A 112,383-nucleotide genomic window follows, 5' to 3' on the forward strand; every position below is an offset into this window, starting at 1 on the left:
ATTCCAGACCGATACCTTGATCGGCGCCCAGGCGATGATTCGCGACGGAGCCCTGGACTCGCCAAAAGTCGAGGCGATATTTGCCCTGCACGTGATGGCGGGATACCCGACCGGACACCTGTACTACAAGGCCGGAACGGTGCTCAACAGCAGCGACTCATTCCGCATCCAGCTCAAGGGGCAACAGACCCATGGTTCGCGCCCTGGAGCGGCAACGATCCGATTGTCACCAGCCAGGGCATCATTGCCGCGATGCAGACCCTCGTCAGCCGACGCATCGATCTGACCAAGGGGATGGGGGTCATCAGTGTCGGCACTATCAATGCCGGTTCGGCCGCGAACATCATTCCCGAAACCCTGGAAATGACCGGGACCATTCGCACCAACAATGCCGACATCCGCGACACCATCCTGCAGAAAATGCCGCCATTGGTCAGTGGCATCGCCAGTGCTTATGGAACCGAAGCCAAGCTGCTGCTGGTCAACAATGCTCCGGTCACCGTCAATGACCCGGCCCTGACCGAAGCCATGGTGCCGGCACTGGAGCTGGCAGCACCGGGCAAGGTCCAGCGGCTTGAATCATCGCTGTCGCCCAGCGAAGACTTTTCCTACTACGCTCAGAAAGTGCCCGGCCTGTTCGTATTCCTCGGTGCCACCCCTGAAGGCCAGGACATGGCCAAGGCGCCCAACAACCACAGCCCCTACTTCACCGTCGATGACGCCACCCTCGCGACCGGGGTGAAGGCGCATGTGCAGTTCGTGCTGAACTATCCCGAGCGCGCCAAGGGCAAATTCTGAGTGTGCCGATGAGGTCATGGCGGCTGCCTGGACCTCATCGCTGGCATAGCCCACTTACCCAGGGAGAACGATGTAATCGTTGCCCTGGATAATCCCACCATGCTCACCCTCGACCAGGTGTATGTAGCGCCCGCCGACCAGATCAATCGGCAGGCAATCATCCACGTCCATCAGCGCATCGGTATGCGACTGGGTCCAGTGCTTCGGCATTTGTCGCTTGCCATTAGCCGCGGCTTCTTTCCTGTTCCGGGCGACCACCAGCAGGTAATGATGAGCTTCTCCAAAAACCGCCGTTTCATAACCACCCAGATTGATGAAATACAGGCGCGGTGAATCAGCCGCCGGTGCCAGCGGACTCAACTCGACTTTCCAGCCCTCGACACCCTCGACACGCATCCACGAGTCGATGTGCACACCTGCTGAATGGCCAAACCAACCTTCTCGCAGTTGCGGATAGGTACCCTGAAGGTCGTCCGCAACTGCAAACACCACATCGTGGACCTCAATCCTCGCCCTGGGATGTTTGCCTCCCAGCATCACTACAAACAGCATTACTGTGCTCCTGAATACGCCCGACTACCGACCCCCCAGAGCCGCCGCGGCCGCTATTGCTCAACGCGACCAGAAACTCCCGATCCTGTGCATAGTGCCTGCCCAGCCCAAAGCCGGGCAACCACGACTCACGAGGCGAGGTCCAGTCATCATCAGTGGCCAGGTTCTTCCCCGCACGCCAACCGCTGTGTACTATCAGCGCGGGCCGATGCTGCCCGCCGCTCGCTTCCGCAAGGAAGGGTGAAAGCATTTATTCATGACCCGAATCCTGTCGCAACTCTTGACGGTCAAGGTTTGGCAACGCGAGCACCGACATGCCTTGATCCAAGGAGCTAAAATGATTTCTATCGAACAAGCCAAACAGATGGCCAAACGCCTGCGCGCCTCATTGCAAGCGCACGACCAGCAGGCGTGCCATTCCATGGCGCTGGAACTGGTAGCCCACCAACTGGGTTACAAGGACTGGAACACCGCTGCGGCACTGCTGCCTGCGCAAGTACCGCCACCCGCAGTCACCTTTACCAAAGCCATTCCGATCCTGCGAATGTTCGACGAAACCAAGGCGCGGCAGTTTTACCTCGACTTCCTTGGCTTCAACGTGGAGTTCGAGCATCGCTTTGAAGCTGATCTGCCCCTGTATCTGGGGATCCAGCGCAACGGTCTGCAACTGCACCTCTCGGAGCATCACGGCGACGCGAGCCCGGGCGCGACCACCTTTGTCCCCATGGACAATATCGAACTGTTCCGCGACGAACTCCAGGCCAAGCGCTACGGCTATGGCCGGCCGGATATCGTCGAGCAAGGCTGGGGGAAAGTCCTCGAAGTCCATGACCCTTTCGGCAACCGCATCCGCTTCTGCCAAGACTGATGCTGCCACTGCGGACCGGTTACAGCCGGTCCGCGTCCTTACTCATTCGCCGCGTCGAGCCCCGAATCCGGAACATTGAGAAAGGCATTCCACAGCTCATACGCGTCGTGGTGCCGCTGGGTCGCGTCATCCCAAGCAGGCCCGGATACGCATCTGGAAGAAACCAGCAGCATCATGCCCATTGTGGCAGCGTCGAGCTCAATAAGGAGCGCGTGGGATTGTATTCTGAAGTCTTCGACCGATGTCATTGAATTGAACCCCGGGCGGATAGCACCGCCATTACAGAGCAAAGCCCTACTGACCATCGAGTCCGGGTATCAGGGAAGATTCATCCGGCCTGACCGCCGGTACCCCCTTCATGCAAACTGGCTAAGATAAAGTCAGCTATCGACCAACAAAAAAACAGGAGTTGAACTATGTCCGAACTCAACCTGCATCCTAACGCCGCCGCTACCTTGCAGCAGTGGCACGCCATGATCAACACCGCCGACTTGAAGGGCTTGCCCGGCCTGCTCGACGCGAACGTAGTCTTTCGCTCGCCCATGGCGCACACGCCGTACCCGGGTGCTGCGGTGGTGTCGATGATCCTCAATACGGTATTCCAGGTGTTTGAAGACTTTAAATATCACCGCGAACTGGCGACGGCAGACGGCTTGAATGTCGTCCTGGAATTCAGCGCCACCGTCAGTGGCAAAGAGCTCAAGGGCATCGATATGATCCGGTTCAATGAGCAGGGCAAGATGGTTGAGTTCGAAGTGATGGTGCGACCGTTGAGCGGCTTGCAGGCGCTGGGGGAACAGATGGGCCAGCGGCTTGGCGCCTACCTGGCGGCCAGCAAGGGATGAGTTGCCAACCCAGCCATCCCGACATACTTATCGCAATCAAGCGCAGCCAGTTACTAACCCTCCGTTGCAATCAATAAGCGAGGTGATGACACGCCGAGCGACACCCGCCCTGCAGTGCTCGAACTGATCGGCAACACGCCACTGGTGCGTGTCAGCCGATTCGATACCGGCCTGACGCGCTTTTTCAAACGGGTGCAACTGGACCTGTAAATGGACCGGGCCGATCCACCGTCTCTGTCATGGCCAAATACAGCCGCAGCGTCACCCTTCTTGGCACGCCGGGATCATGGGCTGTGGAAGGCATCTATGAAGACTGTAAGGACTGCTTGAGTGTCTGAGGGTACGCGCGCTATTCCAGCAAACGCTTGCACATGACGATCGTTCGCTCATCGCCGAAAAACTCATCGCGTACTTTTTGATAGCCCATGGACACGTAAAAGGTTTCCGCGGTGATTGATGAGGGGACGTGCAGTAATTCAAGGCTGGCATCAATGGCGGCGGCATGGATGACAACCATTAACTGCTTGCCGATACCTTTGCCCTGGTAGCCCGGTTCTACGAACACACTACGCACAACCGCGCCGTCCAGGCTGGCGGTTGCGACGACCTGTTCGTCGACAACGGCTACGAAAACCTGGCGCTGCATCATTAATCGATGGATTGCCTGAGTGGAGAAATTGTGTTCAAGACGGGCAATTACTTCGGGCGGGTAGTCCTGCGCGCTGGATTTGCGTAGGGCGTTTATCGTAACTTCGCTGATCGCTTCAGCATCAAGGCTGGTTGCCCGGCGAATCTGACATTCCATTGTGAGTATCTCGCTGCGGATTGATTCATCCATCGTAACGAGGGCACGCCGGATTCAAAAGGCAAAGCTGTACACCCATCCCATTGTAGCGACTGTGTTCTCAAGCCATCGCGAGCTAACTCGCTCCTACAATCGATAAGGCCATGTGCGCATTATTTTTTGAGCGATCACACTGCCCGCACGCGCCGTGGTGACAGCTGCGACATGGAATATGAATCAGAAAAAATGGCAGGGGCGGCTGGATTCGAACCAACGCATGGCAGGATCAAAACCTGCTGCCTTACCGCTTGGCGACGCCCCTGTATCGATCGTGACGAGTGCCGGGCACTGTCTTTTTGATGGTGTAGCTGGTGAGCAACGGCGGGCGTTGCTGCGTTCGCTGCCAGTCCGCAGAGGCCCTGTGCAGGAATGGGCGCAAATTTACCAACTTCTGCGCCGTGTTGGAAGCAAAAAGTGGAAATAATTTTGTTTTAAAACAGCCGCTTATCGTATTCGCAGGATTGCACCGGCGACCCGGCTCATTTCACGGGGCCGCCGGACAGACCGGATCAGCCCTTGGCCGCCATCGCCGTGACTTCCACGCGCATCCCTTCCACCGCCAGCGAGGCCACGCCGACAGCGGCGCGAACGGGCCATGGCTTGGCGAAGAAGCGCTTGTAGACTTCGTTGAAGGCAGCGCGATCGGCCATGTCAGTGAGGTAGATGGTCAGGTGCAGAACGCGATCCATGGAACTGCCGGCGCGCTCCAGCGCCACCTTGAGTGCCTGCAGGGTGCATTCGCTCTGCACGGTGATGTCGCCCAGCTCCAGGCTGCCATCGGCGTGAGTCGGGATCTGCGTGGAAACCAGCAGACCGCCGAAGCCGGCAACGTCGGAGGAGATGGAATCGGCGTCAGGGTCCGGGACGAAGGTGATGTCTTGGTTGGCCATGGGGGTCTCTTTTATAAAGTGATCGGCTGGGGTACGCCTTGAGCGGGCATAGTCTACAGCTGCTGCGCGGTGGTGTGGATGGTTGAGGCGGCGGATCTGTGTCATGCGCAGGGAGACTGGCAACAGGGAGCTATTGTGGCCGGCAGAGATTGCTGGGGGAGCAAAGCGTGCTTGCGATAGCGGTCTGCCTGTCACATCCATGCTGGAATATGCGCACGAAAAACCGCCCGCGGCCCCTCGCTACGCGCCTTGAGCTAGAGCGCGCAATGAGGGTTGAACAGGGAAAAAATGACCGGAAAAGCACATGAATTCTGAGAACGGCAAGCCGATCAGCCCTTGAGTGCCGCTTCGATACCGGCGACGTCTATCTTGCCCATCTGCATCATCGCTTCGAACGCGCGCTTGGCCGCTGCGGGGTCAGGGTCGGTGATCGCGGCCGTCAGGATGCGCGGCGTGATCTGCCACGACAGCCCCCACTTGTCCCTGCACCAGCCACAGACGCTTTCCTCGCCACCGTTACTGACGATGGCACTCCACAGCAGGTCGGTTTCCGCCTGGTCGTCGGTCGCCACCTGGAACGAAAACGCCTCGGTGTGCTTGAACGCATCGCCGCCGTTCAACCCCAGGCACGGGATGCCCATCACGGTAAACTCTACCGTCAGCACATCGCCCTGCTTGCCCGACGGATAGTCGCCAGGCGCATGATGAACGGCAACCACGGCACTGTCCGGGAATGTCCGGGCGTAAAAGTTGGCGGCGTCCAGTGCGTCGCCGTTGTACCAGAGACAAATCGTATTCTTGCTGATCATCATGGCTCTCCAGAACGAAGGTTCTCCAACAAAGAGTTAACCGGTTGAGTCTAGCCGCGCGGGGCCATGGCCTATCCTTCAACTCAAATGATCACTGTGAGTAACGCCATGACCTCCCCCGAGTCCGCCCTCCTGCAAAGCTGGCACCACAACGCTCGCGCCTGGATCGAAGCCGTGCGCAGTGGCTCGATCGAAAGCCGCCGACAGGTCACAGACCAGGCCATTCTGCTGGCGATCATGGGCCGCCAGCCCGAGCGAGTGCTGGACTTGGGTTGTGGTGAAGGCTGGTTATTGCGGGTGCTGGCTGAACGGGGCATCACGGCAGTGGGAGTGGACGGCGATGGGACGTTGGTCGAGGCAGCGCGGGCGGCGGGCAGCGCCCAGGTCTATCTGGCGAGTTACGAAGCCCTGGCCGACTCAACGGCAGACATCGGCGGCGATTACAATCTGATCTGCGCCAACTTTGCCTTACTGCACCAGGACATCATACCCCTGCTCAGCGCCCTGCATGCCCTGCTCGCCCCCGGCGGCGCGCTGGTGATCCAGACGCTGCATCCGTGGACTGCGGCAGCAGGCGACTATCAGGATGGGTGGCGGGAAGAGGCATTCACCGGGTTCAGTGGGCAGTGGCAACCGATGCCCTGGTACCTGCGCACCCTGTCCAGTTGGTTCAACGCGCTGGACATGGCCGGTTTTCAACTGGTGGGGCTGCAAGAGCCGCAGCACCCGCAAAGTCCGGTGCCGCAGTCGTTGCTACTGGTGGCTGAACAGCGCGTCCCGGCCGTTTAACCTGGGTTACAGGCGCATGCCTTTGAACGGATTCCAGCCCTGCTCGCCCTTCTGCTCCTTGAGGTAGTACGCGTAGTTGGTGGACAGTGCGTAGAGCAGGTTAAACGCGAAGCCCACGGCAAAGTTGACCTGCTGGGCATACCTGAAACCAACCAGCTCAAAGACGAGCTCCAATACAAAGGACAGTGCCACGATTAGCGCAATCAGTGTCAGGTTCTTCTTCCACAGTCCCAATACAAACAGGTAGATCGGGCCGAAGAAGAACGCGATGATGTTGGCATTGACGGTGATCTTGCTTTTGAACGGGAGTTGCTTGAGGGCGGTTTTGTAGCCAGGTGCATTGGGCGCCCCATGGGCATCGAAGAAGGCAAAACGCTCTTGCCATTTTGCGCTGTATTTACTCTGATCCTGCACTTGATCTGTAGTGTTCATTCGATAAATCCCTGTAGTCCCTGAATGGAGTGGTTCTTCCTGGAAATCCTTTGTCTCTTGTCTTTACCACCTGTCGCTTGTGCACCATAGCCTATCGGCCGCCCAGTCATTCGATTGATTGGGCGAAGATCCTGGCAATGGCGCTCGACACTCGCCTGGTGGACAAGCGAGCCAACCCGGCGGTCAGTTGAGCCTGCGTTTGCTCCTGAATTCGCTGACGAGCAACACGGCGGCCCCGGCCATGATCGCGATATCGGCAATGTTGAACACGCCGGTATGCACCGAGCCGAGATTGAGGATCAGATAATCGACCACATGTCCTTCACGGAACACCCGGTCGATCAAGTTGGACGCGCCACCCAGGGCGATGAAGTAGATAGCTACGGCCTTGCGTGGCGATTGCGCCCAATGGGTGAAAGCCCACCCGATGGCCCAGCACACCACCGCGCCTACGCCCAGGATGAAAATCAGTTGCTTGACGCCCGGCGCCAGCCCCGCGCCCAGACTAAGAAATGCGCCTGGGTTCAGGCTCAAGGCGACGTCCAGCCAGGCATAACTGCTACCAAACCTGAAGCTGTCGATTTGCAGTGAATGCAGCGCCAGAAGCTTCACCAACTGGTCGATGGCGACGAAGGCAATACCGATGAGCACTGCAAACAGCCGTTTTCTCATGACGTGTTCCATGAACGATCCTTTTTTCATCACCGCGAACTCAATGCCTGGACCTGTCTGGCGTTAGCGGCGGCAAGATAACGCAGCTGATTCGTACGGTCCACAGGCACTCGCCTTACTCCAGACCGGCGCGCTTTCGGGCCGTGCCAAAGGCCGCTGTTGATACAGCAGCACGGCGCCTAACAGATGCAGGGGCGCTCAGGCGCGCGTTCATCGTAGTCATAACCGTCAGAGTCCTAGGACCGGAAACGCCCGGGGCGCTCGACCCAGCCTTGATAGCCGCCGTACACGCCCGAACGGGCATCGGGGCGGAACTCGGCGTCCTTGACGTGGAACATGCGGATGCGCTCGTGATAGCGATCGATAAAGCCCAGGTAGTCCATCTGCTGTAGCAACAGGTGGCTTGGGTCGTACAGGATTGCGGCCCGGGTATGGTGATCAACGGCCTGCAGAAAGCGCTCGAAAGAGGCGCCATCGTGCAGGTCTTCGCCGGGGTGGATTTCGTAGCACAGGTCAACACCGGCTTCCTCGAAACATTCAAGGATCGGCAACCAGCGCCGCGCCAATTCTTCAAAACCCTGCTCGACCAACCCACTGGGCCGTTGTGGCCACGGGTAGATGTACGGCCAAAACAGGGCTCCAGAGAAGGTCGCGTGGGCCTTCAAGCCCAAGCGCTGACTGGCCCGTGCCGCCAGCTTCAATTGCTCAATGGCCCACTCGGTTCGAACCTGGGGCTGGCCGCGAAGATGGGCCGGGGCGAAGTCGTCGAACAAGGCGTCGAACGCGGGATGCACGGCGACCAACCGACCCTGCAGGTGCGTCGATAACTCACTGATCTCAACGCCCGCCTGCGCGCACACGGCGATCAGTTCGTCGCAGTATTCCTGGCTCTCGGCAGCGCGCACCAAGTTGATGAACTGGCTGCCCAAGGTCGGCAACTGAATCGCCTTGTGCCCTTGGGACGCGGCCCACCGGGCGATATTGGCCAAGGTGTCGAAGGTGCTTCGGCGGCCATGAATTGCGCGAGGACAATCCCCGGGCCACGCATGCCGGATTGCGAAGTGCTGTTCACAGGCAAGCTCTCCGGGTTCATCCAGGGCAGACCAGTGCGGTCCATTTGCTGTCGCCGCAGTGATTGGCCACCTCCTCCTCGATAAAGGCCATGCCACGGTTGATCAAGCGCACGATGGATCAGGCTCGACGGCTCTTCCTGGCGCCACTCCAGGCCGCCCTTGTCACCGTACACGCGAATCTTCAGCGGGTTCTCCTCGCCGGCGCAGACCTGACTGGCAACCAACACACCGCTGGCGCCGTCGGCCATCTTTAACAGCATCGCGGCATCGTCATCCAGCTGCCGGCTGGCCATGTGGGTATTCAAAATTGCACACAGGTGACTGACCGGTTGATCTGCGACGAACTCGGCCAATGAAAAAGCATGGGTGCCGATATCACCGACGCAGCCGCCCAACCCCAACAGTTCAGGCTGATCGCGCCAGGTGGCCTGCTTGTTGCCCTGCCAATGAACGCCCCTCCCCGCCACCGACGAAGTCCATTCTTATTTTTGCCCGTGCATCGTTCATCGCAACTCTTCTCTGCCGATGTAGAATTTGAGTAATGTAAACGGTTACATCGCTGCAGAAATTTAGGCGCTGGCAGGCGATTGCGCTGATCGAGAAAAACCCCCAGGCCGAACGGCACGTGATGTTGCCCTTTGAATTGACTCTGCGCGAGAGCACGGCGCGGGCTCGGCAACACTGACCCTCAGCGCCACTCCATATGAGTGGTTTGCCACTGCGGGTCGGCGTCCACGGCGATCACCTGGAAATCGCGCTTGCGCCAGAAGTCGATGGCACCCGGCAGGAAAGGATGAGTGTGCAAGTAGATCACCTCGACCCCGGCCTGCATCGCCAATGCCTTCAATGCGCCGTACAACTGGCTGGCCAGCCCCGAACGGCGGAACCCTGGCAGCACGAACAGCCGCACCACTTCCACCACCTTGAGGCTGCGGTAATCGAGATGTGCAAAGCGGTGATCGTAGGGCAGATAGCCGATTGAGGCGACGATCCGCCCTTCGTCACGCGCCAGCAGAAACTGACCTTCGCCCTTGAGATACACTTGTTCGAAATTCAGCAGATCCGCAGGCGTGCCGGCACCACTAAGCGTTGGAAACAACTCGGCGCCGGCCTGCATGAGGAAGGCTTGAAGCTGTGGAATATCTGCCAGGCTTGCGGGCTCGAGGGTAGTTTGCTGATGCATGAACAATTCAGACACCCTGTCGCCGCATGGTCAAAATGGCCGCGCCAAAACAGATGAACGTCGAGCCCACTACCCGGCTGACCCAGCGCGACAGGTCAGGCCGCGTCAACACACCCTTGGCCCGGGCTGCGATTGCCGCATACAGGCTCAGAGAAGAAATCGACAACCCCATGAAGATCGAAGTCAGGACCATGAACTGCGGCAACAGCGCCGAGCCCTGGTCGATGAACTGCGGGAACAGCGCGGTAAAAAACATCGTGGCCTTAGGGTTGGTCACCGCCGTCAGGAAAGCCGACTTGAACAGCCTGGTTCGGCCAGGCCGACTGTGTTTAGAGTCTTGCTCGATGCCCTGCGCCAGCATCGGGCTGCTCTTGAACAACTGCCTGGCCCCCAGGTAAAACAGATACCCGGCACCGAGAATTTTCACCGCGTTAAACAACCATTCGGAACTCGCCAGCAACGCGCCCAACCCCAGCATGGCAGCAGCCGACAGGCAGAACAGGCCGCTCGCATTGCCCAGCGAAGACCAGATGACGCTGCGCTGCCCGTGGGCCAGGCTGTTGTTGATGGCCATCAAGGTGGCTGGGCCTGGGCTGGCGATGGCAATTGCGGCGACCAGGGTGAAGGTCAGTATCGAGTGAGAGTCCATTTTCATTGCTCGGGAGTGCGTAGTGCGAATTGGAAAAGGCCACAGACTGAAGCTGCCTGGTTCATCAAGAAGGTAGCCTCCCATAAAAGGTCCCAATCGGCCAATACCCAATCAACTGTCAGCTCGCCGCTCCGAACGTTCCGGGTCATATGCACCAAGCTCCCTCAGCCCAACAACCAGCGCATCAACCAACACCCGGACCTTGGGCAGCGCCTCGCGACTTTTGCTCCAGGCCAGGTGGATCTCCATCCCGTCGCTGGCCAACTGCGCAAGTACCTCTACCAGTGTCCCCTCTTTCAGCTGCTGCTCCACCAGCCACGATGGCAACTGCGCGATGCCGCAGCCGGCCACCGCGGCCATCCTCAGGCCCTCGCCATTGCCCACCACCAGATGCGGGTCTACCTGCCTCCTGTGCGTTGCGCCCTGTTCGCCCGCGTAACTCCAGGGATGAATGCTTCCGTCCACCCAGCCATAGGCAATGCACTGATGCTGTTCAAGGTCGTGTTCGGACAGCGGGGTGCCATGGCGGGCCAGGTAGTCGGGGGATGCACAGAGGATATGCCACTCGCGACCTAGCAAACGATGCCCGACGGTCTCCGGCCAGTCGTGTGCGCCACCGATGCGCAGCACAATGTCCGCGCCCTCCTGCAGCGGATCGATAAAGCCGTCGCTAAAGGAAATGTGCGGCATCAACAATGGATGATCCTTCGCAAACTGCAAGAGGATCGGCAGCACCTGGGTGCGACCAAATGCGCCCGGCAGGTCAAGGCGTACACGCCCGCGAGGCTCGGTGTTTTCGCTCTGGAGTGACAGTTCAGCCTCTTCGAGATCGGCAAGCACGCCCTTGCACGTACGCAGGAACGCGACGCCTGCGTCGGTCAGCGACAACGTCCTCGTTGTCCGGCGGAACAGTTGCGCCCCCAGGCGTTTTTCCAGCCGGGCGACGCCTTTGCTGATGGCCGAAGCCGTCAGGTTCATTTTCTGCGCAGCCGCCGTGAAGCTGCCGAACTCCGCCACGCACACAAATACATCGATACCCTTCAAGCGTTCGGAGGAAAACATATGCACCCTGTATTCATGAATTCAGTTCATGCGTTTCGATAAAAATCATCTTAAATCAGAATTCAGGGCAACAGTAAACTGTGAATCAACCCATTGATGATGAGTCTCGAATGCTGGCCACGCTTAAACGTTATCCCTGCACCGTTAACCTGCTGCTGGCCGCGTCACTGGTGTTGACCCTGGCCCGCGCCATCACCTTGCCCTATCTGGTCATTTACTTGTCGGGCAATTTTGGCTTGAGCGTCGCCGATATCGGCCTGGTGATCGGCAGCACGCTGATCATTGGTTCGCTGCTGAGCCTGTATGGCGGCTTCCTGGTGGACAGGATGTCCCGTTACCAGCTCATTCTCATAGGCTGCAGCGTGTTCAGCGGCGGATTTCTCGGGGCGTATCTCGCACCCCTCCTTTGGCTGTTCTACCTGTGCCTGGTGCTGATCAACCTGGCGTATGCCGTTATCGACATCGCCGTGAAATCCGGATTCGGCAGCCTGCTCCCCGTGGACCGCCGCAGCGAAGCGTTTTCCATCAAGTACACGCTGACTAATATCGGCTACGCCGTCGGGCCATTTCTGGGAGCCGGGGTGGCGGCCCTGGACATCAGCCTGCCCTTTTTGCTATCGGCGGGACTGGGCGCCGGATTCTTTATGGTCTACTTCCTATGGGGCGACAGACGCCTGGCGAATGTCGGCACGAGCCTGCAGCCGACGCCATTCCTGGCGGTCGGCAGACTGTTGCTGCGCGACTACCGGCTGGTGTGCTTCACCTTGGGCGGCTTGCTCAGTGCCGTGGTCTTCGGCCAATTCACCGCGTATCTCTCGCAGTACCTGGTGGTCACCACCACGCCCCAAGAGACGTACCGGATTATCAGCACCGTAGTGGCGACCAACGCCTTGATGGTGATCAGTCTGCAATACAGCATCGGCAAACGGATCAGCCACCGACACCTGAACCTGTGGCTCGCAGGGGGACTCGGCATGTTCATCCTGGGGCTGGCAGGTTTTGCGCTGTCAACCACTCTGCTGCTTTGGGTCCTTTCCATGGCCATTTTCACCGTCGGTGAAATCATCGTATTCCCGGCGGAATACATGTTCATCGACAACATCGCACCGAGTCATCTACGGGGCATGTACTACGCCGCGCAGAACCTGAGCAACGTCGGCGCAGCGTTAGGGCCGGTCCTTTGCGGAATGGTCCTGGCAACGCAACCTGTGCACTACATTTTCTACATGCTTGCGATGTTCGTGATCGCGGGTGGAATGCTCTACTTGTTGGGGGTATCCATTTCAGCAGGGGTTACGACCGAATCTGAGAATTGAATGCCCAAGCCCGGCACCACACCGGAGCGAACACCAAGGTTCCACGGATTTGTAACGGGCGGGCGCTATCGACACAGATACCTGTGCCGATCCTGCGTCCTCGCTCCCACCCTTTAACTGCCCAACCAAACGCGGCACAATCCCCGGCTTTTTCCCCGACAGGACCCCCCCTATGCAAAGGATTGTGATTCTGGGCAACGCCGGTAGCGGCAAATCCACTCTGGCCCGCGCTTTAGGCAAACAACTGGGCCTGCCCGTCGTGCACCTGGACAAGCTGTTCTGGGAACCCGGCTGGGTCGAGCCGGATTCGGAGCAGTTTCGCGAACGGGTACGGGAGGCGATCGCCACGGATGCCTGGGTGTGCGAGGGCAACTATGCGCGGCGCACCTTTGACCTGCGCCTGCCCCGTGCCGACCTGATCATCTGGCTCGACACGCCGCGCATCACCTGTTTCACCCGGGTGATACTGCGCAGCATCATGAACCAACCACGTCCGGACATCGCCGCCGGCTGTTCAGAAAAACTCGACCGGGAGTTCCTGACCTTCCTCAAGTTCGTATGGAATTTCGATCGTGGCTACCGCCCCGGCATCGAGGCGGTGCGGCTGGCCGTCGGACCGCAGATTCCAGTCATACACTTGCGCGCAACCGCGCACATTCAAGCATACCTCCACAGCCTGGCCACCGTCCCCGATACCTGCCGCTCCACGACCTTGTAGGAGCCGGCTTGCTGGCAATGAATGCGACGCTGTGTGCCTGACAAAACGCGGTGTATGGATCGCCAGCAAGCAGGCTCCTACGGAGTTGCGTTGCATCAATGGACAGCGGTTGGCGCGGATTGGCCCGCTTCGATCGAACCCCTTGCGCCTCTACAGGTCTGCTCTTGTATCACTCCTCTGGAATCACACCCCATGTCCGCACACCAGAGCCTCATCGTCCTTGCACGGGGCGGATACGCCGCTCGAGGCGTCATCTATTTGATCATCGGCATCTTCGCCTTGCTCGCGGCCCAGGACTCGACAAAACCCAAGGACAGCCATCGCAGCCTCGAGGCCTTGTTGAGTCAGCCATTTGGCTATGTGCTGGTCGGGGTAGTGGTGGCCGGCCTGCTCGCCTTTGCAGCCTGGCGAGTGCTGCAAGCCGTGCGCGACGTTGATCATCACGGCAGCCACTTCAAGGGGCTGGCAATCCGTGCTGGTTTACTGGCAGGAGGCCTGGTCAACGGTGCGCTGGCGTTTTTTGCCCTGGGCCTGCTGGCCAGTGGCCTCGAGAGTTCGGGCGGTGAAGCCGGCTCGCAAACCAAGGACCTGCTGGCGCACATACTCTCCTGGGAACATTCGAACCTGCTGATCTACCTGATCGCGCTCGTCCCCTTCGGCGTGGGCATTGCCCACCTGATCAAGGGCTGGAAGGCCTCGTTCGAGAAGTACTTTGAGGCAGACGAAGACGTCATGCGTTATGTCCGTCCCGTTTCGCGCTTTGGCTTGATTGCCCGCGGCGTGGTGTTTCTCGAAATTGCCCTTTTGCTGGCGATCAGTGGTTCCGGCTATAAGGCCATGGACCCACCGGGGATGAAGGACGCTCTCGATGCCTTGCAGCATTTACCGGCCGGAGCTGTGCTGTTGATGGTGATGGCCTTGGGGTTGATCGCGTTCTCGGTCTACAGTTTTGCCGAAGCTGCGTGGCGCAAGATCAACATGGACGTGCCCGGAGTGGCCGACCGCTAGGGCTGCGGCACTTCTCTCCCACAGAATTCTTCCCGGGATACTTCCCCGTCCCTGTGGGAAGCAAGGCCTGCCCGCGATGAGGCCCGGAGTCCTTAGTTGTTGCGCAGTATCGAGAAATTCAACGCGCCGGCTACGCACAGCCAGATGAGATAGGGGAACAGCATCAACCCGGTCACTATATCCAGACGCAATGCCAGCACCACCATCGTCGCCACCACCAGCCACAGCAACGTGATGATTATCATCCCGGCGAATAGGTGATGGGCGCCGAAGAACACCGGGGTCCACAGCGTATTCAAGGCAATTTGCGCCGCCCACAGCGCCAGTACCACTTGGCTCCCCGGCATCAGGCTCAAGCGATACCCTGCCCAGGCGAGCAGCAGATAGATGATCGTCCACGCAACGGGAAACAACCATTTCGGTGGCGTGAAACTGGGCTTTTTAAGCGTTTCGTACCATTGACCGGGTTTGAACAGGGTACCGGTGCTTGCCGCAGCACCGCAGGCTATGAGAAAAATCAGGAAGGTCATCGTCTGTCCTTAGCTGAGGCCAGCTATCTGGGGTGGGAACACTGTGTTGGCAGTCTGAGGGTTGGACAACCCGATGAAGTGAAAAAGTCTGTGGGGGGCAATAGTTTTTCACCCCTGCCATTACGCCAGCAGCGCAGAGATCCAACGGGCCTGCCGGGCGAGGTCTTGCACTTTCTCCTGCGGCACCGCCTGCCGCGCCTGGGCGAAACTGCCCAGGGTCTTGTGTTTCTGCTGTAGCAAACGCTGCCATTTGGCCAGAAATAATGGGCTGCGGGCCTGCATCTGCAGCGGGCCGAAGTACAGTTGCTCGGCGCAATACACTACGGGCCCGTCGCGCTCGGCGACGATGATTTCATAATAAAAGCGGTTTTCCTGCAGCAGCTCTTCGAAGTGGATGCGATAACCGTTGTCCATCAGCCATTGACGCAATGGCTGCTCGCCGCCGTTGGGCTGCAGGATCAGGCGCTCCTCGCCGCTCAGGTACGCCTTGCCGCTTTCGAGGATGTCGCGGATGGTCTCCCCGCCCATGCCGCAGATGCTGACCGCCGTGATCGCGTCTTGCGACTGAATCGCCGCGAGGCCGTTGGCCAGGCGCACGGTGATGTGCTGGTCAAGATCGTTCTCGCGCACAGTGCGTTGCGCCGACAGGAACGGCGTGATTGCTACCTCGCCCGCCACTGCCGACGCGATGGCGCCACGGCGCATCAACGCCACCGGCAGGTAACCGTGGTCCGAGCCGATATCCGCCAGGCGAGCGCCGGCGGGCACATGCGCAGCAACACGCTCGAGGCGCATGGACAGTGTATGTTGGTTCAACTGCGGTTCCTTTTTACCACGGGCGTTCGGCAGGCATGGCCGGATCGGGAGGCGATTGTGTCGGGTGATGGTATGGATTTCAATAAGCGGCGGTCGTCGGAACAGTTGAACCACTGAAGAGCCAAACTCATCCAACATTCATATGTAACCAGCGCCACCGGTTTACTCCGTTCCACTTCAATGATGGCTTCCAGGGAATGACGCGTTGAATAGAACCCGAGCAGGCATGGCGAACGATACACGTGATGGCCCGGTTAATGCCCAAGCACAATCGTGGCGGACATTTGCATTGCCATTAAGCATTTTCCTGAGCGGAGTCGTCCTTTCCGTAGCCCTTGGCACCCTGGATTCACGAGAGGAATCCCAGGCCGCCAGAGCTCAGGTGATTTCCACACTGGCCAATATCAGGGCGCATCTTGAGAGCGAAGTGCGCTCGACGTTTGATGTGACCGAAGGCATTGGCCAATTGCTGCGAGTGGATGGTGAAATTTCAGCGGCTCATTTTGACGGCATGGCGCAGCAGGCGATTGCCTCCCAGCCGCACATTCGCCACATTGCGCTGGCGCCGGATGACGTCGTGCGTAATATCTTTCCGATGGAAGGAAACCAGGGAGTCCTGGGGTTGGACTATCGCAAGATTCCTGAGCAATACCGGGCGATCGAGCGATCTCGCGAACTAAAAGAAGCACTTTTGGCGGGCCCCGTGCACTTGATTCAGGGCGGCCTGGGTTTCATTCATCGTCGTCCGGTTTTCATCACCCATTCAGCCGGCGAAGAAACTTACTGGGGCAATGCTTCAGTCGTCGCAGATGTGCTTCAACTGCTCACTGCCGGCGGTATCGTGGACAATAAAGACCTGCAACTGGCCCTTCGCGGAGAAGACGGATCAGGTGCAAGCGGCGCGATGATCTATGGCGACGCTAAAATATTCCAGGATGACGCAGTCACCACAGTAGTCGATGTTCCAGGTGGGGGCTGGGAACTCGCCGCATTGCCACTGCACGGCTGGCCGGCGGGCTCCTTGTTCAACTCACCGCTGTTTCTGGTCGCCCTCACCAGCACCGGTTTATTTACCTACTTCGCCGCGCAATTGAGCAAAAGTCATCTATTGGTTCGCCAGCGCCATGCTGATTTAGCGCACGAGATTCAAGAACGGCAGACGCAGAAAGCACTGTTGCTCGATATCGTCGATAACGCCCCGTCGCTCATTTACGTCTACGACACCGAAGGCAAACTTCGATTGTGCAACCGCATGTTCGAACAAGTCGCTGGGCATACCTTCGAGGAAATGGAAGGTAAAACCCGCGAATACCATTTACCTCCGGCAGAAGCCAGGACCCTGCTCGACAACGACAGAAACGTGATTTTAAACGGCGGCAGTCTACGTTTTGAGGATCAGGTCAAAAAACAGGGTATGACGCGTACCTACCTGACCACCAAGTGCATTTTGAAAGGGGCCAATGGGCAAGCTTCCGGGGTGCTGGGGATTTCCACCGACATCACCGAGATCAAACAACGCACCGAGCAGTTACGTCTTGCGGGAATCGTTCTGGATAACACCGCTGACGGTGTGATCATCACCAATGCACGCGGGCATATACTCTCGGTCAACGCAGCTTTCGTAAAGATTTCAGGCTTTAGCGCTGAGGAATCCATAGGTTTAAAGCCGAACACGCTCATCACCGACAAACAGGACAACGCCTTTTACCGGCATATTCTGAAAAGCCTAAAAAGTACCGGCTTGTGGCGCGGCGAACTGTGGAATCGTCGAAAAAACGGCGAAATTTATCCGCAATGGCTGACCATCAACGCTGTTTACAATGAAGGTGGCAACGTCATTAATTACGTTGCGGTGTTTTCCGACATTTCAGCGATCAACCAATCGCAATCTGATCTGGAGCGGATGTCCCATTACGACCCATTGACCGCCCTACCCAATCGAGCATTGTTCAATGAACGGCTGCAGCATTCCCTCGACCTGTCGCTGAGCTACAACCAGTTCCTGGCAGTGGTAGTGCTGGATCTTGATGGCTTTAAAACGGTTAATGACAGTCTGGGTCACTCCCTTGGCGACCTGCTTTTACAACAGGCATCGTCCAGATTCCTGGCGTGCGTGCGTTGCGAAGATACGCTGTCACGTTTAGGAGGTGATGAGTTTGCGCTGATACTGAACAATCTCAGCCACCCCACCGACGCCATCATCGTTGCGAAAAAACTCCTGGTATCGCTTCAGGTACCCTTCGATTTAAAAGGCGCCTCCACGTTATTGACGGCAAGTATCGGCATATCAGTGGCGCCCCACGACTCCGAGACGCCTGAGCAACTGCTGAGGCAAGCTGATACTGCCATGTCCGGTGCCAAGAAAGGCGGACGCAACGACTACCGTTTTTACCAGCCTGAAATGACCTTGCGGGCCCAGGAAAGACTGAATGCCGAGCGCTGCTTGAGGCGCGCCGTGCTTAACCATGAGTTTGAAATGTGGTATCAGCCAAAAATAAACCTGCTGGACAATACAGTTGCAGGCGCTGAAGCGCTCATTCGCTGGCGCGATCCTGATCAAGGCCTGATTTCCCCAGGCGAATTTATTCCTTTGGCAGAAAATACCGGGTTGATCATCCAGATCGGCGAGCAAGTTATCGACATGGTCTGCAGGGATATCAGGCGTTGGGCTGATCTGCAGATAGTGCACGGCGTCATTGCCATCAATGTCGCGCCGCTGCAAATCGACCGCAGCGATTTTGTCGAGACCCTGAGAAGTACCTTGCAAGAATACGACTTGCCAGCGCACGTTTTGGAGGTAGAGGTCACTGAAGGCCTGATGATGGCAAGCCCCGACCATTCCAGGGAAGTCTTGAGTACGTTGCAAAACCTTGGCGTAACCACCTCCATCGACGACTTCGGTACCGGATATTCCTCGCTGGCTTACCTCAAGCTCTTGCCAATTGACCATCTGAAAATCGATCGCAGCTTCATATCCGATCTACCGAATGATTCGCGCGATGTGGCAATTACTAAAACTATCGTGGAATTAGGGCATGCCCTGGGCTTCAAAATCATTGCAGAAGGCGTGGAAACCTCAGAACAAAGCAGCTTTCTCAAGGAGATTGGCTGCGATCAGGCCCAGGGTTATCTGTATGGCCGGCCAATGCCCGCAGCAGATTACGAGGCCTGGTTGAATGGAAGGCAGCAGTCGGTCCTGACTACGTCGACGACACTTTTGAGCTGAGACGTTTCAGCCGATACCCCGATAATCCAGGGCTAACGGATGAAAACGTCGAGGTTCAGCATACCAAGCGCCACCGCACAGCAGGTCAGCCCCAAGCCCCTGAGAAAAGTGATTGTCGCCGCCGCGATCGGCAATTTTGTCGAATGGTTTGATTTTGCCGTCTACGGTTTTCTGGCGACGACCATCGCCCAGCAATTTTTCCCCAGTGGCGATGCCAGCGTGGCCCTGCTGAAAACCTTCGCCGTGTTCGCCGTGGCCTTTGCGTTTCGGCCTCTGGGCGGTATTTTCTTTGGCATGCTGGGGGACCGGATTGGGCGCAAGCGCACCCTGGCAATGACTATCCTGCTGATGGCCGGCGCGACCACCCTGATCGGCTTGTTACCCACTTATGCCGCGATTGGCGTCATGGCACCGGTGCTTTTGAGCTTGATCCGCTGCGCCCAGGGGTTTTCCGCGGGCGGTGAATACGCAGGCGCGTGCGCCTACCTGATGGAGCATGCGCCCAATCACAGAAGGGCCTGGTACGGCAGCTTTATCCCGGTATCAACCTTTGCCGCATTTGCCTCGGCGGCGGTGGTGGCTTATGCGCTTGAGGCGTCATTATCGGCTGAAGCCATGGGTAGCTGGGGCTGGCGCCTGCCGTTCCTGATTGCCGCACCACTGGGGCTGGTGGGGCCGTACCTGCGCTGGAAACTCGATGAAACCCCGGCGTTCCAGGCCGTGACCCAACAGCATGCAGTGGCGCACTCCCCGCTCAGGGACACCTTGCGCGACCACGGCAAAGCAATCTGCTGCCTGGGCGCATTCATCTCGCTGACGGCCCTGTCGTTCTACATGTTCACCACCTACTTCGCGACATACCTGCAAGTTGCCGGTGGCCTGAGCCGGGCGACAGCGTTGCTGGTGTCGCTCATTGCGCTGATTTTCGCCGCACTGATTTGCCCGCTGGCCGGCCTGTACTCGGACCGGGTCGGGCGACGGATGACCGTGGTCAGCGCCTGCGTGTTGCTGATGGTGGTGGTGTACCCATCGTTCCTGATGGCCAGTTCCGGGTCGTTCGCCGCGTCCATCCTCGGCGTGTTGCTGCTGGCGATTGGCGCGGTGCTGTGCAACGTGGTGACCGCGGCATTGCTCTCGGAAACCTTCCCCACCCGCACTCGCTACACGGCGTCGGCAATCACCTACAACATGGCCTATACCCTGTTCGGCGGCACAGCGCCGCTGATGGCGACCTGGCTGATCAGCACTACCGGCAGCAACCTCTCGCCGGCGTTCTACCTGATCGCCATTGCCTTGCTCGCGTTGGCCGGGGGTTTGGGGCTGCGCGAGACATCAAGGATTTCGCTTCATGATATCCCGACCGGCAACGTATCCAGCAGCGCCTCCAGCCCCATCGGCTTGGCAAAATAATACCCCTGGGCTTGCGTCGCCCCGATGTCGCGCAGCAAGTCCAGCGTCGCCTGATCCTCGACCCCTTCGGCCACCACAGTGAGGTCCAGTGATTCAGCCATCCGCACAATCGCCCGCACGATCGCCCGACTACGAGGGCTGGAGGTGAGCTCGAGGATGAACGATTTGTCGATCTTCAAGCCACTGAAACGGTACTGGTGCACATAGCTCAGGGAGGAGAACCCGGCACCGAAGTCATCGAGCACCACCGACATGCCGTTGTCGGCCAATTGCTGCATGGTCAGGCGGGCAATGGCCGGTTCCGCCACCAGTGCGCCTTCGGTCAGCTCCAGGCAGATACGCGAAGGTGCAACGTGGTGGCGGGCCAACAGGGCCAGGACATCACTGGCGAAATCCGGGCGCGTCATGCTGTAGCTGGAGCAATTGACGTGCACCGGCGGCCAGCTCGCGTGCTCGGGTTGGGCGAGGATCACCGCGATGCAGTTGAGCATGTACAGGTCCAGCCGACCGATCAGGCGCAAGCCTTCGACATCCGGCAGGAACTCGCCCGGCCCGATAACCCTGCCCCCCGGCTGATGCCAGCGGATCAGCGCTTCCAGGGCCAGCAATTGGCCGGTGGCGACGCTGACAATCGGCTGGAAATACGGCAGCAGCTCATCGGTCCGTTTGAGCGCGTTGCGTAACGCCCCCTCGCGCTCGACCTGGTCCGAGACTTCACGGCGAACCTCCTGATTGAACACCGCATAGCTGTCGCGCCCGGCACTCTTGACCCGGTACATCGCCACATCGGCATCACGCAGCAAGTCGGCCGGCTCGTGATGGAACTGACTGTCAGCGCTGACGATCCCGATGCTGCAGGACGAAAACACTTCAAGGCCATTGATGAAAAACGGCAGGTCGAACGCCACCAGGATCCGTTCGGCAATTTCGATCACTACTTCCAACGGCGCGTCCGGTGCCAGCACCGAAAACTCGTCGCCGCCCAAGCGTGCCAGCAGGTCGGTTTCGCGCAGGCAACCACGCAGGCGTTGGGCAGCCTGCATCAACAACAGGTCGCCGAAGTGATGGCCCAGGCTGTCATTGACCATCTTGAACCGGTCGAGGTCGATGAACATCACCGACAGATGCCCGCCTTCGCTGCCGAACCGCGACCAGGCCAGGCCAAGGCGTTGTTGCAGACAGGTACGATTGGGCAGCCCGGTCAGCGCGTCGTGCAGGTTCTCGTGTTGAAGCTTGGCATTGGCGTGATCGAGCTCGCGAGTGCGATTCTGCACCCGGGCTTCGAGCTTGAGATTGGCGGCATGGATCGCCTCGGCTGCAGTACGGCGCGACAACGCCGTGTCGATGTGCCGAGAGACGAACGTCAGCAGTTCCTGATCACGCAGGGTGTAGCGTACCTGGGAGGTATAGCTTTGCACCGCAAGCACGCCACGTACCACTTCGCCATCGAATAAAGGAATACCTAGCCATGAGTAAGACCGTACATGCGCCTCGGCCAGTTCGGCTTCATGGGTGGCAGACAAGCGCTCGGCCTCGGCGCAATCAACCAGACATGGTCGACGCTGGCGGATCACATACTCGGTCAAGCCCCGGCGCCCACGTCGCGCCAGTGGGCGGGTGGTCTGACGCTCATCGACGTAATAGGGAAAGGTCACCTCGCCAGTGGCATCGTCGAACAGCGCGATGTAGAAGTTGTGGGCGAACAGCAGCTCGCCAACGATGCCGTGCAATGCCTCAAACAACTCGGTCATGTCGCCCGGGCGGCTCGACAATTCGGCAATCTGGAACAGCGCGCTCTGCAGGTGTTCGGCGCGTTCGCGCTCGGCCACTTCCTGGCGCAGCGCGTCGTTGAGGGCCGACAGCTCCAGGGTACGGCGCAGCACCGTCGCTTCCAGGTCCTCGCGGTGCAGAATGCGGTCCAGCGCCATGGCCACGTGGCGGGCCACCACCAGGAACAGCGCGCGGTCTTCAGCGCTGTAGGTGCGCGATACCTCGTAGACCTGCATGGCCAGCATGCCGAAGACTTCATCCGAGGCATTTTTCAGCGGCGCCCCCATCCAGAACTCCGGACGGTCTCCCACGCAATAGAAACGACCCTCAGTCTGGGCCACGAGAATACCGGCGGCGTCGATCAGCAGCGGCTGGCCACTGGTCAATACCTGCCCGGTCAACGACAGGTGCGCGGGGTCAAGGTACTCGTAGTGCTCGGCCTCCACGGCATCCACGTCGATGATGTCGACGTAGTACGGGTAGTCGATTTTACCCGTGTGCGGGTCGTACAGCGCGAGATAGAAGTTCTCGGCGTCAATCAGGCTGGCCAGCAGCCGGTGCACCCCCACCAGGAACACGGAGCGGTCACGGGTCGAACTCGCCAGATAGGTAATTTCATAGAGCACACGCTGGGTAATCTGCGCGCGAGCCAGGGTATTGGTCTGCACCTCGACGCCCAGGCGCTGGGCAAACTCGGCCAGCGCCGGGTCTGCGGCATCGTCCTGGGGCGCAAGCAACCAACCCAGCACCATTTCGCCCCTGCCGGTCGGCCAGCGGTGCAAGCGCCGGCTCAGGCAGAACACCTCAAAATCTTCATTGGCAACGAACGCCGGCCATTGCACCTGCGGATCGCCCTGCCCCACCAGATGCAGTTGCTCACCGGCGCGGTAAGCCGCCCAACGGGGGGTATGAGCGTCGCTGCGCGCCGAGTCGAGCAGTCGTTCTATCGTGTCATGTCCGCCAGCGACGCCCCTGCCTACTGGGTCCGTGTGGCGTGGAGGCAGAGCGGCGTCGGCTGCGCATTCGCTCGATGGCTGCGGGGAGCCCTGCAATGGATCAAAACTCATCAACGCTCCCTGAACCAGAAAACTGGGGATACTCACTTACCGATTGTGAGCAACGTGCCGCCAAGCATCCCGTTTAAGGCTTATAGGAGTTTTTTTCAACCCATTTATTTGCTTTGCGGCCAAGTTGGCGCTTTCGGCAAGCAATCACCCAGGTATTGCAAGATGGCCGGCCCCGCACGCAGGAAAGTGCCGTCGTCCAACTCGACCGCAGGTACGTAGCCAAAGCTGTTGACCTTAAAGTAATCGTCGCCCGTTTCGGTGCAGTGGGTCTTGTGATCGACCTTGATCAGCGTGAGGTCAAGCCCCAATTCATTGAGGGTGATATGCGAGGCAAGAGAACAGGACGCAGGGATGTAATACAGCTTCATTGGCAGACTCCAGAATATGAGTGAGCGCCGTCGATTACAGCGCATGTCCAATCTAGAGGCAGGGTATAAAATAGTAAGAAGGCACTATTTTGTAGGACGGTAATCCAGCGCCTCGCTGACCACGTCACCGTCGCGCGGTGCAGGCAGGTCACGCAGGCTCAATCGCACCCCGGGAGCGACTCGTGCCCGTTCAAGACTTATGGCGGGCAGGAGTACTCCGACCACGTAATCCGAGGCCACCAAAGTGAATTGACGGGTACAGGTGGCCGGGTCAAACCCGACCGGCGAATCGACGATGTCCCGTGTTAGCGCCAGGGCTTCACGCACTTTGGGCAGCAACTCAAGGCCCAGCGCTGTCGGCTCCAGGCGCCGGCCAACCTGCACCAGCAACGGGTCGTTGAAGTGTTCGCGCAGGCGCCCCAGCGCTGAACTTGCCGCAGACTGGCCCAGGCACAAGCGCTCCGCCGCCCGGCTCACACTTCGCCGGTGACGTAGTAGCACTGCTGCACTTCGGGCACGGCAAAGTGCGCTTTCATGGCCTCCAACGCATCGATGCTGGTGCGCTCGGCCATCACTTCGACAATGATGGTGAGCGGCCGGCCAACGGCAGTGGGGTCGACGATGGCCACGTTGCCGGTGATCACGCCCTTCTCTTCCATGCGCTTTATGCGGCGCTGCACGGCGGCCGTGGACAGGTTGACCTGCTCGGCCATCAGCCGCAACGTCGTGGTGTTGTCGCGTTGGACAAGGTCCAGGATCGCCCGTTCGAATTTATCCAGTGATTCAAATGCAGCGTCCTTGTTAGCCATGCGAGCCCCGCGAGAAATTTTCTCGAAAACCAGCGGAAAAGCGCGACCCTTTGTCTAGCCACGAGAAATATTATCTTGCGTGCAGCCTGCCTCCGCAGCCTGACCGGCCACTCAAACAGGCTATTCGGCATGCTCGCACTGTTTGATCTTTCCCCCGTCCTGCTGGTCACCGCAATGCTGGTGGTGCTACGCCGCCCGCCGGTGCACGCCGCCCTCGCCGGCACGTTACTGGTGGTGGTGCTGTGGCTGGCTGGTGCTGACGACGCGTGGCACCTGGGCAGCCTGCTGGCCGCTGCGCAAGACACCTCCGTGCTGTTTGCCAGCACCGCCTTCGTGATCGTGCCGGGGCTGGCGTTCGTGATTTGCATTGAGCGCCTGGGCGTCAACCTGGCGCTTAACCAATGGGTGCAATCCCTGGGCCTGCGCCGCGGCGATCAACTGGTGTTCATCGTCCTCGGCCTGGTGCCGTTACTGGAGGCAATGACCGGTTTTGGCGTATCGCTGATCGCAACGGTGCCGCTGCTGCTGAGCCTCTTTGAGCGCCGGGTTGCAATGCGCATCGCATTGGCCGGCATGGCGATCATGCCGTGGGGCACCCTGGGCCTGGCGTCAGTGATCGGCGCCTCGCTGGCACATCTGGACGCGCCGGCCCTGGCTGCGACTTCGGCCCTCACCAGCGCCCCGGTGTTTCTGGCCCTGAGTGCCATGGCGTTGTACCTGGCTGGCGTGCGCGATCCGCGGGAATGGCAGGCGTTGGGTGTTTTCTGGCTGCTGTTCGTGGCCGTGCTATACGCTGCCAGCCGCTGGCTGGGTCCGGAAGTAGCCGGCGTTGCCGCCGGCCTGGTAACCGCCAGTGCCGTACTCGCTGCCGGGCTATGGCGCCTGCGGCGCAGCGCGACCACGCGCGGTGCGGTGCAATGGCCGCGCCAGGCATGGCCTTGTGTGCTGCTGATCGTCTTCTTCGTCGGCTTGAAGACGCTGTGGAGCATCACCGGCTGGCAGAATTTCTGGATCGTCCAAGGTGCCCAGGTGACGTGGAAACCCTTGGCTTCACCGGGCGTGGCGCTGATCGGCCTGGGCTCTAGCGTGGCCATCGCGATAATCTCCTGTGCCGTGCCAGCAACGCCAACGCCAACGCCAACGCCCAATATCTTTGCCGAGTAGGTATTGCATGCACGCGGCAAAGTCTTGGCAGGCATCATATCCGGCTAATGCGATACGGCTCTGTCGTCTGTACTCATTAGCTCGCGAGCTATCAAATTTTTTAGCTGTGTTGCCAGGGAATGATTTCAAGGCCGCTCACCATGTCCTCAAATCAAGCTACGGCAAATCTAAGCATAATAAAAATTCATTAATTTTATGCACCACATTCCTGCATGGAATGAGTGTCCTTGGAAATAGTGCATCAGTCGCACGTTTGACCACCCACCACGACGGTCGATTGATCCCGAACTAACTGATGATCCGAAAAACACTCAACGTCGTGAGTAGGCTCCCCAGTGGTTCTGATACCTGAGTTCTGACGAGCTGAAACCCGACTTTTTCAGCGTCATCGCCCAAAACCAGCCGCTGGCTGGAGCAATGGCAGTTGTACATCTAAGCTCTGACTGCTGGAAGAACCGATCAAGCAGAACGTGCTGCTCCGACAGTGGTGCGCGATATTTGTAGTAGGTCATCCGAGCCAACCAGACCGGCACCACTCAGAGATGACTTGAGCGCAACGAGTGTGACTGACCGCGCGCTGAGAAAAATCACTGCGCCATCAGTTCCTAAGTTTGGGTAGTCAATGCATTTGGCATCCGTCAAGGAGAACTCTATGACGCAATCTCTCAAACCAATAACCGTGCTGACGGCCTTCGCCTCACTGGCAATACCTGCGTTTATCATGGTGCAAGCTGCCGGCGAAATCCCCCCGGCGATCACTACGCCTGATCGCATCGAGACCCGTATCGGCGTGTTGGAGTTCAAGGATGGCGCTCCGAGCGCGAAAACCACACAAGATGTCTACGATACCTTGGCGTTCACTCGCGGCATAGACGCGTTCGTGAACAGTTTTTCGGGCGCCTCGGCTTATGCGATTCGCGAGGGCTTTCACAGCATTGGGGCCGAAGACAATGCGGTGCTCATCTTCTCTGAGTTGATGGACTCCAAATCGCTGTTCCTCACCGCCAACGCTGATACCGTCTATTCGCTTGCGATTCTCGATCTGACGAAAGGACCGTTGGTGGTTGAAGTGCCACCTAAATCGCTCGGCACGCTTAATGACATGTGGTTTGGCTGGATCATTGACATCGGTGCACCAGGCCCTGATCGAGGCGAAGGCGGGAAGTATCTGGTCGTGCCGCCAGACTATGACGGTCCACTGCCCGACAGCGGCTTTTTCGTCGGCCACTCAAAAACCAACCACGTTCTTTACGCCGTTCGTGCCTTCATGGAGAACAATGATCCGAAACCTGCTGTCGACCTGATCAAAGGCAAGCTCAAGATCTACCCCTATACACCGGGTGGATTCGGCACAAGTATTGCCACGGCGCTCGCGGGTCAAGTCAGGCTGGAGGTCAACCCGCCTATTGCTCCAACGAAGTTCATTGAGGGGAGTGACAAGTCGTTCAATACCATTCCGCCAAACGATTTTTCCTATTTCCAGATGCTCGACAAGCTCGTGCAGTTGGAGCCGGCAACCTCGTTCGACCCGGAACTGCTGGGCCAACTGGCCGCCATCGGCATCGTCAAAGGTCAACCCTTCAACCCGGATGACCGGATGAAGAAGATCCTCACCGACGCTGCGGCCGTGGGCAACGCAGCGGGTAGGTCCCTAAACTGGCGCGCTGCCGACTATCCCGGTTGGGCCTACTATCCAAATTCGATGTGGTCCAGCATGTTGTGGCAGGGCGGTTTTAACTTCGAGACACCGCCGCCGATGATTACCAAGGAAGGCTTGTTCAAACCCTTACCGCCAACCGGCGCGCGGACGCTCGATTCCCGTACGGCGTTTTATTACGGCTACACCATGGACTCTCCGGGCATGATTATGCGGTTGCCTAACGTGGGCTCGCAGTACCTCATGGGCTTTACGGATGCCCAAAAGAATCCCTTCGATGGTGGCAAGACCTACAAGGTAACCCTGCCGCCGAAGATTCCTGCGGCAAAATTCTGGTCGTTCACCGTTTACGACAACCAAACGCGCTCCATGCTCCAGACACCGCAGCGCTACCCGCGCGCCGGAAGCCAGAACTATCCTACACCGGCAGCAACAGAAAACGCCGATGGGTCCACGACCCTCTACTTCGGCCCCTCCAAGCCAGCTGACGTCAAGGCAGGCAACTGGGTCCAGACCATGCCCGACAAAGGTTGGTTTACGATCTTGCGCCTCTACAGTCCACTTGAGTCGTTCTTCACCAAAGAGTGGCGGCCGAGCGAGATCGAATGGGTTCAGTGAGACAACGTCAGGGTCAGCACCACCGTTCGGTCGGTGCTGAGCTTGAGTTTGGTTTGCCGAAGAGGAGGAAACATGTTGCGAGTAAAATTACCGTTAGCACTGCTGCCGGCCACTGTTATCGCGATGCAAACTGGCTTGGTACATGCCGAGGACTCTGCGGAACTGGCAAAAAAGGCACTCAACCCGGTCGCCGCGATGTACAGCCTCCCGGTGCAGTACAACTGGGATCAGAAGATGGGACCTACGGGCGACGGCATGCACAGCGTCACAAATATCCAGCCCGTACTGCCCTTTCGTTTAAACGACGACTGGAACCTTATCTCACGTACCATCCTGCCCGTTATTGACCAGCATGGCCTGGCGCCCAATGGCGCAGCGGATAAATCTGGTCTGGGCGATGTGACTCAGAGTTTTTTCTTCTCGCCGACAAAACCCACCGACAGCGGCTGGATACTCGGCATTGGCCCGGCACTGCTGATTCCCACCGGCAGCGATAAACTACTCAGCAGCAAGCAATGGGGCCTGGGCCCTACGGCAGTCGCGCTAAAACAGTCAAACGGCTGGACTCGCGGCATTCTCGCCAACCACATCTGGGGCTTGGAGGACAGCCCGCCGGATGACAAAGAAAAGGTTAACCAGACCTTCCTGCAACCTTTCCTCTCATACACAACAGCGACTTACACAACTTACGGCGTGAACACCGAGTCGAGCTATAACTGGCAATCCCGGGAATGGTCGGTGCCGGTCAACCTGACAGTTACCCAGCTCCTGAAAATCGGCGCTCAGCCTCTAACGGTGCAAGCTGGCCCTCGATACTGGCTTGATAGCCCTGAGGATGGCGCAAGAGGCTGGGGCTTTCGCATTGCTCTAACGTTACTGTTTCCACGCTGATCGGTGCACGACATGTCGATGTCGATGATTTTTACTGGATGCTCACCAATCCTCTTTTTACGAGCAAGCGACCTCCCAGTGAGCGAGTGTCATTGATCCAGCAAAAATTCTCTGACGAAGATGGAGTACTGACCGGCTCTTGTATGGCTTGGGGAGATGCGCTGATTGCCCATGTCGATCTGATTGTATTCGTTGTGACACCAACGCCCGTTCGCCTTGAACGGCTGGCCGGACGGGAAAAGCAGCGATTTGGCAATCGGATAGCCCCAGGTGGTGACATGCATGGGATACATCTGGCCTTTCGGGAATGGGCTTCGCAATATGACGACCCGAGCTTTTCAGTGCGCAACCGGGCGTGGCACGAGGCTTGGTTATTAGAGCAAACGGCTCCGGTGTTGCGGATCGACGGGACGAAAAGCCCTGAAAAGATGGCTGCGGATGTGATTCGACACGCGTAGCGCAATGTAGGCGCTGTTGATGTCTTTGCCTTGATAGGTCGCGTCTACACGGTAGTGATAATGTCGCTAGTCTCACAATGACCTGACAGGTCATGGACACTCTTCACATGGACAGTCAGAGTTGAATCATGGGCCACCACTCCTTTCATCCTACGTACTCGATACCCCGCACTGCCGCTGGCGAGCATCTACGACGATTGCGTCAGCAAGCAGGGCTCAGCCAGCTGGATCTTTCCTTGCTAGTCGGCGTATCTCAGCGTCACCTGAGCTGTGTCGAGACAGGTCGTGCCAAGGCTAGCCCTGGGACATTGCACGCTCTATTAACAGCCCTCGACGTACCCCTTGATCACTGTAACGCTGTATTTGTTGCGGCTGGCTATGCGCCCCGCTACGTTGCTTCCGCGCTCGACGCTCCAGCGTTGGAGATTGTGCGTGCCGCGATTGACCACATCCTGCAAGCTAACAACCCTGCGCCAGCCATTGTCATCAGCAGCAACTGGGACATTACCGCAGCCAATGCCAGCGCGGGATTGCTATTCGAGATGGCCGGTGTTTCAGGCGATGGCGAGTCACGTTTCAACCTGCTCGACACTTTGTTGCGTCCCGGCGGTTTGGGCGATTGTCTGGTGAATGCACAAGAGATACGGGCTATTGCGTGGCAACGCGCCGCAAGAGAAGCTACTAATAATCCCGATTTAGCTCGCCTCCTGCAAGACTTGGCTGCGCCGACAGAAATACCACTGGACGCACCACCATCCCCCCTGATACTGACCCGAGTGCGCACCGAAAACGGGGAACTGCGGTTTCTATCCACATTTACAACATTCGGAATGCCGCTCGACATCACCGTTGCGTCATTGCGAATCGAACACCTCATCCCCGCCGACCCTCATACCTGGCAGAGGATGAAAGAAGCTTACGATCAGTGGTCGGCGGTTGGGGCTGAGACGTCGCATGGATAAACCTGACGGAGTAAAACGACCGTCCACTCCATGGCACGTCATTGAAACCACCACTACAACTGCCAACATCCACAAAAACGGGCCTGGTGAAACGTGGGCGGGATCGGCGGCTGAAAAAACAGCGGCATAAAAGTCGTAGAAACTGATCGAGCGCTTGATGTCGCCGACCAAAAGAAAAATATGATCCAGCATGCTGTGGCCCTCGCGGTTCAGATGTTGTAGCCGCCGGCGACTTCGATGGTCAGGGCATTGATCCAGGCGCCGTCCTCGGACAGCAGCATGGCAATTACCCGTGCCACATCTTCCGGCTCGCCGACCCTGCTATCAAGCTGCGGTCGAATTCAGCCTGAATCTCTTGCCGACATACCCTCGCTCCATGCACGCCCGACAGTGCTGCATACCCTTGGCGATCTGTTTTTCCACGGTGCTTTCATTGATATTCAGTTGCGCGGCTATCTCGCGCCGGGTAAATCCTTCGCAGCGGGACAGCAGGAACACAGCACGATATTTCTCTGGGAGATCCCCAAGTGCTTGGGCCAGTAACTCCAGTTCCTGACGAGTTCCGGCAGCCTTCTCGGGGTGGGTCAACGGGCACTCGGCCTCCTCGGCCCATTCGCTGTCGCCGAAGTAACGGCCATGGGTCGAGTCCTGACGCTGCTTGTCCAGCAACAGGTTGGTCGCCGTGCGGTAGAGATAGGCCAGGGGCTTGTCGGGCTGCCTGGCGCAATGCTTCGCCGCACGCAGCCAGGTTTCCTGGACAACGTCCGAGGCGATGGCTGCGGAGCCAGCCCTGCGCTGAATATAACCCTTGATGTCCTCGTAATGGATCTCAACCAATTGAGTCAGGGTGAGGCGTTCATGTAGGGCCATAAATCAGGAAATGGTCAGGTCAGAGAGGTATGACGCTAACACAATTGATAAGCATTACCAAATAGCATCGGCCTCGCTTCACATTCGATTGCATTTGCGTATGATACTGATTCGCAATTATAGCAAACCGAATGAGAATTCGCATGATCGCTCCAATCTCCTCGCGCTCACCAAACTCCGTCACGCTGCGCTCGCCTTCCCAGCTGCGTCCCCTGGCGCTGGCGGTGCACGTACTTGCCGCCGGTATAGCCCTGACCGCACCCTCCGTGCAAGCGGCGGAAAAGACTGCACAAAAAGAGAATGGAAGTTCTCTGACCTTGGCTCCGATCGCGATCACGGAAACTGCCGCCCGCGAACGCAACGCCGTGACCGAGGACACCAACTCCTACACGACAGAAGCGGCACGCACCGCAACGCCATTGAGCATGTCGCTGCGCGAGACCCCGCAGTCGGTCAGCGTGGTCACCCAGCAGCGCATCCAGGATCAGGATCTGCACACGATCCTCGACGTGGTCAACAACACCACAGGTGTGTCCGTCAACCGCTACGAGACCAGCCGGGCGCAGTTCAACGCGCGTGGGTTCGAGCTCAATTCGTTGATGATCGATGGCGTGCCCACCATCTACGAGCAGCCGTGGAGTTCAGGGGAGATTTTCAGCAGCCTTGCCATGTATGACCGCGTTGAAGTGGTGCGCGGCGCCAACGGCTTGATGACGGGTGCGGGCGACCCTTCGGCGTCGATCAATATGGTACGCAAGCGCGCCAACAGCGCCGCCCTCAAAGGTTCGGTGGAACTGAGCGCTGGCACCTGGGACACCTATGGTGTCGAGGCCGATGTGTCCACCGCGCTGAACGAGGAAGGCACGATTCGAGCGCGTCTGGTTGGCGAGACCAATGAAGGCGACACCTGGATCGACATGAACTCGAACAAGCGCCAGACCCTCTACGGCACCATGGACATAGACCTGACGCCAGACACAACGCTCTGGTTTGGTTTGAGCCACCAGGAAAACAAGGCGGACTCGCCAATGTGGGGTGGCCTGCCGGTCTGGTACGCAGACGGCGGCCGGACCAACTGGAGCCGCTCCAAGACCACTTCGGCCAAATGGAGCAAGTGGGACACCACTTACGACACCTACTTCGTCAATCTCGATCACCAATTTGCCAACGACTGGCAGATGAACCTCAGCTACAACCGTGGCCAGCGCACCGGCGATTCGTCCCTGCTGTACCTCTCCGGCAATCCAGGCCGCAACGGTAGCGCGGCTATATCTTCGTTTCCGGCAACCTACAAGACCGAGACCACCCAGGATGACTACGCCATTCGCTTCAATGGGCCGTTCTCGCTGCTGGGCCGCGAGCATGAACTGGCATTCGGTTACGTGGACAGCAAACAGAAATTCGACGCCGACTCACTCGATGCGCAAACCGGTTTTGAGGGCGTGGCCGACTTTGATGCCTACAGCGGCAATTTTGCCGAGCCGCTCTGGGGCCCGCGCACCGATTACGGCTACAGCGAGACTCGCCAGAAGGGTCTTTATGCCGCCACCCGCCTGAACGTGACCGACGACTTGAAAGTGATCCTGGGCGCACGCGCGAGCTGGTACGAAAAGACCAGTGACGACGTGTTCTCGGAAGTCAGCAAGGTCGATGTTGACCATGAATTGACCCCCTATACCGGCGTGGTCTACGACCTGACCGACAACATCTCGGCCTATGCCAGCTACACCGAAATCTTCCTGCCGCAATCGGTGCGCGACAGCAGTGGCCAAACACTGGAGCCTATCGTCGGCGAGAGCACCGAAATGGGTCTGAAGGGCGAGTTCTTCGGCGGCCGCTTGAACACCTCCGCAGCGATCTTCCAGATCAAACAGGACAATCTGGGGCAAAGCACCGGCGTGCTGATCGATCCTTCGAACCCGGTCGGCGGTTATGCCTACGACGCCAGCGAAGGCGCAACCAGCAAGGGCTTCGAGCTGGAAGTGTCCGGCGAACTCGCCACCGATTGGAATGCCTCGGTGGGCTACACCCAGTTCACCGCTGAAGATGCTCAAGGCACCGACGTGAACACGCTGTACCCCACCAAGTTGCTGCGAACCTTCACCACCTACCGCCTGCCCGGCGCGTTCAACAAGCTGACCATCGGCGGCGGCGTCAACTGGCAGGACTCGATCTACACCTACGCCACCAACCCGGCCGGCAACCCCGAGAAAATCCAGCAGGATGCCTACGCACTGGTCAATCTGATGGCTCGCTACAAGATCACCGACAATCTCTCGGCACAGGTCAACGCGAACAACGTGACCGACGAGAAGTACTTCGACATCTTCGATGCCTACGGTGCCCTGACCTACGGCGCCCCGCGCAGTATCACAGCTTCGGCGAAGTACCGGTTCTAACAACCTTGTAGGAGCGAGCTTGCTCGCGATGGAGGATAACGATAACGCGGGGCATCAGGCGCCCCGCAGCGTCCTCAGGTTTTTCGCGAGTAAGCTCGCTCCTACAAACCAACGGTGCCCTGACCTACGGCGCTCCGCGCAGCATCACGGCTTCGGCAAAGCACCGGTTCTAACGATCGCGGCGATGCCGGTGTTGTATGCACGACCTCTGTGGGAGCAAAGCTTGCTCGCGATGGCGGTGTGACTGGCACACCGCGGTGCTCCGATCGCCGGCAAGCCGGCTCCCACAAGACAGTCGCAGGGTGCGTGTTATAGAATAACATTACCTGCCAATCACTGCCTGCGATTTCCTCATGACAATCCCTGTCCACATCCCCGCCGCCACACGCCTGAACCAGCGCCTGCTATCCATCGATGCCCTGAGGGGATTAGTCATCCTGTTCATGCTGCTCGACCACGTGCGCGAGACGTTTTTACTGCACCGCCAGGTAGCCGACCCCATGGGCATCGAGACCACTGAACCGGCCTTGTTCTTCAGCCGCACCCTCGCCCACCTGTGTGCCCCGGTATTTGTCCTGTTAACCGGTTTGTCCGCCTACCTCTACGGCGAAAAACATCAGGGCAAAAGCGATGTCTCCACCTTCCTGTTCAAGCGCGGCCTGTTCCTGGTGGTGCTGGAATTCACCTTGGTAAATTTCGCATGGACCTTCCAACTCCCGCCCAGCGTGATCTACATGCAAGTGATCTGGGCCATCGGCGTCAGCATGATTGCCCTTGGCATCCTGGTGTGGCTGCCAAGACCCGTCCTGTTTGTTGTGGGCGCGCTTATCGTCGCCGGGCACAATCTGCTCGACGGCCTGCACTTCCCGGTCAGCTCAAGCCTGCACGTACCTTGGGCGATCCTGCATGATCGCGGCTGGATCGAGGTGTCCGAGCAGCTGAGGTTACGCACGTCCTATCCGGTCCTGCCCTGGGTGGGTGTGATCGCCCTCGGTTACTGCATCGGCCCCTGGTTTGCCGGCGCAGCCTGCGTCAACTCACGTCAACGCAAACTGCTGGTGGCAGGTTCAGGGGTGTTGCTGGGGTTCTTTGCATTGCGCCTTGCCAATGGATACGGTGAAGCGCAATGGGTCGCCTACGAAGGCACCATTCAAACCTTGATGAGCTTCTTCAACATCACCAAATACCCGCCTTCCCTGCTGTTCCTTGCCCTGACACTCGGGGTGGGCCTGTTGTTGCTACTGGGCTTCGAGCGCGCCCAGCAACGCAAGTGGATCAACACCCTGGCGGTGTTTGGTGCCGCGCCGATGTTCTTCTACTTGTTGCACCTTTATGTGCTCAAGGTGCTGTACCTGATAAGCGTCGCGGCGTTTGGCTTGAATCAGGGCAACTACTTCGGTTTTGACAGCATTTGGGCGGTGTGGGTGACGGCGCTAATACTGGCCGCATCGCTGTATCTGCCAGTGCGCGGGTTTGCTGCATTGAAGGCGCGGCGTCGGGATATTGGCTGGCTGAAGTATTTCTGAGTGACGGCGATTCAGGTCGGCTTGCCGACCTGAATCATGGGTGATTGAACCGGTCACCCCGATGACCCAATAGCCACTAAACAATCGCAGGATAAACATCACTGCTATCCGGCCAAACCGACAACACCTCAAAGCCATCCGCAGTCACCGCCACCATGTGCTCCCACTGCGCTGAGAGGGACTCATCCTTGGTCACAACAGTCCAGCCATCCGCCAGGGTCTTCACATGTCGCTTACCGGCATTGAGCATTGGCTCAATGGTGAAAATCATCCCGGCTTTCAACTTCAGGCCATGCCCCGGATAGCCGTAATGCAGGATCTGCGGCTCATCGTGATAGACCTTGCCGATGCCGTGACCACAGTATTCGCGCACCACACTGAAGCCATCCCGCTCGGCGACCGTTTGAATGGCATAACCAATGTCACCCAGGGTTGCACCAGGCCGCACCGCCCGAATCCCGGCGCACATGGCGTCATAGGTGGTCTTGACCAGGCGGCGCGCCTCGGGGGCCGGTTCGCCGACAAAGTACATGCGGCTGGTGTCGCCATACCAGCCGTCCTTGATCACAGCGATGTCGATGTTGAGGATGTCGCCGTCTTTCAAAGGCTCATCAGTTGGAATGCCATGGCAGACCACCTGATTGACGGAAGCGCACACGGTTTTCGGAAAGCCGTGATAGCCGATATTGCCAGCTATGGCTTTCTGCACGTTGACGATGTGGTCGTGGCAGAGTCGATCAAGTTCGTTGGTGGTGACCCCCGCTTTCACATAGGGGGCAATCATGGCCAGCACTTCGGCAGCCAATTGTGCAGCTGTGCGCGACTGGGCTATTTGCGCCGCCGTGTTGATCAGGACTATTGCCTTCATTTGCCGGCTCCACTGGCTGCCGCTAGCTGAAGGCCTTGCGCGTTTTGCGCCAGGTCACACAGTTGATTCAGGTCCAGGCCACCCGCCAGTTCGGCACGAACCAGCAAGCGGCAGATGTCGCGGTGGTCCAGGTTTGGATGTAGCTCGGCGAGCATGCCGATGCGCATCCAGTGCTCGGCCTGCGCGTTGATCGAGCGACTCAGCGCGTCGCTGGCAACACGTAGATTTTCGTGCATGCCTTCGGAGATCTTGACAATACCCATGACTTCAACCATACGAAATATATATGAATCGTATATTAACCGCTTTGCAGGTGAAGTCAAAGGTCCGAGGCTCGGCCCCGGCGTCAGTCAATCGAGCCCAAGTTCAACCATGCCACTGTTCAAGCGCACGGGCCAAACCCGCAACCGCTGTTGCGACGACTCCAGGCAGTGGCCATCTTCCAGGCGAAAATGCTGCTTGTAGATAGGCGACGCCACCACCATTTCCCCCTTGATGTTGCCGATCAAACCGCGACCGATCACATTCGCCCCGGATTGCGGGTCGTGATTGTCGATCGCATAAAGCGACCGGCCCTGGGCCTCAGGCAAGTAGAACAGCGCCACTTGCGCACCCTCGAACCAGACGACGACCCCGGAGTTGCTCACCAGGTCCTGTTCACTGCAAACCGTTTTCCAGGCTGCAAGGTTTTGCTGAGTGTTGGACTGGCTCATCAGGCAATCTCCTCGATGACAGGAATGACGTTGAGTTCGGTGGCCATGATCGGACGGCGCTGACCGCGCTCCTGGACAAAATGGATATCCGGATCCGGGCGCTTGTCGTTGACGAAGGTGCGGAAGCGCTTGAGCTTTTCCGGGTCCTTGAGGGCGTTGGCCCACTCGCACTCGTAGCGTTCGACCACCAGTTGCATCTGCAATTCAAGTTCGGCGCCCAGGCCCAGGCTGTCGTGGATGATCACGTCCTTGAGGTAATCCAGGCCGCCCTCCAGGCTTTCGCGCCAGACCGAGGTGCGCTGCAATTTGTCGGCGGTGCGGATGTAAAACATCAGGAAGCGGTCGATGTAGCGGATCAGGGTTTCATCGTCCAGGTCAGTGGCGAAGAGCTCAGCGTGGCGCGGACGCATGCCGCCATTACCAGCGATGTAGAGGTTCCAGCCTTTCTCGGTCGCGATCACACCGACGTCTTTGCTCTGGGCCTCGGCGCATTCCCGAGTACAACCGGACACGGCAAACTTGAGCTTGTGCGGCGAGCGCAGGCCCTTGTAGCGGTCCTCGATCGCCAGGGCCATTTTCACGCTGTCCTGCACGCCGTAACGGCACCAGGTGCTGCCCACGCACGACTTTACGGTGCGGGTGGATTTGCCGTAGGCATGCCCGGTTTCAAAACCCGCCTCGATCAACTCCGCCCAGATGCCCGGCAACTCGTGCAATTGCGCGCCAAACAAGTCGATCCGCTGACCGCCAGTGATTTTGGTGTAGAGCTCGTATTTCTTCGCCACGACCCCGATCGCAATCAACTTATCGGCAGTGATTTCGCCACCGGGAATGCGCGGGACTACCGAATAAGTGCCGTTTTTCTGCATATTGGCCATGAACGTGTCATTGGTGTCCTGCAACGGCACCAGCGAGGCGTCCATGATGGGCTGGTTCCAGCACGACGCGAGGATCGATCCCACGGCTGGTTTGCAGATATCGCAACCGGTATGACCACGGCCATGTTGGGCCAACAATTCTTCAAAGGACTTCACCCCTTCCACCCGCACCAGGGCATACAGTTCCTGGCGGGTATAGGCGAAGTGTTCACACAGGCTTCTGTCGACGCTGACCCCGCGGGCAATCAACTCATGCTCGAAAACCTGCTTGAGTAAACCGGCACATCCGCCGCAGCCAGTGCCGGCCTTGCTCTGCGTCTTGAGTATGGCGAGGTCGGTGCAACCACCATCGATCGCCGAGCAGATGGAGCCTTTGGTGACGTTGTGGCAGGAGCAGACGGTCGCGGATTCAGGCAGCGCGCCCGGGCCCAGCATCGGAGCGCCTGAGGACGATGGCAAAATCAAGCTGGCAGGGTCCTGCGGCAGCACGATGCTGTTTTGCATATATTGCAGCAGGGTGTCGTAGTAGCTGTTGTCGCCAACCAGCACGGCGCCCAGTACATGTTTGCCCGTCGCGTCCACCACCAGACGTCGATAGCTGGCTGTCGCCTCGTCGATGAACTGATAGCTGCGCGAGCCAGGGGTGTGGGCATGCGCGTCGCCGATTGAGCCAACGTCGACGCCAAGTAGCTTGAGCTTGGTCGACATGTCCGCGCCCATGAACGGCTCGGCGGCCTGCTCGCACAACAGGGCGGCAACGCCGCGGGCCATTTGGTAACCCGGCGCAACCAAGCCGAACAGGCTGCCGTTCCAGGACGCACACTCGCCAATCGCGTAGATGTTCGGGTCGCTGCTCAGGCACTCGTCGTTAATGGCCACCCCCCCGCGCGGGCCTGTCTCCAGGCTGGATCGGCGGGCTAATGCGTCCTGGGCGCGGATACCGGCGGAGAATACGACCAGGTCGGTTTCAAGGAACTCGTCATTGGCAAAATTCATCCGATAACGGTAATCCTCACCAGCGCTGATCGACTGAGTGGCACGCGACAAATGCACGCCAACCCCAAGCCGTTCGATTTGGGTCTTGAGTGCCAGACCACCCAGGTCGTCCAGTTGCACTGGCATCAACCGTGGAGCAAATTCAACGACATGCGCTTCAAGGCCCAGGCTTTTGAGCGCATTGGCGGCTTCAAGCCCCAGCAGGCCACCGCCCACCACCACGCCACGCCGGGCGTTGACCGCAGCAGCCCGAATGGCGTCGAGGTCCTCAAGGGTGCGGTACACCAGACGCGAGTCACCTTCGGCACCCTCGATCGCCGGCACAAACGGATAAGAACCGGTGGCCAGCACCAACTTGTCATAGGCGATACAACCTTGCGCGGTGACTACAGCACGACGGGCGCGGTCGATTTCCAGTACCGGTACCCCAAGGTGCAGCGTGACACCCGGCGTCTGGTACAACGACGCATCAGACAGCGCCAAGGATTCGGCATCCCGGCCGGTGAAGTATTCGGAAAGGTGCACGCGATCGTAGGCACGCATCGGCTCCTCGCCGAACACATGCAGCCGATAGTGCTCCAGGGCACCGCGTTCGATCAGTTGCTCGACACAATGATGTCCGACCATGCCATTACCGACCACGATCAGTGTTTTCAACTTGTTCAACGCGGCAACATTGGAATTCATATCAAGCACCCGACAAAGCCCATCACGGTTAAAAAAAGCAAAAAAAAACGCCTGAAACCTTGCGGTTCCAGGCGTCTTTGCCTGTTCTTATGCGGGATCAACCGGGCGACTTCGCCTGATCCTCCGCTGTTGCCCATGGCCTGTCTGGCCGATCGATCGTCGTTGATCGAGAGGGCAGCCTACCTGGATTATTTCCGGTAGACCTGCTGGGCACCTGCAGTCTTTGTGCCAGAACGCTGAGCAGCAAGCCCATATGAGTGGGAACCTGGGTAATCGCGCAAGCGGGGAGCCTTGCGATGACTGGATTCCAGGGCTTCTGCGAGCCGTAGCGAAGAGCTTTATGTGCACATGACCAGTCACTGGCGAAGCAAAGAAGCGGCCCGCTTTTCGCTTCCAACTGGTGCGCACCATCGTCAACCCGCTTTATAGAAGTGCGCCACGGGCACAACAACGCACGCATGTGCTCATCGGTAGACAGCATCCACAGGAGGTTGCGCTGTTCTGGTGGTTTCCCGGAAAAGTTGAATAACATATCGCCTGCAGTATTCCATGCGAGCACGTCCCAACGCAGATTCAGAATAGATGGAAAAATCCTGCGCATCCTGATGGCCTCTGTGCTGGCTGCGGTTTCCCGCTTGGGGATGTATAGCTTCATCGCCCCTTTCAGCACTGATCCTGCCTACGGAGGCGTCTACCAAAACAACGAGTTGATCGCAGAGCGGGAGCGCCATGGAGATGGTAATTTAGCGGTCGCGTTGAATGAATCAGCACTTTATCTGGGCAGTGCATTGGGCGCTGGGGTGGGAGGTTTGCTGTTCCTGTTGCACCTGCCTGTCTGGACAGTGCTGATTAGCGCCGCAGCTGTGGCGTTTCTTGGCATTGTTTTGCAACTGCTGAATCTGCGCACGGATCAATTTCGCCTGCTCGGCACTCTAAGCGAAAAATCATGAGGTTTGTCCGATGAGTAAAGCACCCTACATCCCGCCCAAAGTCTGGGTAAACAACGCCCCGTCCGGCGGGCAATTCGCCAACATCAACCGCCCCACTGCTGGCCCGACTCACGAGAAGACCTTGCCGTTGGGCAAGCACCCGTTGCAGCTCTACTCGCTGGCTACGCCCAATGGCGTGAAAGTCACGATCCTGCTTGAAGAGTTGTTGGCGCTGGGGCACAGCGATGCCGAATACGATGCGTGGTTGATCCGCATCGGTGAGGGCGACCAGTTCTCCAGTGGTTTTGTCGAGATCAATCCAAACTCGAAGATTCCCGCGCTGCTGGATCGCACTGTCCAACCACCCCTACGCGTATTCGAATCCGGCGCCATCCTGCTGTACCTGGCCGAGAAGTTCGGCGAGTTCCTGCCCACCGACCTCGCCGGACGTACCGAAACCCTGAACTGGTTGTTCTGGCAGATGGGCGCGGCGCCGTACCTGGGCGGCGGCTTCGGGCACTTTTATGCGTATGCGCCGGAGAAATTCGAGTACCCGATCAATCGCTTTACCATGGAAGCCAAGCGTCAACTGGATGTGCTGGATCGCCGCCTGGCTGAAAGCCCGTACCTCGGTGGTGACAGCTACTCGATTGCGGATATCGCGGTGTGGCCCTGGTATGGCCAACTAGTGCGAAACAACGTGTATTCGGCCGCCGAATTTCTGTCGGCCGACCAATACACCCATCTGCAGCGATGGGCAGAGAAAATCGCCAACCGGCCTGCGGTCATCCGTGGCCAGCGGGTCAACCGGACCTGGGGCGATGAAGCGAGCCAGGTTGCGGAACGGCATCAGGCACAGGATCTGGGTTAAACGGCTGATACCTATTGAAGTCCCGCCAATCCAGGCGGGATGTCTCAAGGCCGATGCTGCATGATCCACCGCTATCGCCAGCGAGCCGGGCGCTACAGATCCGATGCAACGACTCTCACCCGACGGCAATCGGTAGGCCCAAGCCTCTGACCACTTGCTGAGCGAACCTCAATCGGCATCAAAGACTCCCCAGACGCCTTGTCCAATAACACCGACTGCGTCTCCCCCGCCTCGAACAAAAACCGTTCCCCCCACTGCCTCATGCTGACCACCACGGGAAAAATCTCCCGCCCCTTGTTGGTCAGCACGTATTCCTTGTACGCACTTCCATCCGACGCCGGGCACACATCAAATACCCCGACCTCGACCAGTTTCTTCAAGCGCGATGCCAGAATATTCTTCGCCACGCCCAGGCTCTTCTGAAACTCGCTGAACCGGCGAATGTCGTCGAAAGCATCACGGATGATCATCAGCGACCAGCGATCCCCGATGGCTTCCAGCGTCCTTGCTACCGGGCATTCGCTGCCTGGCAGTGAAGTGTGTTCGAGCATGGTTTCCTGTCCCCGCGCAACGTAGTTGCAATTTGCAACCCGTTACAGCAACAATTGAACGGGTTTTTAATTGCAACCAGATTAGCACTCAGGAGCCTCACATGCCAGCCGATGCCAATTCAGCCACCTTACCCTCGGCCAAGGATTTACCCACTGCACAATGCCAAAGAACGGAGCCATCTGCGGGCCTTTCTCCAGCGCTGATCTTCCTGTTCTCCGTCACCTGCGCCCTGGCAGTCGCCAACGTGTACTTCGCACAACCGCTACTCGATTCGATGGCCCAGAGCCTGGGCGTCGCCTCATCCATGATCGGGGTCGTGGTCACGGCGACTCAGGTGGGCTACGCCCTTGGGTTGCTGTTTATTGTGCCACTGGGCGACCTGGTCAACCGGAAACGGTTGATCCTGACTCAGGTCCTGCTATCGGCTGCCGCCCTCGCGGCAGTCGGCGCAGCACAGCAATGGCTGGCCCTGTTGGGCGCGATGATCGCGGTAGGTTTGCTGGCCGTGGTGGTGCAAATACTCGTGGCATACGCTGCCGTGCTCGCCACGCCGTCACAACGCGGCCAGGCGGTGGGGACAGTCACCAGTGGCATTGTCCTGGGCATCCTCTTGGCACGGTTTGCCTCGGGCCTGATTGCGGACGTCGCGGGATGGCGCGCGGTTTACTTCGCGTCTTCGGGATTGATGCTGAGCATCGCAGCGGTGCTGTGGAAAGTGGTGCCGGTCACTGCGTCGCCGACGCATCGGGAGTCCTACCTGGGGCTTATCGGTTCGCTATTCAAACTGTTCATCACCGAACCGGCGCTTCGCGCCAGAGGCCTGCTGGCCTTGCTGATTTTCGCCGCTTTTTCGGTGCTGTGGACTTCCATGGTGTTGCCCTTGAGCGCCCCGCCACTTTCGCTTTCCCACACCGCCATCGGTCTATTTGGCCTGGCCGGGGTTGCCGGGGCACTGGCGGCCAGGAGGGCCGGCCGTTGGGCCGATCGAGGACTGGGACAACGGGTGACCGGCATTTCCCTGGTGCTGCTGACGCTGTCCTGGTGGCCCATCAGCTATACCGAAACGTCCCTGGTTGCGCTGGTGTGCGGCGTGATCCTGCTCGACTTCGCGGTGCAGGCCGTACACGTCACCAACCAGAGCATCATCTTTGCCGCCCGACCCGATGCCCAAAGCCGCATGGTCGGCGCTTACATGTGTTTCTACTCGCTGGGTAGCGCGCTAGGGGCCGCGGCGGCGACCCAGGTTTATGCACTTTCGGGCTGGCCGGCAGTAAGCCTGCTGGGCGCCTTGATCAGCGCTACGGCACTGGTGGTGTGGTATCTCACCGCTCGCTCAATGAATCGGCAAGGAAGACCTTCATGAAAACCAGGCATCTGCTTCTCGCCATCACGATCACTGCCATATGGGGCGTGAATTTCTCGGTGATCAAGCTGGGCCTGACCACAGTCGATCCGTTCATTCTTGCTGGCATCCGCTTCACGCTGTGCGCGATCCCGGCGATTTTCTTCATTCCAAAACCTGATGTGCAGTGGCGCTATATCATCGGCTACGGCCTGGTGTTCGGTATCGGCCTCTGGGGCTTGGTCAACCTCGGCATCCAGTCGGGTTTGTCGGCGGGTATCGCTTCGCTGGTGCTTCAGTTCAGCGCGTTTTTCACAATCTTGCTGGGCTCGTGGATCTTCAAGGAATCGATTTCGCGCTTCCAGTACGCAGGCATGGGCCTGGCCCTTTGTGGTTTGTTGAGCATCATCTCCATCGCTGACGCAACCGTCACCAGCGCCGGGTTGCTACTGGTGCTGCTGGGAGCGCTGGCCTGGAGTGCCGCCAACGTCATCAACAAGAAAGCCAGGACCACCCAGGTTTTCGCCTTCCTGGTGTGGTCCAGTGTGTTTTCGCCGATGCCGCTTTTTGCCCTGGATTACCTGGTCAACGGCTCGACGGGTTACCGCACCTTGGTCAGCCAACTCGACTACCGCGCAGTGCTGTCGATCCTGTTCCAGGTCTACCCCAACACGCTGTTCGGCTACTGGGTGTGGAACTCCTTAATGAAACGATATCCGGTGTCCACAGTCGCGCCTTTATCTTTGTTGGTACCGGTGTTCGGTCTGCTCGGCTCGTTGCTGATTTTCAATGAGAACCTGTCGTTCAATAAAATATTGGCGGTGGTTCTTATCGTGTCCGGCCTTGGCGTAGGCTTATACGGACAACGGATAGTGCATGCGGTTTGCAAGGGCTCGGTGTGAGCAACGGGTTGACCCGGCGGCGAATCCGCCGGGGCAAGCCATGGGTCATAGCCGCTACAAATTACCCAACTCACATGAAACCTCGTGGTATCCAGAAAATGCAATGGTTACCATGAGTTCATGTTCACATGGAGAGGCCCAATGGACCTGAAGTTCAGTCACGTAGACGTACTGGTCGAGAATCTTGAAGAAGCGTGTACCTACTACGCGCAGATACTGAATGCCAGAATCTCCAACGCTCTCGTTTGGGAACGAGGCGGTTTGCACGTGCGCTACGCGATAGCACTGATCGGCCAGGAGCGCTTCATGTTGGTACAGCCTTTGGCGGGGAACCTGAAGGAATTACTAGATAGGTGCGGAGCGGGGATGATCTACCGCCATTGTTACTCGACCCCAGACATCGAATCCGCCTACGACGAATTGATCGCCCAAGGCGTTCAGCCCGAAGACGAAAATGGCAAGCCACTGGCCCGCGAGAGCCTTCAATCCCCTTCCGGGACTCGCATCATCTGGCTGCCAAAGCGCTTCGGGCATTTCTCCATCGAAATTCTGGAAGAGAAGACGCTTGAGGCATTCATCCAGGATGCGTTTTCTTGAGAGGTCTCTTGATGGGCGGCCGCTTTTGACCCTGCTTGGACGATCAGACGAGGTGTGCCGGTAATTGTAGTGATCTGCGAGGGGAGTATTTTCAATCCATCGGTTTCTTCTCTGGAACCCTAAAACTCACTGTCGTGCTGGTGAGGATCTTGTGAGTCGGATCTGCGACTTCGAGCAGTACCTTGTGCGCGCCTGGGGTCAGGCCGACCAGGATAATCGGGTCTTCACTGGTGTGCGCCCAAGTACCCTTCCAGTCATCGACGGTCACGTGAAGGTGGCCGAGACGGGGCGATACCTCAACGGCCGCTTTACCGAACACCGGCATGATTCTTGTGCGCTCGGTTCGATACTGGACGATCACCACACCGCGGGTCAGCGGCTCGGCCAGGGGTGGATAGGCGATCAGTGCTGGCACCGTCTCCGATTCCAGAGGAAGTACTGCCGGAGGGTGATGGAGATCTGCCTCGCCTTGGCCGAATGCGGCTGTCCAATACAAAACACCCAAGGCAAGGGCATATAGACTTCCGACCGGGATGGGCATGATTTTTCTCCCGCGTGAGATCATTCAAGGCTAGTTCAAACCGCTCGCCTTTACGAATCCCCATTGCCCCTTGTAGGAGCGAACATGCTCGCGATGGACGTTAACGATGACGCACGCTCGCTGAATCGACGTGGTGTCCTTACGTGTTTTGAGGACGGGATATGGTCAGGAAATAGATCCGTCCATTTTGTGGTGGCTGTAGTGGTCTGATGAACCCGGACACCCATTTAGGCGAGAATGCTCGCCAGATCGAGGTGTCAGATGACCAAACAACGGCGCTCCTTTACTCCTGAATTCAAGCGCGAGGCTGCCGGCCTCGTGCTCAAACAAAACTACAGCTACATCGAAGCCAGCCGTTCACTCGGCATTGGTGAGTCGGCATTGCGCCGCTGGGTCGACCAGATTCAGAAAGAACATAAAGGTGTTACCCCGCAGAGCAAGGCGCTGACGCCGGAACAGCAAAAAATTCAGGAGCTGGAGTCCCGGATCGCTCGGCTTGAGCAAGAAAAATCCATATTAAAAAGGCTACCGCGCTCTTGATGTCGGAAGATCACGAGCGTTCGCGCTGATTGACCAATTGAGCGCCCATGAGCCGGTTGATTGGCTGTGCAAGGTGTTTGATGTCACCCGCTCGTGTTACTACGCCCAGCGCCTGAGGCGCCGCACGCCCGATGTAGAACGGCTTCGATTGCCTAGTCGCGTCAGTGAGCTGTTCTCGCAAAGCCGTAGAGCTGCGGGCAGCCGCAGCATCTTGTCGCTGATACGTGAAAACGGTGAGCAACTGGGGCTGTTCAAGGTACGTAGCTTAATGCGCGAACTTGAGCTTGTGAGCAAACAGCCAGGCTCTCATGCGTACAAATGAGCAACAGTCGAACGGCTGGATATCCCTAATACGTTGAATCGGGAGTTCGATGTTCCTGCGCCCAACCAGGTCTGGTGCGGTGACATCACTTACATCTGGGCTCAAGGTAAATGGCATTACCTGGCTGTCGTGCTGGATCTTTGCGCGCGCCGGATAGTGGGCTGGGCACTGTCGGAAAAACCGGACGCTGAACTCGTGATCAAGGCCCTGAATATGGCCTGCGAGCAGCGTGGCAGGCCTTCGGGTCTGCTATTCCACTCGGATCAAGGGTCGCAAGCCGGTTGTTTCTCCAACGGTTGTGGCGCTACCGCATACGCCAGAGCATGAAGTCGCCGGGGAAATTGCTGGGACAATGCACCGATGGAGCGAGTGTTCCGGAGTTTGAAAACTGAATGGATACCGGCCTTAGGCTACAGAACTGCGCAGGAAGCACAGCGCGACATCAGCCATTTTTTGATGCATCGGTACAACTGGATTCGGCCTCACCCATTCAACGGTGTGCTGGCGCCAGCTCGGGCCGAGGAAAAACTCAACGTCGTGTCCGGGATTAGTTGACCACTACAAAGTACCAACCCTTGCGGGATAAAAATATTGCGCTGACTTACGAAAAGTTGTTCACCCAGGAGAAATTATCCTCTTTAGCAACTGAATTTCAATCTTCCAAGTACGTGCCGAAAGTCATGGCGAAACAAGCCGAAATTGGCCAGGAGATGGAATCATCTTCCCAACCGATCCTGAAAAACCTGGTCACCGATGCCCTCAATGCGACGCTTTCCAGCTACAGGTCGGAATTGTCCGGGAATGATTGAAACTACAAACTTGGCTTCCAACATTGAGCATCTGAACCACCCTTCCAGACAGTGCAACGCAACCTTCGCCACTGCTACTAATACCGCCAATTAATCGCATCACTCCGCCAATGAGTCGGGGCCACCTTGACGACCGCAGGATCTACGCTTTAATGCGCGTGCTGAATCCACTCAAGGAAGATAAAAACAATGAAAAGCGCTATCGGCACCCTGCTACTCATCTGCCTGGCCACCACCGCGGTCGCTGACACCACCCCTATCGGCTTCCAGACCTCCACGCTCGCCGACCCGCAAAAAGATCGCCCCCTGGAAATGGTCGTCTGGTATCCCGGTACCACCACGGCCACACCACAATTGATCGCTGACAATCCGGCATTTGTCGGTGTCCTTGCCGTACGCAACGCACCCGCGGCGGCCGGTGAGCATCCTCTGGCAGTGATCTCCCACGGTTACCGCGGTAACTGGAGCAACCAGGCGTGGCTGGCCACGGCCCTTGCCCATAAGGGCTACATCGTCGCCTCTGTTAACCACCCTGGCACCACCACCCATGACCGTAGCCCCAAAGCCGCAGCACAGTTATGGCAGCGCCCGGCCGACCTGCGCCGGGTCATTGATGCGGTGCTGGCTCAGCCGCAGCAATTTGGCGCAGTCGCGAAGGGTCGAGTGGCCGTAGTGGGCCATTCACTCGGCGGCTGGACCGCGCTGGAAATCGCCGGGGCACGTTTTGATCCCGAACGCTTCGACCAGGAATGCGCAGTCCACACCCAGTTGGCCAGTTGCTCGGTGTACTACCAGATCAACCCCGCCAGCACCCCCGCCGCGAAAGCCCGGCTGGCTGGCGATTTGCGCGATAAACGTGTCACCTCGGTCGTCAGCCTGGACTTGGGCCAGTCACGCGGAATGACCGATGTCAGCCTGGCCACGCTGGCGGTGCCTACGCTGGTGATTGCCGCAGGCGTGCCATCTGCCGACCTTCCCGCTGAGCTGGAATCCGCAGATCTGGCCAGACGCCTGCCCCAGGCCTCCAGTCGTTATGTCGAGATCAGCGATGCCAGCCACTTCAGCTTCCTGTCGTTGTGCAAACCGGGTGCGGTGGCGATGCTTGAAGAGGACGTGCCAGGCGACGGGATCATCTGCCAGGATGGCGTAGGCGGACGCTCTCGCGAGGCGATCCAGCAGCAGGTCGTAGGGCTGATCGATGAGTTTCTGGCGCAGCCATTGATCACTAGCCAGCGTTGAGCTGGAGGTGATAGCGAGTCAGCGGCAGTGGCTCGCCGTTTTCCTCGAAGGTGCGCTGACTGGCCGTCTCCGCCGTGAAACCGAGTTTGCGGTAGAAGCGGCTGGCGCGCTCGTTGCCGTCCAGCACCCAGGCACTGACTCGCTGAAAACCCTCAACGACCAGCACCTCGCGTGACACAGCCCACAGCGCCGGGCCGATGCCCAGGCCCCAAGCCTGTGGATCAAGGTAGATGGCCTTCAGTTCGCCATCGCTTGTGCGAGCATCCTCGTCACGGCTGGGCCCGAATGAGCTCCAGCCGACCAGGCTGCCGTCCAGCTCTGCCACCCGGATTGCCTGGTTATCATCCTCGATGGCCTTGGACAGAAAGGCCACGCGCCGATCTACGCTGGCGTCCAGTGCACTCAGGTATCCATCCGAAAGCAGCCCCCGATAGGTCGCCTGCCAGCTGCGGATGTGCAGCGTGGCGATCGCGCGAGCGTCAGCGGGGATGGGCTGACGGACGAGCAACCCGGGAAGGTCGCAGGAGGTTTTGTCCATATGTGGATCTGGCTCAATTTGTAAGCTGATATCATTGATGAACTTACAAGTTGGGCAGAAAAAAATGAACCGTCAGAAAAAAATAAAGCAGTTGTTGAAGGCTCACGCGAAAAAGGCCAGTGCCAAATTGGCACCGGCCAAGGCGAAATACATCAGCAAGGCTGACCGATTGAAAATAGAAGCTGAGGCGGGTCAAGAGCCAAACACTGCTGCTGAAAGCTGATAAGTGCAGACACACCTCCACATGCCTACCGCGCGCGCACAGTCCATGCCACAAGCCTGGCAACTATAGGCCTTACAACGAGTACGCACACAAACGCCGATGGCATCGCTAGCCGATAAGCATTCATCACATTTTCCAAGTAATGCTCATCCAGACCGAATTCGGCTATGGTGATCACCAGGCACATCAGGAATGCCATTATTATCGCCATGTAAAGAGCGAATACGTAAGGCGTAGCGCGGCTCGGCAAGCGCAGCCTGGAAGAATATGTCGTGGACTCGGCGGTCATCAGTGGCTCTCGGATAATCAGTGAGAGGCAACGTTAACAATCCTCATAGTCAACCAGTACCCGCGCTGTCATTGAATCAATACTAAATATTATCAACGAATCGAGCAGACAGTCAGTTAATGGATACTCTGGGTTTGATCAACACCTACATCCGGGTGGTGGAAACCGGCAGCATTGCCGCCGCAGCCCGCGCCCAGGGCCAGAGTGCGGCGGCTGTCAGCCAGAGCCTCTCGCGGCTGGAGGCGCACCTGGGTGTACGCCTGCTGTCGCGGACTACCCGCAGCATGGTGCTCACTGAAAGCGGTGCGCGCTACTTCGAGAAAGTTCGGCACATTCCACGCGATATCGACCTCGCAGCGCAATCGGCCACCATGACCAGCGAGCCGCAAGGCGCACTGCGCGCGGCGACCACGACGGCATTCGGTCGTCATGTGCTCGCACCCTTGATGCCTGCGTTCAAGGCAGCCTACCCGCGCATCGGCATCGAGTTGATCAGTACTGACCGGCGCGTCGATCACCGACTGGAGGGCATCGATGTCAGCATTCGGATCAAGGCGCAGTTGAGCGAAAGCCTGGTTGCCCGCCCAATTGCCTCGCGCCCTTTCATATTCTGCGCCTCCCCTGCCTATCTGCAGCGAGCCGGCGTACCCGCAACACCCGAGGACTTGCAGAAACATGCGTGCCTGGTGTTTCGCTATCCCACTGATGGACGTTACCTGCCCTGGAATTTCGTCCGGCACGGCCACACCTTCGAGGTGAAAACCAATCCTGAGTTTGTCTGCGATGACATCGACATGCTCGCGCAAATTGCCGTGAATGGCGGCGGTATTGCTCGCCTCGCTGACTTCGTGGCTCAGCCGCTGATCGAGCTTGGATTACTGGTGCCGTTGTTCGAACCGCATCATCCAGACGCTGCCACTGCGCAGCCTGAGCCTATGGATATCTACGCGTGCGTCACCGAGCGTTCCGCGCTGAATTCCAAGGTGCGCGCGCTCATCGATTTCCTGGAGCACGCGCTGCGAGCCGACCCGCCGCGCCACCTCGGGTAAGCCGCGCTTGAATTTCTGACTTGCTTAATACATATGGTTATCCGTATATTCAATTATCCACATATATGAAGCCCTTGCGATGATCACGCCTCCTGAAGTCTTCAAGAGCCTGGCTGACGAGACCCGAGTTCGCGCCACCCTGCTGATTGCCGAGCAGGGAGAGTTGTGTGTCTGCGAACTGATGTGTGCGCTCGACGATAGCCAACCGAAAATCAGCCGCCACCTCGCGCAACTGCGCAGCAACGGCCTCCTGCTGGATCGGCGTCAGGGCCAGTGGGTCTATTACCGTCTAAACCCGGATCTGCCAGGTTGGGTTAATGAAATCCTGCGAGTGACGTCGAAGGCCAACGCCGACTGGCTCAAGGATAATTCCTCCCGTCTGCAGAACATGGATGGACGACCTGTGCGCGAAAGCGCCTGCTGCTAAATCCCGTTTAATCACCCTTCCTTCGATGTCCGCTCGACGCGGCAGGAGCACCCCATGCGAGTCCTGTTCATGTGCACAGCCAACAGCTGCCGCAGCATCCTGTCCGAAGCCATGTTCAATCACCTTGCGCCGGCCGGATTCGAAGCAGTGAGCTCCGGGAGCTTCCCCAAGGGGCAGGTCTTGCCGCGCAGCCTGTCCACTTTGCAACAGGCCGCAATCTCGATTGACGGCTTGCACAGCAAGGGCAATGACGCCTTCGAGGGCAACCCGCCGGACATCGTCATCACCGTCTGCGACAAAGCCGCCAGCGAAACCTGTCCGGTGTACTTCGGCCCGGCGCTGAAAGCCCATTGGGGGCTGGTAGATCCATCCGACGTTACCGGTGACAAAGCGCTGATCGACGCTGCCTTTCGCTCAACGTTGGCGCACATCAAGCAACGCTGCGAGGCCTTCCTCGAGCTGCCCTTCCACCGCCTCAGCCGCGATGAGCTCAAACACGAACTCGATCGTATCGGCACTCTCTAAGGAGGACTAATCATGTCGGAACACCTACCCAATCTCGATCCCACTCTGTTCGATGGGCTGCAAACGTCGACTCCGGGCGAACACAAACCGCGCATCCTGTTGCTGTACGGATCGACCCGCGAACGCTCCTTCAGCCGTCTGCTGGTGGAAGAAGCGGCCCGCCTGCTCGAGCACTTCGGCGCTGATGTGCGGATCTTCAATCCATCCGGCTTGCCGCTGCCCGACGATGTTCCAGTCGAACACCCCAAGGTGCAGGAACTGCGCGATCTGGTGGTGTGGTCAGAAGGTCAGGTCTGGTGCTCGCCGGAACGCCATGGCGCGATGTCGGCGGTATTCAAGGCGCAGATCGATTGGATCCCCCTGGAGCTCGGTGCGGTCCGCCCGACCCAAGGTAAGACGCTGGCGGTGATGCAGGTGTGTGGCGGCTCGCAGTCCTTCAATGTGGTCAACCAACTGCGCGTGCTGGGGCGCTGGATGCGCATGTTCACGATCCCCAATCAGTCGTCGGTGCCAAAGGCCTTCATGGAGTTCGACGAAGCAGGCCGGATGAAACCTTCGCCGTTTTACGACCGCGTCGTCGATGTGATGGAAGAACTGGTGAAATTCACCCTCCTGCTCCGCAACCACCAAGGCGTACTGGTAGATCGGTATTCCGAACGCAAGGAAACTGCCGGGCAACTGATGGAGCGGGTTAATCAGCGTTCGATCTAAGGTTGGCATTGCGACGGAGTGGATTGCTGGCGACTGTTTTACTCGTTCGATCCTGAACTAATGATTCGCATGCGAACCAGATTTACCTTGGATAGGTGAGCGCCCTGAGGAAGTCGGTCAACCTAAATCGAGGTTCTTGTGGCGCGGTGAGCCACGCCTCCTCAAGGCATTCAAAAGGATTTTAAACTTCAAATAGTCGACGTACCTGCACGGAATCGGCGCTTCCGCTTTGTTCAAAAGGAAGGAAGTATCGTAGTTGCCATTGTTGTGTCCTGACGGCCTCTTTGGCGCCTGGTTTGGCCCAAGGTGGATAAACGCGGATAGCGCGCTTACCGCCTTTACCGTTAATCGCCATGATGCCCTTTGATGCCAGTATCTTCTGGTCGAAAACAAACTGTCCACGATGAGTTGCATCGAACACACTTACCACAACAAAGGCCACGCCATCATCGACATCAAAAGGTGCAATGATGCGGCCTGACGTCGGACGCTTCCATATTGTGACGAACTGTCCAATTTTCGTTGGCGTTGTTTTAGCCACACGGAAGACAATGGTGTGGCCGTCGAGGCCAAAGCGGGAGGCACCATACTCGGCGCTCTCAGCCTCGCGGAGAGCCAGATCCGTCAATTGCATTCCCGCCGGCGTGTACACATCCCGGATAGCAGCGATCAGATCGTTCGGAATTTGGCCGAGGGCCGGGTCTGCCGCGCCTGCATATTTTGTATCTAGTTCAGTTAAATCGGATTTCAATGGGAACAACTCCTAAACGACTCATTGACCATACGACCCATTCCAGAACAAAGCCACCCCCCTAACAGAGCAGCAAAGGTCAACAGCCTCGGCCAAAGGCAGTTGCCCACTACTGACCTCACGCGCTGACACTCAAAGCCATGGCTGATCAATCTCACCAACACCTCCCCCGCCTCGCTCAACTCCCCGGGGGCCAACATCAGCCGTAATTCATGCAAGGGCAACTCAGGGAATCCATCGGCAGCCGTCAGCACGCGCATGCCTTGACGCACTCGAGCCCGGTCGACGATACCAATGGCCAATCCGGCCTCGATGGCGGCTTCCAATGCGATCACCCCGGCGCTCATGATCACCGCTCGCCAGCGTCGACCTTGCTGGGTCAGCGCATCAACAGCCACGCTTCGATACGGGCAACCCTTGCCGTGCAATGCGAGGGGCACCGGTTTGGTGATGTCCTGTATGAAATCGTGGGCGGCAACCCAGACAGGTTGGGTGATGCCGAAGGTCTTCATGCAACGCGTCTGCGGCGCCGCAACATCAGCCGACGCCACTAACAGCGCCATATCCAACTGCCCACTCTGGAGGCGAGTGTTCAAGCGACCACTGGCACCAGTTTCGACCTCCAACTCTATGTACGGAAAATCCGCCGTCAGGTGCGGCAGCGTGCAAGCCAGTACAGCGCCCGCGTACTCCTCGGAAATGCCCAGCCTGACTCGACCACTGGCCACCGGCACGATAAAGCTGGCAAGCAGCCCGTCGTGGAGCCGCAACAGTTCGGCGCTTTGCAACGCAAAGCGACGGCCCAGTGGTGTCAGGCTCACTGTTTGATTATCGCGTTCCAACAAGCGCTCCCCGGCCACAGCTTCCAGGCGACGAACATGCAGGCTGACCGCAGATGGGCTTTTGTTCAAAAAGCTTGCAGCAGCCAGGAATTGTCCAAACCGCAAGATCGATGGCGCTTCATCCTGGCGACGGCGGCGGTGTTGCTGCCCTTCGCCTGGGCGGGCTTGCGGGAATTGCGCGGCCGTGATGTAGCCCATCAAGGACTGCTGGGGTTGTTCGCGATAGGTGGCTACATAGGCCCCATCGCCGGCTCCATTCAACTGGGCGTCGCGCCGGGCACTGCCTCACTCACCGCCAATCTACTGCCACTGACGATTGTGCTGCTGGCAGCTAGCGTGCCAGGGCAGCGCACGCGCGGATGGCAGTGGGCGGGCCTGGCGCTGTGCCTGACCGGTGTGCTGGTGGCCAGCGGTGCTAACGTGGATTGGGATGCCGCTGACCTCTGGGCGTACTGCTTGCCTTTGCTGGCTGTCTTTTCCCTGGCTGCGGCCACGCTGTTCCAAAAGGCGTCGCCCGGCACATCCATGCCGGCCTCGACCGCGCTGTTCATGCAGGTATGCGCAGTGATCCCGGTGTTTGCTGTGCTGGCCTGCCTCGAAGGGGAAGTATGGCCCCCGACTAGCGCAGGGTTTGCAGGTGGCGTGCTGTGGCTAGTGGCCTTCGCAACCTTGGGTGGCTATGGATTTTATTGGGTGTGCTTGCAACGTTTCAGCATTCAACGCATCAGCGGTGCGCTTTTTCTGACGCCCCCTGTGACCATTATCTGGACATGGCTGCAATTCGGCGATCCATTGACCCTAAGTGCAATAACGGGCGTCGGCTTGACCCTGCTGGGATTGCCATTGCTGGGGATGAGTCCGGTGGACGGGCTTGGTTCCAGCAAGGCCGCCCGGCACAGCAGCTGCTCTTTATGAAGCAGGGAGCGCCGGTCTTACGGATTGACGGATTGACTGGATGGCGGGATGAACAGTGCTAAACAGATGGCAGCGGATGTCATCCATACGTTGTCGCAAGTATCACAATAGCTTAAAACCGGTACGGCCGAGGCACGACTATTCACACGCTTTGTGATGCTATGACTGCCCTGCCCCGGCAACCAAACCTTCAAAGCTAACTACCACCAGCACCATACCTCAACTTCGCAAAACCCTCTAAGCAACCGTTCAATGGCAGAATCCCCTTAACTTGATCGTTTTGGAGAACACTATGCTTCGTGCGTTTGAAAAAAGGCTCGACCCCTTTCCTCCTGACGAGGTACCACCGCCACCCGACGGCCTGGGCAGGTTCCTGTGGGCCTGTACCCGGGGTGCCCGCGGTTACATCCTTGCACTTGCACTGGTCAGCGCCGGTGTGTCGATTTACGAAGCTTGGCTGTTTTCCTTTCTCGGCCAGGTCGTGGACTTGCTCTCGACCTGGCAGGCAGGCGGTGATGCGGCTGCCCAAGAAAGTCGCGTGTTGTGGGGCATGGGTATCGTGATGGTGACCAGCGTCGGACTGGTGGCGTTGCGCACCATGGTTCAGCACCAGATACTGGCAATTAACTTGCCATTACGGCTGCGCTGGGACTTCCATCGCCTAATGCTGCGGCAAAGCCTTTCGTTTTTCTCCGATGAGTTTTCCGGCCGAGTGACCACCAAGGTCATGCAGACTGCCCTAGCCGTGCGCGACGTGCTCTTCACCCTTATCGAGATCGCACCCGGGATCGGGGTTTATTTCATCGCGATCATCGCGCTGGCCGGCGGCTTCGCTCTGAAACTGATGCTGCCCTTCGTGGCCTGGGTCGTATTGTTCGGGCTGGCTATGTTGTACTTCGTGCCCCGCCTGGGGAAAGTCGGCCAAGAACAGGCCAATGCACGGTCGATGATGACCGGGCGTATCTCAGACGCCTACACCAACATCACTACGGTGAAGCTATTCTCCCACTCCAATCGTGAAGCGCATTTCGCGCGTGCAGCAATGGAGGATTTCAAGCAAACCGGCTTTCGCCAGATGCGCCTGGTCAGTCAGTTCGAGATCGTCAACCAGGCATTGGTGGTGGCGTTGATCATGGCAGCAGGTGGTTATGCCCTATCGCTGTGGCACCAGGGTGAAGTCGGCGCAGGTGCCGTGGCGGCAATCACCGCCATGGCGTTGCGTATCAATGGCATGTCGCACTGGATCATGTGGCAAATGACCTCACTGTTCGAGAGCATCGGCACCGTACAGGATGGTATGGCAACACTGACCCGTGGCTCCAAGGTGGAGGATGCGCCGGACGCCGGCGTGCTAGTGACCACCGGCGGCGCGGTAACCTTTGACAATGTCAGCTTCAACTACAATGGCGAACGCCAGGTGCTCGATGGCCTGAACCTGAATATTCACCCGGGCGAAAAAATCGGCCTGGTTGGCCGCTCTGGTGCCGGCAAATCCACCCTGATCAACCTGCTGCTACGCTTCTACGATGTCGATAGCGGGGAGATTCGCATCGATGGCCAAAATATCGCACAAGTGACGCAAGACAGCCTGCGTGGCTCCATCGGCATGGTCACTCAGGATACGTCCCTGTTGCACCGTTCCATTCGCGACAACATCGCCTATGGCCGTCCCGAAGCGAGCGACGCGCAAATCCGCAACGCTGCGGCGAATGCCCAGGCCGATGGGTTCATAAGCCAACTGAGCGACCGGCAAGGCCATTCCGGCTACGACACCCTTGTGGGTGAGCGCGGGATCAAGCTCTCGGGCGGTCAGCGCCAGCGCGTGGCGATAGCCCGGGTGATGCTCAAAAACGCCCCGATACTGCTGCTTGACGAGGCCACGAGCGCGCTGGACTCGGAAGTCGAGGTTGCCATTCAGGAAAGCCTTGATGAAATGATGCAGGGCAAGACCGTGATCGCCATCGCCCACCGGCTGTCCACGATTGCGGCTATGGACCGGCTCATCGTCATGGATGAAGGGCGCATCATCGAACAGGGCACCCACACCGAATTGCTCGGGAAGAACGGCGTCTATGCGCGGCTGTGGCAGCATCAAAGCGGAGGGTTCCTGGGTGAGGATAAGGGAGTGGTCGATGCGTTGGATCAGGCGTTAGCGTGACGGGTGCTCAGCAGAGTGTATAAAAACGCTCACAGGCGTTATCGGTTGGAGCATCAACACTCGTTGGCTGTGCGTTCGCACGGTCAATGCTGCCTTTTGCATCGTTCGCGCCCTGGAACACGTCAGCGCTGTTTTTACAGGCTCTGAAGTGGGCCAAATCAGCGCCCCTCCTGCCGGGCAAAATGTAATGGTTTTTTGCCGCGTCATAAATGAAGGCATCGTTATTGGCACGCCCTCAGCCTTGGCTCCAGAGGTCATCGGCCTGGGTACCTAGGAACAGTTGCATTAGTTTTGGCGAGTGCCAGTTATCGCACCATTCAACTCGATGTGTGTTCTTCTGCGATAAAAGGCGTGAATAGCCCACACCACCCCAACGAATAGCAGTGTTGTCCCGAGCGCTTCCATAGGAGAGGGCCAGCGTTGGTTGATGAGCAGGCCCATGGCAGTCGCATAAAGGGTTCCGCTGGCGATCAATTGCCCGCTGAGAGCCAAAGGTAGGCGCCGAGTTGCGATTGACCATGCCCAGGCACCGGCAAGGGTGGCCCCTAGCCCCTGAATTAGCCCACATACTACTAGCGCCTGAGTACCTGCTAATCCACTCGGATGGCTGGCGAAATGGGACAGTTTCAAGTACAGCCCAACTGGGATGAAGGCCAGCATTTCGACGCTGCACATGAAGATCAGCATGGCTGACCACAGCATGGGGGACATGCTTGGGCGTTGAGCCAAAGCACTTTCATTTAATAGGCCAAAACCAGTCCAAAATCCGATTGCCAGCAACGCTGCGAGCAGCCCAAACCATATTGAAGTTGTCGGGAGCACCACCGTCTCGCTGCTAAAATCAAACACGCTCAAATTGACCAAGCTTATGCCCAAGGCCGCCACCACCAGCGGCCCGGAAATAGCGCGCCAGGGCACGCTGGAGCTTCGCATGTTACCGGCAATCGCAAGCACGATCGGAACTGAGCCCATCATCACCGGCGGGATCACCGGCCCCGCAGCCAAGACCGCAGTGGTGATCAGGAAGAAATAGCCGATGTATCCTAAAAAGCCCAATAGCGCTGCACAGGCCCAGTCGCTCAGGCGCAATTGCCGCACTTCGTTTCGGTAAACAAGTAGGATTATCAGGCTGCCTAGCCCGGCAAAGGCATAACTCACCACAGCCAGATCGAAAAGGCTGTAATCGCCGACTAGCCCTGGAAAGATGTAGAGCAGCGACCAGGAAAAAGTGGCGGCAATGGCAGCTAATAAGCCTAGGGTCATACGTTATGCTCCTGCCGGCCCAGCTTGCGGATCCAGCAATCAGCAATTTGCCGGGCCGTGTCGAATACCCGAGCGCCCTGCCCCATGGCGCCGCTGATAAAACTACCCTCCAGCAAGATAAACAGCCCCTCAGCAGCTACGCCAGGGTTGCTAACACCGGCGCTCATGGCCAATGCAGCGAGATTTTCGCGTATCCCTTGCTTATGCCTAATCACTGCCAGATGCACAGGGTGGCTAAACTGAGGGAATTCAGCCGCGCTGTTGACGAACAGGCACCCGCGCTCGCTATCTTGTAAAAGAAAGCGTTGATACAAATCGAAAAACGCGAGCATGCCACTGATCGGGTCAGGGTGACCCGCCAGGGTGCGAGCAACCTCTTCGCGCCAACGCCGGTCACGCTCCTCTAGGCACGCCACTATCAGCGCATCCTTGGAGGGGAAATGGCTGTAGAGCGTCATCTTGGTAACACCCGCCATCGCGGCGATGGACATCACACCAGTAATGTATATGCCTTGTGACAGGAACAACTTTAGCGCTGAATCAATCAAGCGCTCGCGGGTATTGTCCAATTTAAGGCACTCGGGAATGGGGATGGAGATAACTATACTGACCGGTAAGATCGAGGCGCATCCAAATACGACTCGAATCATGGCCGTTACGACACCGACCGCCGCACGCAAACGCCAACGCCAACGCAGCAGTGATTCGTAGGAGTTGGCCCATCATGAAGTTCGGCACGCCAGCTGCTTGCTTCGATGTGATTCCCCGATCGGCTACTCCGCTGCACGTGACTACAGGTAAATCGAGGCCAACAAACGCGCTCGGTAAATGCACTCGCTGCTCGTTCAGCAAGCGACTCAGAGATTTGCGGAGGTTGGCGCAAAGGTCACTGTAGATCCACGCACCGATCTGAGGGTGGTCAACCAGTTTTCTACTAGAATACTTAAGGTCGTCTTAACAGCAAGGTACTTGCCGTTCTAACACAGAGGCATATTCGCCAAATTGCGACTGACCACACTGAGCGAAATTGCTGTTATAAAAATAATGATAATGAGGCTGGCAGATGAAAATCTCGCGAAGGGCATTAGTCTGTATTTTATCCAGTGCATTTACGACACCTGCCTTCGCATCGGACGCACAAAAAATATTCTCCCAAGGGGGGGCTAATTCAGGAGCCATAGCCTGCTCAACCTGTCATGGCGCAGACGGTCTAGGTATGCCTTCGGCGGGTTTTCCAAGGCTTGCAGGCCTACCTGCTGATTATCTGACGAAGCAAATCACTGATTTTCGTTCAGGTTCCAGAGGTAATCCAATCATGCAACCAATCGCTCAGGCATTGAGCGAAGACGAATCAAAAGCCCTCGCGGTGATGCTCACCAAAATGCCAAGTCCAGCAGTAAAACCAGTGAATCGCGCACACGTAGCGAAAGACCCTGGGGAAATCCTGGCCTTGAGAGGCTCATGGGATCGAAATATTCCAGAGTGCGTCGCGTGCCATGGTCCAGGTGGCATCGGTGTCGGTGCCACCTTTCCGCCGCTCTCCGGTCAGTCGGCTCAGTACCTCAAATCACAACTGAACGCCTGGCGGCAGAAAACCCGAAAAAATGATCAAGACGATCTCATGGGCCACATTGCGCGCTCACTCACCGATACCGAGGTCGAGGCTGTTTCCCAATATTTTGCTGAGCTCAGTCAGTAGAGGCCTGGCCATGAAATCCATCATCACTGCATTTTTTACTTTCAACATTATATCGATGGCTTGTGCGACTGAAATTGTAGAACCAACCGCACCACCCAAAAGCCAGAATCCAACTCAGAATCAGGCTCTCACCTTTCGCCCTCCCGCGGAGGAGACGCTGCTTGACAATGCTTTTGGTCGATTAGTCCAGCAAGGCCACGCCATCTTTGTAGAGACGAAAGCCAATGCATCCGAGTTCGTAGGCAACGGATTAAATTGCACCAACTGCCATTTAGACCAAGGAAGAAAAGCCAACTCTGCTCCTCTTTGGGGGGCTTACACAATGTACCCGGCCTATCGAAAAAAGAACGACAAGGTCAATACCTACGCCGAGCGCTTACAAGGGTGTTTTCAGTTCAGCATGAACGGAAAACCGCCTCCAGCGGACAGTCCAGTCATCGCTGCTCTTACCGCATACTCGTACTGGCTCGCCACTGGTGCACCTACTGGACAAGAACTGCCAGGACGTTCTTATCCCGAGACTCCTGAACCTGCTGGAGGTTTCGATCTTGCCAAGGGAAAGACTATCTACGCCAAGCAGTGTTCTATATGCCACGGAGCTGAAGGTGAAGGCCAGAAAGCAGGAAGCGAATATGTGTTTCCACCACTGTGGGGTAAAGATTCATTCAACTGGGGTGCGGGGATGCATCGAATCAATACTGCCGCAGGCTTCATAAAATCGAATATGCCGCTAGGTAAGGGGGGAACGCTATCCTCCGATGAGGCGTGGCACGTTGCAGCCTATATGAACAGCCACGAACGACCAAAAGACCCAAGGATGATTGCCGGCTCTGTCGAGCAAACCAGAATAAAATTTCACGCCCATGATGGGGTCAATCTCTATGGGCAAAAGGTGAACGGAGTGATAATCGGCCAAGGTACTGAATGAGTCAGCTCGATAGACAATGGACTTGCCGCCAAGCGCCTGAGCACCCTCGGTGAGCGATAATTTAAGGCTCTGGGCAGATGTTGCTCGTTGTAGTGTTCGAAGGCAGTAAATTCAACGCCGTCAGCAAACGCGACCGCCATTTCACCAGCGCCAAGCTGAAGCTGCAGTCATTCGTGTTTTCCCGCATGGCCCAGTGCATTTGTTATCAACGGTTCTTTTCCCATTGGTCATTGCTCATCGCCAAGCGAAAGCCTAGATGCGACATGGAATTCATAGGGTCTGCACCCTGCCTGGCACTGGTTCGAAAACTCGTGCAGTAGCTGTCGCTACAAAGAAAAGATCCGCCTCGGATTACACGCTGCGGTGCATTGGCCGTCACTCCAAGTTCGGGGTCATAGCTGTCAGATGGCCCCACCGGGTTTACCGCCGCGTCACCCGCCGGTTGACGCCTGAGCCCAACTCTAAAGGCATCGGCACGATACCAATCGGCGACCCATTGCCAAACATTCCCGGACATATCGTAGAGCCCGTAGGCGTTGGGCGGGTAACTGCCTACCGGCTTGGTGCCAATTTTGAATCTGTTGCTAGCTCCGGTCACGGGAAACGGCTGTATCTCATCCCAGGTATTCGCCATCTTTTCCCCTCCGGGCGAGAAGTCATTCCCCCAGGCATAATTCGCCTGTTCCAGTCCGCCTCTTGCGGCGTACTCCCATTCAGCCTCGGTGAGCAGACGCTTGTGCGCCCATGCGGCATACGCCTGCACGTCTTCACGTGAAACCTGAACAACCGGATGGGTTTCCTTGCCCTCGATGGTACTGTCTGGCCCCAGCGGGTGACGCCAGTCAGCCCCCGGCACAAATGCCCACCACTGGCTGAAATCATTGAGAGGGATGGGTCTGTCTGTGCCGACAAAAACCAGTGCGCCAGGGACCAAGTCGCTGTCATCCGGCTCAGGCGTCCCAGGCGGCAGTTGGTCTTTCAGATCTTCCCATTTGGGTTTGCGTTCGGCGGTGGTGACGTAATGCGTTTCAGAAATGAAACGGGTGAAATCGGCATTGGTCACGTCGTAGCGGTCGATCCAATACCCGTCAAGTCGAACCTTGTGGGCCGGTCCTTCGTTTGGACGGGCCTGCTTATGATCGCTGCCCATCAAAAATTCGCCGGCAGGAAGCCAGACCATTTCCAGGGGGCCATTTTCTCCATCACCCAGCGTCAAAGGCATAGGGCCGCGGATCTGCTGATACACCACAAACGCCAGGCAAACCGACACGATCCCGGCGCAGACCATGACGATACCAAAACGCCGTTTCCTGATAAGCATTTGCGCGCCTCTTGAGTTCAGTCTGTGGCCATTGCCGAACCTGCTCGGTATCAAGATCAGGTATAGACACCACTCCTCCAAAGTCAACGACCACTCAGGTTAACGTTGAGATGGACTGGCGAGAGAAAAAAACGGTTCTACACTTCGAGCTTGGGGTTTCGGGGGCTTACAGGAGCTGGCCATGGCCACCGCACACTGGAATAAACCTTTATGGCTGCGCAAGCGCATCAATTCAGGACTGGCAGTCGCCCTGCTGACCTGCGCTTGCGCCAATGCAGCGACACAGGAAGTCAACGGCACGCCCGGTTCGCCCAGCGCGACCACGACCATCGATGGGAGATACCTCCCTAATCCTCCAGCAGCATTCGGCGGCGTCATCAACCTCGACGCCACGAACTCGACGCCCTACTGGCCCCCAACTGTCGTACCTCCCAAAGACGCACCGAATGTCTTGTTGATCATCACTGACGACGTCGGCTTCGGTGCGCCCAGTACGTTCGGCGGCCTCATCCCGACGCCGAGCATGGATCGCGTCGCCGCAGCCGGATTGCGCTTCACGCAATTCAATTCGACGGCACTGTGCTCGCCGACGCGTGCCGCCTTGATTACCGGGCGCAATCACCACTCTGTCGGTTTCGGCGTCATCACCGAAATTTCAACGGGCTATCCTGGCTACAACAGCGTCATCACCAAAGATAAGGTGACCATTGGCAAAATCCTCAAGGACAACGGCTATGCAACATCGTGGTTTGGCAAAAACCACAACACGCCGTCATTCCAGATCAGTCAGGCCGGTCCGTTTGATCAATGGCCCATTGGTATGGGCTTTGACTATTTCTTCGGGTTCATGGGCGGTGAAACCAATCAGTGGCAACCGGGCAATCTGATGCGCAACACCACGCCAATCCATCCTTACGTCGGAAAACCGGAGTGGAACCTGATCACCGCGATGGCGGATGACGCCGTTGGCTATGTCAATGAATTGAATGCGCTCGATCCGAAGAAACCGTTCTTTCTTTACTACGCGCCCGGCGGTACCCACGCGCCGCATCACCCGACGCCCGAATGGATCGACAAATTCAAGGGCAAATTCGACATGGGTTGGAACGCCGCGCGCGACCAGATCTTCGCCAATCAAAAGCGCCTGGGCGTCATTCCCCAGGAAGCCAAGCTCACGCCGTGGCCGGATTCACTGAAGAAATGGGACGAACTGTCGGCGGAGGAGAAAAAACTGTATGCCCACCAGATGGAAGTCTATGCAGCCTATCTGGCGTACACCGATCATGAAATCGGTCGGGTGATCCAGGCGATTGATGACATGGGCAAGCTCGACAACACGCTGGTGATCTATATCAGTGGTGACAACGGCAGTAGCGCAGAAGGCACCCCCAACGGCACACCAAACGAAATGACCACTTTCAACGGAATCGACGTGCCAGTCGCCGATCAGATGAAGTATCTGGACGCTTGGGGCTCGGACCAGACCTATCCGCATATGGCCGTGGGCTGGACCTGGGCCATGGATACGCCCTTCAAGTGGACCAAGCAAATTGCATCACATTTTGGCGGTACCCGTCAGGGCATAGCCATCTCCTGGCCGAACCGAATCAAGGATGCCGGCGGCATCCGTAATCAGTTTCACCACGTCATCGACATCGAGCCGACGATCCTCGAAGCCACCAGCATTGATGCGCCGCTCCAGGTAGACGGCATTGCGCAAAAACCCATCGAAGGCACGAGCATGGCTTACCTCTTCGATAAGCAGAATGCCGAAAAGCCTTCTACACGCACCACGCAGTATTTCGAGATGTTTGGTATGCGCGCGCTTTACCACGAGGGCTGGATGGCATCGACAACGCCTTACCGCGCACCATGGGACATCACCGTCCAGCCACCCAAGGACATCGTCAATGGCGTGAAATGGGAGCTGTACGACATTACCAAGGACTGGACGCAGAATGACGATGTCGCCGCTGCCAACCCTGCAAAACTCAAGCAGCTACAGGATCTGTTCTGGGTGGAAGCGAACAAATATCAGGTATTGCCGCTCGACGCCTCCGGCTTTACACGCGTCGTTACACAGAGGCCGAGCATCGTCGCCGGGCGCACAGAGTTCAATTACCTTTCACCCGTGAGTGGCATTCTTCCAGGCAACGAGCCCAACGTGTTGAACAAGTCTTACGTCATTACGGCTGACATCACTGTTCCGGAAAATGGTGTCGACGGAGTACTGGTGACCGACGGCGGCCGCTTTGGCGGTTATGCGCTCTACCTCCTGAAAGGTAAGCCAATTTTCAACTACAACCTTGAAGGTGTTGCGCGATTCCGTTGGGAAGGGGGCGAGGCGCTTACGCCCGGCAAGCACAGTATCAGCTTTGATTTCAAATACGCTGGGCCGGGATTCGGTAAAGGTGGCACCGGCGTGCTGTCGGTGGATGGCAAGCAACTGGCGAGCCATGAGATTCCCCACAGCGTTCCATTCGTCTTCGGTGTGGATGAAAGTTTCGATGTCGGCTCCGATACCGGCACTCCTGTCGATGACAAGGATTACCAGGTGCCGTTTGCATTCACCGGTTCATTGCACAAACTTACCGTCAAGCTCGAACCAACGCAGTTGAATGTCGCAAGCAAGGAAGAAGCTCAGGACAAGGTCGGCAAAAAAGACTAAAAAAAGTACGCGGATCAACTCGCACGAGATGATCCGCGATTAATCGGGGATTGCCTCCTTAATACGATTCTGATTTTCTGCTAACGAAAAATGACGCAATCCATGGAGCACACACCACTATGAACCTGTCACAAAAATTCTTCATCGGCGCTGCAATGGCGAGTCTGCTGCTCGGCGGATGCACCTCGAAGGTGACCGACAAAGCGCAATACTCAGGCTACCTCTCCAACTACAACAACTTGCAAGAAGTGACCACCACCACAGGTGAGAAGGCGATGCGCTGGGTGAGTCCCTCATGGAACCCAAATGCCTATGACACCGTAATGTTCAACGGGTTGGAATTCTATCCGGTACCGAAACCCAATGAGCGGGTGAACCAGCAGACACTCGACGATATTCATAACTACATGACCACAAACGCTAAAGGCGTGTTAGGTCAGAAATACCGGCTGGTGTCTCACCCGGCCGCAGCACCAGCCGGGTCGAAACCCCTGATTCTGCGTGCAGCTATCACCGGGGTAAATGCCTCAAACGAAGGCATGAAATGGTATGAAGTAGTGCCGGTCGCGGCTGTCGTCGGTGCAGCGCAAGCGGCCACTGGACATCGGGACCAAGACACTAACCTTTTCATCGAAGCCGAATTCATCGACGCTAAAACCAATCAGACTGTGGCCAAAGTGGTGCGTAAGGTGTCCGGCACCCAACTTTCAAACGCTAGCCAACAAATTACCACTCAGGACTTCAAGTCTGCGATTGACAAATTGAACGCCGATCTAGGGGCCTTCATCCGTAGATAAAACTTGCTTCAATCGCCAACACCTCACCCGGCGCAAAGGCGGTAATGGTCGTATATGAGCAGATTCGGCCTGTCACAGCCGATTGCCGGGTGTTCCGGCAAGACGGCCACGGATTACGTTGAGGTAATGGCCGTTTTTGCCAAGCCGGTCAGGTCAAGGCCAGAAGTTCCCGAGTCTTGGCAATCACCAGATCAATATTGAACGGCTTTTTCAGCACCGCATCGAACAGGTCCGATCGCTCCAAACCGATATGGGCCTGGGCGCCGCTAATCAGGATGATCGGCAAATGACTGACAAGAGGCAACGCTCGAACTGCCTTGGCGAATTCGAGGCCATCCATCACCGGCATCATGAAGTCCGTGATGATCAGCGACGGACGTTCGCGTTCCAGCACTTCGAGTCCTTTTTGGCCGTTGCTGGCCTTTACGACCATGAACCCCTCATCCTCCAGCGCGTAGCCAAGAATATCAGCGATCAAGTACTCGTCGTCGACGACGAGGATGGTGGTCATGTCAATTCAACCCAACTCACAGATTTAGGAGATTGAACCGGGCAGCGCTGAATCATTAGGGACTGCCGTTGCATGTCGTGAGGCCTTTTTCAGTTCAACGCCGTGTTCATGGATAACCACTTCAAGGAGCGAGGGGTCATAGAAGCTGTCTCGTACCTTGAGAATAGAAAGCAGTCGTCGGAGTTCTGACTGAGTCTCGAAGAAACGCATCAGCATCAGGTTATCGACGATACTCGAAAGGTCCGGTGTCGGCGTACTGACCTCGGAACCGAACAGGTCACGCATCTCCCACGAGCCAAACACCGTCACGCCCCGGGCGCGCAGTTCGCTCATCAGGGCACTGTAGAAATCGGTGATCCGTGCCGGCGTGGTCGACACCCGTGCCATACCACTGAGGCTGTCGATGAACAGGCGCTTGATGCCTTTCTGCTCAACGATGCTCAACAGGTGCGCGCCAAGGCCGTCGAGCAAACCCTCCGTGGTGGGCTGCCAGGCAATGCTCAGCGCACCACTTTCTTCCATGCCCTTGATATCGATCCCCAACGACTGGCCTTTGAGCCGTAACCGTTGCGGACTTTCGTAAAAACCAAAATGCAGGCCAGGTGCGTCCACCGTTGATTCGGCAAGAAACTTAAGCCCCAAGGTGGTTTTACCGACCCCGGATGGACCCATCACCAAGGTCATGGAGGAACTGTGCAAGCCGCCGTCGATCAGGCCATCGAGTGCGCCAATGCCGCTGGGGATGCGCGTCAGATCTGCGCTGTCGGGCTGGGACGGATGGCTGTAGAGACTTTCCAGGCGCGGATAGACCACCAGACCGTCGTCGGTGATTTCGCACTCGTGCAGGCCGGTGAGCGCGCCGCTACCCCGGGTCTTGCGCATCTGGATGCGTCGAACTGAACGGGTGCCGAACAGTTCTTCACCTATTTCAATGACGCCATCGACCATGGTGTGCTCGGGGCTGCCGTCATCCAGCCGGGAACTGGTGAGAAACAGAACGGTGCAGCCGGCAAAGGCGGCATGGCCCTGCAGCTCGGAGATGAATTTTTTCGTGTCGATTGGCGAGTCGGCCTTGGAGCGCGCATTGAGCAAGCCGTCGACCACCAGCACCGTGGCCTTCTGCCGGCTGATTTCACGGCGCAGCAGTTTGACGACTTCGTCCAGGCCTTCGTTTTCCAGGGTATCGAAGGCGCTGACAAACTGAATCTCGGCGCCGACCCGGGCCGGATCGAAGAAGCTCAGGGTCGAGAGAAACTGAAACAGGCGATCATGGGATTCGGCCAGCAGCGTGGCGACCAAGACCCGACCGCCGTTGCGCGCATGATGGAACCCCAACTGGTTGGCGAGAATTGTTTTACCAGAGCCAGGACGTCCTTGGATGATGTAGGACGAACCCGCGACCAGCCCACCCTTGAGCAGAGCATCAAGCCCCTCGATTCCGCTTTGAAGGCGTTTTAGCTTTTCCACACTGCAACCCTGATCTGAACAACAGGCCATCAGGCCGGAGGTCTAAGATGCTAACGCCATTTTCGCATTCGGGCTATCGGGCCGCGCGCTTAAGCGCAAGGTAAATACAAGGTAAAGGCACTGCCTTGGCCCAGGCAACTCTCCACGCGGATTTCGCCACCCGACTGTTTGGCAAATCCGAACACCTGACTCAAACCCAGGCCCGTGCCCTGACCAACGCTCTTGGTGGTAAAAAAAGGTTCGAAGATTCGCTCGATGCAGAACGGGGCAATACCCGAACCGTTGTCGCTGACAGAGATGGCGATGAAGTTTCCGTCAATGGAAGGATCACCCCGGGTAGCCGGAATACCGTCAGCCCGGGTCACGTTGATGATCAGTTTACCGTTGCCGTGCATGGCGTCACTGGCGTTTTTGACCAGGTTGACGAGCGCCGTTTCGAACTGGCCAGGATCTGCGTGAATCGAACAGATTTCTTCAAGCTCATCGATGACCACGTCGACACCGGGCCCAACCTGCAACCTCATGGCCTCGCCGATGGCCATGACACTGGCATTCACGTCCAATGCCGACGGATTGAGCGCTTGGCGGCGCGCAAATGAGAGCAACTGACCGGTAAGGCTACTGCCTCTTTCGACGGCCTCGGAAATAGCTTCAACCAGGCGCAGACGGCGCTCCTCAGAACTGCCAGGGCGCTTGAGCAGGTCACAGGACGAACGGATGACGGTCAGCAGGTTGTTGAAGTCATGGGCAAAGCGGCCGGTCAACTGCCCCACTGCCTCCATCTTTTGCGACTGTCGCAGTTGTTCCGTGCGCACCTGGACCTGGTGTTCTAGCGAAGCGGCAAGTTCGCGCAGATCGTCCCGGGCACGACAGCGCTCGGTTGCCATGCGGGTGCGTTCGGCGACTTCGCGAATCAGCGCCAGTTCATCAGCCGTCCAGTCGCGAGCCTCGGAATGGTTCAGGTAGAGCAGTGCTACCGGCCGACCTTTTTCGATGATGGGCATATTAATGAACGAATGGGCACTGATAGCCTTGAGCTGTTGCGTACTTTCACGAGTTCGAGGGTCCTCGCCGACATCGCGCACGACGACCGTCTCGCTTTTTTTAAGATCTTCGATGTAGCTACCGTACTCGCGAAAACTCAAGACCCCGGCCAGGGTCTCGATACCCGGCGCGTTCCAGTCGCGCTCGATAGTGATGGTCTCGGCAACCGGGTCAATGGTGCCGTAGCCCACCCTGCTGACCTGCAGGGTCCGTCCGAGAATCTCCGCCGCTGCATAGGCCAGCGTCGGCGTGTCATCCAGGTCGCGAATTCGCTCGCCGATTTCTATCAAGGCAAGACGGTGGGTTTCGTAAGCCAGGAAGCCAGTGCCGGACCCTGGTAAATAGTTCGTTGGCATGTTGAGTTCGGCTCGTTGTGAGACTGCCCTTCGTGCACCGGGCAATGTCGTCTTTTGTAAAGCCAACCTTTGCTTTTGCTCATCGAGTGGTGAGCGCAAAATTGCCCTCCTATGGGCGATGGATTGCAATTCACGGCAAAAGGTTTCAATTTTTTATTGCGAGCATCATCTTGCTCAGATTAAAGCCTGTTGCTCGCACAGGAAAGCCTCCAGTTCCAGAACAGACAAGGGCCGACTGAACAGGTCGAGGATGCCATTGATCAACGACAGCAAGTGCTGGCCGCTGGTAAAAATATCGCTGATGTATTCGCGCTGGGTATCGATCATGTCGCTTGCCATCCCGTCCTGAGCACTTCGGAAAACCGATCACAGCGTTCAACGGAGTGTCACCGACACCATTGCCGAGAGGCGACTGCCGTCCTTGCGGATGTAAGTCAGCTCGTAAATGTCTTCGATGCCTAGGGACGCCTTGAACACCAGCGCGCCGAAGCCCGGCGTGATCTGCGTCTTGAGTTCCAGGCTGTGGGCTGCGACGCGGGTGATCAGCTCTGCAGGATCGGAAATGTCTGCAGGGGTTTTCATACGCTAGCAAAGCGTGGCTGGAGGGTGCGCCAGAAAATTTTCGCCAGGCTTTCACGGGAATAGATCCATGAATCCGCCCGTCGACCACTCAAGGTCGATGCCGTTATCCGAGCGAGTTGGCCACTTGCTACGGCCCATTCAGCTCACTGAATCACCCGAGCGTACACCCCTCGGTCGACGTTGCCCCCCGACAGGATCACCCCTACCTTCCTGCCCGCCATGGCTTCACGTTCCTGCACCAGCGCCGCCAGCGCCGAGGCGCCCGCCCCTTCTGCAAGGTTATGGGTATCGGTGTAAAAAATGCGCATCGCTTCGGCGATCTGCCCGTCGTTGACCGCTACAATCCGCGCCGCGCCCGCGCTGTAGATGGCAAACGCCTCGGGAATCGGCTTGCGCACCGCGAGGCCATCGGCAAAGGTATTCGCCGATGGGGTTTCGCATATCTCTCCGGCTTCAAACGACAACCTGGCGGCGTCAGCCTCCGTCGACACCACGCCCACCACCTGGGTCTTCAGGCCCAGCGCATCGCGCGCTGCGATCACCCCGCAGATGCCCGAGCCACAGCCGATCGGCACGTAGACGGTGTCGAGGTCGGGCGCTGCAGTGAACAGTTCCAGGCCATAGGTGGCCACGCCCTTGACCAGTTCGGTGTGAAACGGCGGCACCAGCAACAGGCCATGCGCCTGCGCCAGGCGGGCAGCCTCGACCCGGGCATCATCGAAGTCGCGACCGCATTCGACCACCTCGCCGCCGAAGCCACGCATGGCGTTGTTCTTCTCCACCGAGTTGCCTTCGGGCACCACGATCAATGCGCGCAAACCCAGGGCACTGGCCGCCAGCGCCAGGCTCTGGCCGTGGTTGCCGCGGGTCGCCGTGACAATGCCCTTCACGTCGGGGTGGGTGCGCTTTAGCCAGTGCATGAAGGTGATGCCGCCGCGCACCTTGAACGCGCCGGTGGGGGTATGGTTTTCATGCTTGACCCACACTGTGCAGCCCAACCGCTCGGCCAGCAACGGCCAGGCGTACTGGGCCGTTGCGGGCATGACCTGGTACACCAGGCGGGCCGCCTGTTGGATGTCGTCGCGAGTTAATGTGTGCATGGGCATTCTCCCTGGGGTTTTGCAAAGTCTAGGCGCAGGGGCGATACGTTGGCTTTCAGAAAACCGACCTGACTTTTTGCCCCGATCTTCACTACTATGCTCGGCATGAACTCGCGCAATCGCCTGCCATCAACGCTCCCAAGCGAACCGGTCCGCCGGGTCGAAGCCGGGCCGTGGGCGATCGAGTTGTTGCCCGCGTCTGCCTATGCGACCCGCTATGTAGCCACCCAGGCAGCCATCGGTTTCGCCTTCGACAGCCAGTGCGGCGTGCACGCCATCGGCAGTGACCGGGTACTGCCCTTCCTCGCTCACCCCAACGGCCTGGCGTTTGTGCCCGCCGGTTGTGACGTGCTGTCCGAGTCGTCCGGGGGCGGTGAATACCTGCGAGTGGTGCGCGCCGAGGGGCTGGCATTACCCGGCGACCAGGCTTTTAACAACCGCATAGATCCGCAAGCGATCCGCCTGGCGCAGCGAATGCGCAACGCATTGCTGCACGCCGCTGCGGATGACGATTGGCAGGCCTGGGCCCTGGCCCTGGCTGAGCGGGCGACGACGCACACCGCATTGCCCGCGCAGCCGGCAGGCTCCATCACCGCCAAGCGTCTGCGCCTGCTGGATGAGTTCATCGATGCAGGGCTTGAGGGCCCGCTAAGTGTGCAGGCAATGGCCGGCCTGCTTGAACTGTCCGAAGGCTTTTTCATGCGGGCGTTCAAGCAGGCCACCGGTAAAAGCCCGCACAGTTACCTGATCGACCGACGCCTGGCCAAAGCCCGCGCCCTGCTGCGCGACACTAGCGCCACCCTGGCCGAGATCGCCCTCACCTGCGGCTTCAATTCACAGGCGCATATGGCGACGCTGTTCCGACAACGGCTGGGGGCGAGCCCCGGACAGTTGCGCAAGAGGTGAGTGCCAGGCGTCGCCTGGGCACCCGACAATCCCGGCCGCGGGGGTGAAATGGGGACCTGAAATGGGGACAGATTTATTAACCCGACCCATGCAGCTGTGGGAGCGAGCCTGCTCGCGATGAGCCTGAGGGCGCTGCGCTGATTCAGATTACCCGCGTCACCGTTGACCTCCATCGCCAGCAAGCTGGCTCCTACAGGGGAATGGGTGGCACCACTCATCCCGCTTCAATCAGAATCGGGCAAGGGGCATTCTGCAAAACCTCATACGCCACCGAGTTGCCCACCAGGCGCTCAAACGTCGACATGTGGTGATGCCCCATCACAATCAGATCGCACCCCTGCTCACGGGCGTGGTTGCAGATGGCTTGCTCCGGGTCGCCGGCAATGACGGTGGCGGTGCATTCGACGTGACGGGCCTGAAGAAAAAGCCTGGCCTTTTCGACAACTTCTTCGCAGTGCAACTGCTCTGCCCACGAAGCGGGCGATGCCTGCCGAGACTCAAGATCCGGCGCGCTGAATTCGTAAGCGATTACGCTTACGACATGCACCCGCGTGGCGTCATCGGCCACTCTCATGGCCAACTCCAGGACCTTGACACTCTGGACGTTGCCATTGATGGCCACCAGGATTTCACTGAACATCATTGATCCCGTTTGATTGCTAGTTAAGAAAGCCAAACAACTGGGGAGTCTAGCAACCCCAAAATTGCGCGATAACTGACTTGTAAGCACTGTATGAATGCGTCCAACGCAGCGATCGCCGGGCGCCAGGTATGGGTCAGCACAAACCCTGTGGCGAGCGAGCTTGCTCGCAAAGCGGCCCCAAAACCTGTCGCCGCGTACCGATCCGTTGGCTCCCGCCAAGTTCGACTCAAACCCGGCAATCAGAAGATCCCAATGACCCCGACCTAGCAGATCTGATAGTTCCCATCCGCAACAGAATCGCAAATACTGCCTCTAGGGAAACTCTGAAAAAGACTTCCCGATCTGGTGAAATACCCACCTCGCAGCAGACCACACTGTTTGCCTTATCGAACCTTTGGATGATACGAAAACGACTATTAAATGCAGGCGAGGTGCGCCTGTGATGTGGACAATGAGCCCTGAAAAAGTGCTCTTCCGCAAAAATAGTGAACTGACAGAAGGAAAGGTCTGATTTTCGATTAAGTCGGTGTTTTTTGAACCTCAGACAGCGAGGCCGTTAAAAACGGCTGCTTACTTCAGACCTTCCCTAGGTCTACAACTCATTCGGAGCGCGCCCTTGACATCTTTTCCGCACGTCCTGCTGTGCCAATACGGCTACGATCCTCTGGACCGCCTGACCAGCCATGAACAGTCTGCCAATCATGCGTGCCAGCGCTTCTACTGCAGAAGCCGTCTGGTGACGGAGATTCAGGGGGCGCTGCACTGCTCGATAATCCAGCACGATGACCACCTCCTGGCCCAACTGCAAAGCGATGGCGATGTACAGGCCACTACTCTCTTGGCAACCGGGCAAGAACGCTCGGTGTTGAACACACTGAAAACTGACTATCCATCGCAGCCGATCAACTATTCACCCTATGGCCACATTTATTGCTCAAATGGCTTGCTCAGCCTGCTGGGATTCAATGGCGAACGGCCAGAACCGGTGACGGGGCATTATCTATTGGGGAATGGTTACAGGGCGTTTAACCCCATATTGATGCGATTCAACTGCCCGGATAGTTTGAGCCCATTTGATAAAGGCGGGTTGAATGCATATGCGTATTGTTCGAACGATCCCGTGAATCAAACGGATCCGACGGGGCGTATTGGTCTGTTCCGCGTGCCCAGAACTACCTCAGTTCGATTTAGAGGAAAACTGAGCACCCCAATTGCACAGCAGTCCCCGCCAATCACATCAGGATCAGATCTTCAACGACAGAGTGCCGCACTTACCTCCGCACGCCCTTTGAAAGTCTTTAACGCCGAGGGTTCGATAAACCCCGATATCGACTTTTTAGTAAGAACCGAAATAGACAGAGTGGCAAATCTAGATTACCCATGGAATGGTAGTAAGCCCATCGTCGCTAGATATCACAGCGACAAGCGCAGGCTGCACTTACTACGGCACGCTACCAGCAAACCTGAGCATCCTGATATTTTCAAGAACCTCGTGAATTTATCCGACCAAGGCTTCATGTTTGATCCGTCCGAGGTTAAATTTGCTCGAGGGCACTGGGAGACTCTTTCAGATACTCCGATACGAGCTATGAACCGTGAAATTCTAGCAAACCAAAAATTCATGCAGCGAGAGGCGAGGACACTTTTAGCTCAGGCGTGGGAAGTTAGGGGAACAAAAAAACGGAATTAGAGCAAATTTTCAAACGTCGATATATGGTGATGTCCCATCACAATCACATCGCAGCCCTGGTCACGGGCATGCTTGCAGATCGCATGCTCCGGGTCGCCGGCAATAACGGTGGCGGTGCATTCGATATGACGAGCCTCAAGCAATCGCCGGGCGCCAGGTATGGGTCAGCACAAACCGACTAATCTACCAATGCAGTTTTCCAGCTCTGGAGATTCGAAATGAAACTCAGAAACTCATTGGCATTGCTGATCACCGCCACCCTGGTCGGTTGCACCACTCCAGCTCAGAAAGGCGTGTCCGTGCCGCTCCAGGCCACCCGGCATAACACTGGGCAAATCGGCAATGTGACTCTGGCCAACTGGGGCAAGAAAACCGGGTTCAATTTCATCATCAGTGGCGTCCCCACTGGCGCCTCCCTGCCGCTGCGTCTCTATACCTTCATCAACAAAGGCAGCTGCCAGCAGCCTGGCCCCGTTGCCTACGCAATGAACGATCAGGTCAACACCGAGCGCCAGGCTATTCGCGGCTGGATATTCTCAAGAAGTGCACCTGTGGAACTACCCGTGTTGCTGGCCGGTGAGTACTCGGTAGTCGTGCGAACTACGCCGGACAGTGGCAACCTCGACGTTTTTTGCGGTGATATCAAGCGGGGCAGTACGGTGAATTAAGCATCGGGAGGGGGTGACGGGGATTCGGCAGCGTTAGTTTTCGGCAGTTATGTGCTCCCTTCGCCTTTTCCTGCGTCGCACTCCTCACTGCCCGCCCCATTCACCCGGAGTTCCCCCATGCCCTCGCCCCATTCCTTCCCGGCAGCCCTGCTGGGCCTGGCCCTTGCCTGTCCGGCTATCGCCGCGGCCCAGGGCATGGAGTTGGGACAGGTGCTGATCGAAGCTGACGGTCAAGGCGGCGCAGACCAGTCCGTCGAGGACGCCAGGGAGCGGCTGGCCCAGGTACCCGGCGGCACCAACGTGGTCGACCTGCGCCGGCCGCTGCAGGGTCGAGTCGCGAGCAACCAGGATGTGCTGGCTTATCAGCCGGGCATCTACGCGCAGTCTGCGGGCAACGAAGGGGTGAAGATTTCGATCCGTGGCTCGGGCATCAACCGCGCCCCCGGCGCCCACGCCTCGGGTCTGTACGCCATGCTCGACGGCCTGCCCCTGACCGGTCCGGGGGGCACGCCCTACGAGTTGCTGGAGCCGCTGTGGCTCGATCATGTCGAAGTGCTGCGCGGCGCCAACGGCTTTGACCGCGGTGCGCTGGCCCTGGGTGGGGCCATCAACTACATCAGCCACACCGGTTACGACGCGGCGCGATTGCAAGTGCGCTATGCCATCGGTAGCCACGGCTATCAGCAGCGCCAGGTCAGTTCCGGGCAGGTGCTGGGCGCCTTCGACTACTACGTGGCGGTGACCGACGCGAGCGCCGATGGTTATCAAGACCACACCGCCAGCAAAAGCCAGGGAGTGATCGCCAACTTCGGTTACCGCTTCAACCCGAACCTGGAAACGCGCTTCTACCTGCGTCACCGCCAGACTGACAACGACCTCGCCGGCCGCGTGACGAAGCACTCCATCGAGCACGACCCACGGGCCGCCAACCCGGCCTATGTCGCACGGAACGACAGCCGTGACCAGCCGGGCAGCACCTTTGCCGGCAACAAGACCACCTGGTTCATCGATGACGATTCGAGCATCCAGACCGGGTTGGCCTACCACGACTATCCGATGGACCTGCGCGAAGGCCCCAACCGTCTTAAAGTGGCGTACTCGGATGTCAGCGGCACTTTCGACTACAAGCGTCGCGATACGCTGTGGGGCCTGGAAAGCCAAAGCACTGTCGGCCTGCGGGTGACCAAACACCTGCCCAACGCCGGCGCCAGCGAATCCGTGCGCATCCCCACCGGCAACACCGGCGGGTACGCCCCGGGCACCGCCATGCGCAATTTCACCTACCAGGGCTCGGACTCTGTGCTGCACGCGGGCAACGATCTGCAGATCGCCGACGACCTGTGGCTGACCACCGGCGTCGCGGCCATCTACACCCGTCGTGAAAGTGCCGTGACCTACCCGGACGGTGGCGGCAAGACCAGCCTCAATGACTGGGACTACGCCCCGCGACTGGGCCTGCGCTACCAGGTGACACCTGACGTGCAACTGTTCGGCAACCTCAGCCGATCCGTCGAAGGACCGCACCCTTGGTCGCTGATCTACAGCGCCAACCAGCGCTTCCCAGAGGGCAGCGGCGCCGCCACGGGCACTCAACGCGATCCGATCAAGCTGCAAAACCAGACCGCAACCACCCTGGAACTCGGCGGCCGCGGCGACAGCGCGTTTGGACAATGGAGCCTGGCCTGGTACTACGCCCAGGTGCATCACGAGTTGCTCTCGGTGCTGCCGGACGCCAACGCCATCACGCCTTACGAACTCAACGCCAGTCCCACCGTGCACCAGGGTGTGGAAGCCGGCCTGCAAAGCAACCTATGGTCCCGGGAGGACGGCGGTCAACTGAGCCTGCGCCAGAGCTATACCTTCAGTGACTTCCATTACCGCGACGACGACCGCTTCGGCGACAACCGCCTGCCGGGGCTGCCAATGCATTACTACCAGGGCGAACTGCGCTACGACTGGCCCCAGGGTTTTTTCGCCGGGTTGAACACACAGTGGGTGTCCAAGGTGGCGGTAGACTACGCCAACAGCTACTACGCCGACCCCTATGCTCTGTTCGGTGCAACGGTCGGCTACAACTCGCCCAAGGACGACTGGCAGACCTGGCTGGACCTGCGCAACCTGACGAACAAGCACTACGCCGCCACGGTCACGCCGGGCTACGACGACAAGGGGCTGGATGCCGCACGGTCGACGCCGGGTGAAGGTCTGGGTGTGTACGCCGGGGTGTCGTGGAGCCTGCGCTGAGGGGTGGTCTACGCTTGCGGGTACTCTCCATAATCCTGGTGTTCGATCATCACCCTGTATGAGCCCATCAATGCTGTCGACCTTGTCGTTGCGCTGTCCAGACTAGCCAGTCTTTGCCCTGACTTCGAAGGCCCCACGCCGGGCTCATCGTTCTGCGGTGCGAGTACCCAATGCCTTGCTTAAACCGTCCCGGCGCAACAGTTCGCCGCCGAGCCTATCCTGGCAGTAATATTGCTGCTAGCGCAGAGGCAGTCTCACGCCTTCATTCAGCAAAAGGAGTAACGGCATGGATGTGTTCAATCAGATGCAACCCGCAGAGTGTGCAGGCATGGAGGACATCAGACGCGAGATTGACGCCCTTGATCACGCCGTCATCAAACTGTTGGGCAGGCGGTTTCACTACGTATTGGCGGCATCAAAATTCAAGACTTCAGCCGCCTCGGTGCGGGCCCAGGAGCGTTTTGAAAGTATGCTGGAGGTGCGCCGCGAGTGGGCCAGGACCGAAGGCCTGAGCCCCGATGCGATAGGCAAAATGTACAGCGACCTGGTGACCCACTTCATCAGCGAGGAGATGAAGCACTGGGCGGCGCAGTCGTCGGGACACTGATCCGATCTACCTGGCATACCTGTGGGTGCAAGGCTTGCCTGCGTGAGAGTTTCTACATCCAGCATTGATGTGCCAGGTAGTCCTATATTGCAAGCAAGCTCCGCTACAGTAGGTAGGCGTGACGGAACCAGCGACCTGAATGGCTTGGATCGGCGAAGCCAAGTGCACTCGCCACCCGGGCCGGTGGGCGCATGTCCATCGTGGATTTCACCAGGCTCGAGCAGGAACACTTTACATGCCAGCCATACACCCATGAACAGGGTGGAGCCTAATCGCACACCCGAACTTGTGTCAGCCCTACCCGCTCAGCCTGCTGCACAATCTCCTCCGGCGTCGCGTCCGCAGTGGGCATGATCAGGCCGTTTTCCGCATCTCCAAGATGCAACTGCAACAGATGCATCGCCGCTTCATGGAGAGGTAACTGCGCCTCCTTGAGTTCAAACACATGAGAGCGAAGTTCGCCGTTAAAGAGATATTCCACGGTGTAATTGCGCATGATCGATCCTCAGGATGAAAGAAGAGCCACTTACCATCCTGACTGATTAGTCAGCTTTTTAGTTCAACTGGGCTGACACTGGGATCGCGAGTATCTTTGTCGTATCAGCTGAATATCATCAACCCGAGACGCACATTCCCGGATACGACATATGCATCGAGAGTCATCTCTCCCAGCCACAGACTGGGTCGTGCGCAAGGCCGTGCCAGGCCGAGTGGAACGGATCGAAGCGTGGTTTGGCGGTCACGGCTACGACCCGCACCGTCACGACACCTACTCCATCGGTCGAACGCTATCGGGCGTACAAAGCTTCCATTACAAGGGCAGCCTGCAACACGGTATGCCAGGCAACACGTTGATTTTGCACCCTGACGAACTGCACGACGGCATGGCCGGAACCGAGGCGGGGTTCCGTTACCGTATGGCCTACGTGGATCCTGCGTTGATTCAGCAAGTGCTCGGCGGCGAGCCCTTGCCCTACATTGGTGGCGGACTTTCGAACGATTCCCGGCTGTACAGGGCCAGTGAACCGTTCGTGCAGGCCATGGACCATCCACTCGAAGCGCTGGAAGAACAGGACGCCCTGTTCGACCTGGCGAGCGCACTGCGTGCAGTCGCCGGCAAACCGCGCGGACGTAAGCGCCTGGATTACCAAGCCGCCAAAATGGCGCGAGACTTCATCCTCGCGCACATGAACCACGGCATCACCCTGGATTTGCTCGAACACGCCTGCGGGCGCGAGCGCTGGAGCCTGTCACGAGACTTTCGGACGCTGTACGGCACGAGTCCCTACAGGTTCATGACCCTGCGCCGCCTGGATCAGGCGCGCGGGCTGATCCAGGACGGGTTCCCCCTGGTGGACGCGGCTCTGGCAGCCGGTTTCCACGACCAGAGCCACATGACCCGGCATTTCACCCGCTGCTACGGCGTATCCCCTTCGCGCTGGCTGGAACGCCTGCGCGCACAAGGTCAACTTGCAGGATCGTACAAGCATGGCGGCCCTTCCCTTCGTTAGCCTGACGATTCTCACTTGATAGAGGTACCGTCATGTCCAGTATCCCCAACGAACCGCGCCTGCAGCCCGTGAACCTGGTGCACAAGGCATCGCTGATCGACCAACAATGGAGCCCCCGGGTCGTCGCAGAAATGAACGACTACCAATTCAAGGTGGTACGCATCGAAGGCGAGTTCATCTGGCATTCACATCCCGAAACCGACGAGGCTTTCCTGGTGCTTGAAGGGACACTGCGCATCGACCTGCCGCAAGGCAGCGTGTTTATCGGCCCCGGCGAATTGTTCGTTGTGCCCCGTGGCATGCAACATCGCACGGCAGCCGAGGGTGAAGCGAAACTGATGATGATCGAGCCACGGGGCGTTCTGAATACCGGCGATGAAGGCGGCGAACGCACGGCCACGAATGACGTGTGGATCTGACTGGATGGAGGAAACAGGCGATTTACCCTGAACTAAGATCGACAACGTGCAAATCGCCCCCTATCACAAGGAAACCGTAACCTTGCACGATAGCGCCCCGGACAGCGACGTGCTCAACCCGCTGGGAGCGGAAAACCGAGGTGAAAGCGTGTACCTGTTTCATCACTTTCTACGGTCACCCATCCGCCATGCAGTTGCATGATCGAACGGACGATGGCCAACCCCAATCCACCGGAATCATCCGGCTGATTGCGCGACGGGTCGCACCGGTAGAATCGTTCGAACAATCTCGGCAGATGTTGCGGGGCGATCGGCGCGCCCTGGTTGTGTACCGTGATTTCGAGCCGGTCCTGCAGAACCGCACTGCTGATCGTCACGGCGGTGGCGGGCGTTGCGTAACGCAGGGCATTGGCCAGCAGGTTGGCCAGTGCTCGGCGCACCAGGCCTGGGTCAGCCAGCAACTGATCAGGGGCCTGGTTGATGAGCGCTACATCGCGTTCCTGCGCCACGCCTTCGAAGTACTCACAGAGCTGCTCGATCAGCTCGTGCAGGTCGATTTGAGTGGCTTTAACAGCCGCGTCGGACTGCTCGGTGCGAGCTAGGAACAGCATGCTGTCGATCATCCGCGCCAGGCGCTCGTACTCTTCCTGATTGGACACCAGCAGGTTCTGATAGTCCTCGATTGAGCGACTATGCCGCAGGGTCTGCTGGGTATGGCCCATCAGATTGCTCAGCGGCGTGCGCATCTCATGGGCCAGGTCTTCGGAAAAACGCGACAGCTGCGCAAATCCATCTTCAAGGCGTGCAAGCATCTGGTTGAGTGCATGGCTCAGCACCCGCAGCTCACTCAGTGAGCTGAACTCATCGAGGCGCAAATGCAGGTGCTGCACATCGATCCCGGCAGCATGCCTGGCCAGCAGCCGCACCGGTTGCAAGCCGCGCAGACTGACCCACCAGCCCAGCACGAAAGCCAGCAGCGCGCCGACCGACATGGCCAGCCAGAGCTTGAATCGATAAGCCCCCAGCATCTGCTCGCGCTCACCCAGCAACTTGCCAGCGATCAGGGTGAGGCTGCGGTCACCCTGGGTGACATCCTTCCAGGCCAGGCGCACGGGTTCGAAAACGTCGCCGTCAGCAACTTGCGCCTGGGGCGTGGCTGGCAACCTCGGCAGGTTCATATGGGCCGGGTTGATTTCGATCAGCACCTGGCCGCTGTCATCGAGGATCCACAGCAGGTTGTCGCGATTGCCCAGCATGTTTTCGTAGAGCTTGGGCCGGCTGCGCAATTGCTCGATGCTGTCGCTATCGCTGATCAACGCCTGCATGCGCTCCAGGCGACCGAGCAAGGCCTGGTCATCGCGCCAGGCGATCTCCCGCTCCAGGGACTGATACAGGTAAAAGCCGATCGCGCCCAGCAACAGCGCGCTGACCAACGCAAACATAAGCGCCAGGCGCAGGCTGAGGGCGCGCGGGAACAGTTTCAAGATTGCACCTCGAGCATGTAGCCAATACCGCGTACGGTGTGGATCAGCTTGAGCGGGTAAGGATCATCCACCTTCGCGCGAAGTCGACGGATCGCGACATCGACCACGTTGGTATCACTGTCAAAGTTCATCTGCCAGATCTGTGAGGCGATCAGCGAACGCGACAGTACTTCCCCTTCTCGACTGAGCAGCAGGTGCAGCAGGGCGAACTCCTTATTGGTCAGGACCAGGCGCTCACCGTTGCGCGTGACCTTGCGCCGCAGCAGATCCAGGCTCAGGTCGCCGGCCACGAAATGCTCGACCTCCCGCGGCGGGCCCCGGCGCAGCAGAGTGCGCACGCGTGCCAGCAATTCGGCATAGGAGAAGGGTTTGACCAGGTAATCGTCAGCGCCCAGTTCCAGCCCTTTGACCCGATCGTCCACCGAATCCCGGGCGGTCAGGAACAGCACCGGGGTCTGCCATTTGCGCCGGATGACCTGCAACAACTGCCAACCGTCCAGGCCGGGCAGCATGACGTCGAGGATGATCAGGTCGAACTCGCTCTCCTGAGCCAGGTGCTGGCCGTCCAACCCGTTCAGGGCAATTTCGACCACATAGCCCGACTCAGTCAGGGCCTTGCGTAGGTAATCCGCCGTCTTCGCTTCGTCTTCAACCACCAGGATCCGCATTTTTTCCTCCAGGACTGGCGCATAGGCTAGCCCGCTTCGCCAAGTTCTCACATTACATATTGGTAATGATCGGGCAATCATCCTGAGCGCACGGGCTGGGCATCATGTCGGCCAATGACTCCCCCCCCCCGACCAAGGAAAAAGCATGCGCACCGGCCTATCGACTTCATTGCTGATCACGCTCGCCATGAGCCCTGCATTCGCCCACGCCGCCCAAGAGCCAGCGCAACGCATGGACGTCACACTGGCGCTGGCCAATGATTTGCTCAATGCCACGCTGGGCGCCTGCCATGCCGAGGGCCGTACAGCCGTCGCCGCCGTCGTCGACCGTGGCGGCAACCTGGTCGCAGTGCAACGCGACGACAACGTCGGCCCTCACAACACCCTGGCCGCGCAACGCAAAGCCTATACCGCGCTATCGACCAAAACCTCGACGCGGCTTCTCGCAGAGCGTGCCCGCAGTACCCCGGATGCGGAAAACCTCAACACCGTAGGCGAATTATTGCTGCTGGGTGGGGGCGTGCCATTGCAGTTCAAGGGCCAGGTCATCGGCGCCATCGGAGTCGCCGGTGCCGGTGGCGCTGCATTCGATGAAGGCTGCGCACTGGCGGCTATCAACAAAGTTTTACCTGCCGTTAAACACTAAGGAAACCACCATGACCGTACTAAAATCCCTTTTCGCCGGCGTTGTATTGAGCGCCCTGTCTACCCTGGCATCTGCGGCAGCCAATCCGCTGAGCGTGCATGTACTGAACCTGCAGGATGGCCTGCCCTCCCCTGGCGTCAACGTCACCCTGGAAAAACAGGACGGGCAGAACTGGGACATGCTCAACAGCGCCGCGACCAACGAACAAGGTCGCGTTACCGGGTTGTACCCAGAAGGCCACAACCTGGAGAAAGGCACTTACCGTGTCACCTTCAAGACCGGTGAGTGGTTCAAGGCGCACAAAATCTCCAGCTTCTTCCCGGAAGTGCCAGTGATTTTCGAGGTGGACGGCACTGTTCCTCACTACCACATCCCGTTGCTGCTCAGCCCTTATGGTTTTTCCACCTACCGGGGTAACTGAAACGCAAAAAAAACCCCGCAACCGAATGAGGTGCGGGGTTAAAAAATTGGTTGGTTGCGGCCAACCAAAGGAGCTCTGTAGCAAGCGTTAGATGCAGTCCTGTGCCGCACGTTCAAAACTGGAAGGCAGTAAGTTCGACGCCAGCAAGTGGCGCTCATAGATGAACACCTTGCCGCCATGGCCGGCCTTGTAGGCCTCCAGTACGTTGTCCGCCGAGATTTTGCTCGACACCACGATCCGATAGCTGCGCTGGGTCTGGGAGACGGTCGGGCTTAACGCACTGCCCTGCAATTTCGGCACGACGCAGTCGGCGTACTGGGCCGGAGTCTTGCTGGTCTGCAAGGTCAGCGTCGGGTCGTTCGGCGCGCTGGCACAACCTGCCAGCAACAACGACGCAAACGCCATGGCAAAAACAAAAAGAGCGCGCATCTATCTCATCCTGAAAAAAATTCGGTATTTGAGCAGCAGAACTGCATAGTCCTGTTCGATAGCGGCGATTTTCCGGGTATTGTCTGCAAAGTAGAACTTGCCTTTGGTGATGGTCACTATTACTTCTAGTAATAGTTGCCCGCCGCGCAGGTGGGCATGCCATCTAACAAGATCGATGAGGGTCTCTACTTGAGAACTTTTGACTTTATCCGCGACGCCGTCTTGCCCCAGTACCGTGAACGGGTGGCCGAGTATCTGGTGCAGTACGAAAGCGTGCTGCTGGGCAAACCCGAGCCGGACCGGGAGTTGGCGAGGGACACTGCCAATCAGCTGCGCGGTTACCTGCGCGGGCTGAATACCACGCGAGTGCTGGGGATGGCGGATTTGGAGGAGCTGGACCGGCGGCTAACGGAAACCTGGCTGTAACGTTGGCGAGCGTCTCTTTGGTGTGGGAGCAAACCAGCTCCCACAGTTGGATAGGCAACCACCTGCAATTATCCCCGCGGCCTTCAGGACGCATCGCGAGCGGTTCGCGATGGACGTGAACGATAACGCCTGCTCATTGGAAAAACCCGGTCATGGTACCCCTCAGCCGGGATTAGGGCCCCAGCTAGAAACATACTTTTCGTAGCGGGTACATGTATTCCCTGCACATCGAAGGCACGCCGATGCCGATGTATGAGCGACTCTCTCAAGCAAGCCAAGGGTGAGTAACGAAGCCAGCAAACTCTTCCTGTTTTTCATGATCAGACGCTCCGAATCATTTTTATTGGGGGGGGCAGCGAGCTGTTGTGGGCGACACAGGAACAAACGGGCCCATGAGACTTAACATGGACATGGTGCCCAGCGGTGTCGCCAAGTTGCCGCTTTTTCGCGACGATCTGATCGCGATCATGGCCACCGACCACCCTTTGGCGGACAGGAAAAATATCTATGCGCAGGACTTCAAGACCTACAATCTGGTGACCTATTCAACCGATCGTGCAAGCGGCTGGGAATATGACCGGTTCTTCGCCCCTGCCAGTATCCTGCCGCGCCGCATGATTACCGTGGAGCTGATTGAAGCCATCGTTGAACTGGTTCGCTCAGGCTACGGCATCAGCATATTGCAACGGGACCTGGTGAGCCCCAGCCTCGACCGCAATGAGCTTGCGTGGGCAGCACTGAACGACGGCCTCGACATCGCCTGGAACGCCATTGTTCGTCCCTCTGAACGGCAGGACAGCGAGGTCAACAAGATGGTTATGGAGCTGGAGACCTGGATCAAAAATTCTGAAGAAGAATGATTGCTGCTAGTGCTTCACGACAGGCAGCAATCGGCCCAGAGTGTGTAAAAACGCTTTCGCAAACCCTTGCTATGATTTCTGAGGATTTCATCGCAGGGATCGCCTGAACGAGCCCCATGAAAGACAGGACACCGTTTCCCCCTTACGATAAGGGATAGGCAAACGGTTATGTTTATGACTAATAGCAACGATAAGAGTGGTGAGCTTTTGGGTCAGGAGCGGCGCCGCCGCTGGAGCTCAGAGCAAAAAATGTCCATGGTTCGCGAGAGCCTTGAGCCAGCACAAAGCGTTTCGGTGGTGGCTCGGCGTAACGGCATCAATGCCAACCAGCTGTTCCTGTGGCGCAAGCTTTACCAGGACGGCAGTTTGTCGGCGGTTAGTGCCGGTGAAGCCGTGGTGCCTGCCTCCGAGCTGAGCGATGCGCTCAAGCAGATCTGTGAACTGCAACGGATGCTGGGCAAGAAAACAATGGAAGCAGAAATCCTCAAAGAGGCCGTGGAGATCGCCCGGTCGCGAAAATGGATTGCGCACTCACCCTTGTTGCCGGGGGACGACCAGTGAAACTGGTCAGCAAATGTCTCGGTGTAGCGCGCTCGCAATTAACGGTTCGACTCAAGCAATCGGTATCGCCCAAAGTACGGCGAAGCAGGCCTGTGGACGATGCTGATCTGGTGGTTGAAATCCAGCAACAGGTCAGCGAACTACCCAGCTATGGCTACCGTCGGGTCTGGGGATTGCTGCGTCGTGCCCGTGAAACCCAGTCACTACCGTCGCTCAATGTGAAGCGGGTTTACAGGGTCATGCGCGATCATAACTTGCTGCTTGAACGCCGAATCAAACAGCCGAGCGTGCCGCGTCGGCACGAAGGCCGTATTGCGGTGAAAACCAGCGATACGCGTTGGTGCTCGGACGGCTTTGAGTTCCGCTGCGAGGACGGCGCGAAACTGAGCGTGACCTTCGCCCTGGATTGCTGTGATCGCGAAGCCATCGGCTGGGTCGCGAGCCCGACCGGGTACAGCGGCGATGACATCCGCGACTTGATGCTGGAAAGCGTGGAAAAGCGCTTTGGTGACCAACTGCCCACAACACCGGTGCAATGGCTAAGCGATAACGGCTCGGCCTACACCGCCGAACAGACGCGACTGTTTGCTCGAAAAATCGGTTTGCAGCCGGTGACCACTCCGGTACGCAGCCCCCAGAGCAACGGCATGGCCGAGAGCTTCGTGAAGACGATCAAGCGCGATTACGTGGCGCATATGCCCAAACCGGATCGGGAAACGGCGTTGCGCAACCTGGCAATTGCCTTTGAGCACTACAACGAGCAGCATCCGCACAGCGCTTTGAAATATCGCTCGCCGAGGGAGTTCAGGCGCTTGGCAGCATTATTTTAACAGGGAGTTGGTGTCCGGTTTTGTAGGGGCAAGTCCATCGCCCATGAAGCGCTTTATTCAAGGTGAACATCGAGGTCAAGGAACCTTCCTTCCGGAGAGCCTCGACGATTACGTCACTGAGGCCAATCCGGTACGCGTAGTCGACGTCTTTGTCGACGAAATCGACCTGGTCAAACTGGGTTTTGAAAGTGCTATTCCAGCCGATACTGGCCGGCCTGCTTACCACCCTGCGATCCTGCTGAAGATCTACATCTACGGCTATCTCAACCGTATCCAGTCAAGCCGACGTTTGGAGCGAGAAGCCCAGCGCAACGTCGAACTGATGTGGCTGACCGGGCGTTTGATGCCGGATTTCAAGACCATTGCCAACTTCCGGAAAGACAACAGCAAGGCCATCCGAGGCGTCTGTCGCCAGTTCGTTGTGCTCTGTCAGCAGCTGGGACTGTTCGGAGAAAATCTGGTCGCCATCGATGGCAGCAAATTCAAAGCAGTCAACAACCGCGACCGCAATTTTACCAGCGCCAAACTGAAGCGGCGAATGGAAGAAATTGAATCGAGCATCAACCGTTACTTGACGGCACTCGATGCTGCCGATCGGCAAGAACCAACTGCCTCAGAGCCCAGCGCCGTGCGGCTGGAAGAGAAAATCGCCAAGCTGAAGACGCAAATGAAAGAGCTTCAAGCGATCGAAATCCAGCTCAACGAATCGCCGGATAAACAGGTTTCACTGACCGATCCAGACGCCCGCTCTATGATGACGCGCGGCACGGGAATCGTCGGCTACAACGTGCAAACAGCAGTCGATACCCAGCACCATTTGATCGTTGCTCATGAGGTCACCAACTTCGGTTCCGATCGCGATCAACTCAGCTCGATGGCGAAGCAGGCTCGCGATGCCATGGCGTCAGAAACGCTGGCGGTGGTAGCCGACCGAGGTTACTTCAAGAGTGAAGAAATCCTTGCCTGTCACGACGCGGACATCACTGCCCACGTGCCAAAGCCGATGACTTCAAGCGCCAAAGCGGATGGTCGATTCAACAAAGATGCTTTCGTTTATGACGCGACGAAAAACGAATACATCTGTCCGGCGGGAGAGGCGCTGCCCTGGCGCTTCTCCAGTATTGAGAAAGGCATGAATATGCACTGTTATTGGAGTTCGAAATGCCAGGGCTGCGCGCTGAAAACGCAGTGCACGCCGAGCAAAAATCGTCGAGTAAGACGCTGGGAGCATGAAGCGGTGCTGGAGGAAATGCAGCGTCGGTTGAACCATGCACCGGACATGATGCGAATCCGAAAAAGGACAGTTGAGCATCCCTTCGGGACGCTCAAACAATGGATGGGCTCAACGCATTTCCTGACGCGCAAACTGATCGGGGTAAGCGCGGAGATGAGTCTGAATGTACTCGCCTACAACATGAAGCGGGTTATGAACATCATCGGTACAGCAAGCTTGCTGAAGGCGATGGCGGCGTAAAGCCACGGTTTTCTCTGCTACAGATGGCGCTAAACCGGTCCATAACCGCTTTGGAACGTCAGTAATGCTGATCACGGCAAAACGCTTGGGCAATCGCATCGGCCAGGAACGCCTGGTTGACACACTCAAGATACGAAAGCGTTTTTACACACTCTGGGCCAGAAGCGGACCTTCAGGCTTGGCCACTGCCTACCATTCATTTGGAGGGAAGTACGTTGAATCAATTGGCGGTTCTGTACGGAGATCGATTTATCAGGCCGGCCTGGTGAAATTAAGGCCTGCCTAGCGGTAGGCCGTTACCGGCCAGAACACAAAAATCTGACATTCTCACAATCATATATGACGATAAAATTCCTCCCATCTGCCGCATGTTTTCGATGCATCCGAATCGAAAAACGACCAACATTTTCTTGCGCGATTTCTCCTGTAGGCTTGAAAAGATCGTCTTCAGCATCCCACTGACTCGTGATGGGGTTTTCGCTAAGCAGCAGGTTCATGCGGCGTCGACTCGAAGCCTAAGGACAGTCAGCAAGCATAAATGGGCTGACGTTTGCCGATTTCGGAATCATTGAGCTGTTCGAACAGCAAATCGATCGGCAGCGCGGCCAGCGATCGCAGGCACGGTGCAGCGCCGGCAAATTCGGCGGCGCGAACCATAGCCGGGTTCAGGTCATGGGGCGGCGCATCTCCACACGAACACGTAACACTGTGTCAGTGCGTCGTTCTAGCACAGGTGAAAATTTACAAAAATAGTAAAGGCCAAACAGATATTCCCCAATGCCTGCGCCGCCGAAGAGTTTCTTTCTACAGCATTACTTGATCTGTCCCCTAAACGCCGAAATGCGCCCTGAATGCTACGCAACAATCCCCTTTCCCCGTCCGATTATGATTACTATGGCGGTCTCCGCACTCCACCGCAGGGTTCAGGCAGCTCGCTGCGCCCACACAACTTGAGACCCGAAATGAAGTTCACCGCCATTTCTGTTGCTCGCAAACTCAAGTTTTACCAATTAGTAGTGTTCGATCAGGTGCTGCAAAGTGGTTCACTGGTGCGTGCCGCGCATGCGCTTAACCTGACCCAGCCGGCGGTGACGAAGATCGTTCATGAGCTGGAATCGTACTTCGATGCGCCGCTGCTGATTCGTGGCAATCGCGGGGTGACGGCCACTGAGCTGGGGGAATTGGTGGTGCGACGGGCCAAGTCGCTGCTGGCGGAGTTGCGTTCGTTGACGGACGAGGTCAATGCTTTTCAGGAAGGCACGTCCGGGCATGTCATGGTGGGCACGTTGATTTCTGCTTCAACCTCCCTGCTGCCCAGGGCAATGCAGTTGCTCAAACAACAGGCGCCCGGTGTGCTGGTGTCGTTGCGGGTGGGGCAGATGGACCAGTTGTTTCCGGCGCTGGCGGTGGGTGAAGTCGATCTGGTGGTTGGCCGGGTGCCTGACGATTGGCGCTGGCGCAATGAGTCACCCATGCTCGATGTCGAAGTGCTGTATGGCGAAGAGTTGAGTGTGGTGGCCGGCGCCAGCCATCCCTTGCACGGGCGCTCGCCAGTCAGCCTGGCTGACTTGCACGAGTATCCGTGGGTACTGCCAACTCGCGATTCGCTGCTGCGGCGTACTGCGGACAAGTTGTTCGCCGACGCCGAACTGGCCACGCCGGGTAATGTGGTCGAGTCACTGTCGATCCTAACCAACATCACCCTAATGCAAGATCAACAAACTGTCGCGCTGATGCCGTTCGAAGCGTCCCAACAATTTGTCAGCGCCGGTTTGCTCAAGGCTTTCGACCTGGGTGAACCGTTGCAGTTTGGGGATATTGGTTGTTTCTTCTCCAATACTCGGGCGCTAGGCCCAGCGGCGCGGTTATTTCGCGAGTGTTTAAATCAGGCCCGTTGTGAGTCCGATGAGCGCCAGTCCACCACCCTTTGATACACCTCTTCAGGTATTCCATTTCGACATAGCAAGACGCAACCTTTTTATTATTCACTAATATCCACTCTCCCTACACTTCCTCCGACTACCCATGTTTTCCGGAGGTTGATGTGTCTGCACCCCTGCAGTTGCTGCGTAATTACATCTCGGGCGAATTTGTCGCTTGCGAGCATACCTTCCCCAATATTTCACCTATCGATGGTCGGACACTCAGCCATGTCTGTGAAGCCGACCAAACGCTGGTCGACCGCGCCGTAGCAGCGGCCAAAGCCGCGCAACACGGGCCTTGGGGTGAGTACAGCGCCAGTCAGCGCGCCGCAGTATTGCAGCGTATCGCCGACGAAATCGAACGTCGTTTTGAAGAGTTTGTCTCCGCCGAAGTCGCCGATACCGGCCGTCCAGTACCACAGGCGCGCACCCTGGATATCGCCCGCGGGATTCACAACTTCCGCACATTCGCCGAGCTGATCAACCAGGCTGGGAGTGAGTGTTTCGAGATGCGTGCCGCAGACGGCAACGACGTGTTCAGTTACTCAGTACGCAAGCCCCACGGTGTCGTGGCGATCATCTCGCCATGGAACCTGCCTATGCTGCTGATGACCTGGAAAGTTGCCCCAGCGCTGGCGTGTGGTAACAGCGTGGTGATCAAACCGTCGGAAGACTCGCCCTCCACAGCTACGCTGCTCGCCGAGGTCATGCACGAAGTCGGCTTGCCCGCTGGCGTATTCAACCTCGTGCACGGGTTCGGGCCAGGGTCAGCTGGCGAGTTTCTGACCCGCCACAAGGATGTCGACGCCATCACCTTCACCGGCGAGTCGCGCACCGGCGAAACCATCATGAAAGTTGCCGCTGAAGGTGTGCGTGACGTGTCATTCGAACTGGGCGGCAAGAACGCGGCCGTGGTGTTTGCCGACTGCGACTTCGACGCGGCGGTGGCCGGCGTTTTGCGCTCGAGCTTCACCAACTCAGGCCAGGTGTGCCTGTGTTCGGAGCGGGTATATGTCGAGCGGCCGATCTACGAGCGCTTTGTGGCGGCCATGAAAGCCGGCGCCGAAGCGCTAAAAATTGGCTACCCCGATGAAGATGGCGTGAACATGGGGTCGCTTATTTCCCACAAGCATCGCGACAAGGTGTTGGGTTATTTCGAACTGGCCCGCAGCGAAGGCGCAACTGTGGTCACTGGCGGCGGCGTACCGCGCTTTGGCGACGAGCGCGATAACGGCGCCTACGTGCAACCGACCATTTGGACTGGCCTCAACGACGACGCGCGTTGCGTGCGTGAAGAGGTGTTCGGCCCGGTTTGCCACATTGCCCCGTTCGACACTGACGACGAAGTCGTGCAACGCGTCAACGACTCGGCTTATGGCCTGGCCACTGCTCTGTGGACCCGCGACTTGAAGCGCGCACACAAGGTTTCGAGGCGCTTCGAGGTCGGCATGGTCTGGGTCAATACCTGGTTCCTGCGCGACCTGCGTACCCCGTTCGGCGGCACGCGCCTGTCGGGCCTGGGACGTGAAGGCGGCCGCCATTCCCTGGATTTCTATTCGCAAATCACCACCATCTGCGTCAACCCTTGAGCCCCGGAGTTTCGCCCATGCATGCAGCTCTCATTGAAGCGGCCAATCGGCTGCGCCAGGCCGAACGTGGCGGGCAACCGTGCCCGCCGGTACGCGAACTGATCGCCAGCGCCCTTGCCGCAGATCCTTCTGCCGACTCGGTCGCCCTCGCCTATGCCGTGCAGCAGCACAACAACACCGCAGCCATCGAAGCCGGCGAGCGGCCGGTCGGGCGCAAAATTGGCCTGACCTCTCGGGCCGTCCAACAACAGCTCGGTGTCGATCAACCAGATTTTGGCCAACTGTTCGCCAGCATGGCCCGCGGTGACGACCAGCCGATTGCCTGGCTCGACACCCAACAACCGAAGGTCGAGGCGGAAATCGCCCTGGTGCTGGAACACGACCTGTGTCACGAACGTCACACGCTCGCCGATCTGATCCGCGCCACCGCATTCGCCTTGCCGGCCATCGAAGTTGTCGGCAGCCGAATCGCCCAGTGGGACATCCGCCTGGTCGACACCATTGCCGATAACGCGTCCTCAGGCTTGTTTGTCTTGGGCAGCCGTCCGGTGCAGTTGTCGCAACTGGATCTGGTGCGCTGCGGCATGAGCATGACCCTGGGCAGTGAGCCGGTGTCGGTTGGCGCCGGTGCCGCTTGCCTGGGCAACCCGTTGAACGCCGCAGTGTGGCTGGCCAACACGATGGCGCGCCTTGGTACGCCACTGCGCGCCGGCGACATTCTGCTGACTGGCGCCCTCGGCCCGATGGTCGCGGCGCGGCCAGGCGACGTGTTTACCGCACATATCCAGGGGCTGGGGAGCGTCACCGCTGCCTTCGACCTGCAATCGTGACTGGGGAACCTCGCATGAACCAGAAACTGAACATTGCCATCGTCGGCTCCGGCAATATTGGCACCGACCTGATGATCAAGGTCTTGCGCAACGCCCGTCATTTGCACATGGCGGTAATGGTCGGCATCGACGAGCACTCCGATGGCCTGGCCCGCGCCCGGCGCATGGGCGTGGCGACCACCCACCACGGCGTCGAAGGCTTAATCGAAATGCAGCAATTTGCCGAGATCGACTTTGTCTTCGACGCCACCTCGGCCACCGCCCATGCGTACAACGCGGCATTATTGCGCGATGCCAAACCCGGCATTCGCCTGATTGACCTGACCCCGGCGGCCATCGGCCCGTACTGCGTGCCGGTGGTGAACCTGGAACACAATCTGGATCAGCTCAACGTCAACATGGTCACTTGCGGCGGACAGGCAACGATCCCGATGGTCGCCGCAGTTTCGCGCGTTGCCCAGGTGCATTACGCCGAGATCATCGCTTCGATTGCCAGCAAATCCGCCGGCCCGGGAACCCGCGCAAACATTGATGAGTTCACGGAAACTACTTCGCGTGCGATTGAGGTGATCGGTGGTGCCGCCAAAGGCAAGGCGATCATTGTGATGAACCCGGCAGAGCCGCCGCTGATCATGCGCGACACCGTGTATGTGCTGTCCGAGCCTGTCGACCCAGCCCTCGTCGAGGCGTCTATCGAAGAAATGGTTCAGGCGGTGCAAGCCTACGTTCCAGGTTATCGGCTCAAGCAGCACGTGCAATTCGACGTCATCAGCGCCGACGCTCCGCTCCTGATTCCCGGACATGGCACTTTCAGCGGGCTGAAGACTTCGGTGTTCCTCGAAGTTGAAGGCGCAGCCCACTATCTGCCCGCCTACGCTGGCAACCTCGACATCATGACTTCCGCTGCATTGGCCACCGCCGAGCGAATGGCCCAGGCGATGCTGGGCGCCCGAGGAGTTTTGCAATGACTTTTAACCCTGGCAAAAAACTCTATATCTCCGACGTCACGTTGCGCGACGGCATGCATGCCATACGCCACCAGTATTCCTTGGGCCAGGTGCAAGCCATCGCCCGCGCGCTGGATCAGGCGCGAGTCGATTCGATTGAAGTCGCCCATGGCGACGGCCTGCAAGGTTCAAGTTTCAATTATGGCTTCGGTGCCCATACTGATCTGGAATGGATCGAAGCCGTCAGTGACGTGCTGACCCACGCCAAGGTCGCGACGCTGTTGCTGCCCGGTATCGGCACCCTGCACGATCTGAAAAACGCCTATATGGCCGGGGCGCGGATCGTCCGCGTGGCCACCCATTGCACCGAAGCCGACGTGTCGCGCCAGCACATCGAATACGCCCGCACGCTGGGCATGGATACCGTCGGTTTCTTGATGATGAGCCACATGATCGGCCCACAACAATTGGCTGCGCAGGCGCTTCTGATGGAGAGCTACGGCGCCACCTGTATCTACGTGGTCGACTCCGGCGGCGCAATGGGCATGCAGGATATCCGCGATCGTTTCCAGGCCCTCAAAGCCGTACTCAAGCCGCAGACCCAGACCGGCATCCATGCCCACCACAACCTGAGCCTGGGCGTGGCCAACTCTATTGTCGCGGTTGAGGAAGGTTGTGATCGCATCGACGCGAGCCTGGCCGGAATGGGCGCCGGCGCCGGTAATGCGCCGCTGGAGGTATTCATCGCCGCCGCCGAACGGCTGGGCTGGAGCCACGGCGCCGACCTCTACACCCTGATGGATGCCGCCGACGATATCGTGCGCCCGCTTCAGGACCGACCGGTGCGCGTTGACCGCGAGACCCTGGCCCTCGGTTACGCCGGCGTGTACTCGAGCTTCTTGCGCCATGCCGAAGTGGCTGCGCACAAATACGGCATCAAAGCCGTGGATATTCTCGTCGAGCTGGGCAAGCGGCGCATGGTCGGCGGGCAGGAAGACATGATCGTCGACGTCGCACTGGATCTTTTGAATTCGCGCAAGGAGCAACGCCCATGAGCACTGACATTGCACACATCGCTACAGCGCTGGATCAGGCCGCACGCAAAGTCGAGCCGGTCGCCCAGTTCAGTACCCGCAGCCCTTTCAGCCTCGACGACGCGTACCTGATTCAACGTGCTTCGATGCGCCATCGCTACGATGCCGGTGAACGCACGATCGGCGTCAAGCTGGGCTTCACCAGCCGCGCGAAGATGATCCAGATGGGCGTCGACAGCCTGATCTGGGGCTGGCTCACCGACGCCATGCTTGAAGAAGATGGCGGCGTCGTCGACCTGCAACGCTTCATCCATCCACGGGCTGAACCGGAGGTGTGCTTTCTCACCAAGCGCACCATCGACCGACCGCTGACCGCGCTTGAAGCGGTCGATTACCTTGAAGCCGTGGCACCTGCCATCGAGATCATCGACTCACGCTACCAGGCGTTCAAGTTCAGCCTCGAAGATGTAGTGGCCGACAACTGTTCATCAGCCGGCCTGGTGGTCGGTGCATGGTCCAGGGACTTCGCCAACCTGGCCAACGCCGGGGTGCTGATGCGCATCAATGGTCGGGTGGTCCAGGCCGGCTCCACCGCCGCAATCCTTGGGCATCCGTTGCGCACTCTGGTACAGGCTTCGCAGTTGTTGGCCAAGGCGCAAATCGCCCTGCCTGCCGGCAGCCTGATCATGGCCGGCGCAGCGACAGCAGCCGAAGCGTTGAGTCCAGGTGCACACGTCAGTGTGGAAATCGCCGGTTTCGGCGAATGTGGTTTCAGCATCGCAATGCAGCAAAGGGAGAAGCCATGAGCAGCAACCGAGCCACTATCGTACCCGGCAAAGCCACACCCCGCGGGCGCTTTCCACATATCAAGCGCGCCGGTGATTTCCTCTACGTGTCGGGCACCAGTTCACGCCGGCCCGACAACAGTTTTGAAGGCGTGGAAGTCGACGCCATGGGCACCACGCGCCTGGACATTGGCGCGCAAACCCGGGCAGTGATCGAGAACATCCGCGACATTCTCAACAGCGAAGGTGCAAGCCTTGCCGACCTGGTCGAGATCAGCAGCTTTCTCGTCGACATGAACGACTTCGACGTTTACAACCAGGTCTACGCGCAATACTTCAACGAAACCGGACCAACCCGTACCACCGTGGCCGTGCACCAATTACCACATCCGCATCTGCGCATCGAAATCAAAGCCGTGGCCTACGCCCCACTCAACGCTTAAGGACGACTCAATGGACAAGCATCATTTCAGTCCACCGCTGAACTTCAATCGCTGGATCGAGGAATACGCACACCTGCTAAAGCCGCCGGTAGGCAATCGGCAGTTGTGGAAAGACAGTGACACCATGGTCACGGTGGTTGGCGGCCCTAACCAGCGCACCGACTTTCACGACGATCCGGTGGAGGAATTCTTCTACCAGTTCAAAGGCAACGCGTACCTGAACATCTGGGACCGTGGCCAGTACGAGCGCATCGATTTGCGCGAAGGCGACATGTACCTGATGGCCCCCCATGTGATCCATTCACCACAGCGCCCGGAGCCGGGCAGCCTGTGCCTGGTGATCGAAAAAGCCCGGCCTCCAGGCCAGTTCGACGCCCTGCAATGGTCGTGCGCGCATTGCGGCACGCTGGTCAAACGCTACGAGCTGCAGCTGCAAAGCATTGTCAACGACCTGCCGCCCGTCTATGAACAGTTCTATGCCACCAGCGAGGCCGAACGTCGCTGTAACGGCTGCGGGGAAATCCATCCCGGGCGTGACTGGCAGACCTGGCACCGCACTCTGGAGGCAGTCAAACGCCCATGAAAATCGACATGCATTCGCATTTTTTCCCCACCATCAGCCAGGCCGAAGCCGCTCGCCTAAGCCACGACCGTGGCCCGTGGCTGCACGCCAGCGGGCGTACCGGCCAGATCATGGTCGGCGACAAACCGTTTCGCCCGGTGCACGACGTGTTGTGGGACATGAACCGTCGGATAGAACACCTCGACGAGCAGGGCCTGGACGCGCAGATCATGTGCGCCACGCCGGTGATGTTCGCCTACGACGCGCCCATCGAACGTGCTCTGCCCTGGGCGCAATTGATGAACGACCGTGCGTTGGAAATGACCGCCGTGTCACCGAAGCGCCTCAAAGTACTGGCTCAGGTGCCTTTACAGGACATCGACGCCGCCTGCCGCGAAGCAAGTCGCGCCAAGGCTGCCGGCCACGTGGGTGTACAAATTGGCAACCACGTAGGCAATCGTGACCTCGACCATGAAGGCCTGGTCACTTTTTTCACCCACTGTGCGCAGGACGACATTCCCGTACTGGTTCACCCATGGGACATGATGGGTGGCGAACGCATGCGCAAGTGGATGCTGCCGTGGCTGGTGGCGATGCCGGCGGAAACCCAACTGGGCATTTTGTCGTTGATCTTGTCTGGCGCCTTTGAACGTATTCCGCCGTCGCTACGCTTGTGTTTTGCCCATGGCGGAGGGGGGTTTGCCTTTTTGCTCGGTCGCGTGGACAACGCCTGGCTGCACCGCGACATCGTCCGTGAAGACTGCCCAAACCTGCCATCGAGCTACGTCAAACGCTTCTTCGTCGACTCCGCCGTATTCGACCCGCGCTCTTTGAAGTTGCTGGTCGACGTGATGGGCGGCGACCGGGTGATGCTCGGCTCCGACGCCCCTTTCCCGCTGGGCGAGCAAAGCATCGGTGCCGGTGTGATCGAACACCCTGAACTGGATCAACCGACCAAGGTCCGAATTCTGGGCAGCAACGCCGAAGCATTCTTCGGGCTCTGATCCACCGGGAGTAAAAAAGCCCTGCTGCGAGTGATCGCAGCAGGGCTTTTTCCTTTAGCGAACCATCAAAACTTGTAGCGCACCCCCATCTGCAACCCTTCCGGGTTTTCGTTGCGCAGCGGGCTGTCCAGGTTCCAGCTGATCGGGTAACGCACCTCCGAATCGCGGTTGTGGTGGACATAGCCATACACAGCGTAAAGGTCGGTCTGTTTGTTGAAGTTGTAGATGTACGCCAGGTTGATACCACTGGCGTCGCTCAATGCTTGGTTCTTGCGGTCATCTTTGTAAACCACGCTGAACGCAATGTTCTGGGTGTCCCGGAAGTTGTGCCGGATACCCAGTTGGAGGTCGCTCCCGTTGGACTCGAAGTCCACCCAGGGCGCGTAGGCGTAGTAACCGACATACCGGTGATAAACCGCCGTCAGGTCCGTGGTGCCCATGGTGTAGACCATGGTGAAGTAGGCATCGGTCGCCTGCTCCATGGTGTGTTTATCCCACAGGTTGCGCTGGTATTTGCGATCCACCGCGGCGGCGAAGTACCACGGGCTGTCCGCCCAATAATCGATGCTGGTGCTATAAACCACGCCGTCGCGGCTGCCGTCGTTTTCTCCCAGGGTGGCCATGCCGCGAAACTGATAACCCTCGTATCGCGGGCTGATGTACATCAGCGAATCGTTCTCTCGCCACGGTGCATAAAACACCTGAACGTTGTTGATCAGGCTGTAGTCGTTGCCGTAGAGCGGGTCGGCGTAGCCGTAGCTGTTGGCCGACGGAGTGTCCTGGCGACCGGCGCTGAGGGTCCCCCAACGCTCGGAAATTACCTGGTAATAGACTTCGCGTTTACCGGTCGAATCGTCGGAGTGAGGGTTGTACATGGCTTCGTAGACAGCATTGAGTTTGATGTCATCGGTCACCTCCTGCGTCCACTTGAACTGGATCCGGTTGGCACTCAGGCCCGCGCCCGTCAGCCGATCCACGGTATCGCCTCCCGAATGTGCCACTTCGTACGTCAGGTCGACCACCCCAGACACCTTGAACTCGGCGTAGCAAGCACCACTCATCAATGGAATGGCGAACAATAGTTTGCGCATAAAAAACTCCGGACACTGCGAAAGTGCTGATCGGTGGCTTGTCGCCAAACCACCGCCAGACTTTCCTTATTTATTTTTATGGTGAATCGTCGGTTACTGCGTGATCAGTCTCGGGACGGCCACGGTTTGCTCGGGGCGTCGAAATTCGGCTTGCCCAGCAACGGCGTCGACAGTGCGTAGAAGCCGTGGTTGGTGAAGACCCAGATCAGGTTGCGGTCGTATTCGGTGTAAGTGCCGTGGGTGAGGTTGCCCATGGCGTAACTCGCCACGTTTTTGGTATCGAACGGCGGTACGAAGTAGGCCCCGATGGCCGGTTTGCCGGGCTCGCGCACATCAAACACTTGCACGCCGGCGTTATAGAACGCGTACGGCAGGATGCCCTCGCGCGAGATTCCCGGTTGAGTGTAATAACCCGAACGCTTGGGCCCAAAGCTGCCTTTGCGCTGGCAGTAGTCGGTAAAAGCCGCTTCTTTCGGCGGCGTCGGGCGTGGCAGCACATACTCGATGGACGGCTTCTGCGGGTCGCTGACGTTGACCGCGAAGATGTCTTTTTTCGCCTCGAAGCAATCTTCCGACAGCGGGTAGCCGCTGAAGTAGATGATCCCGGTTTTCTCAACCTGGGAGACGTCGATGTTATCGCCCTCGGTGCCCGCCACGCTTACCGGAAACTCCAGGTGACCGACCACTTTCATGTTGTCCGCCTGGGTGATATCGACCACGTAGAGGCCCATGCCGCCCATCGCGGCGTAGCCATATTTGCCGCCCTGCTCGACGGTTTTCGGAATAAACAGCGACATGCGTGCCCCCATCCACGAAGCCCTGTTGCCGGCACGCGGGTTGGCCTTGAACACGGCTTCATGCTGTGGGTCGCCGACGACTTGCCCTGGCACGGTGAGCATTTGCAACAGTTTCGGGTTGCTTGGGTCCGACATGTCCCAGGACTGGTAACCGGCGTTGTACAGGTCATTGGGGTATTCGGTGAGTGCGTACTTGTCGCTGGGCGCTGCCGCCACGTACATCACATCGCCGCCGAAGTAGGCCGGGATGTCGCGCACGCCAGAGCCCTGTTGCTCGCCAATCGGCGCGTCGGGATGCTCGATGTCGCTGGTGCGGGTAGCGATCAGTTTCCAGTCGGCCGGCAGCGGCCCGTTCATCTCGTAGACCTTGAAGCCCTTGAGGTGCTTGGACTTGCGGATGGCTTCAACTTTGTCCGGCTCACGGTACTTGTCATTCAACACGCCAAAACGCCGCACTTCGAAGGACTGGACCATGATGTATTTGCCCAGCTTTTTGTTCCACTGCACCGTGGCCGCGCCAAACATATCATCGGCGGCGTACGGGTTTTCTTCCGCACCCGGACCGTCCGGGCCCCAGGTCGAACCCTTGGTGAACACCAGCTTCACGTCCTTGGGATGCGTGATGTCGAAGATCTTCAGGTTGCGGCGCACGTACTGGTAGAGGTAACGCTTGCCGTCGAAATCGACTATGTTCTGCCAGGTGTGAAACGGCTCGACCGTGATCGGGTAATACGCCTCGACGGTCATGTTCTTGATGTAGCTTTTGGTGTCCCAGTAATCCAGCTCACCGGCAAATGGCTCGCCTTCGTGACTGAACGGAGTCGCCACCGGGTGGGTGAACTTGCCAGTGGTTTTGTCCATGCCATAGCTGCCCGGCGCCGGCATCGGTGGAATCTTGTCCACGGACATCGCAGTCTGCTGTTTGACGAACGGGTCGGTGATGTTGACCGGCGTCGAGTTGTCCGCGTAGACGCTGCTCCACAGTCCCAGCATTACGCAGGTGGTCAGCGCGCTTTTGAGGAACGGCGCACGGGGTTTGTTGGGGAGTCGCATTGTTTTCATTATTCACTCCAGGGGTGGTGCCCGGTTGGGCAGTACAGGTAATTACCAACCGTTGTGGTTGGTTGAAAAAAGCCTGCCGGTGGCGTGCACCGGCCTCACAAAATGTCGATGGGGTAATCGGTGATCAGCCGGAAGTCGTCCAGGTCGCCCGAGCCCTGGTCGCCGTTTGCCCGATGCCAGGCCTGGCGCGCCCGAACGCTCAAGCCTTTGGCGGGCCCGGACTGGACCACGTAGCGCACTTCCAGATTGGTTTCGTGATGTTTGCCGTCATCGCCATAGCGTCCGGAATAAGGGCCAGTGGCGGCAATGCGGCTACCGTCGATGCCCCAGCCGCGCACGTAGCGGCTCATGAAGGTCAGGCCTGGCATTCCGTAAGGCGCCAGTGACAGGTCGTAACGCACTTGCCAGGACTTTTCCTGAGGGCCGTTGAAGTCGGAAAACTGCGCCGCGTTCGGCAGCTGAATCGAGGAGCCCTGATCGTTGCCGTTGCGACCATTGCGGTCTTTGTCACCCACGCCCAGGTAATCGAAAGGCGTGTCGCCGTCGATCTTCTGCAACCCCAGCAGCCAGCGATGTGCGCCATGACGCCAGAAGGTCGACAGGCCGACACTGCTGTTGTTGATCTCACCGGCCTTGGCCCGGCCCTCATCGAGCGTGCGGTAGGCTGTCAGGCCCAGCCCGAACTGATTCAGCGCATCGACATCAATACGGCTTTCGAGGCTGGCGTAGTACTGGTTCCAGAGGTCCTCGAAACGCGAGCCGTAGAGGCTGACGGTCAGATCCGGTGCCAGTTGATAACTGCCACCCAGGTAGTCCGCCGTTGGCGTGGTAACGCCGGCCATTACCGCCCATAGATCGCCATCGGCGTTGGTGGTCACCGGGCTGGTTGCGGAAGTGAAATGCCCGGCTTGCACTTCCAGCCCTTCGACTTCGCGACTGATCAGCGACAAACCAGTGGCCGTCTGCGGCACGATGCGAAAATGGCTGACGCCGAACACCGGATTTTCCAGGCGTTGTTCGCCAACCTTCAGAATGCTGTTGGACATCCGCAGCTTCAACGCTGCGCCGGCCTTGGAATAGTTGTCTGCCGGTTGCCCGTCATCGTGCACCGGCAAGTTGCCAGTGCCGGATTTGTCGGCTGGTGCATCCAGCTTCAAACCCAGATAGGCAAACGCATCCACACCAACGCCGAAGGCGCCTTCGGTGAAGCCGGAGGAGTATTGACCGAGCACGCCCTGGGTCCAGTCGCGAGCATCGCGCCGACCGTCTTCCTTGCTGCGATTGAAATAGGAATTACGCAGCAAGACCTCGACGCCGCTGTCCGCGATAAACCCGTTCCCGGGCGCCGTCAGTTGAGCCGCGAACGAAGGTAACGCGCAGGCGCCGGCCAACAACAGAACGGTGGTTCTGGTGTGATTCATGACAACCCCAATGTGTAAGGCGAGCCGAAACGTGATTTATCGGCGCGCGCAATCGACTCCGACACGCAGGTGCCCGGTCAATGCATCAGCAGAAAAAAGTGCCTGACCGTCCTTGGTCAGGCGGAGCCACTCAGCGTTGCAGTGGCAAAGGCTTTGGCGCGTCCGTCAGCACGGGGGCCTTTTGCCGAAAGCGCATGAAGTAGATCAGCAGGATCACAGCCAGGAACGGCACACCGCAGAGCAGCGTCGGCGCAAACTCTTCGGTGAACAGGGTGGTGATCATCACTGCCAGCATCAGCAGCAACCCGGCGAGGCTGGTCCATGGGTAGCCCCACAGTTTGAAGGCCAACGGCTGGCCGGCCTGACGGCGACGGAAGAACAGGTGCGTGAGGAAAATCCCGGCCCAGGTGAACATTGCCCCGAACATCGCGATGGACATCATCAAGGTGAAGGCTTTTTCCGGGTAGGCCAGATACAACAGCGTGGCCAGACCGATGCCCCCCGAAGACAGCAACAGTGCAGGCAACGGTACGCCTTTGCTGTTCAGGCGACCAAACACCGAGGGCGCCTGACCGGCCCGCGACAAGCTGAACATCAAGCGCGTGGTGATGTAGAGCTGGCTGTTCATAGCTGACAATGCCGCGATCAGAATCACCGCGTTAAACACCGCGCCCGCATAAGGCACGCCGGTCGCCGCCATCACCGTGACAAACGGGCTCTGACCCCCACTGTTCTGGCCCCAAGGCACAATCGCCAGGACCAGCGCGATGGTCAGCAGGTAAAAAACCACCAGGCGTACCACGGTGATACGGAACGCGCGAGTCACCGCACGCTGCGGGTCCTTGGCCTCGCCGGCCGCCACCGCGATCATCTCGATGCTCAGGTAACTGAAGAACGCGACGATCACCGCCACCCAGGTACCCCACCAGCCGTTCGGAAAGAATCCCCGGTCATTGGTGTAGTTGGCAAAGCCGATGCTGGTATCTGCCGGAGCCCCGTACACCACGTAAGCGCCCAACAGAATGAACACCACGATCGCGCAAAGCTTGATCAGCGAAAACACATATTCAATGGCGCCAAATACTTTGACGCTGAAGGCGTTGGCGACGATCAGCGCCATGGAAAACGCGACCATCCAGTAGCCGCCCGGCACGTCCGGGTACCAGTACTTCATGTACATCGCCGCAGCGGTGATTTCTGTGCCGACCGCGAACACGATCGACGACCAGTAGGCGTAGCGAATCGCGAAGCCAAACCACGGGGCCACGTAGAACTCGGCGAAGGAGCCGAACGATCCCGAAGTGGGGTGGCGCACCGTCATCTCTGCCAGGCAGCCCATCAATAACAACGCAATCAGGGCGCCAATGCCATAGCTCACCAGAACGCTGGGGCCGGCAAAACCGATGGCAAAACCGCTGCCCAGAAACAGCCCGGTGCCGATGGCGCCACCAATGGCGATCATCGACAACTGGCCGCTGGTGAGGCTTTGCTTCAAGCCTTTTTCACGGTCTATCAAGTGTTCGAAGGTGCTGGTTGTTTTTGTCATTGCACTATTGCTCCGAATCGGTGGGAGGGGCTCAGGTCACTGACTTGCGAGCCAGGAATTCCGGGCGGTCCCATTCTTTTTGTTCGAGGATTTCACGCAAGGCACCCACGCTGTCCCAAATATCCACATAGCGGATGTACAGCGGGGCAAAACCAAACCGCAGGATGTCGGGCGCACGGAAATCGCCCACGATGCCGCGCGCGATCATTGCCTGCATCACCGCGTAAGCCTGTTCATGGGCGAGCGACACCTGACTGCCGCGCTGTTCGCCGTCACGCGGGGAGCGCAACTCGATGCCCAGGCCGGCCAACTGCTGATCGCACAGCGAAATGAACAGGTCGCCCAGGGCTACGCTTTTTTGCCGGAGCAGCTTGAGGTCGACGCCATCGAATATCTCCAGTGCCGCTTCCAGCGCCAACACGCCCAGCTGCGGTGCAGTACCCGTGAGCATGCGATCGATGGTGGGATGAGGACGGAAGTGATGGTCAAAATCGAACGGCTTGGCATGCCCATGCCAGCCCGTGAGCGGTTGACGAATATGCGGGATGTGCCGCTCGGCGACGAATACAAACGCCGGCGCACCAGGGCCACCGTTGAGGTATTTGTAGCCGCAACCCACGGCGAAGTCGGCATTGACCTCATTCAACGCAATGGGCATGGCACCGGCCGAATGGCACAGATCCCAGACCACCAGGGCGCCAACTGCTTGAGCCCGTTCGGTGATGCGTGCCATGTCGTAGCGCTTGCCAGATTTGAAGTTGACATGGGTGAGCGACACAATCGCCACGTCTTCATCCAAGGCATCGAGTATGTCGTCCGGCTCAACGCAGCGCAATTGGCTGCCCATCAGTTCCGCCACGCCATCGGCGATGTAAACGTCAGTCGGAAAGTTACCGCGCTCGGCAAGAATAACGCTGCGACCAGGACGCAGGCGGATGGCGGCGACCAGCACTTTAAACAGATTGATCGAGGTCGAGTCGGCAACAATCACTTCGTGCCCGTGTGCGCCAATCAATTCGGCAATTTTCGCTCCGGTACGCTGCGGCGCTGGGTACCAGTCGGCATCGTTCCAGGAGCGAATCAGGCCTTGAGCCCATTCCTGTTTGAGAACTTTCTCGATCCGCGCGGGAATGTGCGCCGGCATTGCGCCCAAAGAGTTGCCATCAAGGTAGATTTCGCCCTCGGGCAAGTCGAAACGCTCACGGGAGTCACGCAACTCATCAAGCTGATCAAGGTGTTCAAAGTCCGCTCGGGTGGCGGGGGTGGACATGGACATAAACGCTCCTTTTGAGTTTTTCTTCTTCTAGTGAGGCTAGCGGGTCGCCTACTGATCGGGCCCAAGACGGGCGTCGATCTTCCTTGCACTGCAAACTGGCGTGTAGGCCGCTGCGAAGTGCCATGATGCTAACCGCACATGCCATTACCCGAAAATAGAAAAGCATGCGCTAGGTATTCTGGGCCGTTATAGCTGGCGAACATTAACCGCAATAGTTGAGGACCAGTATCTGAAAGCAGATGCGAGCCGGCACGACGTACCGGATGAGGAATAGGTCCCTTAGCACTGGCACCATTGGTGAGGACCTTCAGGCACTTGATGACGCGGAAGTGGCAAAAACGCTGGCGAAGTGTCTATCGCTGCCCGTCTTGAAGGGCTGCAATCGGCTGATTCTGTTCAAAAGGTAGTTCCCATCTCTGCATTGGCCGGCGGGGGGGCACACAGCGTGATGGGACAGTTATCGAGTGGGCAGGAGCTGTTTTACTCGTTCAACCTTGAAGATCATCCCCGCCAATCGCCTTCTGCGTAGCATTGATCGGTGTCTCGATCTGAGCGACCTGCGCCACTACCTTGCCGATTTCTATAGCCCGATTGGGCGTCCTTCGATTGCTCCTGAACTGATGATTCGCATGTTGATCGTGGGCTATTGCTACGGCATTCGCTCCGAGCGGCAGCTGTGCGAAGAGACCCGTTTGAACATGGCGTATCGCTGGTTCTGCCGGTTGAGCCTTGAAGACGAAATTCCTAATCACTCGACCTTTTCCAAAAATAGCCACGGCCGTTTTCGGGGCAGTGATCTGTTTCGCTGATTGTTCAATGAAGTACTGCGTCGCTTCATGGACGCCGGTTTGGATAAGGGCGAAGGCTTTGCCGTGGACGCCAGCATCATCAAAGCGGATGCGAGTCGGCAGCGCGGCGTACCGGGAGATGAACAGGTCAACTGGAGCGATCCGGCCCTGAGCACTCACGCCGTGCGTGAGAGTCTTGAGGCACTCGATGAAGAGACTCTGGCCGAAACGCTATCGAAGCGCCTATCGCTGACGGATCCTCAAGCCCACTGGACCGCAGCTCCAGGTGGCCCAGCGTTCTACGCTTATTCGACGAATTATCTGATCGACACCGGGCACGGCGTGATCATGGAACTAGCCATGCGCAACAGCGCGTGCTTCATCGAGCGCAGCTGAAATCACGCTGCTTGGCTCGGCTGCAAGGAGGTCCTGTGGACGCTTTCCTCCAAGCCATCCGTTTGGAGAGACAAACCAGAACGAAACGCCTCAATCGCCTTTCGGGGGACAGAAAATAGACAACACATCCTTAAGGCCGGGAATTGGACTGGCTCCGCCTTGCGCTGTGAAGGCGTAAACTGGAAAAAAATGCAGCCATCATGATTGATTGAGAAGATCCGACGGTCAGCTTCCCACTCTTTAAGAGCGGGACTCAGGACCTGAAGGTGGATACCCAGATGGTTAGCCAAATCTTGAACCGGCAGGAAGTCGCCACACGTCAGAATGTGAGCTTTGGCGAGGGCAAACATTTCCCGTTCTCTCTCTTCGCTAGTCCGACGCTTCTCTTCTGTTCCTGTAAGCGCCCCTTCCGAAGGCGAACATCCAGCTGGCTCATGGCTCTGTACTGTTTTAGGAGAGCTCAAACCGCTCGCAAGTCGACCTACTAACTCGTACTCTGCTCCGAAATGGAATGCAGCATCAAGAAATCCGTGGCCTGCTTTCTTTGGTCTGTATGCAATCATATGAAGCGCCTCCCGCACGAGTCGGGCTTTCAAAAACCGCTTGCACGTTTTGACTTTCCGCCGTCCTTTCATGACTGACCTCTTGTGGACACCATCGGGCGCGGTGCATCGGCTGACAAAGAGTGGCTTCGACCATAGCGTGACGTCTCCAGCCTCGAGCGTTTAACAATCCCAGCCAAGGCGCGTCTTAGCTTTCTGCCCTCCCTGTGCAAGATGTGTATCGCACGGGACCGGATCTCTTCCATTAACGATTTCAAGCACTCTCATTCGCCAAGGTCGCGCAATACTTCAATTGGATGGCCCAAGGGACCGTCGCCCCGAAGCAGATCTACAGACGATGCTGAAGGCAGATCCCTGCAATCCCGATGAGGGTCACCCGCTCGTGTTTCTACGCCAAGCGTATCAGACGCCTGACTCCTGATGTTGAGCGGCTTCGGCTGCGCAGTCCGGTCATGAACTGTTCACACAAAGTCGAAGTACTGCGGGCAGTCGCAACGTGAAGACGGTGACCAACTGGACCGATTCATGGGTGCCGTTTATTACGCCCGCGGTTCGGGCGTTATCACATGCGCCAGAGCATGAGTCGCCGAGGAAATTGCTGGGACGATGCGCTGATGGAGCGTGTATTCCGGAATTGAAAACCGAACGGATACCACACACGGGCTACCGAACAGCCCAAGAGGCCAAGCGTGACATCATTCATTTTTGGTGCACCGGTACAATTGAATTCGGCCACATTCAACAATGGAATGGTGCCAGCTCGGTCCAATAAAAACTAAACGTCCTGTCCAGAATTAGTTGACCACTACAGTTCCCGCGCCGGCTTCGCGTACAAAGGCGCATACAGGTGCTGCCCACAGAGCTCCGAAGCACGGTTGGAGATTCGGGGGATTTGCGAACGGAGAAGCCGCTTTGAATACCAAATACGACGGTTTTTTTTCATGCGAAGATCCAGCTCTCCGAGCTTATAGACACTCTGCGAGGTCCGATAAACCACTGCGGTATCATTCGTTTCGACGCCTTCAAAAAAAACGATCTGCACGAGGTCCTCCAGGCTCCATGCATCCCCACCGTTCACCGTAGGCGGGCATAGCATCTGCAATTCTTCAATGACCACGTCCTCAGAACAATGCAAGTAATACTGAAGCTCATAAGCGCAATTGATCATTGCTGCACGGTCGCGCTTTCCAGTGTGGACTGACGTAATAGTTGCGAGAAAGCATGGGCCTTCAACTTCACAATGCGACCTCGCAATAACTGCGCGGCCCGCGGGGTCAAGCATGTAGATCACTGGTACACCATAGCGAGTTTTGCCTGCACCGACTGTTGCGGCCTAGATTGGAAATAATCGCCAGCAAGAGGTTCGAAAACCATACCCCGCGAGTACCCGCGACATTGGTCGATTAGACGAGGGATGAAATGCCCTACACCACAATCACCACGAATACATTTAGTGGAGCCACAAAAGACAATGTCTACTTAGGCATATGAGGTCGACTGATCTCCGCTGCGAATATCAAAAGCGCTGACAGTTGTATCGGTACTGGGGCGCCGACGATTCCGGAACTTCAAGTATGAAGGTGGAGTAAAGGGTGTATCTCGTTGCCATATGCTGGGTGTAATCGGACGGTTGGATGTAATGGCGCTGCGGGCGCGACCACGTCCAACAGATTTCAACTTCAGGCGATCTATTGCGATACCGCCACCAAGAGGCAATATTCCCGCACCCACTAAACCGTATCCAATGCCATTAGTCTCGTCGTTATCCACCACCATTAAAGCCAAGCCGGCAATCAACGTCAGCGTGCTTGCGGTCATCGTAACCGAGAAGCCGGTTGCTTTTAGCGCCCTCCAGTAATGACCACTGGGATCACTCCGATTGATCGGATCTGCGCCACAGAACACGTAGTCGTTTATCCCACCCTTGCCTAACGGGCTCCCGCTATCCGGGGTGTTGAACCGCATCAGCACCGGATTGAACTGCCGATACCCCTTGCCCAGATGGTAATGCCCGGTGACCGGGTCCGACCGTTCTCCTTTGAAGCCGAGCAAACCGACCGGGCCGCCTTGAATGGAGTGATGGCCGTATAAGCCAAGGGGGGAAGAACCCGACAGGTGCAACACTGAGCGTTGGTCGTCGGTGGCCACCAGGGCCGCAGCGACGTGGTCGCCCCGCTGTTCCTATTGCGCCAACACATGGTCATCGTGCTGGAAAACACTACGTGTCACATCATCTTGGATTTCCGTGGGCAGGCGGTTTCTGCAGTAGAAACGCCCCTTAGCCTTCGATCACACCCGTTGAACCTAGCCGTAACCTCAACCCTCGGATAATCAAAACTTCTGTCAACGGTGTGCGCCGAGGGGTCACTTATCGGACTTGATACTGGTCCACACCCGAGTACGCACCCGCTCCAACTTCTGCGGCAGCGGTTGCACGACATACAGGGTTTTCAAGGCTTCGCTGGTCGGCGTCAGGTTCGGGTTGCCGGTGATGTCCTTGTTGATGAGCGCGATCGAGTCCTTGTTAGCGTTGGGGTAACCGAGGAAGTCGCTGATGGGAGCGATGACTTTCGGGTCCAGCAGGGTATTGAGGAACTGGTGGGCCTCCTCAACGTTCTTCGCACTTTTTGGAATGGCAAAGGTGTCGAACCAGATCGGCGCACCTTCCTTCGGCAGACGGTAATCGACGACGACACCATTGCCCGCTTCCTTGGCGCGGTTGCCGAACTGATAGAAGCTGCCGGAGTATCCGATGGCGACGCAAATGTCACCGTTGGCAATGTCGGTCATGTATTTGGCGGAATTGAAGTAGGTGACATACGGGCGGATTTTCATCATCAACGCCTTGGCTTTTTCGTAGTCATCCGGGTTCTGGCTGTTGGGGTCCAGGCCCAGGTAATGCAGGGCCAGCGGCAGGATTTCCGAAGGCGAGTCGAGCATGGCCACGCCACAGGCCTTGAGCTTTTCCATGTTCTGGGGCTTGAACACCAGGTCCCAGCTGTCCACCGGGGCGTTCTCGCCAAGCGCCGCCTTGACCTTGGCCGGGTTGAAGCCAATCAGCACGGTACCGACCATGTAGGGCACACCGTATTGGTTACCGGGGTCGTTCTTGTTCAGCAGCTTGAGCAGCTCCGGGTCCTGGTGGCTCCAGTTCGGCAGCTTGGATTTGTCGAGTTTCTGGAACACGCCCGCCTTGATCTGGGTTTCGATGAACTGGTTGGACGGCACGACCAGGTCGTAGCCGGAGTTGCCGGTCAGCAGCTTGGCTTCCAGCGATTCGTTGGTGTCGAAGGTGTCCCAAGTCACCTTGATGCCCGTGTCCTTGGCGAAGTCCTTGGGCACCGATGGCAAGATGTAGTCGGCCCAGTTATAGACTCTCAATTCACGCTGTTCGGCCTGCACTGCGCTGCCCAGCAGCGTAAGCCCGCACAGGCCGGCGCCCAGAATGCGTTTCATCGTTTGCATTGATTTCCCCAAGTGTGACGTCAGTACGATGGTTTTTATGTTCTGTACACGGCAGCAGGCTTGAAAAATAGCCGAAGGCAAGAAGCAACAGGTATCTGGTCGTCGTGGCGACTTCTACCGATTCTTGCTGACACTCGGGTCGGTTCACAGTGGGGGGTTGGCCAAAAGGGGATCGAAACGGCCAAAATACCTGTCCGCAAATGGACGGTGAAGGGTTTGGTACTGAACACGAAAAAGCCCGCTCTAGGCGGGCTTTGAATTTCGAGTAGGCGGCCAGTGCTGGTCTCCGGCTTACAAGGTTTATCAGGACTCCCACACAAGCTCATTAAACATACGCTAGTGCTTCACACGGCATCAGGGCTGGATCTCAGCGCGGAGATCTTTCTAACCGTGTACCCTTCGGAACGCTGCCCCGCGTTTCCTCGCTATCCGCTTGCGCATCAGTCTGCGTCTTCACCTACACTTTCAGGATAGCAAAAACCTTCAATATTAAAACCGCCGGTTTAGACTGATTCGCTCTGGTGGTAGAACCTTGGGAACCTAAAACCAAATGACGACTCGCACTGAAAAAGCCATCCTTGCCGGTGGATGCTTTTGGGGAATGCAGGACTTGATCAGGCGCATCCCTGGCGTGGTATCGACGCGGGTAGGTTACTCCGGCGGCGATGTGCCCAATGCAACTTATCGCAATCACGGCACCCACGCCGAGGCGATTGAAATCGAGTTTGATCCGGATCAACTCAGCTATCGCCGGATCCTCGAGTTTTTCTTCCAGATCCACGACCCAACGACAAAAAACCGCCAGGGCAATGATGTGGGGACCAGCTATCGCTCTGCCCTCTTCTATCTGACTGATGAACAGAAAAAGATTGCCGAGGACACGGTAAAAGATGCTGATGCGTCCGGCAACTGGGCCGGCAAGGTAGTCACTGAAATCGAGGCCGCAGGTCCCTTCTGGGAAGCAGAACCGGAACACCAGGACTACCTCGAACGCTATCCCAACGGCTACACCTGCCACTTTATCCGGCCTGATTGGAAACTGCCCCAGCGCGGCTGACTGGCAATCAGGGATCCACCTGGCCCATCAATTCAGCAACGGTCTCCTGGCGCTTGGCATAACGCTGCGCCAGCACTGCACAGACCATCAGCTGAATTTGATGGAACAGCATCAGCGGCAGAATCAACACACCGATGGTGCTGCCGGCGAATAGCACTTGCGCCATCGGCACCCCGGTGGCCAGGCTCTTCTTCGAGCCACAGAACAGGATGGTGATGCGATCTTCCAGGCTGAAACCGAAAGCCTTGCCCAGAACCGTCGCTGCCACCAGCACCAGCGCCAGGAAGATGCAGCACACCAGCACCAGACCCGCCAGCTCCCACAACGGAATCTGCTGCCAGATGCCCTCGTTCACCGCCTCACTGAAAGCACCGTAAACCACCAGCAAAATCGAGCCCTGGTCGACGAATTTAAGCCAGCTCTTGTTACGGGCTACCCACGCCCCTATCCAGCGTCGGGCGATCTGCCCGGCAATGAATGGCAGCAACAATTGCACGCTGATTTTCATGATCGCATCGAGGGTCGATCCGCCGTCGCCGTGCACGTCAAGGAGCAAGGTCACCAGCAATGGCGTCAGGAAGATCCCGAACAGGCTGGACGCCGCCGCGCTGCAAATGGCTGCAGGGATATTGCCCCGTGCCAGGGAAGTGAAGGCGATCGCCGATTGCACTGTCGCGGGCAACGCGCAGAGATAGAGCATGCCCATGTACAGGTCGTCACCAATCAATGGCGACAACAGCGGTTTTAGCGCCAGCCCCAGTAGCGGGAACAGCACAAAGGTCAGGCCGAATACCAGCAGGTGCAGGCGCCAGTGGCCGGCGCCGGCGATGATCGACTCGCGGGAAAGCTTGGCACCGTGCAAAAAGAACAGCAGCGCAATGGCGATATTGGTCAGCCAGCCAAAGCCCACTGCTACCTGACCGCTGGCAGGTAGCACGCTGGCGATGACGACCACGCCAATCAGGGTCAGGGTGAAATTGTCGGGTAGGAAGCGAGGGCGAGTCATCAGATCATCATCCGGGGGTTGCCAAGAACGTGGAACCGACTCTAACGTGCCTGTTAATTACCGACTAACGCCGATGAGCCAACTGATGCCTCCTAAAGGACATGATAAAAGCGTAAGGCGCAGTGTGCCCGGGCTTCCCAGCCTACCAAGACCGGTTTACGGTCGTACCGAATCACTGCCCAACCGCGCCCTGACCCGTCGCCACAGCCACCCGTGGGTGCAGTTGTCGTATGCGATTCAGGGCGTGCTAGAGGTGCAGACCAGCATGGGGCGCTTCGTAGCGCCACCCGAGCGGGCGGTATGGATACCGGCGGGCATGCAGCATCGGGTGTTCAGTTCGCCGCGCACGGAAATGCGCAGCCTGTACCTTGATTGCAGCGTGACGCAGTGGGCACCGCCGCGCTGCCATGTGCTGGGGGTCAGTGACTTGTTGCGCGAGCTAATCCGGGCGTTCAGTAAAATCCCTGTGGAGTATGAGCAGGACGGCGCCCACGGGCGCCTGACCCAAGTATTGCTGGACCAGCTCGCCGTGGCGCCGCCGATCGATCTGATGCTGCCGCTGCCTCAGGATCTTCGCTTGCAGCAGATCTACCAGAGCCTGCAATCCCATCCGGAACAACAAACGACCCTGGCACACTGGAGCCAGAAGTTCGGAGTGACGGAAAAGACCCTCAGCCGCCTCTTCCTGCGCGACACCGGCCTGACCTTCCGCGCCTGGCGCCAGCGCTTGCGCCTGCTGAAAGCGCTTACCCCGCTGGAACAGGGTGAGCGAGTGACGGATGTGGCGCTGGCTTGCGGCTATGATTCGACCTCGGCATTCATTGCGGCGTTTCGGCAGCAATTTGACGAGACGCCGGGGGAGTTTTTTCGGTAGGTCTCTGGTGAGCCAATGATGATTACAAATTCACCAAAAATCCCCGAATGCATCTCGACATCAGTAGGAGCCGAGCCTGCAGGTGTCATCAAATCATCGGCGAAGTGCTCACGATCCGCAGCGCCAGGCCCTCATAGGCATCCAGAGTGATGGTGAAATCACCCTCGGCCGTCAGGTCGCCTTCTACTCGTTCATTAATGATGTCGACCACCGGGCCCTGCGCGATGTTGGGCAGGTGCAGGGTTTCGGTAATCGGCGTCGAGCCGAAGTTCAGTGCGGTGATTTGTGTGCCTTTGCCGGCAGGCAACTCATGCACCATGACCAACAGGCCCGGATGCTGTACATCCGGCACCAGTATCTGGCGGCTGGCGGCGATGTCATAGGCACGACGCGCGGCGAGGATTTTCTGCAGCTGAGAAGCGAAGGAATCAGGGTCCTTCAATTGGGTCGGCAAGCTGCCATATAGGGTCTTCGGCCGCGGCATCTGCCCCGCCGACAATGGCGCATCGGGGTTCAGATCGACCAGATCATAAGCACCCCGATGAATCCAGCGGGTATCGCCATCGAGCATCAGGTGCTCGACCTGCTCGGCCGGCAACGGCAAAGCGCCCACCAGATCCCAGCCGGACAAGGCAAAGACCCCGGGCTGCATCGCGTTGTACATCACCAGCAGCAGGTGCACTTGTCGGATTTGCGCGATATCTGCCGGGGTGATCGCATCAAGATCGCGAATACCCAATGCTGCAGTGATAATGCTCGCCGTGGTGCACGACACGCCATTGGTGACGAACTTCAAGTTATAGGGCGCGTGCTCCCCGGCAAGGCGTTCGTACATCTGCTCGCGGATGTGCTCGCGCAGGATATTGCCGGGGAAGGTCTGGCCCTGATACAGGTAGGTGTCATGGGCATGCAGCGTCCAGAAATGCACCAGTTCCAGGGTCAGTTCATCGTGGTTTTGCAACGCATGGATCAGCGAACCAGGGTCGATGCCCAGGGTGTGCATCTGCCGCAGCATCAAGCGCAGGAACTCGGTATCCCCCATCAACAAGGCATGCTGATAAGCCGGGCGGGTGATGAAGTCATAGGACAGGTCCGCACCGCCATGGGACATGGCGGCGATGTCATCCACGGTCAGGTTCAACTCCTGGAAACTGAACCCGCCGGCCTTGCGGATCGCCCCGGCCAATAGCTGATTACCGGTGATCGACAACGGGTGACTCTCCGACCAGGCGGTGCCATCGAGCTTACGCTCCACGCCGAGAAAGCCATTGGCGTCCAGGCGCAGGATCTTCGCGCCCATCACATCGATGGCGTGCAAGGCGTCGCCTATGATCATCTGCTGCGCCGCAAAGGTCGGGTCCAGCCAGTTCAACGACGGCTGGCCCTCCTTGAAGTAGTGCAGGTACACCCAGCGCCGCGGCTTGCCGTCGACGCCGATA

At 58.2% G+C, this 112,383-nt stretch carries 108 protein-coding genes, 1 tRNA gene and 13 pseudogenes (2 of these 122 running past the window's edge); 63 read left to right on the top strand and 59 right to left on the bottom strand.

Annotated elements, in window-relative coordinates:
- A pseudogene (locus L9059_RS12605) lies at window positions 1–798 on the top strand (amidohydrolase); its annotated part reaches 260 nt to the left of the window's first position; the annotation flags it as partial.
- Between the two features lie 54 nt (window positions 799–852).
- Here the strand turns inward: L9059_RS12605 and L9059_RS12610 are convergent.
- Window positions 853–1,350, bottom strand: a complete 498-nt coding sequence (locus tag L9059_RS12610; RefSeq protein ID WP_247291291.1) for a DUF1543 domain-containing protein — start codon at window positions 1,348–1,350, stop codon at window positions 853–855.
- Between the two features lie 337 nt (window positions 1,351–1,687).
- Between L9059_RS12610 and L9059_RS12615 the strand changes: the two genes are divergently transcribed.
- From L9059_RS12615 to L9059_RS12630, 3 genes and pseudogenes are all read left to right on the top strand, one after another.
- Entirely contained in the window at window positions 1,688–2,218 is a 531-nt protein-coding gene (locus tag L9059_RS12615) for a glyoxalase superfamily protein (RefSeq protein WP_247291292.1), read from the top strand.
- Between the two features lie 416 nt (window positions 2,219–2,634).
- Window positions 2,635–3,063, top strand: a complete 429-nt coding sequence (locus L9059_RS12625; protein WP_247291294.1) for a nuclear transport factor 2 family protein — start codon at window positions 2,635–2,637, stop codon at window positions 3,061–3,063.
- Between the two features lie 165 nt (window positions 3,064–3,228).
- Window positions 3,229–3,377: pseudogene (locus L9059_RS12630) on the top strand (cystathionine beta-synthase); the annotation flags it as partial.
- 35 nt (window positions 3,378–3,412) lie between these two features.
- Here the strand turns inward: L9059_RS12630 and L9059_RS12635 are convergent.
- From L9059_RS12635 to L9059_RS12650, 4 genes are all read right to left on the bottom strand, one after another.
- Window positions 3,413–3,868: a GNAT family N-acetyltransferase gene (locus tag L9059_RS12635; protein ID WP_247291491.1), complete on the bottom strand. Its 456-nt coding sequence runs from the start codon at window positions 3,866–3,868 to the stop codon at window positions 3,413–3,415.
- Window positions 3,869–4,094: 226 nt separating this feature from the next.
- A tRNA-Gln gene (locus L9059_RS12640) sits at window positions 4,095–4,169 on the bottom strand.
- Window positions 4,170–4,416: 247 nt separating this feature from the next.
- Window positions 4,417–4,797, bottom strand: a complete 381-nt coding sequence (locus tag L9059_RS12645; RefSeq protein WP_247291295.1) for a RidA family protein — start codon at window positions 4,795–4,797, stop codon at window positions 4,417–4,419.
- 329 nt (window positions 4,798–5,126) lie between these two features.
- Complete coding sequence (locus L9059_RS12650; RefSeq protein WP_247291297.1) at window positions 5,127–5,606, bottom strand: VOC family protein; 480 nt, start codon at window positions 5,604–5,606, stop codon at window positions 5,127–5,129.
- A gap of 108 nt (window positions 5,607–5,714) precedes the next feature.
- On the opposite strand from L9059_RS12650, the gene L9059_RS12655 reads away from it, so the two are divergent.
- Window positions 5,715–6,395, top strand: a complete 681-nt coding sequence (locus L9059_RS12655) for a class I SAM-dependent methyltransferase (protein ID WP_247291299.1) — start codon at window positions 5,715–5,717, stop codon at window positions 6,393–6,395.
- Between the two features lie 6 nt (window positions 6,396–6,401).
- On the opposite strand, the gene L9059_RS12660 is transcribed toward L9059_RS12655, so the two are convergent.
- Window positions 6,402–6,827 carry a DUF2628 domain-containing protein gene (locus L9059_RS12660; RefSeq protein WP_247291301.1) on the bottom strand — a complete coding sequence of 142 codons (426 nt, stop codon included), beginning with the start codon at window positions 6,825–6,827 and terminating at the stop codon, window positions 6,402–6,404.
- A gap of 50 nt (window positions 6,828–6,877) precedes the next feature.
- Between L9059_RS12660 and L9059_RS12665 the strand changes: the two genes are divergently transcribed.
- Window positions 6,878–7,018, top strand: coding sequence for a hypothetical protein (locus L9059_RS12665; protein WP_247291303.1), 141 nt, complete (start codon window positions 6,878–6,880; stop codon window positions 7,016–7,018).
- Here the strand turns inward: L9059_RS12665 and L9059_RS12670 are convergent.
- From L9059_RS12670 to L9059_RS12695, 6 genes and pseudogenes are all read right to left on the bottom strand, one after another.
- Window positions 7,011–7,499: a signal peptidase II gene (locus L9059_RS12670; protein ID WP_247291304.1), complete on the bottom strand. Its 489-nt coding sequence runs from the start codon at window positions 7,497–7,499 to the stop codon at window positions 7,011–7,013. The two genes, L9059_RS12665 and L9059_RS12670, sit on opposite strands and share 8 nt — an antisense overlap.
- A gap of 239 nt (window positions 7,500–7,738) precedes the next feature.
- Window positions 7,739–8,592, bottom strand: a pseudogene (locus L9059_RS12675) (sugar phosphate isomerase/epimerase family protein); the annotation flags it as partial.
- Window positions 8,581–9,054: pseudogene (locus tag L9059_RS12680) on the bottom strand (Gfo/Idh/MocA family protein); the annotation flags it as partial. The pseudogenes L9059_RS12675 and L9059_RS12680, both read right to left, overlap by 12 nt.
- Before the next feature lie 206 nt (window positions 9,055–9,260).
- A complete protein-coding gene (locus tag L9059_RS12685) occupies window positions 9,261–9,755 on the bottom strand; it encodes a GNAT family N-acetyltransferase (protein ID WP_247291306.1) in 495 nt (164 codons plus the stop codon).
- Between the two features lie 7 nt (window positions 9,756–9,762).
- Window positions 9,763–10,404 carry a LysE family translocator gene (locus L9059_RS12690; RefSeq protein ID WP_247291308.1) on the bottom strand — a complete coding sequence of 214 codons (642 nt, stop codon included), beginning with the start codon at window positions 10,402–10,404 and terminating at the stop codon, window positions 9,763–9,765.
- A 111-nt stretch (window positions 10,405–10,515) separates the two neighbouring features.
- On the bottom strand, window positions 10,516–11,466 hold the full coding sequence (locus L9059_RS12695) for a LysR family transcriptional regulator (protein ID WP_247291492.1): 951 nt from the start codon (window positions 11,464–11,466) through the stop codon (window positions 10,516–10,518).
- A gap of 110 nt (window positions 11,467–11,576) precedes the next feature.
- Between L9059_RS12695 and L9059_RS12700 the strand changes: the two genes are divergently transcribed.
- The 3 genes from L9059_RS12700 (at window position 11,577) to L9059_RS12710 (ending at window position 14,508) form a co-directional block, all read left to right on the top strand.
- Window positions 11,577–12,782 carry an MFS transporter gene (locus tag L9059_RS12700; protein WP_247291310.1) on the top strand — a complete coding sequence of 402 codons (1,206 nt, stop codon included), beginning with the start codon at window positions 11,577–11,579 and terminating at the stop codon, window positions 12,780–12,782.
- Window positions 12,783–12,954: 172 nt separating this feature from the next.
- Complete coding sequence (locus L9059_RS12705) at window positions 12,955–13,500, top strand: AAA family ATPase (protein ID WP_247291312.1); 546 nt, start codon at window positions 12,955–12,957, stop codon at window positions 13,498–13,500.
- 192 nt (window positions 13,501–13,692) lie between these two features.
- The gene (locus tag L9059_RS12710; RefSeq protein ID WP_247291314.1) at window positions 13,693–14,508 is read left to right on the top strand and encodes a DUF1206 domain-containing protein; all 816 of its coding nucleotides are present in this window, start codon (window positions 13,693–13,695) and stop codon (window positions 14,506–14,508) included.
- Between the two features lie 92 nt (window positions 14,509–14,600).
- Here L9059_RS12710 and tspO read toward each other — a convergent pair whose 3' ends face one another.
- Together tspO and L9059_RS12720 are read right to left on the bottom strand one after the other, a co-directional pair.
- Window positions 14,601–15,038, bottom strand: a complete 438-nt coding sequence (gene tspO, locus L9059_RS12715; protein WP_247291316.1) for a tryptophan-rich sensory protein TspO — start codon at window positions 15,036–15,038, stop codon at window positions 14,601–14,603.
- 120 nt (window positions 15,039–15,158) lie between these two features.
- A complete protein-coding gene (locus L9059_RS12720) occupies window positions 15,159–15,854 on the bottom strand; it encodes a tRNA (adenine(22)-N(1))-methyltransferase (protein WP_282615447.1) in 696 nt (231 codons plus the stop codon).
- A 226-nt stretch (window positions 15,855–16,080) separates the two neighbouring features.
- Between L9059_RS12720 and L9059_RS12725 the strand changes: the two genes are divergently transcribed.
- Window positions 16,081–19,080: a bifunctional diguanylate cyclase/phosphodiesterase gene (locus tag L9059_RS12725; protein WP_247291318.1), complete on the top strand. Its 3,000-nt coding sequence runs from the start codon at window positions 16,081–16,083 to the stop codon at window positions 19,078–19,080.
- 39 nt (window positions 19,081–19,119) lie between these two features.
- Window positions 19,120–20,490, top strand: coding sequence for an MFS transporter (locus L9059_RS12730; RefSeq protein WP_282615448.1), 1,371 nt, complete (start codon window positions 19,120–19,122; stop codon window positions 20,488–20,490).
- Here the strand turns inward: L9059_RS12730 and L9059_RS12735 are convergent.
- From L9059_RS12735 to L9059_RS12750, 4 genes and pseudogenes are all read right to left on the bottom strand, one after another.
- Window positions 20,427–23,327, bottom strand: coding sequence for an EAL domain-containing protein (locus L9059_RS12735; protein WP_247291321.1), 2,901 nt, complete (start codon window positions 23,325–23,327; stop codon window positions 20,427–20,429). The genes L9059_RS12730 and L9059_RS12735 overlap by 64 nt on opposite strands.
- Window positions 23,328–23,431: 104 nt before the next feature.
- Window positions 23,432–23,695: a glutathione S-transferase family protein gene (locus L9059_RS12740; RefSeq protein WP_247291323.1), complete on the bottom strand. Its 264-nt coding sequence runs from the start codon at window positions 23,693–23,695 to the stop codon at window positions 23,432–23,434.
- 84 nt (window positions 23,696–23,779) lie between these two features.
- The gene (locus L9059_RS12745) at window positions 23,780–24,196 is read right to left on the bottom strand and encodes a LysR family transcriptional regulator (protein WP_345894339.1); all 417 of its coding nucleotides are present in this window, start codon (window positions 24,194–24,196) and stop codon (window positions 23,780–23,782) included.
- Window positions 24,172–24,504, bottom strand: a pseudogene (locus tag L9059_RS12750) (Lrp/AsnC family transcriptional regulator); the annotation flags it as partial. The gene L9059_RS12745 and the pseudogene L9059_RS12750, both read right to left, overlap by 25 nt.
- A 129-nt stretch (window positions 24,505–24,633) precedes the next feature.
- Between L9059_RS12750 and L9059_RS12755 the strand changes: the two are divergent.
- Window positions 24,634–25,584, top strand: a pseudogene (locus tag L9059_RS12755) (L-lactate permease); the annotation flags it as partial.
- Here the strand turns inward: L9059_RS12755 and L9059_RS12760 are convergent.
- A pseudogene (locus L9059_RS12760) lies at window positions 25,581–25,797 on the bottom strand (SAM-dependent methyltransferase); the annotation flags it as partial. The pseudogenes L9059_RS12755 and L9059_RS12760 overlap by 4 nt on opposite strands.
- 523 nt (window positions 25,798–26,320) lie before the next feature.
- On the opposite strand from L9059_RS12760, the gene L9059_RS12765 reads away from it, so the two are divergent.
- From L9059_RS12765 to L9059_RS12780, 4 genes are all read left to right on the top strand, one after another.
- A complete protein-coding gene (locus tag L9059_RS12765) occupies window positions 26,321–27,943 on the top strand; it encodes a DUF1254 domain-containing protein (RefSeq protein WP_247291326.1) in 1,623 nt (540 codons plus the stop codon).
- A 123-nt stretch (window positions 27,944–28,066) separates the two neighbouring features.
- Window positions 28,067–28,834: a transporter gene (locus L9059_RS12770; protein ID WP_247291496.1), complete on the top strand. Its 768-nt coding sequence runs from the start codon at window positions 28,067–28,069 to the stop codon at window positions 28,832–28,834.
- On the top strand, window positions 28,792–29,292 hold the full coding sequence (locus L9059_RS12775; protein ID WP_247291497.1) for a P-loop NTPase family protein: 501 nt from the start codon (window positions 28,792–28,794) through the stop codon (window positions 29,290–29,292). Before L9059_RS12770 ends, L9059_RS12775 begins: the two co-directional genes overlap by 43 nt.
- A 128-nt stretch (window positions 29,293–29,420) precedes the next feature.
- On the top strand, window positions 29,421–30,254 hold the full coding sequence (locus L9059_RS12780) for a helix-turn-helix domain-containing protein (protein WP_247291328.1): 834 nt from the start codon (window positions 29,421–29,423) through the stop codon (window positions 30,252–30,254).
- 209 nt (window positions 30,255–30,463) lie between these two features.
- On the opposite strand, the pseudogene L9059_RS12785 reads toward L9059_RS12780, so the two are convergent.
- Window positions 30,464–30,574 (bottom strand): annotated as a pseudogene (locus L9059_RS12785) (3-oxoacyl-ACP reductase); the annotation flags it as partial.
- 4 nt (window positions 30,575–30,578) lie between these two features.
- Window positions 30,579–31,124, bottom strand: a complete 546-nt coding sequence (locus L9059_RS12790) for an RNA polymerase sigma factor (RefSeq protein ID WP_247291330.1) — start codon at window positions 31,122–31,124, stop codon at window positions 30,579–30,581.
- Window positions 31,125–31,267: 143 nt separating this feature from the next.
- Between L9059_RS12790 and L9059_RS12795 the strand changes: the two genes are divergently transcribed.
- Both L9059_RS12795 and L9059_RS12800 read left to right on the top strand, forming a co-directional pair.
- Window positions 31,268–33,523, top strand: a complete 2,256-nt coding sequence (locus L9059_RS12795; RefSeq protein ID WP_247291333.1) for a TonB-dependent siderophore receptor — start codon at window positions 31,268–31,270, stop codon at window positions 33,521–33,523.
- 353 nt (window positions 33,524–33,876) lie between these two features.
- Window positions 33,877–35,049 carry an acetyltransferase domain-containing protein gene (locus L9059_RS12800; protein ID WP_247291335.1) on the top strand — a complete coding sequence of 391 codons (1,173 nt, stop codon included), beginning with the start codon at window positions 33,877–33,879 and terminating at the stop codon, window positions 35,047–35,049.
- A 76-nt stretch (window positions 35,050–35,125) separates the two neighbouring features.
- Here the strand turns inward: L9059_RS12800 and map are convergent, their stop codons facing one another.
- The 5 genes from map to L9059_RS31200 form a co-directional block, all read right to left on the bottom strand.
- On the bottom strand, window positions 35,126–35,917 hold the full coding sequence (gene map / locus L9059_RS12805) for a type I methionyl aminopeptidase (RefSeq protein WP_247291337.1): 792 nt from the start codon (window positions 35,915–35,917) through the stop codon (window positions 35,126–35,128).
- Window positions 35,914–36,180, bottom strand: coding sequence for a ParD-like family protein (locus L9059_RS12810; protein WP_247291339.1), 267 nt, complete (start codon window positions 36,178–36,180; stop codon window positions 35,914–35,916). Before L9059_RS12810 ends, map begins: the two co-directional genes overlap by 4 nt.
- 87 nt (window positions 36,181–36,267) lie before the next feature.
- Window positions 36,268–36,630, bottom strand: coding sequence for a nitrite reductase small subunit NirD (gene nirD, locus L9059_RS12815; RefSeq protein WP_247291341.1), 363 nt, complete (start codon window positions 36,628–36,630; stop codon window positions 36,268–36,270).
- The gene (gene nirB, locus L9059_RS12820) at window positions 36,630–39,191 is read right to left on the bottom strand and encodes a nitrite reductase large subunit NirB (RefSeq protein WP_247291343.1); all 2,562 of its coding nucleotides are present in this window, start codon (window positions 39,189–39,191) and stop codon (window positions 36,630–36,632) included. The genes nirD and nirB overlap by 1 nt, the downstream gene beginning before the upstream one ends.
- 97 nt (window positions 39,192–39,288) lie before the next feature.
- Window positions 39,289–39,846, bottom strand: coding sequence for an MmyB family transcriptional regulator (locus tag L9059_RS31200; RefSeq protein ID WP_486969857.1), 558 nt, complete (start codon window positions 39,844–39,846; stop codon window positions 39,289–39,291).
- Between L9059_RS31200 and L9059_RS12830 the strand changes: the two genes are divergently transcribed.
- Both L9059_RS12830 and yghU read left to right on the top strand, forming a co-directional pair.
- The gene (locus tag L9059_RS12830; protein WP_247291503.1) at window positions 39,797–40,141 is read left to right on the top strand and encodes a hypothetical protein; all 345 of its coding nucleotides are present in this window, start codon (window positions 39,797–39,799) and stop codon (window positions 40,139–40,141) included. The genes L9059_RS31200 and L9059_RS12830 overlap by 50 nt on opposite strands.
- A 10-nt stretch (window positions 40,142–40,151) precedes the next feature.
- A complete protein-coding gene (gene yghU / locus L9059_RS12835; protein ID WP_247291345.1) occupies window positions 40,152–40,991 on the top strand; it encodes a glutathione-dependent disulfide-bond oxidoreductase in 840 nt (279 codons plus the stop codon).
- Window positions 40,992–41,083: 92 nt separating this feature from the next.
- Here yghU and L9059_RS12840 read toward each other — a convergent pair whose 3' ends face one another.
- Entirely contained in the window at window positions 41,084–41,542 is a 459-nt protein-coding gene (locus tag L9059_RS12840; protein ID WP_247291346.1) for a winged helix-turn-helix transcriptional regulator, read from the bottom strand.
- Window positions 41,543–41,643: 101 nt separating this feature from the next.
- Between L9059_RS12840 and L9059_RS12845 the strand changes: the two genes are divergently transcribed.
- The 3 genes from L9059_RS12845 (at window position 41,644) to L9059_RS12855 (ending at window position 44,384) form a co-directional block, all read left to right on the top strand.
- Window positions 41,644–42,906 carry an MFS transporter gene (locus L9059_RS12845; RefSeq protein WP_247291347.1) on the top strand — a complete coding sequence of 421 codons (1,263 nt, stop codon included), beginning with the start codon at window positions 41,644–41,646 and terminating at the stop codon, window positions 42,904–42,906.
- Window positions 42,903–43,787, top strand: a complete 885-nt coding sequence (locus L9059_RS12850) for an EamA family transporter (protein ID WP_247291348.1) — start codon at window positions 42,903–42,905, stop codon at window positions 43,785–43,787. Before L9059_RS12845 ends, L9059_RS12850 begins: the two co-directional genes overlap by 4 nt.
- 141 nt (window positions 43,788–43,928) lie before the next feature.
- Window positions 43,929–44,384, top strand: coding sequence for a VOC family protein (locus L9059_RS12855; protein ID WP_247291349.1), 456 nt, complete (start codon window positions 43,929–43,931; stop codon window positions 44,382–44,384).
- A 91-nt stretch (window positions 44,385–44,475) separates the two neighbouring features.
- Here L9059_RS12855 and L9059_RS12860 read toward each other — a convergent pair whose 3' ends face one another.
- Window positions 44,476–44,925, bottom strand: a complete 450-nt coding sequence (locus L9059_RS12860) for a DUF6130 family protein (RefSeq protein WP_247291350.1) — start codon at window positions 44,923–44,925, stop codon at window positions 44,476–44,478.
- A gap of 261 nt (window positions 44,926–45,186) precedes the next feature.
- Here L9059_RS12860 and L9059_RS12865 point away from each other — a divergent pair.
- The 3 genes and pseudogenes from L9059_RS12865 (at window position 45,187) to L9059_RS12875 (ending at window position 47,835) form a co-directional block, all read left to right on the top strand.
- Window positions 45,187–46,342: pseudogene (locus L9059_RS12865) on the top strand (IS3 family transposase).
- A gap of 20 nt (window positions 46,343–46,362) precedes the next feature.
- A complete protein-coding gene (locus L9059_RS12870; protein WP_247291351.1) occupies window positions 46,363–46,596 on the top strand; it encodes a hypothetical protein in 234 nt (77 codons plus the stop codon).
- A 189-nt stretch (window positions 46,597–46,785) separates the two neighbouring features.
- A complete protein-coding gene (locus L9059_RS12875) occupies window positions 46,786–47,835 on the top strand; it encodes an alpha/beta hydrolase family protein (RefSeq protein WP_247291352.1) in 1,050 nt (349 codons plus the stop codon).
- On the opposite strand, the gene L9059_RS12880 is transcribed toward L9059_RS12875, so the two are convergent.
- Complete coding sequence (locus L9059_RS12880) at window positions 47,822–48,373, bottom strand: GNAT family N-acetyltransferase (RefSeq protein ID WP_247291353.1); 552 nt, start codon at window positions 48,371–48,373, stop codon at window positions 47,822–47,824. The two genes, L9059_RS12875 and L9059_RS12880, sit on opposite strands and share 14 nt — an antisense overlap.
- Between L9059_RS12880 and L9059_RS12885 the strand changes: the two genes are divergently transcribed.
- Window positions 48,366–48,596, top strand: coding sequence for a DUF2986 domain-containing protein (locus L9059_RS12885; protein WP_345894340.1), 231 nt, complete (start codon window positions 48,366–48,368; stop codon window positions 48,594–48,596). The genes L9059_RS12880 and L9059_RS12885 overlap by 8 nt on opposite strands.
- Window positions 48,597–48,621: 25 nt before the next feature.
- Here L9059_RS12885 and L9059_RS12890 read toward each other — a convergent pair whose 3' ends face one another.
- Window positions 48,622–48,885 carry a DUF2798 domain-containing protein gene (locus tag L9059_RS12890; protein ID WP_247291355.1) on the bottom strand — a complete coding sequence of 88 codons (264 nt, stop codon included), beginning with the start codon at window positions 48,883–48,885 and terminating at the stop codon, window positions 48,622–48,624.
- A 119-nt stretch (window positions 48,886–49,004) separates the two neighbouring features.
- Here L9059_RS12890 and L9059_RS12895 point away from each other — a divergent pair, with 119 nt between their 5' ends.
- From L9059_RS12895 to arsH, 4 genes are all read left to right on the top strand, one after another.
- Window positions 49,005–49,934, top strand: a complete 930-nt coding sequence (locus tag L9059_RS12895) for a LysR family transcriptional regulator (RefSeq protein WP_247291357.1) — start codon at window positions 49,005–49,007, stop codon at window positions 49,932–49,934.
- 79 nt (window positions 49,935–50,013) lie between these two features.
- Window positions 50,014–50,361 carry a metalloregulator ArsR/SmtB family transcription factor gene (locus L9059_RS12900; RefSeq protein WP_247291359.1) on the top strand — a complete coding sequence of 116 codons (348 nt, stop codon included), beginning with the start codon at window positions 50,014–50,016 and terminating at the stop codon, window positions 50,359–50,361.
- 54 nt (window positions 50,362–50,415) lie between these two features.
- Window positions 50,416–50,886, top strand: a complete 471-nt coding sequence (locus tag L9059_RS12905) for an arsenate reductase ArsC (RefSeq protein WP_247291361.1) — start codon at window positions 50,416–50,418, stop codon at window positions 50,884–50,886.
- A gap of 12 nt (window positions 50,887–50,898) precedes the next feature.
- Window positions 50,899–51,597, top strand: a complete 699-nt coding sequence (gene arsH / locus L9059_RS12910) for an arsenical resistance protein ArsH (protein WP_247291362.1) — start codon at window positions 50,899–50,901, stop codon at window positions 51,595–51,597.
- Between the two features lie 181 nt (window positions 51,598–51,778).
- Here arsH and L9059_RS12915 read toward each other — a convergent pair whose 3' ends face one another.
- Both L9059_RS12915 and L9059_RS12920 read right to left on the bottom strand, forming a co-directional pair.
- Entirely contained in the window at window positions 51,779–52,348 is a 570-nt protein-coding gene (locus L9059_RS12915; protein WP_247291363.1) for a MepB family protein, read from the bottom strand.
- Window positions 52,349–52,482: 134 nt separating this feature from the next.
- Window positions 52,483–53,298: pseudogene (locus L9059_RS12920) on the bottom strand (LysR family transcriptional regulator); the annotation flags it as partial.
- Between L9059_RS12920 and L9059_RS12925 the strand changes: the two are divergent.
- A complete protein-coding gene (locus L9059_RS12925; RefSeq protein ID WP_247291364.1) occupies window positions 53,281–54,105 on the top strand; it encodes a DMT family transporter in 825 nt (274 codons plus the stop codon). The pseudogene L9059_RS12920 and the gene L9059_RS12925 overlap by 18 nt on opposite strands.
- 292 nt (window positions 54,106–54,397) lie before the next feature.
- Window positions 54,398–56,263 (top strand): ABC transporter ATP-binding protein, encoded by a 1,866-nt coding sequence (locus L9059_RS12930; protein ID WP_247291365.1) that lies wholly within the window; start codon window positions 54,398–54,400, stop codon window positions 56,261–56,263.
- Window positions 56,264–56,548: 285 nt separating this feature from the next.
- Here the strand turns inward: L9059_RS12930 and L9059_RS12935 are convergent, their stop codons facing one another.
- Together L9059_RS12935 and L9059_RS12940 are read right to left on the bottom strand one after the other, a co-directional pair.
- Window positions 56,549–57,526 carry a DMT family transporter gene (locus L9059_RS12935; protein ID WP_247291366.1) on the bottom strand — a complete coding sequence of 326 codons (978 nt, stop codon included), beginning with the start codon at window positions 57,524–57,526 and terminating at the stop codon, window positions 56,549–56,551.
- Window positions 57,523–58,095 carry a TetR/AcrR family transcriptional regulator gene (locus L9059_RS12940; protein ID WP_247291367.1) on the bottom strand — a complete coding sequence of 191 codons (573 nt, stop codon included), beginning with the start codon at window positions 58,093–58,095 and terminating at the stop codon, window positions 57,523–57,525. Before L9059_RS12940 ends, L9059_RS12935 begins: the two co-directional genes overlap by 4 nt.
- 494 nt (window positions 58,096–58,589) lie before the next feature.
- Between L9059_RS12940 and L9059_RS12945 the strand changes: the two genes are divergently transcribed.
- Both L9059_RS12945 and L9059_RS12950 read left to right on the top strand, forming a co-directional pair.
- Window positions 58,590–59,225, top strand: a complete 636-nt coding sequence (locus L9059_RS12945) for a c-type cytochrome (RefSeq protein WP_247291368.1) — start codon at window positions 58,590–58,592, stop codon at window positions 59,223–59,225.
- 10 nt (window positions 59,226–59,235) lie between these two features.
- Window positions 59,236–60,153, top strand: coding sequence for a c-type cytochrome (locus L9059_RS12950; RefSeq protein ID WP_247291369.1), 918 nt, complete (start codon window positions 59,236–59,238; stop codon window positions 60,151–60,153).
- A gap of 205 nt (window positions 60,154–60,358) precedes the next feature.
- Here L9059_RS12950 and L9059_RS12955 read toward each other — a convergent pair whose 3' ends face one another.
- Complete coding sequence (locus L9059_RS12955) at window positions 60,359–61,474, bottom strand: formylglycine-generating enzyme family protein (RefSeq protein ID WP_247291370.1); 1,116 nt, start codon at window positions 61,472–61,474, stop codon at window positions 60,359–60,361.
- A gap of 181 nt (window positions 61,475–61,655) precedes the next feature.
- Here L9059_RS12955 and L9059_RS12960 point away from each other — a divergent pair, with 181 nt between their 5' ends.
- Entirely contained in the window at window positions 61,656–64,142 is a 2,487-nt protein-coding gene (locus tag L9059_RS12960; RefSeq protein WP_247291372.1) for an arylsulfatase, read from the top strand.
- Between the two features lie 119 nt (window positions 64,143–64,261).
- Window positions 64,262–64,939 (top strand): DUF3313 domain-containing protein, encoded by a 678-nt coding sequence (locus L9059_RS12965; protein WP_247291374.1) that lies wholly within the window; start codon window positions 64,262–64,264, stop codon window positions 64,937–64,939.
- A gap of 148 nt (window positions 64,940–65,087) precedes the next feature.
- On the opposite strand, the gene L9059_RS12970 is transcribed toward L9059_RS12965, so the two are convergent.
- From L9059_RS12970 to L9059_RS12995, 6 genes and pseudogenes are all read right to left on the bottom strand, one after another.
- Window positions 65,088–65,450, bottom strand: coding sequence for a response regulator (locus tag L9059_RS12970; RefSeq protein ID WP_247291376.1), 363 nt, complete (start codon window positions 65,448–65,450; stop codon window positions 65,088–65,090).
- Between the two features lie 24 nt (window positions 65,451–65,474).
- Window positions 65,475–66,917, bottom strand: coding sequence for an ATPase domain-containing protein (locus L9059_RS12975; RefSeq protein ID WP_247291378.1), 1,443 nt, complete (start codon window positions 66,915–66,917; stop codon window positions 65,475–65,477).
- An 89-nt stretch (window positions 66,918–67,006) separates the two neighbouring features.
- Window positions 67,007–68,317 (bottom strand): sensor histidine kinase, encoded by a 1,311-nt coding sequence (locus tag L9059_RS12980; RefSeq protein WP_247291380.1) that lies wholly within the window; start codon window positions 68,315–68,317, stop codon window positions 67,007–67,009.
- 174 nt (window positions 68,318–68,491) lie between these two features.
- Complete coding sequence (locus L9059_RS12985) at window positions 68,492–68,644, bottom strand: hypothetical protein (protein ID WP_247291382.1); 153 nt, start codon at window positions 68,642–68,644, stop codon at window positions 68,492–68,494.
- Window positions 68,645–68,701: 57 nt separating this feature from the next.
- Window positions 68,702–68,893: pseudogene (locus L9059_RS12990) on the bottom strand (PAS domain-containing sensor histidine kinase); the annotation flags it as partial.
- A gap of 149 nt (window positions 68,894–69,042) precedes the next feature.
- Complete coding sequence (locus L9059_RS12995; RefSeq protein WP_247291384.1) at window positions 69,043–69,999, bottom strand: threonine dehydratase; 957 nt, start codon at window positions 69,997–69,999, stop codon at window positions 69,043–69,045.
- A gap of 96 nt (window positions 70,000–70,095) precedes the next feature.
- On the opposite strand from L9059_RS12995, the gene L9059_RS13000 reads away from it, so the two are divergent.
- Window positions 70,096–70,905, top strand: a complete 810-nt coding sequence (locus tag L9059_RS13000) for a helix-turn-helix transcriptional regulator (protein ID WP_428480263.1) — start codon at window positions 70,096–70,098, stop codon at window positions 70,903–70,905.
- A gap of 214 nt (window positions 70,906–71,119) precedes the next feature.
- Here the strand turns inward: L9059_RS13000 and L9059_RS13005 are convergent, their stop codons facing one another.
- On the bottom strand, window positions 71,120–71,545 hold the full coding sequence (locus tag L9059_RS13005) for a universal stress protein (RefSeq protein WP_247291386.1): 426 nt from the start codon (window positions 71,543–71,545) through the stop codon (window positions 71,120–71,122).
- 619 nt (window positions 71,546–72,164) lie between these two features.
- Between L9059_RS13005 and L9059_RS13010 the strand changes: the two genes are divergently transcribed.
- Window positions 72,165–73,238: an RHS repeat-associated core domain-containing protein gene (locus L9059_RS13010; RefSeq protein ID WP_247291387.1), complete on the top strand. Its 1,074-nt coding sequence runs from the start codon at window positions 72,165–72,167 to the stop codon at window positions 73,236–73,238.
- On the opposite strand, the gene L9059_RS30925 is transcribed toward L9059_RS13010, so the two are convergent.
- Window positions 73,235–73,381: a universal stress protein gene (locus tag L9059_RS30925; protein ID WP_428480264.1), complete on the bottom strand. Its 147-nt coding sequence runs from the start codon at window positions 73,379–73,381 to the stop codon at window positions 73,235–73,237. The genes L9059_RS13010 and L9059_RS30925 overlap by 4 nt on opposite strands.
- Before the next feature lie 75 nt (window positions 73,382–73,456).
- Between L9059_RS30925 and L9059_RS13015 the strand changes: the two genes are divergently transcribed.
- The 3 genes from L9059_RS13015 (at window position 73,457) to L9059_RS13025 (ending at window position 76,757) form a co-directional block, all read left to right on the top strand.
- The gene (locus L9059_RS13015) at window positions 73,457–73,906 is read left to right on the top strand and encodes a hypothetical protein (protein ID WP_247291389.1); all 450 of its coding nucleotides are present in this window, start codon (window positions 73,457–73,459) and stop codon (window positions 73,904–73,906) included.
- Between the two features lie 117 nt (window positions 73,907–74,023).
- Window positions 74,024–76,150 carry a TonB-dependent receptor family protein gene (locus L9059_RS13020; RefSeq protein ID WP_247291391.1) on the top strand — a complete coding sequence of 709 codons (2,127 nt, stop codon included), beginning with the start codon at window positions 74,024–74,026 and terminating at the stop codon, window positions 76,148–76,150.
- Window positions 76,151–76,436: 286 nt separating this feature from the next.
- Window positions 76,437–76,757 carry an isochorismate lyase gene (locus tag L9059_RS13025; protein ID WP_247291393.1) on the top strand — a complete coding sequence of 107 codons (321 nt, stop codon included), beginning with the start codon at window positions 76,437–76,439 and terminating at the stop codon, window positions 76,755–76,757.
- Between the two features lie 268 nt (window positions 76,758–77,025).
- Here L9059_RS13025 and L9059_RS13030 read toward each other — a convergent pair whose 3' ends face one another.
- The gene (locus L9059_RS13030) at window positions 77,026–77,253 is read right to left on the bottom strand and encodes a hypothetical protein (RefSeq protein WP_247291394.1); all 228 of its coding nucleotides are present in this window, start codon (window positions 77,251–77,253) and stop codon (window positions 77,026–77,028) included.
- A gap of 151 nt (window positions 77,254–77,404) precedes the next feature.
- Between L9059_RS13030 and L9059_RS13035 the strand changes: the two genes are divergently transcribed.
- Window positions 77,405–78,268 carry an AraC family transcriptional regulator gene (locus L9059_RS13035; protein WP_247291396.1) on the top strand — a complete coding sequence of 288 codons (864 nt, stop codon included), beginning with the start codon at window positions 77,405–77,407 and terminating at the stop codon, window positions 78,266–78,268.
- A 32-nt stretch (window positions 78,269–78,300) separates the two neighbouring features.
- A complete protein-coding gene (locus L9059_RS13040; protein ID WP_247291398.1) occupies window positions 78,301–78,687 on the top strand; it encodes a cupin domain-containing protein in 387 nt (128 codons plus the stop codon).
- Window positions 78,688–78,800: 113 nt separating this feature from the next.
- Here L9059_RS13040 and L9059_RS13045 read toward each other — a convergent pair whose 3' ends face one another.
- Window positions 78,801–80,171 (bottom strand): heavy metal sensor histidine kinase, encoded by a 1,371-nt coding sequence (locus tag L9059_RS13045; RefSeq protein ID WP_247291399.1) that lies wholly within the window; start codon window positions 80,169–80,171, stop codon window positions 78,801–78,803.
- Window positions 80,168–80,839 (bottom strand): heavy metal response regulator transcription factor, encoded by a 672-nt coding sequence (locus tag L9059_RS13050; RefSeq protein ID WP_247291401.1) that lies wholly within the window; start codon window positions 80,837–80,839, stop codon window positions 80,168–80,170. Before L9059_RS13050 ends, L9059_RS13045 begins: the two co-directional genes overlap by 4 nt.
- Before the next feature lie 187 nt (window positions 80,840–81,026).
- Between L9059_RS13050 and L9059_RS13055 the strand changes: the two genes are divergently transcribed.
- On the top strand, window positions 81,027–81,485 hold the full coding sequence (locus L9059_RS13055; RefSeq protein WP_428480268.1) for a GlcG/HbpS family heme-binding protein: 459 nt from the start codon (window positions 81,027–81,029) through the stop codon (window positions 81,483–81,485).
- A 10-nt stretch (window positions 81,486–81,495) separates the two neighbouring features.
- On the top strand, window positions 81,496–81,906 hold the full coding sequence (gene uraH / locus L9059_RS13060; protein ID WP_247291405.1) for a hydroxyisourate hydrolase: 411 nt from the start codon (window positions 81,496–81,498) through the stop codon (window positions 81,904–81,906).
- 87 nt (window positions 81,907–81,993) lie between these two features.
- Here uraH and L9059_RS13065 read toward each other — a convergent pair whose 3' ends face one another.
- A complete protein-coding gene (locus L9059_RS13065; RefSeq protein WP_247291407.1) occupies window positions 81,994–82,335 on the bottom strand; it encodes a YajG family lipoprotein in 342 nt (113 codons plus the stop codon).
- Between the two features lie 189 nt (window positions 82,336–82,524).
- On the opposite strand from L9059_RS13065, the gene L9059_RS13070 reads away from it, so the two are divergent.
- From L9059_RS13070 to L9059_RS13085, 4 genes are all read left to right on the top strand, one after another.
- Window positions 82,525–82,761, top strand: coding sequence for a hypothetical protein (locus tag L9059_RS13070; RefSeq protein ID WP_247291500.1), 237 nt, complete (start codon window positions 82,525–82,527; stop codon window positions 82,759–82,761).
- A gap of 404 nt (window positions 82,762–83,165) precedes the next feature.
- Window positions 83,166–83,621: a substrate-binding domain-containing protein gene (locus L9059_RS13075; RefSeq protein WP_247291409.1), complete on the top strand. Its 456-nt coding sequence runs from the start codon at window positions 83,166–83,168 to the stop codon at window positions 83,619–83,621.
- Between the two features lie 174 nt (window positions 83,622–83,795).
- Window positions 83,796–85,012, top strand: a protein-coding gene (locus L9059_RS13080) for an IS3 family transposase (RefSeq protein ID WP_428480265.1) whose coding sequence is annotated in 2 segments (ribosomal slippage) — window positions 83,796–84,141 and window positions 84,141–85,012 — 1,218 coding nt in all. Because the reading frame shifts where the segments join, the coding sequence is not laid out codon by codon here.
- A 43-nt stretch (window positions 85,013–85,055) separates the two neighbouring features.
- Window positions 85,056–86,486, top strand: coding sequence for an IS1182 family transposase (locus L9059_RS13085; RefSeq protein WP_247291412.1), 1,431 nt, complete (start codon window positions 85,056–85,058; stop codon window positions 86,484–86,486).
- Between the two features lie 296 nt (window positions 86,487–86,782).
- On the opposite strand, the gene L9059_RS13090 is transcribed toward L9059_RS13085, so the two are convergent.
- Both L9059_RS13090 and L9059_RS30645 read right to left on the bottom strand, forming a co-directional pair.
- Window positions 86,783–86,983, bottom strand: coding sequence for a hypothetical protein (locus L9059_RS13090; RefSeq protein WP_247291414.1), 201 nt, complete (start codon window positions 86,981–86,983; stop codon window positions 86,783–86,785).
- 28 nt (window positions 86,984–87,011) lie between these two features.
- Complete coding sequence (locus L9059_RS30645) at window positions 87,012–87,143, bottom strand: hypothetical protein (RefSeq protein ID WP_282615449.1); 132 nt, start codon at window positions 87,141–87,143, stop codon at window positions 87,012–87,014.
- 305 nt (window positions 87,144–87,448) lie between these two features.
- On the opposite strand from L9059_RS30645, the gene L9059_RS13095 reads away from it, so the two are divergent.
- The 9 genes from L9059_RS13095 (at window position 87,449) to L9059_RS13135 (ending at window position 95,602) form a co-directional block, all read left to right on the top strand.
- The gene (locus L9059_RS13095) at window positions 87,449–88,417 is read left to right on the top strand and encodes a LysR family transcriptional regulator (protein ID WP_247291415.1); all 969 of its coding nucleotides are present in this window, start codon (window positions 87,449–87,451) and stop codon (window positions 88,415–88,417) included.
- A 125-nt stretch (window positions 88,418–88,542) separates the two neighbouring features.
- Complete coding sequence (locus L9059_RS13100) at window positions 88,543–89,997, top strand: 2-hydroxymuconic semialdehyde dehydrogenase (protein WP_247291501.1); 1,455 nt, start codon at window positions 88,543–88,545, stop codon at window positions 89,995–89,997.
- A gap of 17 nt (window positions 89,998–90,014) precedes the next feature.
- A complete protein-coding gene (locus L9059_RS13105; protein ID WP_247291417.1) occupies window positions 90,015–90,827 on the top strand; it encodes a 2-keto-4-pentenoate hydratase in 813 nt (270 codons plus the stop codon).
- Window positions 90,828–90,841: 14 nt separating this feature from the next.
- Entirely contained in the window at window positions 90,842–91,795 is a 954-nt protein-coding gene (locus L9059_RS13110; RefSeq protein ID WP_247291419.1) for an acetaldehyde dehydrogenase (acetylating), read from the top strand.
- Window positions 91,792–92,829, top strand: a complete 1,038-nt coding sequence (dmpG, locus tag L9059_RS13115) for a 4-hydroxy-2-oxovalerate aldolase (protein ID WP_247291421.1) — start codon at window positions 91,792–91,794, stop codon at window positions 92,827–92,829. The genes L9059_RS13110 and dmpG overlap by 4 nt, the downstream gene beginning before the upstream one ends.
- Window positions 92,826–93,614, top strand: a complete 789-nt coding sequence (locus L9059_RS13120; protein WP_247291423.1) for a 2-keto-4-pentenoate hydratase — start codon at window positions 92,826–92,828, stop codon at window positions 93,612–93,614. The genes dmpG and L9059_RS13120 overlap by 4 nt, the downstream gene beginning before the upstream one ends.
- On the top strand, window positions 93,611–94,036 hold the full coding sequence (locus tag L9059_RS13125) for a RidA family protein (RefSeq protein WP_247291426.1): 426 nt from the start codon (window positions 93,611–93,613) through the stop codon (window positions 94,034–94,036). The genes L9059_RS13120 and L9059_RS13125 overlap by 4 nt, the downstream gene beginning before the upstream one ends.
- Before the next feature lie 10 nt (window positions 94,037–94,046).
- Complete coding sequence (locus L9059_RS13130) at window positions 94,047–94,619, top strand: 3-hydroxyanthranilate 3,4-dioxygenase (RefSeq protein WP_247291428.1); 573 nt, start codon at window positions 94,047–94,049, stop codon at window positions 94,617–94,619.
- Complete coding sequence (locus L9059_RS13135; RefSeq protein WP_247291431.1) at window positions 94,616–95,602, top strand: amidohydrolase family protein; 987 nt, start codon at window positions 94,616–94,618, stop codon at window positions 95,600–95,602. The genes L9059_RS13130 and L9059_RS13135 overlap by 4 nt, the downstream gene beginning before the upstream one ends.
- A 65-nt stretch (window positions 95,603–95,667) precedes the next feature.
- Here L9059_RS13135 and L9059_RS13140 read toward each other — a convergent pair whose 3' ends face one another.
- From L9059_RS13140 to kynU, 5 genes are all read right to left on the bottom strand, one after another.
- Window positions 95,668–96,693, bottom strand: a complete 1,026-nt coding sequence (locus tag L9059_RS13140) for a porin (protein ID WP_247291434.1) — start codon at window positions 96,691–96,693, stop codon at window positions 95,668–95,670.
- Between the two features lie 104 nt (window positions 96,694–96,797).
- Window positions 96,798–98,552: an LVIVD repeat-containing protein gene (locus tag L9059_RS13145; protein WP_247291436.1), complete on the bottom strand. Its 1,755-nt coding sequence runs from the start codon at window positions 98,550–98,552 to the stop codon at window positions 96,798–96,800.
- Between the two features lie 95 nt (window positions 98,553–98,647).
- Complete coding sequence (locus L9059_RS13150) at window positions 98,648–99,973, bottom strand: OprD family porin (protein ID WP_247291438.1); 1,326 nt, start codon at window positions 99,971–99,973, stop codon at window positions 98,648–98,650.
- Window positions 99,974–100,103: 130 nt separating this feature from the next.
- Window positions 100,104–101,519, bottom strand: coding sequence for an amino acid permease (locus tag L9059_RS13155; RefSeq protein WP_247291439.1), 1,416 nt, complete (start codon window positions 101,517–101,519; stop codon window positions 100,104–100,106).
- Between the two features lie 31 nt (window positions 101,520–101,550).
- The gene (gene kynU / locus L9059_RS13160) at window positions 101,551–102,795 is read right to left on the bottom strand and encodes a kynureninase (protein WP_247291440.1); all 1,245 of its coding nucleotides are present in this window, start codon (window positions 102,793–102,795) and stop codon (window positions 101,551–101,553) included.
- Window positions 102,796–103,240: 445 nt separating this feature from the next.
- Here kynU and L9059_RS13165 point away from each other — a divergent pair.
- Window positions 103,241–103,940: pseudogene (locus L9059_RS13165) on the top strand (transposase); the annotation flags it as partial.
- Window positions 103,941–103,981: 41 nt separating this feature from the next.
- On the opposite strand, the gene L9059_RS13170 reads toward L9059_RS13165, so the two are convergent.
- Entirely contained in the window at window positions 103,982–104,542 is a 561-nt protein-coding gene (locus tag L9059_RS13170) for a hypothetical protein (protein ID WP_247291441.1), read from the bottom strand.
- A 515-nt stretch (window positions 104,543–105,057) separates the two neighbouring features.
- Between L9059_RS13170 and L9059_RS30930 the strand changes: the two are divergent.
- Window positions 105,058–105,344: pseudogene (locus L9059_RS30930) on the top strand (IS3 family transposase); the annotation flags it as partial.
- Window positions 105,345–106,021: 677 nt separating this feature from the next.
- Here the strand turns inward: L9059_RS30930 and L9059_RS13185 are convergent.
- On the bottom strand, window positions 106,022–106,690 hold the full coding sequence (locus tag L9059_RS13185) for an RHS repeat-associated core domain-containing protein (RefSeq protein WP_247291444.1): 669 nt from the start codon (window positions 106,688–106,690) through the stop codon (window positions 106,022–106,024).
- A 216-nt stretch (window positions 106,691–106,906) separates the two neighbouring features.
- Window positions 106,907–108,007, bottom strand: a complete 1,101-nt coding sequence (locus L9059_RS13190; protein ID WP_247291446.1) for a polyamine ABC transporter substrate-binding protein — start codon at window positions 108,005–108,007, stop codon at window positions 106,907–106,909.
- 550 nt (window positions 108,008–108,557) lie between these two features.
- On the opposite strand from L9059_RS13190, the gene msrA reads away from it, so the two are divergent.
- Window positions 108,558–109,064: a peptide-methionine (S)-S-oxide reductase MsrA gene (gene msrA / locus L9059_RS13195; RefSeq protein ID WP_247291448.1), complete on the top strand. Its 507-nt coding sequence runs from the start codon at window positions 108,558–108,560 to the stop codon at window positions 109,062–109,064.
- A 7-nt stretch (window positions 109,065–109,071) separates the two neighbouring features.
- Here msrA and L9059_RS13200 read toward each other — a convergent pair whose 3' ends face one another.
- Window positions 109,072–110,070 carry a bile acid:sodium symporter family protein gene (locus L9059_RS13200; protein WP_247291449.1) on the bottom strand — a complete coding sequence of 333 codons (999 nt, stop codon included), beginning with the start codon at window positions 110,068–110,070 and terminating at the stop codon, window positions 109,072–109,074.
- A gap of 85 nt (window positions 110,071–110,155) precedes the next feature.
- Between L9059_RS13200 and L9059_RS13205 the strand changes: the two genes are divergently transcribed.
- Window positions 110,156–110,944 carry an AraC family transcriptional regulator gene (locus tag L9059_RS13205; RefSeq protein WP_247291450.1) on the top strand — a complete coding sequence of 263 codons (789 nt, stop codon included), beginning with the start codon at window positions 110,156–110,158 and terminating at the stop codon, window positions 110,942–110,944.
- Between the two features lie 88 nt (window positions 110,945–111,032).
- Here L9059_RS13205 and treS read toward each other — a convergent pair whose 3' ends face one another.
- A protein-coding gene (gene treS / locus L9059_RS13210) for a maltose alpha-D-glucosyltransferase (RefSeq protein WP_247291451.1) crosses the window boundary here: on the bottom strand, window positions 111,033–112,383 show its 3' portion. 716 nt of this gene lie beyond the right edge of the window; only the last 1,351 of its 2,067 coding nucleotides appear in the window; its start codon lies beyond the right edge, outside the window; the stop codon is at window positions 111,033–111,035.

It is taken from the genome of Pseudomonas violetae (assembly GCF_023072615.1).
Taxonomy (GTDB): Bacteria; Pseudomonadota; Gammaproteobacteria; order Pseudomonadales; family Pseudomonadaceae; genus Aquipseudomonas; species Aquipseudomonas violetae.

What these genes read in the sequence shown, in the direction of transcription:
- L9059_RS12610 (WP_247291291.1), bottom strand. Translation starts at nt 1,350, where the DNA reads ATGCTGTTTGTAGTGATGCTGGGAGGCAAACATCCCAGGGCGAGGATT.
- L9059_RS12615 (WP_247291292.1), top strand. Translation starts at nt 1,688, where the DNA reads ATGATTTCTATCGAACAAGCCAAACAGATGGCCAAACGCCTGCGCGCC.
- L9059_RS12625 (WP_247291294.1), top strand. Translation starts at nt 2,635, where the DNA reads ATGTCCGAACTCAACCTGCATCCTAACGCCGCCGCTACCTTGCAGCAG.
- L9059_RS12635 (WP_247291491.1), bottom strand. Translation starts at nt 3,868, where the DNA reads ATGGAATGTCAGATTCGCCGGGCAACCAGCCTTGATGCTGAAGCGATC.
- L9059_RS12645 (WP_247291295.1), bottom strand. Translation starts at nt 4,797, where the DNA reads ATGGCCAACCAAGACATCACCTTCGTCCCGGACCCTGACGCCGATTCC.
- L9059_RS12650 (WP_247291297.1), bottom strand. Translation starts at nt 5,606, where the DNA reads ATGATCAGCAAGAATACGATTTGTCTCTGGTACAACGGCGACGCACTG.
- L9059_RS12655 (WP_247291299.1), top strand. Translation starts at nt 5,715, where the DNA reads ATGACCTCCCCCGAGTCCGCCCTCCTGCAAAGCTGGCACCACAACGCT.
- L9059_RS12660 (WP_247291301.1), bottom strand. Translation starts at nt 6,827, where the DNA reads ATGAACACTACAGATCAAGTGCAGGATCAGAGTAAATACAGCGCAAAA.
- L9059_RS12670 (WP_247291304.1), bottom strand. Translation starts at nt 7,499, where the DNA reads ATGAGAAAACGGCTGTTTGCAGTGCTCATCGGTATTGCCTTCGTCGCC.
- L9059_RS12685 (WP_247291306.1), bottom strand. Translation starts at nt 9,755, where the DNA reads ATGCATCAGCAAACTACCCTCGAGCCCGCAAGCCTGGCAGATATTCCA.
- L9059_RS12690 (WP_247291308.1), bottom strand. Translation starts at nt 10,404, where the DNA reads ATGGACTCTCACTCGATACTGACCTTCACCCTGGTCGCCGCAATTGCC.
- L9059_RS12695 (WP_247291492.1), bottom strand. Translation starts at nt 11,466, where the DNA reads ATGTTTTCCTCCGAACGCTTGAAGGGTATCGATGTATTTGTGTGCGTG.
- L9059_RS12700 (WP_247291310.1), top strand. Translation starts at nt 11,577, where the DNA reads ATGCTGGCCACGCTTAAACGTTATCCCTGCACCGTTAACCTGCTGCTG.
- L9059_RS12705 (WP_247291312.1), top strand. Translation starts at nt 12,955, where the DNA reads ATGCAAAGGATTGTGATTCTGGGCAACGCCGGTAGCGGCAAATCCACT.
- L9059_RS12710 (WP_247291314.1), top strand. Translation starts at nt 13,693, where the DNA reads ATGTCCGCACACCAGAGCCTCATCGTCCTTGCACGGGGCGGATACGCC.
- tspO (WP_247291316.1), bottom strand. Translation starts at nt 15,038, where the DNA reads ATGACCTTCCTGATTTTTCTCATAGCCTGCGGTGCTGCGGCAAGCACC.
- L9059_RS12725 (WP_247291318.1), top strand. Translation starts at nt 16,081, where the DNA reads ATGGCGAACGATACACGTGATGGCCCGGTTAATGCCCAAGCACAATCG.
- L9059_RS12730 (WP_282615448.1), top strand. Translation starts at nt 19,120, where the DNA reads ATGAAAACGTCGAGGTTCAGCATACCAAGCGCCACCGCACAGCAGGTC.
- L9059_RS12735 (WP_247291321.1), bottom strand. Translation starts at nt 23,327, where the DNA reads ATGAGTTTTGATCCATTGCAGGGCTCCCCGCAGCCATCGAGCGAATGC.
- L9059_RS12740 (WP_247291323.1), bottom strand. Translation starts at nt 23,695, where the DNA reads ATGAAGCTGTATTACATCCCTGCGTCCTGTTCTCTTGCCTCGCATATC.
- L9059_RS12765 (WP_247291326.1), top strand. Translation starts at nt 26,321, where the DNA reads ATGACGCAATCTCTCAAACCAATAACCGTGCTGACGGCCTTCGCCTCA.
- L9059_RS12770 (WP_247291496.1), top strand. Translation starts at nt 28,067, where the DNA reads ATGCAAACTGGCTTGGTACATGCCGAGGACTCTGCGGAACTGGCAAAA.
- L9059_RS12780 (WP_247291328.1), top strand. Translation starts at nt 29,421, where the DNA reads ATGGGCCACCACTCCTTTCATCCTACGTACTCGATACCCCGCACTGCC.
- L9059_RS12790 (WP_247291330.1), bottom strand. Translation starts at nt 31,124, where the DNA reads ATGGCCCTACATGAACGCCTCACCCTGACTCAATTGGTTGAGATCCAT.
- L9059_RS12795 (WP_247291333.1), top strand. Translation starts at nt 31,268, where the DNA reads ATGATCGCTCCAATCTCCTCGCGCTCACCAAACTCCGTCACGCTGCGC.
- L9059_RS12800 (WP_247291335.1), top strand. Translation starts at nt 33,877, where the DNA reads ATGACAATCCCTGTCCACATCCCCGCCGCCACACGCCTGAACCAGCGC.
- map (WP_247291337.1), bottom strand. Translation starts at nt 35,917, where the DNA reads ATGAAGGCAATAGTCCTGATCAACACGGCGGCGCAAATAGCCCAGTCG.
- L9059_RS12810 (WP_247291339.1), bottom strand. Translation starts at nt 36,180, where the DNA reads ATGGGTATTGTCAAGATCTCCGAAGGCATGCACGAAAATCTACGTGTT.
- nirD (WP_247291341.1), bottom strand. Translation starts at nt 36,630, where the DNA reads ATGAGCCAGTCCAACACTCAGCAAAACCTTGCAGCCTGGAAAACGGTT.
- nirB (WP_247291343.1), bottom strand. Translation starts at nt 39,191, where the DNA reads ATGAATTCCAATGTTGCCGCGTTGAACAAGTTGAAAACACTGATCGTG.
- L9059_RS12830 (WP_247291503.1), top strand. Translation starts at nt 39,797, where the DNA reads ATGGCCTCTGTGCTGGCTGCGGTTTCCCGCTTGGGGATGTATAGCTTC.
- L9059_RS31200 (WP_486969857.1), bottom strand. Translation starts at nt 39,846, where the DNA reads ATGAAGCTATACATCCCCAAGCGGGAAACCGCAGCCAGCACAGAGGCC.
- yghU (WP_247291345.1), top strand. Translation starts at nt 40,152, where the DNA reads ATGAGTAAAGCACCCTACATCCCGCCCAAAGTCTGGGTAAACAACGCC.
- L9059_RS12840 (WP_247291346.1), bottom strand. Translation starts at nt 41,542, where the DNA reads ATGCTCGAACACACTTCACTGCCAGGCAGCGAATGCCCGGTAGCAAGG.
- L9059_RS12845 (WP_247291347.1), top strand. Translation starts at nt 41,644, where the DNA reads ATGCCAGCCGATGCCAATTCAGCCACCTTACCCTCGGCCAAGGATTTA.
- L9059_RS12850 (WP_247291348.1), top strand. Translation starts at nt 42,903, where the DNA reads ATGAAAACCAGGCATCTGCTTCTCGCCATCACGATCACTGCCATATGG.
- L9059_RS12855 (WP_247291349.1), top strand. Translation starts at nt 43,929, where the DNA reads ATGGACCTGAAGTTCAGTCACGTAGACGTACTGGTCGAGAATCTTGAA.
- L9059_RS12860 (WP_247291350.1), bottom strand. Translation starts at nt 44,925, where the DNA reads ATGCCCATCCCGGTCGGAAGTCTATATGCCCTTGCCTTGGGTGTTTTG.
- L9059_RS12875 (WP_247291352.1), top strand. Translation starts at nt 46,786, where the DNA reads ATGAAAAGCGCTATCGGCACCCTGCTACTCATCTGCCTGGCCACCACC.
- L9059_RS12880 (WP_247291353.1), bottom strand. Translation starts at nt 48,373, where the DNA reads ATGGACAAAACCTCCTGCGACCTTCCCGGGTTGCTCGTCCGTCAGCCC.
- L9059_RS12890 (WP_247291355.1), bottom strand. Translation starts at nt 48,885, where the DNA reads ATGACCGCCGAGTCCACGACATATTCTTCCAGGCTGCGCTTGCCGAGC.
- L9059_RS12895 (WP_247291357.1), top strand. Translation starts at nt 49,005, where the DNA reads ATGGATACTCTGGGTTTGATCAACACCTACATCCGGGTGGTGGAAACC.
- L9059_RS12900 (WP_247291359.1), top strand. Translation starts at nt 50,014, where the DNA reads ATGATCACGCCTCCTGAAGTCTTCAAGAGCCTGGCTGACGAGACCCGA.
- L9059_RS12905 (WP_247291361.1), top strand. Translation starts at nt 50,416, where the DNA reads ATGCGAGTCCTGTTCATGTGCACAGCCAACAGCTGCCGCAGCATCCTG.
- arsH (WP_247291362.1), top strand. Translation starts at nt 50,899, where the DNA reads ATGTCGGAACACCTACCCAATCTCGATCCCACTCTGTTCGATGGGCTG.
- L9059_RS12930 (WP_247291365.1), top strand. Translation starts at nt 54,398, where the DNA reads ATGCTTCGTGCGTTTGAAAAAAGGCTCGACCCCTTTCCTCCTGACGAG.
- L9059_RS12935 (WP_247291366.1), bottom strand. Translation starts at nt 57,526, where the DNA reads ATGACCCTAGGCTTATTAGCTGCCATTGCCGCCACTTTTTCCTGGTCG.
- L9059_RS12945 (WP_247291368.1), top strand. Translation starts at nt 58,590, where the DNA reads ATGAAAATCTCGCGAAGGGCATTAGTCTGTATTTTATCCAGTGCATTT.
- L9059_RS12950 (WP_247291369.1), top strand. Translation starts at nt 59,236, where the DNA reads ATGAAATCCATCATCACTGCATTTTTTACTTTCAACATTATATCGATG.
- L9059_RS12955 (WP_247291370.1), bottom strand. Translation starts at nt 61,474, where the DNA reads ATGCTTATCAGGAAACGGCGTTTTGGTATCGTCATGGTCTGCGCCGGG.
- L9059_RS12960 (WP_247291372.1), top strand. Translation starts at nt 61,656, where the DNA reads ATGGCCACCGCACACTGGAATAAACCTTTATGGCTGCGCAAGCGCATC.
- L9059_RS12965 (WP_247291374.1), top strand. Translation starts at nt 64,262, where the DNA reads ATGAACCTGTCACAAAAATTCTTCATCGGCGCTGCAATGGCGAGTCTG.
- L9059_RS12970 (WP_247291376.1), bottom strand. Translation starts at nt 65,450, where the DNA reads ATGACCACCATCCTCGTCGTCGACGACGAGTACTTGATCGCTGATATT.
- L9059_RS12980 (WP_247291380.1), bottom strand. Translation starts at nt 68,317, where the DNA reads ATGCCAACGAACTATTTACCAGGGTCCGGCACTGGCTTCCTGGCTTAC.
- L9059_RS12985 (WP_247291382.1), bottom strand. Translation starts at nt 68,644, where the DNA reads ATGATCGATACCCAGCGCGAATACATCAGCGATATTTTTACCAGCGGC.
- L9059_RS12995 (WP_247291384.1), bottom strand. Translation starts at nt 69,999, where the DNA reads ATGCACACATTAACTCGCGACGACATCCAACAGGCGGCCCGCCTGGTG.
- L9059_RS13000 (WP_428480263.1), top strand. Translation starts at nt 70,096, where the DNA reads ATGCTCGGCATGAACTCGCGCAATCGCCTGCCATCAACGCTCCCAAGC.
- L9059_RS13005 (WP_247291386.1), bottom strand. Translation starts at nt 71,545, where the DNA reads ATGTTCAGTGAAATCCTGGTGGCCATCAATGGCAACGTCCAGAGTGTC.
- L9059_RS13015 (WP_247291389.1), top strand. Translation starts at nt 73,457, where the DNA reads ATGAAACTCAGAAACTCATTGGCATTGCTGATCACCGCCACCCTGGTC.
- L9059_RS13020 (WP_247291391.1), top strand. Translation starts at nt 74,024, where the DNA reads ATGCCCTCGCCCCATTCCTTCCCGGCAGCCCTGCTGGGCCTGGCCCTT.
- L9059_RS13025 (WP_247291393.1), top strand. Translation starts at nt 76,437, where the DNA reads ATGGATGTGTTCAATCAGATGCAACCCGCAGAGTGTGCAGGCATGGAG.
- L9059_RS13030 (WP_247291394.1), bottom strand. Translation starts at nt 77,253, where the DNA reads ATGCGCAATTACACCGTGGAATATCTCTTTAACGGCGAACTTCGCTCT.
- L9059_RS13035 (WP_247291396.1), top strand. Translation starts at nt 77,405, where the DNA reads ATGCATCGAGAGTCATCTCTCCCAGCCACAGACTGGGTCGTGCGCAAG.
- L9059_RS13040 (WP_247291398.1), top strand. Translation starts at nt 78,301, where the DNA reads ATGTCCAGTATCCCCAACGAACCGCGCCTGCAGCCCGTGAACCTGGTG.
- L9059_RS13050 (WP_247291401.1), bottom strand. Translation starts at nt 80,839, where the DNA reads ATGCGGATCCTGGTGGTTGAAGACGAAGCGAAGACGGCGGATTACCTA.
- L9059_RS13055 (WP_428480268.1), top strand. Translation starts at nt 81,027, where the DNA reads ATGAGCCCTGCATTCGCCCACGCCGCCCAAGAGCCAGCGCAACGCATG.
- uraH (WP_247291405.1), top strand. Translation starts at nt 81,496, where the DNA reads ATGACCGTACTAAAATCCCTTTTCGCCGGCGTTGTATTGAGCGCCCTG.
- L9059_RS13065 (WP_247291407.1), bottom strand. Translation starts at nt 82,335, where the DNA reads ATGCGCGCTCTTTTTGTTTTTGCCATGGCGTTTGCGTCGTTGTTGCTG.
- L9059_RS13075 (WP_247291409.1), top strand. Translation starts at nt 83,166, where the DNA reads ATGGACATGGTGCCCAGCGGTGTCGCCAAGTTGCCGCTTTTTCGCGAC.
- L9059_RS13085 (WP_247291412.1), top strand. Translation starts at nt 85,056, where the DNA reads ATGAAGCGCTTTATTCAAGGTGAACATCGAGGTCAAGGAACCTTCCTT.
- L9059_RS13090 (WP_247291414.1), bottom strand. Translation starts at nt 86,983, where the DNA reads ATGAACCTGCTGCTTAGCGAAAACCCCATCACGAGTCAGTGGGATGCT.
- L9059_RS30645 (WP_282615449.1), bottom strand. Translation starts at nt 87,143, where the DNA reads ATGGTTCGCGCCGCCGAATTTGCCGGCGCTGCACCGTGCCTGCGATCG.
- L9059_RS13095 (WP_247291415.1), top strand. Translation starts at nt 87,449, where the DNA reads ATGAAGTTCACCGCCATTTCTGTTGCTCGCAAACTCAAGTTTTACCAA.
- L9059_RS13105 (WP_247291417.1), top strand. Translation starts at nt 90,015, where the DNA reads ATGCATGCAGCTCTCATTGAAGCGGCCAATCGGCTGCGCCAGGCCGAA.
- L9059_RS13110 (WP_247291419.1), top strand. Translation starts at nt 90,842, where the DNA reads ATGAACCAGAAACTGAACATTGCCATCGTCGGCTCCGGCAATATTGGC.
- dmpG (WP_247291421.1), top strand. Translation starts at nt 91,792, where the DNA reads ATGACTTTTAACCCTGGCAAAAAACTCTATATCTCCGACGTCACGTTG.
- L9059_RS13120 (WP_247291423.1), top strand. Translation starts at nt 92,826, where the DNA reads ATGAGCACTGACATTGCACACATCGCTACAGCGCTGGATCAGGCCGCA.
- L9059_RS13125 (WP_247291426.1), top strand. Translation starts at nt 93,611, where the DNA reads ATGAGCAGCAACCGAGCCACTATCGTACCCGGCAAAGCCACACCCCGC.
- L9059_RS13130 (WP_247291428.1), top strand. Translation starts at nt 94,047, where the DNA reads ATGGACAAGCATCATTTCAGTCCACCGCTGAACTTCAATCGCTGGATC.
- L9059_RS13135 (WP_247291431.1), top strand. Translation starts at nt 94,616, where the DNA reads ATGAAAATCGACATGCATTCGCATTTTTTCCCCACCATCAGCCAGGCC.
- L9059_RS13140 (WP_247291434.1), bottom strand. Translation starts at nt 96,693, where the DNA reads ATGCGCAAACTATTGTTCGCCATTCCATTGATGAGTGGTGCTTGCTAC.
- L9059_RS13145 (WP_247291436.1), bottom strand. Translation starts at nt 98,552, where the DNA reads ATGAAAACAATGCGACTCCCCAACAAACCCCGTGCGCCGTTCCTCAAA.
- L9059_RS13150 (WP_247291438.1), bottom strand. Translation starts at nt 99,973, where the DNA reads ATGAATCACACCAGAACCACCGTTCTGTTGTTGGCCGGCGCCTGCGCG.
- L9059_RS13155 (WP_247291439.1), bottom strand. Translation starts at nt 101,519, where the DNA reads ATGACAAAAACAACCAGCACCTTCGAACACTTGATAGACCGTGAAAAA.
- kynU (WP_247291440.1), bottom strand. Translation starts at nt 102,795, where the DNA reads ATGTCCATGTCCACCCCCGCCACCCGAGCGGACTTTGAACACCTTGAT.
- L9059_RS13170 (WP_247291441.1), bottom strand. Translation starts at nt 104,542, where the DNA reads ATGATTGCATACAGACCAAAGAAAGCAGGCCACGGATTTCTTGATGCT.
- L9059_RS13190 (WP_247291446.1), bottom strand. Translation starts at nt 108,007, where the DNA reads ATGCAAACGATGAAACGCATTCTGGGCGCCGGCCTGTGCGGGCTTACG.
- msrA (WP_247291448.1), top strand. Translation starts at nt 108,558, where the DNA reads ATGACGACTCGCACTGAAAAAGCCATCCTTGCCGGTGGATGCTTTTGG.
- L9059_RS13200 (WP_247291449.1), bottom strand. Translation starts at nt 110,070, where the DNA reads ATGACTCGCCCTCGCTTCCTACCCGACAATTTCACCCTGACCCTGATT.
- L9059_RS13205 (WP_247291450.1), top strand. Translation starts at nt 110,156, where the DNA reads ATGCCTCCTAAAGGACATGATAAAAGCGTAAGGCGCAGTGTGCCCGGG.